104 protein-coding genes and 3 tRNA genes (1 of these 107 only partly in view) are annotated in these 112625 nt (G+C 70.8%); 73 read left to right on the top strand and 34 right to left on the bottom strand.

Annotated features, from left to right (window positions below; genetic code table 11):
* Positions 1-42 precede the first annotated feature (42 nt).
* From ACIRPT_RS12115 to ACIRPT_RS12105, 3 genes are all read left to right on the top strand, one after another.
* Positions 43-549, top strand: a complete 507-nt coding sequence (locus tag ACIRPT_RS12115) for a cupin domain-containing protein (protein ID WP_403825710.1) — start codon at positions 43-45, stop codon at positions 547-549.
* Positions 550-917: 368 nt separating this feature from the next.
* Positions 918-1649 (top strand): SDR family NAD(P)-dependent oxidoreductase, encoded by a 732-nt coding sequence (locus tag ACIRPT_RS12110; protein WP_403825916.1) that lies wholly within the window; start codon positions 918-920, stop codon positions 1647-1649.
* Between the two features lie 241 nt (positions 1650-1890).
* Positions 1891-3075 carry a cation diffusion facilitator family transporter gene (locus ACIRPT_RS12105; protein ID WP_403825707.1) on the top strand — a complete coding sequence of 395 codons (1185 nt, stop codon included), beginning with the start codon at positions 1891-1893 and terminating at the stop codon, positions 3073-3075.
* Between the two features lie 103 nt (positions 3076-3178).
* Here ACIRPT_RS12105 and ACIRPT_RS12100 read toward each other — a convergent pair whose 3' ends face one another.
* The gene (locus tag ACIRPT_RS12100; RefSeq protein ID WP_403506051.1) at positions 3179-3739 is read right to left on the bottom strand and encodes a hypothetical protein; all 561 of its coding nucleotides are present in this window, start codon (positions 3737-3739) and stop codon (positions 3179-3181) included.
* Between the two features lie 325 nt (positions 3740-4064).
* Between ACIRPT_RS12100 and hemL the strand changes: the two genes are divergently transcribed.
* The 7 genes from hemL to ccsB all read left to right on the top strand — a co-directional run bounded on the left by hemL (position 4065) and on the right by ccsB (position 11909).
* On the top strand, positions 4065-5372 hold the full coding sequence (gene hemL / locus ACIRPT_RS12095; RefSeq protein WP_403825704.1) for a glutamate-1-semialdehyde 2,1-aminomutase: 1308 nt from the start codon (positions 4065-4067) through the stop codon (positions 5370-5372).
* A 47-nt stretch (positions 5373-5419) separates the two neighbouring features.
* A complete protein-coding gene (locus ACIRPT_RS12090; protein ID WP_403506048.1) occupies positions 5420-6100 on the top strand; it encodes a histidine phosphatase family protein in 681 nt (226 codons plus the stop codon).
* A 145-nt stretch (positions 6101-6245) separates the two neighbouring features.
* A complete protein-coding gene (locus tag ACIRPT_RS12085; RefSeq protein WP_403825701.1) occupies positions 6246-7469 on the top strand; it encodes a hypothetical protein in 1224 nt (407 codons plus the stop codon).
* A gap of 120 nt (positions 7470-7589) precedes the next feature.
* Positions 7590-8198 carry a TlpA family protein disulfide reductase gene (locus tag ACIRPT_RS12080; RefSeq protein ID WP_403825698.1) on the top strand — a complete coding sequence of 203 codons (609 nt, stop codon included), beginning with the start codon at positions 7590-7592 and terminating at the stop codon, positions 8196-8198.
* A gap of 4 nt (positions 8199-8202) precedes the next feature.
* Entirely contained in the window at positions 8203-8964 is a 762-nt protein-coding gene (locus tag ACIRPT_RS12075) for a cytochrome c biogenesis CcdA family protein (RefSeq protein ID WP_403825695.1), read from the top strand.
* Between the two features lie 3 nt (positions 8965-8967).
* Positions 8968-10824 (top strand): cytochrome c biogenesis protein ResB, encoded by a 1857-nt coding sequence (locus ACIRPT_RS12070; RefSeq protein WP_403825692.1) that lies wholly within the window; start codon positions 8968-8970, stop codon positions 10822-10824.
* Positions 10821-11909, top strand: a complete 1089-nt coding sequence (ccsB, locus tag ACIRPT_RS12065) for a c-type cytochrome biogenesis protein CcsB (RefSeq protein ID WP_403825689.1) — start codon at positions 10821-10823, stop codon at positions 11907-11909. The genes ACIRPT_RS12070 and ccsB overlap by 4 nt, the downstream gene beginning before the upstream one ends.
* Before the next feature lie 98 nt (positions 11910-12007).
* Here ccsB and ACIRPT_RS12060 read toward each other — a convergent pair whose 3' ends face one another.
* From ACIRPT_RS12060 to ACIRPT_RS12045, 4 genes are all read right to left on the bottom strand, one after another.
* Positions 12008-13435 carry an alkaline phosphatase family protein gene (locus ACIRPT_RS12060; protein WP_403505926.1) on the bottom strand — a complete coding sequence of 476 codons (1428 nt, stop codon included), beginning with the start codon at positions 13433-13435 and terminating at the stop codon, positions 12008-12010.
* Positions 13436-13647: 212 nt separating this feature from the next.
* Entirely contained in the window at positions 13648-14262 is a 615-nt protein-coding gene (locus tag ACIRPT_RS12055; RefSeq protein WP_403825686.1) for a DUF4291 domain-containing protein, read from the bottom strand.
* Positions 14263-14326: 64 nt separating this feature from the next.
* Positions 14327-14890, bottom strand: a complete 564-nt coding sequence (locus ACIRPT_RS12050; protein ID WP_403505923.1) for a nucleoside deaminase — start codon at positions 14888-14890, stop codon at positions 14327-14329.
* A 68-nt stretch (positions 14891-14958) separates the two neighbouring features.
* Positions 14959-15423: a PLD nuclease N-terminal domain-containing protein gene (locus tag ACIRPT_RS12045; protein WP_403825681.1), complete on the bottom strand. Its 465-nt coding sequence runs from the start codon at positions 15421-15423 to the stop codon at positions 14959-14961.
* Positions 15424-15510: 87 nt separating this feature from the next.
* On the opposite strand from ACIRPT_RS12045, the gene ACIRPT_RS12040 reads away from it, so the two are divergent.
* Both ACIRPT_RS12040 and mqnP read left to right on the top strand, forming a co-directional pair.
* Positions 15511-16968: a menaquinone biosynthesis decarboxylase gene (locus tag ACIRPT_RS12040; RefSeq protein ID WP_403505918.1), complete on the top strand. Its 1458-nt coding sequence runs from the start codon at positions 15511-15513 to the stop codon at positions 16966-16968.
* Positions 16965-17870 (top strand): menaquinone biosynthesis prenyltransferase MqnP, encoded by a 906-nt coding sequence (gene mqnP / locus ACIRPT_RS12035; RefSeq protein ID WP_403825677.1) that lies wholly within the window; start codon positions 16965-16967, stop codon positions 17868-17870. The genes ACIRPT_RS12040 and mqnP overlap by 4 nt, the downstream gene beginning before the upstream one ends.
* Before the next feature lie 61 nt (positions 17871-17931).
* On the opposite strand, the gene ACIRPT_RS12030 is transcribed toward mqnP, so the two are convergent.
* Together ACIRPT_RS12030 and ACIRPT_RS12025 are read right to left on the bottom strand one after the other, a co-directional pair.
* Entirely contained in the window at positions 17932-18510 is a 579-nt protein-coding gene (locus tag ACIRPT_RS12030; RefSeq protein ID WP_403825674.1) for a DUF4870 domain-containing protein, read from the bottom strand.
* A 92-nt stretch (positions 18511-18602) separates the two neighbouring features.
* Positions 18603-19196, bottom strand: coding sequence for a rhomboid family intramembrane serine protease (locus ACIRPT_RS12025; RefSeq protein ID WP_403505909.1), 594 nt, complete (start codon positions 19194-19196; stop codon positions 18603-18605).
* Positions 19197-19378: 182 nt separating this feature from the next.
* On the opposite strand from ACIRPT_RS12025, the gene ACIRPT_RS12020 reads away from it, so the two are divergent.
* The gene (locus tag ACIRPT_RS12020; protein ID WP_403825671.1) at positions 19379-20101 is read left to right on the top strand and encodes a UbiX family flavin prenyltransferase; all 723 of its coding nucleotides are present in this window, start codon (positions 19379-19381) and stop codon (positions 20099-20101) included.
* A 6-nt stretch (positions 20102-20107) separates the two neighbouring features.
* Here the strand turns inward: ACIRPT_RS12020 and ACIRPT_RS12015 are convergent, their stop codons facing one another.
* Entirely contained in the window at positions 20108-20239 is a 132-nt protein-coding gene (locus tag ACIRPT_RS12015) for a hypothetical protein (protein WP_403825668.1), read from the bottom strand.
* 131 nt (positions 20240-20370) lie between these two features.
* Here ACIRPT_RS12015 and ACIRPT_RS12010 point away from each other — a divergent pair, with 131 nt between their 5' ends.
* From ACIRPT_RS12010 to ACIRPT_RS11980, 7 genes are all read left to right on the top strand, one after another.
* Complete coding sequence (locus tag ACIRPT_RS12010) at positions 20371-20829, top strand: Lrp/AsnC family transcriptional regulator (protein ID WP_403505901.1); 459 nt, start codon at positions 20371-20373, stop codon at positions 20827-20829.
* 168 nt (positions 20830-20997) lie between these two features.
* The gene (gene mqnE, locus ACIRPT_RS12005; protein WP_403506046.1) at positions 20998-22161 is read left to right on the top strand and encodes an aminofutalosine synthase MqnE; all 1164 of its coding nucleotides are present in this window, start codon (positions 20998-21000) and stop codon (positions 22159-22161) included.
* A 45-nt stretch (positions 22162-22206) separates the two neighbouring features.
* Positions 22207-22731, top strand: a complete 525-nt coding sequence (locus tag ACIRPT_RS12000) for a GNAT family N-acetyltransferase (RefSeq protein ID WP_403825664.1) — start codon at positions 22207-22209, stop codon at positions 22729-22731.
* Positions 22732-22889: 158 nt separating this feature from the next.
* On the top strand, positions 22890-23177 hold the full coding sequence (locus ACIRPT_RS11995) for a DUF4229 domain-containing protein (protein ID WP_403825661.1): 288 nt from the start codon (positions 22890-22892) through the stop codon (positions 23175-23177).
* Positions 23178-23559: 382 nt separating this feature from the next.
* Positions 23560-24909, top strand: coding sequence for a dicarboxylate/amino acid:cation symporter (locus ACIRPT_RS11990; protein ID WP_403825659.1), 1350 nt, complete (start codon positions 23560-23562; stop codon positions 24907-24909).
* Between the two features lie 504 nt (positions 24910-25413).
* Entirely contained in the window at positions 25414-26412 is a 999-nt protein-coding gene (locus ACIRPT_RS11985; RefSeq protein WP_403825656.1) for a helix-turn-helix domain-containing protein, read from the top strand.
* Positions 26413-27483: 1071 nt separating this feature from the next.
* Positions 27484-27840, top strand: a complete 357-nt coding sequence (locus ACIRPT_RS11980) for a hypothetical protein (RefSeq protein ID WP_403825653.1) — start codon at positions 27484-27486, stop codon at positions 27838-27840.
* A 103-nt stretch (positions 27841-27943) separates the two neighbouring features.
* On the opposite strand, the gene ACIRPT_RS11975 is transcribed toward ACIRPT_RS11980, so the two are convergent.
* The gene (locus ACIRPT_RS11975) at positions 27944-28195 is read right to left on the bottom strand and encodes a hypothetical protein (protein ID WP_403505889.1); all 252 of its coding nucleotides are present in this window, start codon (positions 28193-28195) and stop codon (positions 27944-27946) included.
* 375 nt (positions 28196-28570) lie between these two features.
* Positions 28571-29443 carry an alpha/beta fold hydrolase gene (locus ACIRPT_RS11970; protein WP_403825650.1) on the bottom strand — a complete coding sequence of 291 codons (873 nt, stop codon included), beginning with the start codon at positions 29441-29443 and terminating at the stop codon, positions 28571-28573.
* Between the two features lie 172 nt (positions 29444-29615).
* Here ACIRPT_RS11970 and ACIRPT_RS11965 point away from each other — a divergent pair, with 172 nt between their 5' ends.
* A complete protein-coding gene (locus ACIRPT_RS11965) occupies positions 29616-30284 on the top strand; it encodes a TetR/AcrR family transcriptional regulator (RefSeq protein WP_403505883.1) in 669 nt (222 codons plus the stop codon).
* Positions 30285-30450: 166 nt separating this feature from the next.
* Here the strand turns inward: ACIRPT_RS11965 and ACIRPT_RS11960 are convergent, their stop codons facing one another.
* Positions 30451-31305 (bottom strand): MaoC family dehydratase, encoded by an 855-nt coding sequence (locus ACIRPT_RS11960; RefSeq protein WP_403825912.1) that lies wholly within the window; start codon positions 31303-31305, stop codon positions 30451-30453.
* A 496-nt stretch (positions 31306-31801) separates the two neighbouring features.
* Here ACIRPT_RS11960 and ACIRPT_RS11955 point away from each other — a divergent pair, with 496 nt between their 5' ends.
* Complete coding sequence (locus ACIRPT_RS11955) at positions 31802-33736, top strand: AMP-dependent synthetase/ligase (protein ID WP_403825647.1); 1935 nt, start codon at positions 31802-31804, stop codon at positions 33734-33736.
* A 158-nt stretch (positions 33737-33894) separates the two neighbouring features.
* Here the strand turns inward: ACIRPT_RS11955 and ACIRPT_RS11950 are convergent, their stop codons facing one another.
* Together ACIRPT_RS11950 and ACIRPT_RS11945 are read right to left on the bottom strand one after the other, a co-directional pair.
* Positions 33895-34182 (bottom strand): hypothetical protein, encoded by a 288-nt coding sequence (locus tag ACIRPT_RS11950; RefSeq protein WP_403825644.1) that lies wholly within the window; start codon positions 34180-34182, stop codon positions 33895-33897.
* 181 nt (positions 34183-34363) lie between these two features.
* Positions 34364-34585, bottom strand: a complete 222-nt coding sequence (locus ACIRPT_RS11945; RefSeq protein ID WP_403505873.1) for a hypothetical protein — start codon at positions 34583-34585, stop codon at positions 34364-34366.
* 109 nt (positions 34586-34694) lie between these two features.
* Here ACIRPT_RS11945 and ACIRPT_RS11940 point away from each other — a divergent pair, with 109 nt between their 5' ends.
* Together ACIRPT_RS11940 and ACIRPT_RS11935 are read left to right on the top strand one after the other, a co-directional pair.
* Entirely contained in the window at positions 34695-35549 is an 855-nt protein-coding gene (locus ACIRPT_RS11940; RefSeq protein ID WP_403505871.1) for a helix-turn-helix transcriptional regulator, read from the top strand.
* Positions 35530-35751: a DUF397 domain-containing protein gene (locus ACIRPT_RS11935; RefSeq protein WP_403505869.1), complete on the top strand. Its 222-nt coding sequence runs from the start codon at positions 35530-35532 to the stop codon at positions 35749-35751. Before ACIRPT_RS11940 ends, ACIRPT_RS11935 begins: the two co-directional genes overlap by 20 nt.
* Positions 35752-36134: 383 nt before the next feature.
* Here the strand turns inward: ACIRPT_RS11935 and ACIRPT_RS11930 are convergent, their stop codons facing one another.
* Positions 36135-36338: a cold-shock protein gene (locus ACIRPT_RS11930; protein ID WP_003984261.1), complete on the bottom strand. Its 204-nt coding sequence runs from the start codon at positions 36336-36338 to the stop codon at positions 36135-36137.
* 251 nt (positions 36339-36589) lie between these two features.
* Between ACIRPT_RS11930 and ACIRPT_RS11925 the strand changes: the two genes are divergently transcribed.
* On the top strand, positions 36590-37480 hold the full coding sequence (locus tag ACIRPT_RS11925; protein WP_403825639.1) for a menaquinone biosynthetic enzyme MqnA/MqnD family protein: 891 nt from the start codon (positions 36590-36592) through the stop codon (positions 37478-37480).
* Here the strand turns inward: ACIRPT_RS11925 and ACIRPT_RS11920 are convergent.
* On the bottom strand, positions 37477-38583 hold the full coding sequence (locus ACIRPT_RS11920) for an alpha/beta hydrolase (RefSeq protein ID WP_403825636.1): 1107 nt from the start codon (positions 38581-38583) through the stop codon (positions 37477-37479). The two genes, ACIRPT_RS11925 and ACIRPT_RS11920, sit on opposite strands and share 4 nt — an antisense overlap.
* Positions 38584-38749: 166 nt before the next feature.
* Here ACIRPT_RS11920 and ACIRPT_RS11915 point away from each other — a divergent pair, with 166 nt between their 5' ends.
* The 7 genes from ACIRPT_RS11915 to ACIRPT_RS11885 all read left to right on the top strand — a co-directional run bounded on the left by ACIRPT_RS11915 (position 38750) and on the right by ACIRPT_RS11885 (position 48705).
* Positions 38750-40528 carry a serine/threonine-protein kinase gene (locus tag ACIRPT_RS11915; protein ID WP_403825633.1) on the top strand — a complete coding sequence of 593 codons (1779 nt, stop codon included), beginning with the start codon at positions 38750-38752 and terminating at the stop codon, positions 40526-40528.
* Positions 40529-40643: 115 nt separating this feature from the next.
* Entirely contained in the window at positions 40644-41843 is a 1200-nt protein-coding gene (gene mqnC / locus ACIRPT_RS11910) for a cyclic dehypoxanthinyl futalosine synthase (protein ID WP_403505858.1), read from the top strand.
* A 7-nt stretch (positions 41844-41850) separates the two neighbouring features.
* A complete protein-coding gene (locus ACIRPT_RS11905; RefSeq protein ID WP_403825629.1) occupies positions 41851-42399 on the top strand; it encodes an imidazolonepropionase-like domain-containing protein in 549 nt (182 codons plus the stop codon).
* 234 nt (positions 42400-42633) lie between these two features.
* Positions 42634-43332: a demethylmenaquinone methyltransferase gene (locus ACIRPT_RS11900; protein WP_403505853.1), complete on the top strand. Its 699-nt coding sequence runs from the start codon at positions 42634-42636 to the stop codon at positions 43330-43332.
* A 258-nt stretch (positions 43333-43590) separates the two neighbouring features.
* On the top strand, positions 43591-46068 hold the full coding sequence (locus tag ACIRPT_RS11895; protein ID WP_403825626.1) for a hypothetical protein: 2478 nt from the start codon (positions 43591-43593) through the stop codon (positions 46066-46068).
* Between the two features lie 286 nt (positions 46069-46354).
* Positions 46355-47638, top strand: coding sequence for a geranylgeranyl reductase family protein (locus ACIRPT_RS11890; protein ID WP_403506040.1), 1284 nt, complete (start codon positions 46355-46357; stop codon positions 47636-47638).
* Between the two features lie 233 nt (positions 47639-47871).
* A complete protein-coding gene (locus tag ACIRPT_RS11885; protein WP_403825623.1) occupies positions 47872-48705 on the top strand; it encodes an alpha/beta fold hydrolase in 834 nt (277 codons plus the stop codon).
* Here the strand turns inward: ACIRPT_RS11885 and ACIRPT_RS11880 are convergent.
* On the bottom strand, positions 48695-49540 hold the full coding sequence (locus ACIRPT_RS11880; protein WP_403825620.1) for an ATP nucleotide 3'-pyrophosphokinase: 846 nt from the start codon (positions 49538-49540) through the stop codon (positions 48695-48697). The two genes, ACIRPT_RS11885 and ACIRPT_RS11880, sit on opposite strands and share 11 nt — an antisense overlap.
* Before the next feature lie 191 nt (positions 49541-49731).
* Positions 49732-50526: a C40 family peptidase gene (locus tag ACIRPT_RS11875; RefSeq protein WP_403825617.1), complete on the bottom strand. Its 795-nt coding sequence runs from the start codon at positions 50524-50526 to the stop codon at positions 49732-49734.
* Positions 50527-51297: 771 nt separating this feature from the next.
* Here ACIRPT_RS11875 and ACIRPT_RS11870 point away from each other — a divergent pair.
* Genes ACIRPT_RS11870 through nuoN form a run of 14 tightly spaced genes read left to right on the top strand, consistent with a single transcriptional unit; the run spans position 51298 to position 67475 of the window.
* Complete coding sequence (locus ACIRPT_RS11870; RefSeq protein ID WP_066931103.1) at positions 51298-51657, top strand: NADH-quinone oxidoreductase subunit A; 360 nt, start codon at positions 51298-51300, stop codon at positions 51655-51657.
* Positions 51658-51666: 9 nt separating this feature from the next.
* Complete coding sequence (locus tag ACIRPT_RS11865; RefSeq protein ID WP_046927389.1) at positions 51667-52221, top strand: NADH-quinone oxidoreductase subunit B family protein; 555 nt, start codon at positions 51667-51669, stop codon at positions 52219-52221.
* Positions 52218-52955: an NADH-quinone oxidoreductase subunit C gene (locus ACIRPT_RS11860; RefSeq protein WP_403825613.1), complete on the top strand. Its 738-nt coding sequence runs from the start codon at positions 52218-52220 to the stop codon at positions 52953-52955. The genes ACIRPT_RS11865 and ACIRPT_RS11860 overlap by 4 nt, the downstream gene beginning before the upstream one ends.
* Positions 52955-54277 (top strand): NADH-quinone oxidoreductase subunit D, encoded by a 1323-nt coding sequence (locus ACIRPT_RS11855; RefSeq protein ID WP_403505837.1) that lies wholly within the window; start codon positions 52955-52957, stop codon positions 54275-54277. Before ACIRPT_RS11860 ends, ACIRPT_RS11855 begins: the two co-directional genes overlap by 1 nt.
* Positions 54278-54294: 17 nt before the next feature.
* The gene (gene nuoE / locus ACIRPT_RS11850; RefSeq protein ID WP_403825909.1) at positions 54295-55197 is read left to right on the top strand and encodes an NADH-quinone oxidoreductase subunit NuoE; all 903 of its coding nucleotides are present in this window, start codon (positions 54295-54297) and stop codon (positions 55195-55197) included.
* On the top strand, positions 55197-56570 hold the full coding sequence (gene nuoF / locus ACIRPT_RS11845) for an NADH-quinone oxidoreductase subunit NuoF (protein ID WP_403505835.1): 1374 nt from the start codon (positions 55197-55199) through the stop codon (positions 56568-56570). Before nuoE ends, nuoF begins: the two co-directional genes overlap by 1 nt.
* Positions 56567-59074 (top strand): NADH-quinone oxidoreductase subunit G, encoded by a 2508-nt coding sequence (locus ACIRPT_RS11840; RefSeq protein ID WP_403825608.1) that lies wholly within the window; start codon positions 56567-56569, stop codon positions 59072-59074. The genes nuoF and ACIRPT_RS11840 overlap by 4 nt, the downstream gene beginning before the upstream one ends.
* Complete coding sequence (gene nuoH / locus ACIRPT_RS11835) at positions 59074-60456, top strand: NADH-quinone oxidoreductase subunit NuoH (RefSeq protein ID WP_403825605.1); 1383 nt, start codon at positions 59074-59076, stop codon at positions 60454-60456. Before ACIRPT_RS11840 ends, nuoH begins: the two co-directional genes overlap by 1 nt.
* A complete protein-coding gene (gene nuoI, locus ACIRPT_RS11830) occupies positions 60449-61087 on the top strand; it encodes an NADH-quinone oxidoreductase subunit NuoI (protein ID WP_403825602.1) in 639 nt (212 codons plus the stop codon). The genes nuoH and nuoI overlap by 8 nt, the downstream gene beginning before the upstream one ends.
* Complete coding sequence (locus ACIRPT_RS11825) at positions 61084-61962, top strand: NADH-quinone oxidoreductase subunit J (RefSeq protein WP_403825599.1); 879 nt, start codon at positions 61084-61086, stop codon at positions 61960-61962. The genes nuoI and ACIRPT_RS11825 overlap by 4 nt, the downstream gene beginning before the upstream one ends.
* Complete coding sequence (gene nuoK, locus ACIRPT_RS11820) at positions 61959-62258, top strand: NADH-quinone oxidoreductase subunit NuoK (RefSeq protein WP_042155750.1); 300 nt, start codon at positions 61959-61961, stop codon at positions 62256-62258. Before ACIRPT_RS11825 ends, nuoK (ACIRPT_RS11820) begins: the two co-directional genes overlap by 4 nt.
* Before the next feature lie 13 nt (positions 62259-62271).
* Positions 62272-64155: an NADH-quinone oxidoreductase subunit L gene (nuoL, locus tag ACIRPT_RS11815; protein WP_403825595.1), complete on the top strand. Its 1884-nt coding sequence runs from the start codon at positions 62272-62274 to the stop codon at positions 64153-64155.
* A 3-nt stretch (positions 64156-64158) separates the two neighbouring features.
* A complete protein-coding gene (locus ACIRPT_RS11810; RefSeq protein ID WP_403825592.1) occupies positions 64159-65826 on the top strand; it encodes an NADH-quinone oxidoreductase subunit M in 1668 nt (555 codons plus the stop codon).
* Entirely contained in the window at positions 65823-67475 is a 1653-nt protein-coding gene (gene nuoN, locus ACIRPT_RS11805; protein WP_403825589.1) for an NADH-quinone oxidoreductase subunit NuoN, read from the top strand. The genes ACIRPT_RS11810 and nuoN overlap by 4 nt, the downstream gene beginning before the upstream one ends.
* A gap of 103 nt (positions 67476-67578) precedes the next feature.
* Here the strand turns inward: nuoN and ACIRPT_RS11800 are convergent, their stop codons facing one another.
* From ACIRPT_RS11800 to fahA, 3 genes are all read right to left on the bottom strand, one after another.
* A complete protein-coding gene (locus ACIRPT_RS11800; RefSeq protein WP_403825586.1) occupies positions 67579-68061 on the bottom strand; it encodes a hypothetical protein in 483 nt (160 codons plus the stop codon).
* 338 nt (positions 68062-68399) lie between these two features.
* Entirely contained in the window at positions 68400-69062 is a 663-nt protein-coding gene (locus tag ACIRPT_RS11795; protein ID WP_403825583.1) for a GPP34 family phosphoprotein, read from the bottom strand.
* Entirely contained in the window at positions 69059-70342 is a 1284-nt protein-coding gene (gene fahA, locus ACIRPT_RS11790) for a fumarylacetoacetase (RefSeq protein WP_403825580.1), read from the bottom strand. Before fahA ends, ACIRPT_RS11795 begins: the two co-directional genes overlap by 4 nt.
* Positions 70343-70814: 472 nt before the next feature.
* Here fahA and ACIRPT_RS11785 point away from each other — a divergent pair, with 472 nt between their 5' ends.
* From ACIRPT_RS11785 to ACIRPT_RS11760, 6 genes are all read left to right on the top strand, one after another.
* Positions 70815-72089, top strand: a complete 1275-nt coding sequence (locus tag ACIRPT_RS11785; RefSeq protein WP_403825577.1) for an ATP-grasp domain-containing protein — start codon at positions 70815-70817, stop codon at positions 72087-72089.
* Positions 72086-73297: an NAD(P)-binding domain-containing protein gene (locus tag ACIRPT_RS11780; protein WP_403825574.1), complete on the top strand. Its 1212-nt coding sequence runs from the start codon at positions 72086-72088 to the stop codon at positions 73295-73297. Before ACIRPT_RS11785 ends, ACIRPT_RS11780 begins: the two co-directional genes overlap by 4 nt.
* Before the next feature lie 1177 nt (positions 73298-74474).
* Entirely contained in the window at positions 74475-75488 is a 1014-nt protein-coding gene (locus tag ACIRPT_RS11775) for a polyprenyl synthetase family protein (RefSeq protein ID WP_403825571.1), read from the top strand.
* Positions 75489-75873: 385 nt separating this feature from the next.
* Positions 75874-77136, top strand: a complete 1263-nt coding sequence (locus ACIRPT_RS11770) for an outer membrane lipoprotein carrier protein LolA (protein ID WP_403825568.1) — start codon at positions 75874-75876, stop codon at positions 77134-77136.
* 113 nt (positions 77137-77249) lie between these two features.
* Positions 77250-78272: an ATP-binding cassette domain-containing protein gene (locus tag ACIRPT_RS11765; protein ID WP_403825565.1), complete on the top strand. Its 1023-nt coding sequence runs from the start codon at positions 77250-77252 to the stop codon at positions 78270-78272.
* Positions 78259-79134, top strand: a complete 876-nt coding sequence (locus ACIRPT_RS11760) for an ABC transporter permease (RefSeq protein WP_403505787.1) — start codon at positions 78259-78261, stop codon at positions 79132-79134. Before ACIRPT_RS11765 ends, ACIRPT_RS11760 begins: the two co-directional genes overlap by 14 nt.
* Here ACIRPT_RS11760 and rarD read toward each other — a convergent pair.
* The 7 genes from rarD to ACIRPT_RS11725 all read right to left on the bottom strand — a co-directional run bounded on the left by rarD (position 79124) and on the right by ACIRPT_RS11725 (position 88252).
* A complete protein-coding gene (rarD, locus tag ACIRPT_RS11755; RefSeq protein WP_403825561.1) occupies positions 79124-80119 on the bottom strand; it encodes an EamA family transporter RarD in 996 nt (331 codons plus the stop codon). The two genes, ACIRPT_RS11760 and rarD, sit on opposite strands and share 11 nt — an antisense overlap.
* Before the next feature lie 80 nt (positions 80120-80199).
* Positions 80200-81069 carry an SDR family oxidoreductase gene (locus ACIRPT_RS11750; protein WP_403825558.1) on the bottom strand — a complete coding sequence of 290 codons (870 nt, stop codon included), beginning with the start codon at positions 81067-81069 and terminating at the stop codon, positions 80200-80202.
* Positions 81070-81315: 246 nt separating this feature from the next.
* Positions 81316-82413: a 2-oxoacid:ferredoxin oxidoreductase subunit beta gene (locus ACIRPT_RS11745; RefSeq protein ID WP_403505778.1), complete on the bottom strand. Its 1098-nt coding sequence runs from the start codon at positions 82411-82413 to the stop codon at positions 81316-81318.
* On the bottom strand, positions 82406-84346 hold the full coding sequence (locus ACIRPT_RS11740) for a 2-oxoacid:acceptor oxidoreductase subunit alpha (RefSeq protein ID WP_403825555.1): 1941 nt from the start codon (positions 84344-84346) through the stop codon (positions 82406-82408). The genes ACIRPT_RS11745 and ACIRPT_RS11740 overlap by 8 nt, the downstream gene beginning before the upstream one ends.
* Positions 84347-84641: 295 nt before the next feature.
* Entirely contained in the window at positions 84642-85301 is a 660-nt protein-coding gene (locus ACIRPT_RS11735) for a LuxR C-terminal-related transcriptional regulator (RefSeq protein WP_403506035.1), read from the bottom strand.
* Positions 85302-85490: 189 nt separating this feature from the next.
* Positions 85491-86807: a sensor histidine kinase gene (locus ACIRPT_RS11730; RefSeq protein WP_403825552.1), complete on the bottom strand. Its 1317-nt coding sequence runs from the start codon at positions 86805-86807 to the stop codon at positions 85491-85493.
* A gap of 254 nt (positions 86808-87061) precedes the next feature.
* The gene (locus ACIRPT_RS11725; protein WP_403825549.1) at positions 87062-88252 is read right to left on the bottom strand and encodes a sensor histidine kinase; all 1191 of its coding nucleotides are present in this window, start codon (positions 88250-88252) and stop codon (positions 87062-87064) included.
* A gap of 173 nt (positions 88253-88425) precedes the next feature.
* Here ACIRPT_RS11725 and ACIRPT_RS11720 point away from each other — a divergent pair, with 173 nt between their 5' ends.
* From ACIRPT_RS11720 to htpX, 13 genes are all read left to right on the top strand, one after another.
* Complete coding sequence (locus ACIRPT_RS11720) at positions 88426-89550, top strand: secretion protein snm4 (RefSeq protein ID WP_403825546.1); 1125 nt, start codon at positions 88426-88428, stop codon at positions 89548-89550.
* A 586-nt stretch (positions 89551-90136) separates the two neighbouring features.
* Positions 90137-91675 carry a hypothetical protein gene (locus ACIRPT_RS11715; protein WP_403825543.1) on the top strand — a complete coding sequence of 513 codons (1539 nt, stop codon included), beginning with the start codon at positions 90137-90139 and terminating at the stop codon, positions 91673-91675.
* 213 nt (positions 91676-91888) lie between these two features.
* Positions 91889-92290 (top strand): NADH-quinone oxidoreductase subunit A, encoded by a 402-nt coding sequence (locus tag ACIRPT_RS11710; protein WP_403505763.1) that lies wholly within the window; start codon positions 91889-91891, stop codon positions 92288-92290.
* Complete coding sequence (locus ACIRPT_RS11705; RefSeq protein WP_403825540.1) at positions 92281-92925, top strand: NADH-quinone oxidoreductase subunit B; 645 nt, start codon at positions 92281-92283, stop codon at positions 92923-92925. The genes ACIRPT_RS11710 and ACIRPT_RS11705 overlap by 10 nt, the downstream gene beginning before the upstream one ends.
* Positions 92922-94169 carry an NADH-quinone oxidoreductase subunit C gene (locus ACIRPT_RS11700; protein ID WP_403825537.1) on the top strand — a complete coding sequence of 416 codons (1248 nt, stop codon included), beginning with the start codon at positions 92922-92924 and terminating at the stop codon, positions 94167-94169. The genes ACIRPT_RS11705 and ACIRPT_RS11700 overlap by 4 nt, the downstream gene beginning before the upstream one ends.
* On the top strand, positions 94166-95131 hold the full coding sequence (locus ACIRPT_RS11695; RefSeq protein WP_403825534.1) for an NADH-quinone oxidoreductase subunit H: 966 nt from the start codon (positions 94166-94168) through the stop codon (positions 95129-95131). The genes ACIRPT_RS11700 and ACIRPT_RS11695 overlap by 4 nt, the downstream gene beginning before the upstream one ends.
* Entirely contained in the window at positions 95131-95721 is a 591-nt protein-coding gene (locus tag ACIRPT_RS11690; RefSeq protein ID WP_403825531.1) for a NuoI/complex I 23 kDa subunit family protein, read from the top strand. The genes ACIRPT_RS11695 and ACIRPT_RS11690 overlap by 1 nt, the downstream gene beginning before the upstream one ends.
* Positions 95718-96332, top strand: coding sequence for an NADH-quinone oxidoreductase subunit J (locus tag ACIRPT_RS11685; protein ID WP_403505749.1), 615 nt, complete (start codon positions 95718-95720; stop codon positions 96330-96332). The genes ACIRPT_RS11690 and ACIRPT_RS11685 overlap by 4 nt, the downstream gene beginning before the upstream one ends.
* Positions 96332-96709: an NADH-quinone oxidoreductase subunit NuoK gene (nuoK, locus tag ACIRPT_RS11680; protein ID WP_403505746.1), complete on the top strand. Its 378-nt coding sequence runs from the start codon at positions 96332-96334 to the stop codon at positions 96707-96709. Before ACIRPT_RS11685 ends, nuoK (ACIRPT_RS11680) begins: the two co-directional genes overlap by 1 nt.
* Positions 96706-98703, top strand: a complete 1998-nt coding sequence (locus ACIRPT_RS11675; protein ID WP_403825529.1) for an NADH-quinone oxidoreductase subunit L — start codon at positions 96706-96708, stop codon at positions 98701-98703. The genes nuoK (ACIRPT_RS11680) and ACIRPT_RS11675 overlap by 4 nt, the downstream gene beginning before the upstream one ends.
* A gap of 113 nt (positions 98704-98816) precedes the next feature.
* Positions 98817-100412, top strand: coding sequence for a NuoM family protein (locus ACIRPT_RS11670; RefSeq protein WP_403825905.1), 1596 nt, complete (start codon positions 98817-98819; stop codon positions 100410-100412).
* Complete coding sequence (locus ACIRPT_RS11665) at positions 100412-101941, top strand: NADH-quinone oxidoreductase subunit N (protein WP_403825527.1); 1530 nt, start codon at positions 100412-100414, stop codon at positions 101939-101941. The genes ACIRPT_RS11670 and ACIRPT_RS11665 overlap by 1 nt, the downstream gene beginning before the upstream one ends.
* 227 nt (positions 101942-102168) lie before the next feature.
* Positions 102169-103032: a zinc metalloprotease HtpX gene (htpX, locus tag ACIRPT_RS11660; RefSeq protein ID WP_403825524.1), complete on the top strand. Its 864-nt coding sequence runs from the start codon at positions 102169-102171 to the stop codon at positions 103030-103032.
* A gap of 39 nt (positions 103033-103071) precedes the next feature.
* On the opposite strand, the gene ACIRPT_RS11655 is transcribed toward htpX, so the two are convergent.
* Positions 103072-103488 carry an RICIN domain-containing protein gene (locus ACIRPT_RS11655; protein WP_403825521.1) on the bottom strand — a complete coding sequence of 139 codons (417 nt, stop codon included), beginning with the start codon at positions 103486-103488 and terminating at the stop codon, positions 103072-103074.
* A gap of 265 nt (positions 103489-103753) precedes the next feature.
* On the opposite strand from ACIRPT_RS11655, the gene ACIRPT_RS11650 reads away from it, so the two are divergent.
* Entirely contained in the window at positions 103754-104146 is a 393-nt protein-coding gene (locus tag ACIRPT_RS11650; RefSeq protein WP_403505731.1) for a YccF domain-containing protein, read from the top strand.
* A gap of 15 nt (positions 104147-104161) precedes the next feature.
* On the opposite strand, the gene ACIRPT_RS11645 is transcribed toward ACIRPT_RS11650, so the two are convergent.
* Both ACIRPT_RS11645 and ACIRPT_RS11640 read right to left on the bottom strand, forming a co-directional pair.
* Positions 104162-104920 carry a hypothetical protein gene (locus ACIRPT_RS11645; RefSeq protein ID WP_403825518.1) on the bottom strand — a complete coding sequence of 253 codons (759 nt, stop codon included), beginning with the start codon at positions 104918-104920 and terminating at the stop codon, positions 104162-104164.
* A gap of 122 nt (positions 104921-105042) precedes the next feature.
* Positions 105043-105531 carry a YajQ family cyclic di-GMP-binding protein gene (locus ACIRPT_RS11640; RefSeq protein WP_403825515.1) on the bottom strand — a complete coding sequence of 163 codons (489 nt, stop codon included), beginning with the start codon at positions 105529-105531 and terminating at the stop codon, positions 105043-105045.
* Positions 105532-105721: 190 nt separating this feature from the next.
* Here ACIRPT_RS11640 and ACIRPT_RS11635 point away from each other — a divergent pair.
* A tRNA-Tyr gene (locus tag ACIRPT_RS11635) sits at positions 105722-105803 on the top strand.
* Positions 105804-106116: 313 nt separating this feature from the next.
* On the opposite strand, the gene ACIRPT_RS11630 is transcribed toward ACIRPT_RS11635, so the two are convergent.
* Together ACIRPT_RS11630 and ACIRPT_RS11625 are read right to left on the bottom strand one after the other, a co-directional pair.
* Positions 106117-106779 carry an NAD(P)H-binding protein gene (locus tag ACIRPT_RS11630; protein ID WP_403825512.1) on the bottom strand — a complete coding sequence of 221 codons (663 nt, stop codon included), beginning with the start codon at positions 106777-106779 and terminating at the stop codon, positions 106117-106119.
* Between the two features lie 64 nt (positions 106780-106843).
* The gene (locus tag ACIRPT_RS11625; RefSeq protein ID WP_403505719.1) at positions 106844-108115 is read right to left on the bottom strand and encodes an amidohydrolase family protein; all 1272 of its coding nucleotides are present in this window, start codon (positions 108113-108115) and stop codon (positions 106844-106846) included.
* Between the two features lie 183 nt (positions 108116-108298).
* Here ACIRPT_RS11625 and ACIRPT_RS11620 point away from each other — a divergent pair.
* The 6 genes from ACIRPT_RS11620 to ACIRPT_RS11595 all read left to right on the top strand — a co-directional run bounded on the left by ACIRPT_RS11620 (position 108299) and on the right by ACIRPT_RS11595 (position 110843).
* Positions 108299-108371, top strand: a tRNA-Thr gene (locus ACIRPT_RS11620).
* A gap of 45 nt (positions 108372-108416) precedes the next feature.
* Positions 108417-108489, top strand: a tRNA-Met gene (locus ACIRPT_RS11615).
* Positions 108490-108578: 89 nt separating this feature from the next.
* The gene (gene rpmG / locus ACIRPT_RS11610) at positions 108579-108743 is read left to right on the top strand and encodes a 50S ribosomal protein L33 (protein ID WP_006604855.1); all 165 of its coding nucleotides are present in this window, start codon (positions 108579-108581) and stop codon (positions 108741-108743) included.
* 88 nt (positions 108744-108831) lie between these two features.
* A complete protein-coding gene (locus ACIRPT_RS11605) occupies positions 108832-109284 on the top strand; it encodes a MaoC family dehydratase N-terminal domain-containing protein (RefSeq protein ID WP_403505716.1) in 453 nt (150 codons plus the stop codon).
* Position 109285: 1 nt separating this feature from the next.
* Positions 109286-109720: a MaoC family dehydratase gene (locus ACIRPT_RS11600; protein WP_403825507.1), complete on the top strand. Its 435-nt coding sequence runs from the start codon at positions 109286-109288 to the stop codon at positions 109718-109720.
* Between the two features lie 67 nt (positions 109721-109787).
* A complete protein-coding gene (locus tag ACIRPT_RS11595; protein WP_403825504.1) occupies positions 109788-110843 on the top strand; it encodes a UDP-N-acetylmuramate dehydrogenase in 1056 nt (351 codons plus the stop codon).
* Between the two features lie 28 nt (positions 110844-110871).
* Here the strand turns inward: ACIRPT_RS11595 and ACIRPT_RS11590 are convergent, their stop codons facing one another.
* Positions 110872-111891 carry an adenosine deaminase gene (locus ACIRPT_RS11590; RefSeq protein ID WP_403825501.1) on the bottom strand — a complete coding sequence of 340 codons (1020 nt, stop codon included), beginning with the start codon at positions 111889-111891 and terminating at the stop codon, positions 110872-110874.
* 119 nt (positions 111892-112010) lie between these two features.
* On the bottom strand, positions 112011-112625 hold the end of the coding sequence (locus ACIRPT_RS11585) for a pyridoxal phosphate-dependent aminotransferase (protein WP_403825498.1). 621 nt of this gene lie beyond the right edge of the window; only the last 615 of its 1236 coding nucleotides appear in the window; its start codon lies off the right edge, out of view — the gene reads right to left on this strand; its stop codon occupies positions 112011-112013.

Below are 112625 nucleotides of genomic sequence, written 5' to 3'. Positions count from 1 at the left end.
CTGCCTAGGGTGTGGACCACACCGGGAGTACGGGAGGCCGTCATGCATCAGCCGCCGCCAGTGCAGCAGCCGACGCCCGAGGAACTGATCGACTTCTATGGGCTGGTCCCGCTGCCCCGCGAGGGCGGGCGGTTCCGGCGTACCTGGGCCGGGCCCGAGCGGGCGGACGGGCGGCCGGAAGGGTCGGCGATCGTCATGCTGCTGACCGCCGAACCCGATGACTTCTGCGCGCTGCACCGGTTGCCGACCGATGAGATCTGGCACTTCTACCGGGGCGATCCGCTGAGCCTGTTGCTGCTGTCCGCGGACGGCACCGCCCGTACGGTCGTCCTCGGCCCGGACATCCTGGGCGGCCAGCACGTCCAGTTCACTGTCCCGGCCGGTACGTGGATGGCCGCGGCGGTCGCCGAGGGCGGGTCCTGGGCGCTCTTCGGCTGCACCATGGCGCCGGGGTTCACCTTCGAGGACTACGAGCAGGGGGACGCCGCCGAACTGGCGGCGCGGTTCCCCCGGGAGGCGGCGCGGATCGTGGCGCTGAGCCGGTCATGACAGGGTCGACGTCCCCCTCTGGGGCCCACAACGCGGGCGGTGGGGCGGCCACTCCCGCAGGGCCCACCGGGGCCGGAAGTACGCCCGAACGTGCTAACGACACGCCCGGCCACCAGGGCAGCGGCCACCGGCCAGGTGGCGGCCCCCGCCATACCGACCGACTCGACCACCCCGACCGACTCGACCACCCCGACTACGCGGACCACGAAGCCGGGCCGAGCCACTCCGACCACCCCGACCACGCCACTCGGCCGAGCCACCCCGACCACCACCCCGCCCCCGCCGACCACCCCGACCACGCCACCCGGACGGCCCGCCGCGACCACCCCGCCCGGACGGGCCTCCCCGACCTCAGCGGCCAAGTCGCCCTGGTCACCGGCGCGGGCGGCACCATCGGCCGCGGGGTCGCGCTGCGGTTCGCCGCGGCGGGCGCCGCCGTGGTGGCGCATTACCGTACGGCTGCCGGTGCCGCGCGGGAGCTGGTCCGGCAGATCGAGGCGGACGGCGGGGACGCCGTGGCGCTGGCGGCCGATCTGACCGTCGAAGAGGAGTGCCACCGGCTCGTGTCGGAGGCGGCCGCCTGGCGCGGCCGGCTGACCGCGCTGGTGAACAACGCGGGGGTGCAGCCGACCCAGGAGCTGGCGGGCATGTCGCTCGCCGACTGGCGGGCGGTGGCGGATCCGAACGTCCACAGCGTCTTCGCGTGCACGCAGGCCGCGGCGGGCGTGATGCGGGCGGCCGGCGGGGGATCGGTGACCCATATCGCCTCCATCGAGGCGGACCGTCCCGCGCCGCTGCATGCCCACTACAGCGCGGCCAAGGCGGCGGTGGTGATGCATGCGCGGTCGGCGGCGCTGGAGTACGGCGCGTACGGCATCCGCGTCAACAGCGTCTCACCAGGGCTGATCGCGCGTCCCGGCCTGGAGGACGACTGGCCGGAGGGGGTGCGGCGCTGGCAAGCGGCGGCGCCCGCCGGACGGTTGGGGCGGCCCGAGGACGTGGGCGATGCCTGTGTCTTTCTCGCCTCCCCGATGGCCTCCTGGATCACCGGTCACAATCTCGTCGTGGACGGCGGGGTCTCGGCACGTCCTACGTGGTGAGGCGCTGACGGGCCGCCGCGCCCTCCGCGGGCCCGCATCCACCACGGCCCACGCCGCCCCAACCGCCCCACGCCACACATCGTTCCTGCCGCCCCAACCGTCCTGACCGCTCCTCACGACGCCGCCGCAACGCGAAGCCGTCGCACCACCGGCAGGCAGGCATCTGCGAGGGCATCGCACCTGGTCATGAGCCCTATATCGGTAGTAGCCGCAGGGGAGTTGCGGTGCCACGATGAGGTGTATGGAGGGACGTCCGCACCACCACCATCACCACCATCCGCATCACCTTCATGACCATCATCGACCCGACGGCCGTCCTCGCAAGCCTGGCAGGACACGCCGGTCAGCCGGACCAGCGAGGTCGGTCACCCCGGCGCTCCCGGTCATCTCGGCGCTACGTCACCGGGCCGCGCACCTGCTTAAGCCGCACAGCCACCAGGCGGCGGACAAGCTCGACCCCGCGATGGAGGCCTCCGGTGAGGGGATGCGCACGCTGTGGATCTCGCTGGCCGTCCTGGGGCTGACCGCCGCGGTGCAGGCCATGGTCGTCGTCTGGTCAGGGTCGGTGGCGCTGCTGGGTGACACCGTCCACAACGCCGCCGACGCGCTGACCGCCGTGCCCCTGGGCATCGCCTTCGTGCTGGGCCGGCGGGCGGCCGACCGGCGCTACACCTACGGCTACGGGCGGGGTGAGGATCTGGCCGGTATCGCCATCGTGCTGACGGTCGCCGCGTCGGCGGTGGTGGCCGCTTGGGAGGCCGTCGACCGGTTGCTGAACCCCAGGGACGTCTCCCACCTGGGGGCGGTGGCGCTTGCCGCGGTGGTCGGGTGCGTCGGCAATGAGTGGGTGGCCCGCTACCGGATCCGTACCGGCCGGAAGATCGGTTCGGCGGCGCTGGTCGCCGACGGACTGCACGCCCGGGCCGACGGCTTCACCTCGCTCGCCGTGCTGCTGGGCGCGGGCGGCGCGGCGCTCGGCTGGCGTGCGGCCGACCCCGTGGTCGGCCTGCTGATCACCGGCGCGATCGTGCTGGTGCTGCGGGACACGGCGCGGGAGGTCTGCCGACGGCTGATGGACGCCGTCGATCCGGAGCTCGTCGAGCGGGCCGAATCCGCGCTGCGCGGTGTGCCGGGGGTGCGGGACATCGGGCCGGTGCGGATGCGGTGGATCGGCCATACGCTCCGGGCCGAGGCGGACATCGTGGTCGACCCGCGGCTGTCGGTGGTGGCGGCGCACGAGCTGGCGGTGGCGGCCGAGCACGCCCTGATCCATGCGGTGCCGCGGCTGACCGGGGCCACCGTCCATACGGACCCCGCCCCCGCCCTCCTCGACGGCGCCGCCGATCCGCATGCCGCGCTGGCGCATCACCACCAGCGCACCGACGCTCACCGCCACGATCACCCTCAGCGGCACGCCGCCGTCTGACCTCTGGCGTGCCGCGCACCGGCACGCCGCCAGGGGCGGCGGGACCCGGGCGGCGGGACCAGGCCGCCGGATCGGCCCGCGCCGAACCCTCGCGGCGGTGTGGTCAGGGCCACACCAGGCAGTACGCCTGATGCCCCGCCTCGTGCAGCCGGTGGCTGAAGTCCTGCCACTCGTGCAGCAGCTGGTAGACGGTGTAGGCGTCGCGCGGGCCGCCGCGGTCGGGGACGGTGGACCAGATGAAGGCGGCCGCGCCGACCGATTCCTCGCCGACGCCGCGCAGCGGGTCGACGACGGTCATGGGGAGCTTGACGACGGCGTAGTCCGGGTGGAGGACCACCAGCTCGAGCGGGGGAACCTTATGGAGGGGTATGCCCTCTATACCGGTGAGGACCATGGCCGCCATCGTCTCCGGCTTGATCTTGGTGAACATGCCGCCCATGCCGAGTTCGTCGCCGCCGAGTTCCTCGGGGCGCATCGAGATCGGGACCCGGGCCGCGGTCGCGCCGTTGGGCGCACCGAAGTATTTGTATGTCACCCCCATGCGGCCGCCCCTGTGTTCCCCGCCCGTGATGCCCTCGACGTCCTCGCGCCGGTGACGGCCGCGCTGGGCGCGCTCGGGACCCCGGTCATTGGTCCCCTCACCCAGTTCGCCACCGCGATGCATATCTCCACCCGACCACTCGCAGCCCAAGCCGCGCAACCCGATCATCGTCACAGAGACCTCCCCCGTAACCGGCATGTGAAACGCCCGGCCACGCGCCCCTGTATGCCTCTGAGACCATTGCTTGCGTGACTTACTCGTCCGTCGCCCCAGTTTTGCAGACGCACGGGGGCTAACGCCCGGTCGAGAGCGAGAGGAATCAAAAAAGGGACCGAGATGGAACCGCGCGGCGCCTCAAGGTGTCCGCGAGGGGATTCCCGCACCGTTGTCAGCCGGGCCGTGTCCGTGTGCCGCAGCCCTCCCTCCGTTTATGCAGGTCAGGATCACAGTGTCTTTTCCGTATGAAGCCCCTGTTTCGCAGTCGCTGTTCGACCGGGCGTCCGTGGTGACCCCGGGCGGCGTCAATTCCCCGGTGCGGGCGTTCCGCGCCGTGGGCGGTACGCCCCGGTTCATGGTGTCCGGTACGGGTCCGTACCTCACCGACGCCGATGGGCGGGAGTATGTCGATCTGGTGTGTTCCTGGGGGCCGATGATCCTCGGCCACTCGCACCCGGAGGTGATCGCCGCCGTCCAGGAGGCGGTCGCACGCGGTACGTCGTTCGGCACGCCCGGCGCGGGCGAGGTCGAGCTGGCCGAGGAGATCGTGGCCCGTATCGAGCCGGTCGAGCAGGTGCGGCTGGTCTCGTCCGGCACCGAGGCGACGATGTCGGCGATCCGGCTGGCGCGCGGGTTCACCGGCCGGTCGAAGGTGGTCAAGTTCGCGGGCTGCTACCACGGGCATGTCGATGCGCTGCTCGCCGCGGCCGGTTCGGGAGTGGCGACCTTCGCGCTGCCCGACACGCCCGGGGTGACCGGCGCGCAGGCCGGCGACACGATCGTGCTGCCGTACAACGACATCGAGGCGGTCCGGGCCGCGTTCGCCGCGCACGAGGGCGAGATCGCGTGCGTCATCACGGAGGCGTCGCCGGGGAACATGGGCGTGGTGCCGCCGCTGCCCGGCTTCAACGAGGGGCTCAAGGACCTCTGCTCCGCCAACGGCGCGCTCTACATCTCCGATGAGGTCATGACCGGCTTCCGGGTCAGCAAGGCCGGCTGGTACGGGATCGACGGCGTCCGTCCGGACCTGATGACCTTCGGGAAGGTCATGGGCGGCGGCTTCCCGGCGGCGGCGTTCGGCGGGCGCGCCGACGTCATGGCGCACCTCGCGCCGGCCGGGCCGGTCTATCAGGCGGGCACCCTGTCCGGGAACCCGATCGCCACCGCCGCGGGCGTCGCGCAGCTGCGGCTGCTGGACGATGCGGCGTACGAGAAGGTCGACGCGGTCTCCGCCGAGCTGCGGACGCTGGTCGACGAGGCGCTCACCAAGGCGGGCGTGGCGCACCGGCTCCAGGTGGCGGGCAACATGTTCTCGGTCTTCTTCACCGACCGGGACGTGACGGACTACGAGACGGCGAAGACGCAGGAGTCGTTCCGGTTCACCGCCTTCTTCCAGTCGATGCTGGCGCAGGGCGTCTACCTCCCGCCGTCCGCCTTCGAGTCGTGGTTCGTCTCGACCACGCACGATGCGGCGGCCCTCGAGCGGATCGCCGCCGCGCTGCCGTCCGCGGCGCGGGCCGCCGCCGAGGCGACCGCGTGAGCGCGACGGACCGGAAGGCGGCGGACCGGAAGATGGGTGACGGGGACATGAGCGGCGACGACATCACCGTGGTGCATGTGATGCGGCACGGCGAGGTGCACAACCCGGAGGGCGTTCTCTATGGGCGCCGCCCCGGCTACCACCTCTCCGACCTGGGCCGGAAGATGGCCGACCGGGTCGCGGAGCATCTGGCGGGGCGGGACATCACCCATGTCGTCGCCTCTCCGCTGGAGCGTGCGCAGGAGACCGCGCTGCCGATCGCGAGCGCCCACGGTCTGGATCTGGCCACCGACGAGCGGCTGATCGAGGCGGGCAATGTCTTCGAGGGGAAGACCTTCGGGGTCGGCGACGGCGCGCTGAAGAAGCCGGGGAACTGGAAGTACCTGACGAATCCGTTCCGGCCGTCGTGGGGCGAGCCGTACATCGAGCAGGTCGTACGGATGATGGCGGCGCTCGGTGCGGCGCGGGACGCGGCGCGCGGGCACGAGGCGGTGGCGGTCAGCCATCAGCTGCCGATCTGGATCGTGCGCAGCTTCGCCGAGCGGCGGCGGCTGTGGCACGACCCGCGGCGGCGGCAGTGCACGCTCGCCTCGCTGACGTCGTTCACCTTCCACGGCGACAAGATCATCTCGGTCGGTTACAGCGAGCCGGCGCGCGATCTGGTTCCCTCCCATCTTCTGGCGGGCGCCAAACCCGTCAAGGGAAAGTCCAAGGCTTTCGGGGCCTGATCCTGCCTCAATTGGCGGAATGTCAAAAGCCGGGAAAACAAGAGATGTAAGCGCATAAATCAGAATCCCATCCTTCGACATGCCCTCTACTCGGTTGTCCGTTTATATGGACTTTGAGTACGGCGAGTACGGATGGGGTCACGGTATGCGAGCAATCAGTCGGCGGGACCTGCTGGGCATGGGAGTTGGGGCGGCGGCTGCCTTCGGCATAGCAAGCTGCTCCTCGTCCGGTTCGGGCGAGGAGGCGGACAAGCAACGGGTGCGGAACTCGGTGCAGGCCCGCTCAAAGCTCATCGGTGACGGCTCGACGGCCAATTCCGGCGCGCAGCCCCATCAGCCGGGGCGCCCCGAAAGGCTGGAGCCCGGTCAGACCCCGCCGCAGTTCGTGGTGTTCTCCTGGGACGGCGCGGGGGAGGTCGGCAACGGCCTCTTCCCGCGCTTCCTCAAGCTCGCCAAGGACCACGGCGCGGCCATGACGTTCTTCCTTTCCGGGCTCTATCTCCTCCCGGAATCCCAGCGCCACCGTTACGAACCGCCGAACAACCGCCGCGGCGCCTCCGACATCGGCTATCTCGCCGATGACCACATCAAGCAGACGCTGAAGTACGTACGCGAGGCCTGGCTGGACGGCCATGAGGTCGGCACCCACTTCAACGGCCACTTCTGCTCCGGCTCCGGCACCGTGAAGCACTGGACGCCCCGGCAATGGCAGTCCGAGATCGACCAGGCGATGGATTTCGTCACCAAGTGGCGTACGCATACGGGTTTCACGGACATAGAACCGCTGCCGTTCGACTACCGCGAGGAATTGGTCGGCGGCCGCACCCCCTGCCTGCTCGGTCAGGAAAACCTCCTGCCGGCCATCAAGGACCTCGGCTGGCGCTATGACGCCAGCTCGCCCGGCGGCCTCCAGATGTGGCCCAGGAAGAAGTCCGGCATCTGGGACTTCCCGCTCCAGCAGATTCCCCTCCCGGGTCACCCCTTCGAGGTCCTCTCGATGGACTACAACATGCTCGCCAATCAGTCGCGGAACTCCACCAAGGCCCCGCCGGCGAACTACCCCGGATGGCGGCAGCAGGCCACCGACGCCTATATCGCCGGGTTCAACCGGGCCTACGAGACCAACCGCGCGCCGTTCTTCATCGGCAACCACTTCGAGCACTGGAACGGCGGCATCTACATGGACGCCGTCGAGGAAGCGCTCAAGCGCATCGCCGACGACAGGAACCGGGATGTGCATCTCGTGTCCTTCCGGCAGTTCACCGACTGGATCGACGCCCAGGACCCGGACGTGCTGGCCAAGCTCCAGCGGATGGGCGTCGGCGAGCGGCCGGCCGGTGGCTGGAACGCGTACCTCTCGGCGGCCTGAGTCCCCTCGGCCGACCGGGTCCGTACCTCCCGACATGCCCCGTGGCGCCGGGCGGCGCCGGGCGGCGCCGTGCGAGGGGGGTGCGGAAGATCCGGAATCGGCCCATGCGAAACTTTTCACATGAGTGCCTGCCGTCCACGCCGCACCAGTCGCCGCCGTATCGCCCTGTTCGCCGCGGGGGCCGCGGCGGCATCGCTCGCGCTGAGTGCCTGCGCCGAGGGCACGTCCGGCGGCTCCGCCCAGACCCGGTTCGTGCAGGGCAAGAACGGCATCGCCACGGTGCCGAAGGCCGACCGGCAACCGGCGCCCGATCTGTCCGGGAAGACCACCGCCGGCAAGGCGCTGGACGTCGCCGGCTACAAGGGCAAGGTCGTCGTCCTCAACGTCTGGGGATCCTGGTGCGGCCCGTGCATCGCGGAGGCGCCGAACTTCGCGAAGGTCGCGGACGAGACCAAGGCCAAGGGCGTGCAGTTCGTCGGGATCAACACCCGTGACGCGGAAGTGGTGCAGGCCGTCAACTTCGAGGAACAGCACAAGATGCCGTACCCGAGCCTGTACGACCCCAAGGGCAAACTGCTGCTGCGCTTCCCCCCGGGCAGCCTGAACCCGCAGTCGGTCCCCTCGACCATCGTCATCGACCGGCACGGCAAGATCGCCGCCCGCTCGCTCGGTCCGCTCACCAAGGGCGATCTGCGCAAGTTGATCGACCCGCTGATTGCCGAGAAGTGACCCCGTGATCGAGCTCGCCGCCAAGGCCGCGGAGGACCCGGTCGTCTCCGGAACCCTGCTCGCCGCCGCCCCCATCGCACTGTTCGCCGGCCTCGTCTCCTTCTTCTCCCCCTGCGTGCTGCCGCTGGTCCCCGGCTATATGTCGTATGTGACCGGCGTCACCGGCACCGACCTCGGCGAAGCCAAACGCGGCCGGATGCTGGCCGGCGCCTCGCTGTTCGTCCTCGGCTTCACCGCCGTCTTCGTCTCCGGCGGCGCGCTCTTCGGATACTTCGGCAAAACCCTTCAGGAATACCGGGGCACCATCTCGCAGGTCCTCGGGGTGCTGATGATCCTGCTCGGCCTCGCGTTCGCGGGCGTCCTCAAGCGCTTCGGCCAGCGCGAGCTGCGCTTCCACAAGAAGCCCACCATGGGGCTGGTCGGCGCGCCGGTGCTCGGGGTGCTCTTCGGCGTCGGCTGGACGCCGTGCATGGGCCCCACCCTCGCCACCGTCAGCGCCCTGGCGTTCAGCGATGCGAGTGCCGGGCGGGGCGCCCTGCTCACCGTCGCCTACTGTCTGGGCCTGGGCCTGCCGTTCATCGCCCTGGCACTGGCCTTCCGCCGGGTGCTCGGTGCGTTCGGCTGGGTCAAGCGGCACTACCTGTGGGTGATGCGGGCCGGCGGCGGCATGATGATCGTGCTCGGCGTCCTCCTCGTCACCGGCGCCTGGGACGGCCTGATGTCCCAGCTCCAGGGCTGGACGAACAGCTTCAATGTTGGGATCTGATTGATGGCCACGAAGACCGGCAGCCCCCGCGAGCCGGACACCGGCGCACCGGCCGCCCCCGACGCGGGCGGCGATCTCGGCGCCGCCGGATCCCAGCTCTCCACGGCGCCCAAGGAAGACATCAGCTTCCCCTCGCTCGGCCCCCTCGGCTGGGCGCGCTGGTTCTGGCGGCAGCTGACCTCCATGCGGGTGGCGCTGCTGCTGCTCTTCCTGCTCTCCATCGGCGCCATTCCCGGCTCGCTGATTCCGCAGATCAGCATCGACCCGGTCAAGGTCGAGCAGTTCAAGACCGAGCACGACACCCTCGGCGCGATCTACGACAAGCTGGGGATGTTCCACGTCTACAGCTCGGTGTGGTTCTCGGCGATCTATCTGCTGCTGTTCATCTCGCTGATCGGCTGCATCATCCCGCGCACCTGGCAGTTCGTCGGCCAGCTCAGCGGCCGCCCGCCGGCCGCCCCCCGCCGGCTGACCCGGCTGCCCGCGTACACGACCTGGCGCACGGATGCCGAGCCCGAGGCGGTCCTCGGGGCGGCGCAGCGGATGCTGAAGAAGCGCCGGTTCCGCGCGCACCGGACCGGCACCGCGGTCGCCGCCGAGAAGGGCTATCTGCGGGAGGTCGGCAACCTCGTCTTCCACATCGCGCTGATCGTGATGCTGGTGGCATTCGCCGTGGGCAGCCTGTGGAAGTCCGAGGGCGGCAAGCTGATCACCGAGGGCGACGGCTTCGCCAACAGCCTCGTCCAGTACGACGACTTCAAGTCCGGCCCGTTCTTCGACACCGACACCATGGAGCCCTTCGGCTTCACGCTGAAGAAGTTCGAGGCGACCTATGAGCGGACCGGGCCGCAGAAGGGCACCCCGCGGATCTTCCGCGCGGACATCAGCTACTTCAGCGGCGCGGACGGCAAGGAGCACCGGACCGCGATCGAGGTGAACACCCCGCTCGACATCGCGGGCAGCAAGGTCTATCTGCTCTCGCACGGCTACTCGCCGGTGGTCTCCGTCAAGGACGGCCGCGGCAAGGTCGTCTACCACGGCGCGGTGCCCTTCCTCCCGCAGGACCCAAAGAACTTCACCTCGACCGGTGTGGTCAAGGTGCCGGGCGCGCAGACCAAGGACGGCAAGCGCAATCAGCTCGGCTTCAACGGGCTGTTCGTACCGACGTTCGGCGGCAAGAACTCCGGGTCGATGTTCTCGCAGTTCCCGGCGCTGGACTTCCCCGTACTGGCGGTCAACGCCTGGCACGGCGATCTGGGCGTCGACTCCGGTCTGTCGCAGAACGTCTACCAGCTCGACACCAAGCGGATGAAGCAGTACAAGGACGCCAAGGGCAACATCTTCAAGAAGATGCTGATGCCCAAGGACCGTCTGGCCAAGCAGTCGAAGCAGCACGCCGGCATCAAGGGCGGCCTGACGAAGAAGGACGTCGAGGCCGACAGCACGATGCAGCTGCCGGGCGGCCAGGGCTCCATCACCTTCGAGGGCGTCAAGAGCTGGGCCAGCTTCAAGATCACCCACCAGTCCGGCAACGGCCTCGCGCTGACCGGCGCGGTGTGCGCGCTGCTGGGCCTGGCCGGATCGCTGTTCATCCAGCGGCGCCGGGTGTGGATCCGGGCCGAGCGGGGGGCCGACGGGGTCACCGTCGTCGAGATGGCGGGCCTGGGCCGCAGCGAGTCGCCCCGGCTTCCGGAGGAGCTCGGCGATCTCGCCGTGGCGCTGGGGCCCGACGCGCCGCTCGCCCCCGACGCCGGGCCGGAGTCCGGTACGGAACCCACGGCCGAGGCGCCCGACCAAGACCCGACGGAGCCCACCGACTCTGCCGATCCTGCTGATCCCTCCGAAGGAGCGCGCGCGTGAACCTCGCTGCCGCAGCCAACGAGACACTGGCTCACAACAGCAATCTGCTGGTGTATTCGGCGATGGCCGTCTACACCCTCGCCTTCCTCGCCCACATGGCCGAGTGGGTGTTCGGCAGCCGCAGCAAGGTCGGCCGCACCGCCGCGGCCCTCACCGCCGAGGCCAAGGCGCCCGCGAGCGTCTCCGTCGCGGCGGCGCAGAAGGGCGGCGGCACCGCCGTACTGGAGCGCCCGAAGATCATCACCAAGGCCGCGGCCGGCAGCCGTGACGTCCCCGACGGGCCCGGCGCCCACGGCGGCACCGAAAAGGGCGACCTCTACGGCCGGATCGCGATCTCGCTGACCGTCCTGGCCTGGGCGCTGCACGTGGGCGGCGTCATCACCCGCGCCCTGTCCGTACAGCGCGCCCCCTGGGGCAACATGTACGAGTTCTCCACCACGTTCGCGGCCGTCGCGGTCTTCTTCTACCTGCTCCTTCTCGTGCTGAAGAAGAACGTCCGCTGGATCGGCCTGCCCCTGGTCACCACCGTCCTGCTCGACCTCGGGCTGGCCGTCTCGGTGCTCTACACCGCCAGCGACCAGCTGGTGCCCGCGCTGCACTCGTACTGGCTGTGGATCCACGTCAGCTGCGCGATCATCTCCGGCGCGGCGCTCTACCTGGGCGCGGTCGCCACGCTGCTCTTCCTCTTCCGCGACCGCTACGAGGCCAAGCTCGCCGACCCGGCGCTCAAGCAGCCCGGCGCGTTCGCCGCCTCCGTCCTGGAGCGGCTGCCCTCGGCGGCCTCGCTGGACAAGTTCGCCTACCGCGTCAACGCCACCGTCTTCCCGCTGTGGACGTTCACCATCATCGCGGGCGCCATCTGGGCCGAGGCCGCCTGGGGCCGCTACTGGGGCTGGGACCCCAAGGAGGTCTGGTCCTTCATCACCTGGGTCGCCTACGCCTGCTATCTGCACGCCCGCGCCACGGCCGGCTGGAAGGGCCGCAAGGCCGCCGTGCTGGGCCTGATCGCGTTCACCTGCTACCTGTTCAACTACTACGGCGTGAACATCTTCGTCACCGGCCTGCACTCCTACGCCGGAGTCTGAGCGCCCGACCGGTCACACCGGTCACACCCTGGTGCCGTACGGAACCGGGCTCGCCCTGAGCCCGGACCCGTACGGCACCGTCGTCGGGGCGGGCCCGTTCAGCGCCGCCTGCGCCGCCCGCGCTCCTGGTGGGGCAGCTGCTGGCCCGCCCCCGGCAGCGTCGGCTTCGGCAGATGCGCCACCTCCCACTGCGCGTCGGCCAGCTGGTCGGCGGTGTCGTCCGGCAGCCGCGGCGGGCGCCGCGCCGCATTCCGGAAGCCGAACGCGGAGGTCAGATCGCCGAACGCGGAGCGCCGCCAGTCGCTGATGTTGGGCTCCTGGACGCCGGTGAAGCGCTCCAGGAACTGCAGCACCGAGGTGTGGTCGAAGGCATCGCCCGCGGCCCAGCCGCCGACCGTCCAGGGAGAGACGATCAGGCACGGGACGCGGAAGCCGCCGCCGATCGGCAGGCCCTGGACGAACTCGTCCTTCGTTCCGGCGGGCGGCACCGGCGGCGGCACATGGTCGAACAGACCGTCGTTCTCGTCGTAATTCAGGATGAAGACGGTCTTGCGCCACACCGCCGGGTTCGACGCGATGGCCTCGATCTTCTTCGCCACGTAGTCGGCGCCGGCGGCCGGCAGATAGTCCGGGTGCTCCGACTGGTCGCTGGTGGGGATCAGCCACGAGACGGCCGGCAGCCGGTCATTGCGGGCGTCGTCCTCGAAGGTCCCGGCCGGCTGCGGCCGCATCCCGCGCTCGTACAGCGGCTCGCCCGGCTTGGCGTCCCGGAACGTCTGGAACTGCTCCAGCAGATTGCAGCCGTAGTCGTCCTCCTCCTGGTACACCTTCCAGCTGATGCCGGCCGCCTCCAGCCGCTCCGCGTACGTCGTCCAGCGGTACGGCTTGGGCGCGGTGTTGTTGAGGACCGGGCCGCCCCGGGTACCGCCGGGGTCGATGGTGCCGGTCATCCAGTAGAGGCGGTTGGGCCAGGTGGGGCCGAGGACCGAGCAGAAGTAGTTGTCGCAGAGGGTGAACGCCTCGGCGAGGGCGAACTGGAAGGGGATGTCCTCGCGGGTGTGGTAGCCCATCACATAGGGACCGTTGATCCCGTCGGCCTTACGGTGCGCGGGCAGCCAGCGGTCCATCTTTCCGGCGTTCCACGCCTCGTGCTGGACCGACCAGGCGTGACTGGTGGACGGGATGGCCTGCGCGCTGGAGGTGTGGGTGTTGAGGCGGAACGGCAGCAGATAGCCGTCCGGGTTCTCCGCGTCCGGCTGGTGGAAGACGGACCGGCCGCCGGGCAGGGTGAGGGCGTCCGGGTCGGCGAAGCCGCGGACGCCGCGCAGGGTGCCGAAGTAGTGGTCGAACGACCGGTTCTCCTGCATGAGCATGACGACATGCTCGATGTCCTGGAGCGAGCCGTGACGTGGGGGTCCGGCGGCGACGGCCTTTTGGACGCTGGGCGGCAGCAGCGACAGCGCGGCTCCGCCACCGATCGCGCCGGCGGCGGAGCCGAGGAGTCTGCGTCGGGTCATGTCGGGCATATGTGCCACTCTCCCTGAGTCGCGTGCGGCCTCGGGGGGCCGACCCGACTGTGGCGGCGGCCCGGATTCCCGGGCAGGGGGAGGTGGCTGAAGGGTTGTCAATTGGCTGTTAACAGGCGCGAGTTGGCGGGTTGCCGCTACGTCTCATACGCCACGCGAAGCAGGGCGCAGCGGACCCCCCGTGGCGCAAACTACGCGTTTATGACGTCGTGTCAGGACACGCGGCTCAGGCCCGGAGTTCCCCCAGGTGCCGGGTAGGGACGCTCCTGCGGCAGCAGCGCGGCGGCCGCCGCACCCTCGCCGGCGCGCACCAGCGCACGGATCTCCTGGGCCAGCGGTGTGACGTCCGTGATCGACACCGTCCACTCGTCCGCGTACCGCCGCGAGGCTTCCCCCGCGAGCCCCAGCTGCAGCGACCGGTACGGCAGCGCCGCCAGCTGCAGATCGCGCTCCGGGTCCCACTGCACCCGGGCCGGCGAGGCCTTCAACTGCCGCGTCCAGGCCGCCCGGTCCGCGTGCTCGGCGGCGTCGTAGTGCGACAGGCAGGCGTTGCCCAGCGCCCAGTCGAAGCCGGCCCGGTCGATCTCGATGGCGAGCACGGTCTCCTGGCTCTCCTTGGCGCCCCAGCCGCAGCGGTACATCATCCACAGGAACGACGGCTTGATCCACGTCATCCGCTCGCGCTTCCAGGCCGCGGGGAACCGGCCGTCCCGGGCGGCCGGGACACCCAGCGCCGGGGCGTACGCCTGATAGACGGTGACGGTCCGTTCGGTGTGCAGCGCCCGGATCCGGCGGAGGGGTTCGGGGGCAGGGGGTGCGGTGTTCATCGTGGCTCATCCTGGCGGACGGCAGCCCCGGGGGCCACCGGATTCCGCCCCGGGCACCGGCCGGCTACTCGTCCCCGATGTCCTCGTGCCACAGGGCCGGATGCGCCCCGATGAAGTCCCGCATCATCGCCGCGCACGCGGGGTCGTCCAGCAGCACGATCCGCACGCCGTGCCGCGCCAGCCAGTCGTGCCCGCCGTGGAAGGTACGGGCCTCGCCGATCACCACCCGCGAGATCCCGAACTGGCGCACCAGGCCGCTGCAGTACCAGCAGGGGGAGAGGGTGGTGACCATCGTCGTACCGCGGTAGCTGCGCTGCCGCCCGGCCGCGCGGAAGGCCGCGGTCTCGGCGTGCATCGACGGGTCGTCGTCCTGGACCCGGCGGTTGCGCCCCCGGCCCAGCAGCGCCCCGTCCGGCCCGTACAGCGCCGCCCCGATCGGAATCCCGCCTTCGGCCAGCCCCGCCCGCGCCTCGGCGACCGCCGTCGCCAGCATCGCGCGGGCCTGCTCCTGGACGTGGTCAGGATGCCCGTGCGGGTCGATATGGCCGTCGACGCTGCCGTGCAGCCGGAATGCGTCGCGGTCGGCCGCCCAGTCCTGAGCGCGCCCCTGATCCGGTGCCTGGTCCATGACCGCAACTCTCCTCGCTCGGCCGCGGCCCGGCAACGTGCGAACGGGCGAAGTACGGGCGGAAGTGTTCAGCCCTTGGCGGCCGGCGGGGTCTCCTCGGGGCCGTTCCCGGCCTCGCCTTCCTTACGGGCCTCCGCCTGGCTCGCCCCGTGGCCTTCCTTGCGCCGCAGCTCCTCCTCGCGGCGGCGCAGATCGGCCTCCCAGTCCTTGAGCAGGGACTCGTCCTTCTTGTTCTCTTCCTTGAGAGCCCTGAGGAACTCGGGATTGTCGTCCGGCGCGATCCACTTCTTTCTGCTGTGGTTGCGGTGCCACTCCGCGGGCGTGCTGCCGCCGCCGCCCGCCACCGGATGCCGCTGCTTGCCCGCCGCCAGCCAGGCGATCGGGCCGATCAGCACCTCTCCGAAGAGCAGGATGATGATCACCCACACCACCTTGGGCAGGCCGCGCACCTGCGATTCGGGGGTGTTGACGCAGTCGATGAACGCGTAGATCCACAGTGCCAGGACCAGAAGAAACGGCAGATACCTGAGCATTGCGGAACGTCCCCCTGCATACGACGGCGGGCCCACGGCGGGGCCCGGTGACCCGTACAGGGTAGTGCGTACCGGATACTGGAGCGCATGGCTTACGACGATCTTCGCTCCCTGCTGCGGGCCCTGGAGCGCGAGGGCGACCTCAAGCGCATCAAGGCCGAGGTCGACCCGTATCTGGAAGTCGGCGAGATCGTGGACCGGGTGCAGAAGTCCGGCGGACCGGCGCTGCTCTTCGAGAACGTGCGCGGATCGTCGATGCCGCTGGCCATGAATGTGTACGGCACGGACCGCCGTCTCCTCAAGGCGCTCGGCCTGAAGGCGTACGGCGACATCAGCGACAAGATCGCCGGACTGCTCAAGCCGGAGCTGCCGCAGGGCTTCGTCGGGGTGCGGGAGGCGTTCGGCAAGCTCGCCGGGATGACGCACGTCCCGCCGAAGAAGGTGAAGGGCGAGAGCGCCCCGGTCCAGGAGGTCGTGCTCCAGGGCGACGACGTCGACCTCGACCGGCTCCCGGCGCTGTTCACCTGGCCCGAGGACGGCGGCTCCTTCTTCAACCTGGGCCTGACGCACACCAAGCACCCCGAGACGGGCGTACGCAATCTGGGCCTGTACCGCCTCCAGCGTCACGACCAGCGCACCATCGGCATGCACTGGCAGATCCACAAGGACAGCCGCAACCACTACCAGGTCGCCGCCAAGCGCGGCGAGCGGCTGCCGGTCGCGATCGCCTTCGGCTGCCCGCCGGCCGTCACCTACGCCTCGACCGCGCCGCTGCCCGGCGATATCGACGAATACCTCTTCGCGGGCTTCGTCCAGGGCAAGCGGATCGAGATGGTCGACTGCAAGACCGTCCCGCTCCAGGTCCCGGCGAACGCCGAGGTCGTACTGGAGGGCTGGCTGGAGCCCGGGGAGATGCTGCCCGAGGGCCCGTTCGGCGACCACACCGGCTTCTACACGCCGCAGGAGCCGTTCCCCGCGCTGAAGATCGACTGCGTGACGATGCGCAAGCGCCCGTTGCTCCAGTCGATCGTGGTGGGCCGCCCGCCGACGGAGGACGGTCCGCTGGGCCGCGCGACGGAGCGATTCTTCCTCCCCCTCCTCAAGATCATCGTCCCGGACATCGTGGATTACCACCTCCCCGAGTCCGGCGGCTTCCACAACTGCGCGATCGTCTCGATCGACAAGAAGTACCCCAAGCACGCGCAGAAGGTCATGCACGCCATCTGGGGCGCGCACATGATGTCGCTGACCAAGCTGATCGTGGTGGTGGACGCCGACTGCGATGTCCACAACCTCCACGAGGTCTCTTGGCGGGCGCTCGGCAATACGGACTACGCCCGCGACCTGACCGTCGTCGAGGGCCCCGTCGACCATCTCGACCACGCCTCCTACCAGCAGTTCTGGGGCGGCAAGGCGGGCATCGACGCGACGAAGAAGTGGCCCGAGGAGGGCTATACGCGTGATGGGGGGTGGCCGAACATGGTCGAGTCCGACCCGCCGACGGCCGCCCTGGTCGACCGCCGCTGGAAGGAGTACGGACTGTGACCGCCTCGGCCGCCGCGGTCCCGCAGCAGCCGGGCCGCACCAAAGCCTTCCTCCGCCTGGTGATGATCGAGCACTCGGTCTTCGCGCTGCCCTTCGCCTATATCGCCTCGCTGACCGCGATGTTCCAGTGGGACAAGAACATCCACTGGGCCAAGCTGCTGCTGGTCACCGTCGCCATGGTCGGGCTGCGCACCTTCGCGATGGCCTGCAACCGCATCATCGACCGCGAGATCGACGCCCGGAACCCGCGCACCGCGAGCCGCGAGCTGGTCACCGGCGCGGTCACGGTGAAGTCCGCCTGGACCGGCGCGCTGATCGCCGTGGTGATCTTCCTGGGCGCGGCCGCGCTGCTCAACCCGCTGTGCCTGGCCCTCGCCCCCATCGCCGTGATCCCGATGGTCGTCTATCCCTACGGCAAGCGCTTCACCAACTTCCCGCACGCGATCCTCGGCCTCGCGCAGGCGATGGGGCCGGTCGGCGCCTGGATCGCGATCAGCGGGACCTGGTCGTGGGACGCGGTCATCCTCGGCCTCGCGGTCGGCGTCTGGATCGGCGGCTTCGACCTGATCTTCGGCTGCCAGGACGTCCAGGCCGACCGGGCGCACGGCGTGAAGTCCGTGCCGGCCCGCTTCGGTATCCCGGCGGCGCTGCACGGCGCCCGCGCCAGCCACGCCGTCACCACGGCGCTGCTGGTCTGGTACGCGCTGGCCACCGGTGCCGGGATCTTCTTCTGGGCCGGTCTGGTGATCGTGGCCGCGGCCTTCCTCTACGAGCACACCATCGTGCGCCCGCACGACCTGTCCCGGCTCAACCGTGCCTTCTTCACGGTCAACGGCTTCATCGGCATGGCGCTGTTCGTCTGCGCGCTGCTGGATCTGCTGGTCCGAGGCTTGACGGTCTGACGGCCCGACGGCCGCAGGAAAGGCGCTGCGGCCGTCGGGGTCCCGACGGCCGCGGGGGAAATCAGACCTTGGCCATCGGCCAGGCGATCAGCCGGGGATAGGTCCACAGCTCGCCGCTGTTCGCCTTCACCGTGCCGATGATGGCGCAGACCATGCCGGCCAGCGCGTACGCGACCATGATGCCCATCACGGTCAGCACCGGGACAGCCAGGCCAGGACCTTCGCGCTGGGCGTCGTTCGCGGCCGCCGCGAAGATGAAGGCGCTGCCGAAGTACAGCACCACGCCGAGGACCGCCACTATCGCCTGGGTGAAGCCGAAGTTCATCGCCTGGGTGGCGTGGTGGCGGACGTAGGGGTTCTGCTGGTGACGGACGTTGTTGCGGATCGACAGCGGGGCGACCCAGCCGAGGAAGCCGCCCAGGCCGCAGCAGAGGCCCGAGCCCACGGTGACGGTCAGCAGCGCACCGAGGTGGGCCCACATCGCGGGGCCCGTCGGGGGCGCGGGCTGCTGGGGGCCGTAGCCGGCGACGGGCTGCTGATAGCCGGGGCCCGGCGGGTAGCCGTAGGACGGCTGCTGACCGTACGGCTGCTGTGGCCCTGTGGCGTGCGGCCCGTAACCGGACTGGTAGTAGTCGGACATCGTCTGCTCACCCCGTGGTTGCTGCGGTTGCCGCCCGCCGCTGCCATGGCGTCAACTGGCCCTGGCAGCGCGCGGGTCCCGTTCATCCGAGACTACGGGACGGGTCGGACAGGCGTTCCGGCGGTCAGCGAACGGGGGCGTTCGCGCAGGACGAAGGCCGCCACGACGCCGCCGATCAGCCCGAACAGATGCCCCTGCCAGCTGATCTGGCTGTCGGTCGGCAGCGCGCCCCAGATGATGGAGCCGTACACCGCGCCGACCAGCACCCCGATGCCGATGTCGAGCGCCTTGCGCTCGATGAAGCCGCGCAGCAGGAGATAGCCGAAGAGGCCGAAGATGACGCCGGAGGCGCCCGCGGTGTTGCTGCCGGACGCGGCGGTCAGCCAGACGCCGATGCCGCTGGTGAGGATCACCAGCAGGACGACGGCAAGGAAGCGGCGGATGCCCGTGCGTAGCGCGGCGACGAAGCCGAGGAGCAGCAGCGGCAGGGTGTTGGCCGCGAGATGGGCGAAGCCGAAGTGGAGGAAGGCGGCGGGCACCACATCGATCAGCTCGGCGGGATCGCGCGGCTGTATGCCGAAGGCGTCCAGGGCGTTCCCGGTGACGAAATCGACGCCTTCGAGCACCCAGAGCAGGGCGACCCAGCCCAGCATCAGGCAGATCGCCGGCTTCGCGCGGGCTGTCATCACTCCGGCCGTCCTTTCCCGTCTCCGGGTTTCGTGCCCGGGTCCCGTCCCGGGTCTCGTCCCGGGGCGCTTCCCCCGGGGCGTATCCCCCGGCGGGCGCCCCTCGGCGGGGCCGCGCGAGGGGCGCACAGGTAAGAACGGCCGTGACGGGGTCGGTGGTTCCGCCGGATAGGCTCGATGGTGTGGAGCCGCCGCACAACAACACCAGTAAGCAGGATCCCGGCCGCCGCCGTCCGTGGGTCGTGGGGATCTCCGGCGCGTCCGGAACGCCGTATGCGGCGTCCGTGCTGCGCGGGCTGCTCGCGGCGGGCGAGGCGGTGGATCTCATCGTCAGCCGGGCGTCGCGGCTGACGCTGCTGGACGAGACCGGCATCGCCTTCCGGGACGCGCATTGGCGCACTGACCTGCGGGAATGGCTGGCGCTCGGGGCGGACGGGAAGCCGGAGACATTTCCGGTGACGGAGGAGTCGCTGGCGGATGTGCGGTACTGGCCGGCCGGTGATCTGGCGGCCGGCCCGTCCTCCGGTTCGTATCCCGTCAAGGGGATGCTGATCGTCCCGGCGAGCACGGCGTGTGTGGCCGGGGTGGCGCTCGGACTCTCGAAGGATCTGCTCCAGCGGGTGGCGAGCGTGACGCTCAAGGAGCGGCGCCGGCTGGTGGTCACGGTGCGGGAGACTCCGCTGAACGGACCTACGCTGAAGCATCTGGTCGCGCTGGACGAGGCGGGCGCCGTGGTGCTGCCCGCCTCGCCGGCGTTTTACGCGGGGGCGACGCACATCCAGGATCTGGTGGACTTCGTCGCGGGCCGGGTGCTCGATGCGGCAGAGGTGCCGCACGGTCTGTACCGGCGCTGGGAGGGGGAGCTGCGGGGAGGCTCCAAGGAGGAGGCCCCGGACCCGTCCTAGCTGTGTCTAGCGCTTCTTGGCGGCGGCGCGGCCGAAGAGGCGCCGGGACCGCGGGGCGGCTTGCTTGTAGGCACGTGAACGATTGGCCTGGTCCTGCAGCTCGCGCATGCGGGCGTAGGCCATCTCGATCGAGTACACGGTGACAACTCCTGTGAAGATCGTCGCTGATCGTCGGAAGATTCGAAAGAATCACAGGGCATGAGGCCCTGTATGCCTTAGATTCTACATGCAGAACTCGAAAATGCGTAAAGATTGGAAGGCTTGAGGGCATGGACGCGGTGGATAGGCAGCTCATCCAGGCACTTCGCGAGAACGGCAGGGCCTCGTACGCCGAGCTCGGCCGGCTCGTGGGCCTCTCCGGGCCCAGCGTCACGGACCGGATCAACCGTCTCGAGGCGGCCGGGGTGATCACCGGCTACCGCGCCACGGTCGACGCCGCCTCCCTCGGGCTCGGCGTCACCGCGCTCGTCGGCATCTCCCTGTCGGACGCCGCCGACCACGAGGACGTGGCGCGCCGGCTCAAGGACCTCGCCGAGATCGAGGACTGCTGGTTCATCGCCGGCGACGACTCGTACATGCTCAAGGTGCGGGTGGGCGACGTGGACGGCCTGGAGCGCACCATCCGCCGGCTGTCCGGCACCCGGGGCGTCTCCCGCACGCGGACCACGATCGTGCTCTCCACCAAGTGGGAGAACCGCGTCGGCGAGCTGCCCGAAGAGGTTGAGTAAGCGCCCGGAACCGGTCCGCGAGCGCGGGCGGACGGGCGCGCCAAGGGGCCTCCGTCCGCCCGGAAAACGGGGGAGTAGGCTCGTCGAAGCCGTTTTTTCGGCACCGAGAGGCACCGAAGCGGCACGGATACGGCAGAGATACTGGGAGGCGACGGGATGGCTGCATCTATGGATGCGGGCCTCAAGCGCGAGCTGGAGGCGAAGGTCCACGCCGGAGAGCGGCTGACCCGCGAGGACGGTATCGCCCTCTACGAGTCCGACGACCTGGCATGGCTGGGCGGCCTCGCCCACGAGGTGCGGACGCGCAAGAACGGCGACGTCGTGCACTTCAACGTCAACCGCCACCTCAACATGACCAACGTGTGCACCGCGTCGTGCGCGTACTGCTCCTTCCAGCGCAAGCCGGGCGAGAAGGACGCGTACACGATGCGCATCGAGGAGGCCGTCCGCCTCGCCAAGGCGATGGAGGGCGAGAACCTCACCGAGCTGCACATCGTCAACGGTCTGCACCCCACCCTCCCCTGGCGCTACTACCCGCGCTCCCTCAAGGCCCTCAAGGAAGCCCTCCCGCAGGTCTCCCTCAAGGCCTTCACCGCCACCGAGATCCACCACTTCGAGACCATCTCCGGCCTCACCGCCTCCGAGATCCTCGACGAGCTGATCGAGGCCGGCCTGGAGTCGCTGACCGGCGGCGGCGCCGAGATCTTCGACTGGGAGGTCCGGCAGCACATCGTCGACCACCGCACCCACTGGGAAGACTGGTCGCGCATCCACCGCCTCGCCCACGAAAAGGGCCTCAAGACCCCCTCGACGATGCTCTACGGGCACATCGAGGAGCCCCGCCACCGGGTCGACCACGTTCTGCGGCTGCGTGAGCTCCAGGACGAGACCGGCGGCTTCCAGGTCTTCATCCCGCTGCGCTACCAGCACGACTTCGTCGACATGCAGGACGGCAAGGTCCGCAACAAGCTCCAGGCCCGTACGACCATGGCCAGCGGCGCCGAGGCCCTCAAGACCTTCGCGGTCTCCCGCCTCCTCTTCGACAACGTCCAGCACATCAAGTGCTTCTGGGTGATGCACGGCCTGCAGACCACCCAGCTCGCGCTGCAGCACGGCGCGGACGACATGGACGGCTCGGTCGTCGAGTACAAGATCACGCACGACGCGGACAACTACGGCACGCCGAACAAGCTCACCCGTGACGATCTGCTCGACCTGATCCGCGACGCCGGCTTCCGCCCCATCGAGCGCAACACCCGCTACGAGGCCATCCGCGAGTACCCGGGCCCGGACCCGGACCGCCGCGAGGCCCCGCAGCCGATGCGCCTCTGACCAGGTCGCGGACGACTGTCAGTGGCGGGCGTTAGGGTCCGGGTCATGGACGTGCGCTTCGACCTGGACCCCTCCGTCACCCCGGAACTCCGTGACGGGATCTGCGCATTGTGGGCGGATGTCTCCAATGCCGGCGGGGCCGTGGGCTTCGTGCCCCCGGTGACCGCCGAGGACATCCGCCCCGATCTGCTCCGGCATCTGACGGCCATGGCCGAGGGCCGCGAGCGCCTGGTCGTCGGCCGCGACCCGGAGGGCCGCGTTCTGGCCACGGCCTTCCTCACCCTCAACAGCCACCGACTGATGCGGCACTGGCTGTGGGTCTACACCGTGATGGTCCACCCCGCCCTCCAGGGCCGGGGCACCGGCCGCGCCCTGATGTCCGCGGTCGCCGACGCCGCCCGCACCCTCGACGGCATAGGCGGCATCCGCCTCACCTGCCGGGGCGGCACGGGCATCTCCCGTTTCTACGTCTCGTGCGGCTACAAGGAAGTGGGCCGGGTCCCGGGCGCGATCAAGGTCGCGGAGGGGGACCTGCGGGACGACGTCACGATGTGGCTCGAGCTGGCATAGGGGCCGTGGGCGGAGCGAGCGGAGGGTACGGGGGGAGCGGACCGCGGAGCGGGGACGGGCGGTGCGGGGCGGCGACGGGGGCGCGGAAGATCGCCTCGGCCGTTGTGCTTCACTGGCAGGAGACCCTTTAGGTTGCCGTTGAGAAGAAGGTCCCGTCCGTGAGTAGCCCCCAGTTCGCCACGCTCCGCTACACCGCCCTTCGCATCGGCCTTTTCATCGCCTCGTTCGCCGTGGTGTGGGTGCTGGCCTACTTCCGGATCATTCCGCTCGGCGTCGGCAGCTCCAACTTCATCTGGCTGCTCCTGCTGGCCATCGTGATCTCCGCGCCGCTCAGCTTCGTGCTGCTGCGTAAGCAGCGGGATGCCATGTCCGAGCAGATCGTGGCCAAGGTGGACCGCCAGCGCGAGCGCCTCTCGGCCAACCGCAGCCAGGAGGACGGCGTGTAAGACGCCTCACACCAGGCTCTGCGCGGCAGGCGCCCGGCAGTTGGGAAGAATCCAACTACCGGGCGCCTGCCGCGTTTTGCTCCCTTTTCACCCCTTGCGGCGCACCTCACCGCCGCCTCCCCGACCCAAAGATTTTCTTTGGGTTCCTCAAAGTTCAAGTGTTAACGTGTTTTTCATGAAGACAGCAGCCGCGCCCCCGTTCCCCATGAGCGTTCCGCTCGTGGCGCGCCTGCACGTCGATCTTTGCCGCTGTATGTCCGCGGCCTGTTGCCGCCGCTGACCACCACGTCATCCAGCGGCCGGAGATCCTGACAGCACGGACCTCCTGGCGCCTTCTGCACGCCGTCCCCGAAGACTTTTCGCCCTCACCGGAGTGTGTCCGTTGTCCTCGTCCCCGTCTGCCCCGGCAGCACCCAAGTCCTCCCGAATACCCAAGATCCCCTTCTGGGTCCAGATCCTGGCCGGCCTCGCCCTCGGCGTGCTGCTCGGCTGGGTCGCCAAGAGCGGTGACGTCGGCTGGCTGACGTCCACGCTCCAGCACATCGGCGATCTCTTCGTCCAGCTGCTGAAGCTGGCCGTCGCCCCGCTGGTCTTCTTCGCCATCCTGGTGTCGATCACCAACCTGCGTCAGGTCAACAACGCCGCCCGGCTCGCCACCCGCACCCTGCTGTGGTTCATGGCCACCTCGCTGATCGCCGTGGCGATCGGCCTGGCCATCGGCCTGCTCACCAACCCCGGCGCGGGCACCGGCCTGACCCCCAAGGACGGCAAGCTCCCGGACCACGCCGGCTCCTGGATCGACTTCCTGACCGGCATCGTCCCCACCGACATCATCACGCCGTTCACCGAGCTGAACGTCCTGCAGATCGTCTTCATGGCGGCCGTCGCCGGCATCGCGGCCCTCCAGCTCGGCGAGAAGGCCGAGCCGGTCCTGAACATCAGCCGCTCGGTCCTCGAACTGCTCCAGAAGGCCCTGTGGTGGGTCATCCGCCTCGCCCCGATCGGCACCGTCGGCCTCATCGGCAACGCCATCGCCACCTACGGCTGGAACCTGATCGGCAAGTACGCGACCTTCACCGTCGACATCTACGTCGGCTGCGCGATCGTCCTCTTCGGCGTCTACCCGCTGCTGCTCTCGACCGTCGCCAAGGTCAACCCGCTGCAGTTCTTCCGCGGCGCCTGGCCCGCCATCCAGCTGGCCTTCGTCTCCCGCTCCTCGGTCGGCACCATGCCGGTCACCCAGAAGGTCACCGAGCGCCTCGGCGTGCCGCGCGAGTACACCTCCTTCGCGGTGCCGTTCGGCTCGACGACCAAGATGGACGGCTGCGCCTCCATCTACCCGGCGATCGCCGCGATCTTCATCGCCCAGATCTTCGACGTCCACCTGAGCATCGGCGACTACATCCTCATCGCCTTCGTCTCCGTCATCGGCTCTGCCGCCACCGCCGGCCTGACCGGCGCGACGGTCATGCTGACGCTGACCCTCTCCACCCTGGGCCTGCCCCTGGAAGGCGTCGGCCTGCTGATGGCCATCGACCCGATCCTGGACATGATGCGTACGGCGACGAACGTGGCCGGACAAGCGGTGATCCCGGTGATCGTGGCCGCCCGCGAGCGCATCCTCGACCGGGACGCCTACAACGCCGCCAAGAGCATCAGCCTCGACGCGGACGCAGGTGCGGACGCTGCCGTTGACGCGGACGAAAAGATCCCCGCGACGGCCGCCGCCTAGCCCGAGCTTGCTCCGCAAATGTGCCCCGACCTTCCCCGCAAGGTCGGGGCACATCTGTGTGCGCTGCCCCATGAGAAGGCCGTGGTAAGTGGGCTGACGAACTCATCGACGGAGCGACGTCAGCCGGCGGCGGAACGGCCGGAGCCAGGCCGGCCAGGGCACCACCGCAGCCCCGGGGTCCACCGGCAAGCACCGTTCGCGAAGATGTCGAGCGCCGCGCGATCCGCGAGCACCTGAGGGGTGGTCTGACCCGGGCCGGCCTCCAGCCGAGTGGGATTTTGAGCCGGGCTCCGCGCACCGCAGGTGTTGTACTCGCCGTGGGCATCCCGACTGCTTATGAGCTGCGTGAAGTCGAACCGCACGCTCGCGGTGCCCCGGAGGGCAAGGCAGGCACCTGTTCACCGCCCGAGCCGGCCTCACTGGGCAAGGGACCTGCCTGGATTCGTTTATCACACGCTTATCGTTGACCCGTTCGATCGCAGAGACTCGTGACCGGGGGGACGCGTGCTGGGTGAAGAGGTTTTCCGGACCGAGGCTGTGCCGGCGGCGGAGCGGTTGGCCTACTGGGCGGAGCGTATGGCACAAACGCATGCTCCTTTGAGCTTGAGCAGCGATCACGCCCGTGATTTTCGGGCTTCCCAGCGTGTGTTGGACCTGGGTGCCGTGTCCATGTGGCCGGCAACGATCCAGCAGGTGGTGTACCGGCGCACGCCGAAACTGATCCGGCAGTCCGACCCCGACGTATACCACCTCTCACTCGTGGTGGACGGGACGGGGATAGGCAGATGGGATGACCAGGAGGTCGTGTACCGCCCCTCCGATCTGGCTATCAATGATTCTGCCCGGCCATGGGAGATATGCAGCGGCGCGGCCCCGGTCACTTCCGTGGGACTGGAGGTGCCCAAGGCCTTGCTGCCGCTGCCGCGCAACATGGCCGGCCACACGGTCCCACGGTGGGCGCCGGCCCGGGAAGGGATCGGCGCGCTGCTGGCGCAGTTCCTCACCCAACTGTGTGCGGACACGACTCCTTACCAGCCCTCCGACGGACCCCGGCTGGGAACGGTCCTGACCGACCTGGTTGCCGCCCTCTTCGCCCAGACCCTCGAAACCGGCGACGCCCTCGTGCCAGAGGCACGCCGACGGACGCTCATCCTGCGCATCAAGCACTTCATCCAGGAGCACCTGCACGACCCCGGCCTCACCCCGGCCGACGTCGCCGCGGCCCACCACATCTCGATCAGCTATCTGCACGGCCTCTTCCAGGACGAAGAGGCCACCGTTGCCGCCTGGATCCGCCTCCGACGCCTGGAGGCCGCCCGGCGCAACCTCACCGACCCGGCACTGCGTACCACCCCCATCCATGCCATTGCCACCCGCTGGGGCTTTCCCCGGGCCGGGTGCTTCACCCGCGCCTTCCGCGCCGCCTATGGAGTGCCACCGAGCGACTACCGGCATCAGGAACTGGCTTCCACTCAGGCGCCGGCTTCACCTCAAGAGGACTGAGCGCTCACCACGGTGGACGCAGTGCTAACGACATTCACGTGCCGTACCGGGAACCTTGAGATGGCCAGCAACCAAGTCTGCTGCTGGTGAATTCGATGACGTCGGGCCGGCCCGGCGGCCGTTGGGGCGGCCGACGGGGACAATTAAAGAAACTGGGGGTTTCTTTGCACGGTCATCCGGCTCGCTGGGCGGGGCCCTGTTTGCGGGCCCCGGCCGCGTGCTGGTGAGCACGCGCGATCGTGGAGCTGATCCGTCTCGGGGAGAACGCGGTGTTCGGCTTGCACCGGCTCCGGTGATCGTGCGGGTGGCCCGTGGTGAACAGCGGATGCCCAAGGCTCGTACCGAGATGCCCGTCTCTCGGTGGTCGGCAGGTGAGGGGTGCCCGGGCGGCTATGAACGTGGCCGGACAAGCGGTGATCCCCGTGATCGTGGCCGCGCGAGATCGCGTCCTCGACCGGGATGCGTACAACGCGCCAAGAGCACCAGCCTGGACGCGGACGCTGCTGTGGACACGGACGAGGAGCTCCCCGCGGCGGCTGCCGCCCAGCCCGATCCCATCCTGCGGATGCGTCCCGGCCGTTCTCCAAGGCCGGGACGGACGACCGCTGTGCCGACCATCTTGTCGGCGAAGGTCTGCTTCTTCTCGTCCCACAGCGGCCACAAGTGCGAAGTGACGTGAACGGGTCCCCGTTGCGCCCGGTGAGTGATGTGATGAACAGTCAGATCCGCGTGGTCATGACGAGGAGCGCGGGGCGAAAAGACCGCGTATCCGAGCCGCGACATCCCGCGCTGCAGCCCATGGCGGGCGGACGGTGCGGCCGCACGTCATGAGTCGAGTCGTCGGCGTCGGCCGGGCGCGGTAATCGTGGGCGCGCGTACGGGGTCCCCTGCCCGGGGTGCGTGCGGCAACGCCAAAGGCAGGTCCGAGAGAGGGAATTCGGGCCGACTCCCCTTCGTGACGGTCAGGAATTCGGCGCGTCGGCGATTGATTGCCGGGCTTTCATATTACCCTCCCGTAGCTGTACGTAGTTGATCTGTTACAGATCGAATCCAATCACTCGAGGGAGAAAAATGTTCAAGCTTCGCAAGGCTGCCGTCGTGGTCGCCGTCCTCGGCAGCGTCGGCCTCCTCGGCGCCGGTACCGCCTACGCCGGCGGCGGATCGAGCAACGAGTACAGCCAGCAGGAGAAGTCGAGCGGCGACAACTACGGCAAGTCGGGCGGCTACGGTCACCACAAGTCGAGCGGTGACAAGATCGAGATCCGCCAGGGCACCTCGTGCCGGTCCGAGGACGTGAACGTCGACGTGCTCGGCGAGGTCGGGATCGCGAACGGCCTGGGCGGCAACCTGGGCGGCGGCGAGGGTCAGCCGGGCTCGCAGTCCACCGTGATCGGCTCGAGCATGGGCTGCAACAACAGCGTCGGCTAGTAACGTCGGCCGGTAACGGAGATGGGTCCCGGCGTCCGATTTGCAGGCCGGCGCCGGGGCCCGTCGCGCGGCGAGGCATCGACTCACCGCATGGGGCGGCTTCTTACTTGCCGAGGCCGATGATGTTGTTGCAGCCCATGCTCGAGCCCAGCGTGGTGAGCTGCGCGCCGCCGACGACCCCGACCTCACCGAGGGCGTCGACGTTCAGATCGTGCGCCCGGCATGAGCTGCCCGCCTTCACGTTCCACGTCGTTTCGCCCTCCTTCCCGCCGTGAGCGTGTGCGGTGCCGGCGCCGAGCAGGCCGACGGTGCCGAGAGCGGCGACCGCGACGGCGGCCTTACGAAGCTTGCGCATTTCATCTCCGGTAGATCGTCGGATGCGATCGGTAATTGATCGGCTCCGTGCAGTTACCAAAGGTTAATACGAAATATCTCATAATCGCCGGGCGGCGCGCCGAACCCCCTTGCCGCCGCGAACTGGCGCCGCCGGGGTGCGCGCCCCGCGCCCTGCGCGAGCCGGGGCGTCGACCGGCCGCAACGCCGATCGGGGGAGCGGCTTGCCGGGCCGGCGCTGCCCATGCGGCCGCCCTCCCCTCCAAATGGGTTCCAGCAGAACTACGGTGACGCCCAGTTAGCTGCCCTTCGTGCCGTCGGATTCGGATTCGGATTCGGGGCCGGGGTCGGATTCGGAGCCGGGGTCGGATTCAGGTCCGGGTTCGGGCTCGGGGCGTCACCGCTCCGTATGCGTCAGGATCGCGGCGGCCAGCGGGGCGTGGACGGCCGGCGGGAGGGCGTGGCCCATGCCCGGGATCTCGACGAGGCGGGCGTTGCCGACGGTCTGGGCGAGGTGCTGGGGGTGCGGGGGCGGGAAGACGGGCTCGGCGGGGGCGGCGATGACGAGGGTGGGGACCTGGTTCTTGGCGAGCTCGTCGGTGCGGAGCAGGCCGTTGTGGTCGGCGCGGCCGTGCGCGGTGCCGACGCGGTAGTGACCGGTGTGCTCGATGACGCGGCGCTCGAGGGCGCGGAAGTGGTCGGCGTCGAAGGGGAGTTGGTCACCGGCGAGTACCCGCCAGTGTGCGACGCGGCGTTCCACTTCCGCCGCCGGCCCGTGGTCCTCGACGGGGCGGGCCCACAGCTCCAGGACCTCGGGCGCGATCCCGGGGAGCTCGCCGGCCGGGACCGTGGTGCCGTCGGGGCGGGTGTAGGGGGTGGTGCTGAGGGCGCTGGTGCCCATGAGGGTGGCGCTGATCCACCGGTCGGGGTGGTCGGCAACGGCCAACTGGGCCAGCATGCCGCCGAGGGAGAGCCCGACAAGGTGCGCCCGCTCGATGCCGAGCCCGTCCAGGACGGCGATCACGTCCTCGGCGAGGTCGGCGATGCGATACGGCTGCCGCTCGAACGGCCAGCTGGAACGACCGGTGTCGCGGTGGTCGTAGCGGATAACCCGGTGGTGTGCGGCAAGCGCGTCAACCAGGGGGTCGGGCCAGCCGACGCCGGTCGCCTGGGCGCCCATGACCAGGAGCAAGGGGGGCGCGTCGGCGGGCCCGCGCTGTTCGGTCCACAGACGGATTCCGGGGGTGGAGGCTTCGATGAACTGCTGCACGGCCGGTCCTGTTCGTAGAGGGGGCGGAGAAGGGTTGACGGAGGCGCGACGAGCTGAGCGCGACGAGACGTATCGTCTCGTCTTGCGGTGATCGTGTCAAGGAACGGGGGCCGGAGGGCGAAGATCGTAAACTTACTTTGCAGTAAAGGGGCGGGATGGAAGGGCATTCAGCGTGGGCGCTGTGAAGGGCAAGCGGGTTCCGCGGGCGATCCGGGAGCGGCAGATGCTGGATGCGGCGGTACGCACGTTCGCCCGGCGCGGCTACCGGGCGGCTTCGATGGACGAGATCGCCGAGGCCGCCGGGGTCTCCAAGCCGCTGGTCTATCTCTATCTGCATTCCAAGGACGAGCTGTTCAGTGCGGTCATCCGGCGGGAGTCGGCGGCGCTGGTGGAGGCCGTGACGGCGGCCGTCGAGCCGGAGGCGCCGGCCGACCGGCAGCTGTGGAGCGGGCTGAAGGGGTTCTTCGCGCACACCGCCGCGCATCCCGAGGGGTGGGCGGTGCTGCATCAGCAGGCCCGTACGCACGGCGAGCCGTTCGCGCCCGAAGTGGCCGCGATGCGGGCCGAGATCGTGGAGTTCGTTACGGGGCTGATCGGCGCGGCCGCCAAGGAGGCGGGCTGCGCCGGGGAACTGGCCGAGCGCGAGGTGGCCGGCCTCGCGCATGCGCTGGTCGGCGCGGCCGAGTCGCTCGCGGAATGGGCCAACGTCCGCAAGGACGAGGGCGCGTCGGGAGAGTGGGAGCGCCCGGCGGCAAAGGACACGGCGGCCACGTTGATGAACTTCGCCTGGGCCGGGCTGGGCCGCCTGATGGGTGGCGAACGCTGGACGCCGGACGGCTGACGCGGGCGGTCCATCGCCGGCGACCGGTGCCCCGATGGCCACCGTCGACGCCCGGCCGCGGACGCATCCCTGACCCAACAGCCGTGGGTGGACAGGCGAGTTGCGGCCCACCCGACGGACGGATGACGGGTTCGCAACGGGCGCGTCCACAGCACACAGGCGCCAGTTAGACGGTCACCGTCCCGGAGAGATGTACCCGCCCGGCCGCCGTCCCGCTCCGCAGCTGAAAGGCGCAGCCCGCGCCGTCCCCCGGGTCCTGCTGCGCGTACGAGACGGTGGCGGGCAGCAGCACCGGGGCGCGGAACATGGCCGCGAGGCGTACGGAAGGCGCCCCGGCCGGTACGGCCTCCGCGGCGCACCGGGCCGCCGTCCACATGCCATGGGCGATGGCGCGGCGAAAGCCGAGCGGGCGGGCGGTGAGCGGATGGAGGTGGATGGGGTTGTAGTCCCCTGAGACGGCCGCATGGCGGCGGCCGAGGTCCGCGGGGAGCGACCATTCGGCCCGTACGGGGAGGATGTGGCGGTCGGTTTCGGGCCGGGCCTCGGCCTCGGGTTGGGCGGACGGGTCCCGAGGCCCGTCCGTCACCCGGTGCCGCGCCAGATAGCCGCTGCGGTCCGCCCACACCAGCCGCCCCGCGCGCCGTACCTCCGTCGTCATCACGACTTCGGTGCCGCGTCGATGGGCGCGCAACTGCGCGGCGTACACGGTCAGTTCGAGCCGGTCGCCGATGTCCAGCGCCGCGTACTGCTCGATCTCGAGGGTCGTATGCACCAGCCCGAGCAGCGGCAACGGGAAGGCGCGGGCGCTCATCAGGCGGGCGGCGAGCGGGAAGCCGAGGATGTGCGGATAGGTCAGAGGCAGCGGCCCGGCGGCGGGAAACCCACAGATCTGGGCGTACGCGGCGACCTTGGCCGGGTCGATCCGGGCGACGGGCAGGACCAGGCGGGTGGGCGGCAGTGCGGCGTCCGGATGCGGGCGCTTGCCGATGCCGGTCAGTACGCCTTTGCCCAGGGCGGGCATCAGCCGCGGAGCCCGGCGTGGCTCGGTGGGGTCCGAGGGACGCAGGTGGCGGGCGAGGAAGCGGCCGGGGCCGGAATTGGTGAGGCGAAGGTAGCGATCGGGCATTGGCCTGCTCCTGGTCCTCGCGTAAATTTACTTCGAAGTAAGGTTACTGGCGGGTCAGAGAGTTGGTCGAGGATGAACGCTGCCGGCGGGCCGAGAGCGGGACCGGTGACGGGCGGACGACGGGCCGGCGCCGGAGTCCATGCCCGGCAGCGCAACTTCCGTCCCCATGCGGAGCGTTACGCCCCGCGACGGCAGCCGCATCCCTTTCGTCCTCCGTCCGCTCCCCCCTCGGCTTGGCTGCTCATGGCCCCCAGCCCGTAACCCCTAACCCCAGCCTGTAGCCCTCAGCCCGTAGCCCTCAGCCACAGCTTCGTGCGCCCCCCACGCGCCCCCTCAGCAAGAACGCGCCGCCAACTCGCCCCGATTTCGCGGAAGAATTGAGGAGCCGCCCGTGTTCAGCCAGGAAAGCGCCGTCCCCCGAACCGCCGCCCCGCAAACCGTCCCCGCCCCCGCCCTCACAGAGCCGCAGAAGACCCTCCTCAACGGCACCGTCCGCGAGGCCTTCGTCCCTGCCCTCGCCCCGCCCGTCCGCACCGGCTCCCTCGGCGACATCCCCTTCATCAACGCCGCCGAGGCCCCCGCCGATGTCGTCCTGGCCCGCAAGCAGCCGAGCGGCGCCTGGCGCGACATCACCGCCGCGGAATTCGCCGCCGAGGTCCGGGCGGTGGCCAAAGGCCTCATTGCGCACGGCCTCCGCCCCGGCGACCGGCTCGCGATCATGGCCCGTACGACCTACGAGTGGACCCTGATCGACTTCGCCGCCTGGGCCGCCGGCCTGGTCACCGTCCCCATCTACCCGACCTCCTCCGCCCACCAGGCGCGATGGATCCTGCATGACTCCGCCGCCCGCGCCTGCGTCGTCGAGAACGTCGACGAAACCCGCCTGATCAGCGGCATCCGCAACGAACTCCCCACCCTCGACCACCTCTGGCAGTTCAACACGGGTGCCGTCTCCCAGCTCATATCCGCCGGGCGCGACCTCCCGGACGAGGCCGTGGACGAGCGCCGCGCCACCGTCGGCCCCGCCTCCCTCGCCACCCTCATCTACACCTCCGGCACCACCGGCCGCCCCAAGGGCTGCGCGCTCACCCACGCCAACTTCTTCGCCGAGGTCGACAACTCCGTCGAACTCCTCCACCCGGTCTTCAGGTCCGTCAGCGCCGAGCCCGCCGCCACTCTCCTCTTTCTCCCCCTCTCCCACGTCTTCGGCCGGATGGTCGCCATCGGCTGCCTGCGCGCCCGCGTCCGCCTCGGCCACGCCCCCAGCATCCAGACCGATGACCTGCTGGCGGACCTTGCGGCCTTCCAGCCGACCTTCCTCCTGGCCATCCCCTACGTCCTGGAAAAGGTCTTCAACACAGGCCGCGCCACCGCCGAAAAGATGGGCCGCGCCGCCTCCTTCGACCGCGCGGCCCGTATAGCCCGCTCCTACGGCGAGGCCGTCGAGGCCCAGGAACACGGAACCGGACCGGGACCCGGCCTCGCTCTCAAAGCCGCCCGCAAGCTCTACGACCCCCTCGTCTACCGCCGTATCCGGTCCGCCCTGGGCGGCAAGGTCCGCTACGCCATCTGCGGCGGCTCGCCGCTGGGCCACCGCCTCGCCGCCTTCTACTCCGGCGCCGGCATCGAGATCTTCGAGGGATACGGCCTGACGGAGACCACCGCCGCCGCGACCGTCACCCCGCCCCTCCGCCCCCGTATCGGCACGGTCGGGTGGCCGCTCCCCGGCGGCGCGGTCCGGATCGCCGACGACGGCGAGATCCTCCTCCGCGGCGGCCATGTCTTCACCGGCTACTGGGACGCGGCCACCGGTACGGCCACCCCGGTCACCGACCAGGACGGCTGGCTGCCCACCGGTGACCTGGGCGCCCTCGACGCGGACGGCTATCTGACGATCACCGGCCGCAAGAAGGAGATCATCGTGACCACGGGCGGCAAGAACATCGCCCCCGCCCCTCTGGAGGACCGCCTCCGCTCGCACCCGCTCGTCGGCCAGTGCATGGTCCTCGGCGACAATCGCCCGTACGTCACCGCCCTGATCACCCTCGACCCCGACGGCCTCTCCCACTGGCGCCAGATGACCAAGAAACGGGACGTCCCGCTCCCCGAACTCGTCCGCGACGAGCGCCTCCTGGCCGACCTCCAGCACGCCGTCGACGACGCCAACAGCCTCGTCTCCCGCGCCGAGTCCATCCGCCGCTTCGCCGTCCTTTCGGCCGAGTTCACGGCGGAAACCGGCCACCTCACCCCGTCCCTGAAACTCCGCCGGGCCGCCGTGGCCCGCGATTTCACCAAGGAGATCGAGGCCCTGTACGAGCGGCCCTGACCGTGCCCGCCCGGTCGCTCAACGCCGCCCACCGCCGCCGGACGCCCACTTGTTCAGCCGCCGCACGCTCTCCTCCAACGCCGCACGCCGCCCGGCATCTTCCTTCCGCTCCCTCGGCTCCCCCTCTTCTTCCCTCTTCTCGCTGCCCCTCTCCTCGCTCATCGCACCGCCACCCCATGGGTGGCCAACCAGAGATCCCGCCGCCCCCGCCGTGCGCGCCGCTCCCGCCATTCCTCGTCGGTCAGCAGATACGGCCGGACCAGGCAGCTGTCCTCGCCGCGCAGCGGGGTCTCGGCGGGGCGGCGGAACCTGCGCACCGGCGGTACGGAGGGGAGGGCGCGGGGTGGGCGTTCGTCCGGAGCGCCGGCCGCCGCCCGGCGCCGTCCGCATGCCGGAAGTAACCAACCCAGTACCAAGAGCGAGATCGTTCGGATATGGTCAGACATGCTTCTCAACCTCCAGGGGGTTGATGGCCAAGCCCCCGGACCGGTCACACGGTCGCGGGGGTGTTTCGGGACGTTGTCGGCATGCCTTACGTAAAGAAGGCGCCCCCCGCTATGGAGCCGGGGCGCTCGGCGCGTCAAACTGGAACCCCCGTGTCACCTCTGTGGGGGAGGTGGCACGGGGTCATTTATTTGCCGCGGCCTTACGGAGCGCGCCGGTCAGCTTGCGTGCCGTAGCGGTGTTGCAGTTCCCGAGCGCCACGAGCGAGACGCGGTAGCTGCCCGCGTAGGCCGGCAGCTCGACCCCGAGGGACGGCAGGGTGATGCCGTTGGCAGCGAGGGCGCTGCGGAGGGCTTCGGTGCAGTCGTCCACGTCGTCGACGTGGGTCAAGTCGTGATTGAGCATGGGCTTTCGCTCCCTGTGCGCATGGTGACGATCCGCTCACAGAGTGCCGCGGTGCGGCGTAGCGTGGAAGGAATTTCCCTTACGGCACGAGACCGTGGAACGGTGAGAAATGCCTGCACGCAAGGACGTTGACGGATCAGCGAGTGTCCCTGCCTTCTACGGCTCCGAGTTGCGCTGGAAGCGCGAGGACGCGGGCCTCACCCTCCAGGCGACCGTCGAGGGCATCTATTACGCGCCGAGCTACCTCAGCGAGATCGAACGCGGCCAGCGGCGCATGCCGTTGGACATGGCCGTCCATGTGGACCGTGTGCTGAAGACCGACGGGTTCTTCGAGCGGCGCTGCCAGGACGTACGCAAGGCGCGGATGGCCGGTCATGCCAACTATTTCGAGAAGGTCCTGGAAGCGGAGAAGCACGCGAAGACCATCGAGGAGTGGTGCCCCAGCGTCATTCCGGGTTTGCTGCAGACCGCGGCATACGCGGGGACCGTGGTGTTGGCAACGCACCCGCTGGCGTCCGACGAGGAGGTAGAGGAGAAGGTCAACGCGCGGATGGCACGGGCGCGTCTCTTCGAGGACGATCACAAGACCCCGATGTACTGGGCGATCCTGCACGAGTCGCTCCTGCGCGACCCGATCCTCCCGCCGGGGGAAATGGCCGAACAGCTGGAGCGCATCGCGTCGCTGGCACGGCGACGCCGGATCGTTCCACAGATCCTTCCGCGCAACCGGGGGCCGCATCCCTTCATGCTCGGAATGGCCAAGGTCATGACCTTTCCCGACGCGCCGCCGTTGGTGTACACGGAGTCGCTGCACAGCGGCGTCACCATCGACGATCCGGCGCTCGTGGAGGAGTACCGCAAGTCGTACGATCTGCTCAGGGCCGCCGCACTGCCACCCGAGGTGTCCCTGGCCATGATCGAGGCAGTGGCGGAGGACTACCGAAATGGCAAGCAGACAGATTGACTTGAGCGCCGCCACTTGGTGCAAGAGCAGTTACAGCAACGGCTCCGGCGGTGACTGCATCGAGGTCGCCGACGACATCCCCGGCCTCGTCCCCGTCCGCGACACCAAGACCGCCCCCAACGGCGGCCCCACCGTCCTCATTTCGGCCGCCGCCTGGACCCGCTTCGTCGCGGCTGTCAAGGACGACGCGTTTCACGCCTGAAGATGGCCGTCGGCGGCGAACGCTTCCAGCAGGTCTCCCGCTACGTGTCGGAGGATGACCCTTTCGGCTGGGCAGTCGGCTTTCCAGGTGAGGGCCGCGGTCATTTCCTTTCCGTGGGTTCCCTGCTCCTCGCCCCGTGGCGTTCCCTTCTTGGCCGCTTCTTGTTCTCTTACGGTTCCTCGTGTGTTTGGGCCGTTCCTTGCCCGCTTCTTGCCTGGTGTTCTGGCCGGCGGGGGAATTCGTGCGGGCTGCCGATCGTGGGGCGAGGGCGGCGTCGAGGCGTACGGGAAAAGGCAGGAGCCCCTCTCCCCACCGAAGTGGAGGAGCGGGGCTCCTTGGGTTTTGCTAAGTCGACCTAATGATTAAAGGTCGGACCGGGCAACTCAGACCGGCGTAACGTTCTCCGCCTGCGGGCCCTTCGGACCCTGCGTGACGTCGAAGTTCACCTGCTGGTTCTCCTCAAGGGAGCGGAAACCAGAGGCGTTGATCGCCGAGTAGTGGACGAAGACATCCGGGCCGCCGCCGTCCTGGGCGATGAAGCCGAAGCCCTTTTCAGCGTTGAACCACTTGACGGTTCCGGTAGCCATAAGCCCTCCTTGGGCCAAAGGGTTGCCCTGCTCCAGAACCTGCAAACAAGTCTGAAAACTACAAAAGCCTGCGGGTCACATGCTCCGCAGGCTCTGTACTGCAAGGGAAACCAAACTGCAACTTGCGCTGAGCCTAGCACGGTGCGCTCGTGAGGCGGAAGAGCCAAAGATCACGTTTAGTCGAGAGGCGCGGAGGCCATACGCAGCCCCCGCCGCGTTGCCCCAAGGGAGGCGGGTCTAGCCTCCGGCATGTGGACAATTCAACCTTTGGAGACGCACCCGCAGGCGCACCGGCCGACTACCGTCGGAGCCGGCCGCGGGTGGGCCACATCCAGTTCCTGAACTGCCTGCCCCTCTACTGGGGCCTCGCCCGTACGGGCACCCTGCTCGACCTGGACCTCACCAAGGACACCCCGGAGAAGCTCAGCGAGCAGCTGGTCCGCGGCGAGCTCGACATCGCGCCGGTGACGCTGGTGGAGTTCCTGCGGGCCGCGGATGATCTTGTCGCGTTCCCCGATCTGGCCGTCGGGTGCGACGGGCCGGTCATGTCCTGCGTGATCGTCTCGCAGAAGCCGCTGGAGAAGCTGGACGGCGCCCGGGTCGCCCTCGGGTCGACCTCGCGGACCTCCGTACGGCTGGCCCAGCTGCTGCTGGCCGAGAAGATCGGCGTGCGGCCCGAGTACTACAGCTGCCCGCCCGACCTCGGCCTGATGATGCAGGAGGCGGATGCCGCGGTGCTGATCGGCGATGCCGCGCTGCGCGCCAATCTGCACGACGCGCCCCGGCTCGGCCTGGAGGTGCACGACCTCGGGCAGATGTGGAAGGACTGGACGGGGCTGCCGTTCGTCTTCGCCGTATGGGCGACCCGGCGCGACTACCTGGAGCGCGAGCCCCTCGTCGTACAGAAGGTGCACGAGGCGTTTCTGGCCTCGCGCGATCTGTCGCTGGAGGAGGTCGGCAAGGTCGCCGAGCAGGCCGCCCGCTGGGAGACCTTCGACGAGCCGGTGCTGGAGCGCTACTTCACGACGCTGGACTTCCGTTTCGGGACCGACCAGCTGCGCGGCGTGACGGAATTCGCTCGGCGGGTCGGGCCGACGACCGGGTTCCCGGCCGATGTGAAGGTCGAGCTGCTGGGCGGCTAGCCGCCGGCGGCCGGTGCCGGGCCGCGCAGCACCTTGCTGATGCCCTCCAGGGTGGCTTCCCGCATTCCTCGGATGTAGCTCTTGGCGTCGTGGCCGCCACCCTGGATGACGTGGAGACGGGCCGTGACCGGGCCCGTTCCGTCTCCGTACTTCCGCACGAAGCGTTCGAGAGCGGCGCGGCCGCCTTCCTCGGTGCCGATCTGGAACTCGATGTGGACGGGGGGAGCGTCCGGGCGGGCGGCGAGCCGCTCGGCCAGGAGCCCGGGGTCGTTGGCCCGCATCTCCTTCTCGTGGCCGCGCCAGAGGGGGGAGTCCGGGCGGGTGTCCGGGCCGGAGGCGATGACCGCCGCGAAGCGGTCCGGGTGCTGGAGGACCTGCTTGAGGCCGGCGAAACCGCCGGAGGAGGAGCCCATGAAGGCCCAGCCGTTGCGGTCGGCGTACGTCCGGAAATTGGCTTTGACCAGGTCGGGGACGTCGTCCGACATCCAGGTGCCCATTTTCGGCTGCCCGGGTATGTCGCTGCCGTCGTAGTAGTGGTCCGCGTCCGGGTTCAGGACGGGCATGACGACGAGGAAGGGTTTGCTCCGGCCCGCCGTCACCATGTCGCTGACGGTGCTCTGGAGTTTCAGGTCGGTGCCCATCCAGTAATTCACGGGGTAGCCGGGGCCGCCGGGGAGGGCGATCAGCACCGGAAAGGCGCTGTTGCGGTAGCGGTCCTCGTAGTACTCCTTGGGCGCCCAGACCCAGACCTTGCCGGTGAAGCCGGATTTCTTGCCGTGCAGCGTCGTGACGCCGATCTTGGTGCCGTCGTCGAGGGTGTTGGCCGTACGGAATTCCGACCGGGGGCCGGTGGGCATGCGGACCGTGGGGTCGGCGGGAGCGGACGCGGGGGCGGGCCGGTCGGGGGCGTCGAAGGACAGGGGCTCGCCCTCGTCGGAGAACGCATCGAGATGGACCAGGACGGGGAGGACTGCGGCGAGGCAGACGGCCATGATGGCGGCGCCGATGAGGAGCGGCCGCCTTCTGCGCGGGCGGCGCGCGCGGTGCGAGGAAGCAGAGGGGTGCGGGGCTTGCGGGGCGTGCGAGGGGTGCGGGGGATGCACGGACGTACTCCGGACGGTCGCGCTGCCGCATGGGGCAGATGGGGCAAGTGGGGGAGTTGTGGGGACTTACGCCCTGTTTGATGCGGAAAGCGGGGTGGAGGTTTCCGGTGACCGCGCATGACATGGGTCATAAGCTGAGGTGCGCATACGCAGGGGGAGGCAAGCCATGGAGCCGCTGGCGGCGGACGATCCACGGGTCCTGGGCGGATACCGGTTGCTGGGCCGTCTCGGCGCCGGCGGGATGGGGCGGGTCTACGTCGGGCGGAGCGAGGGCGGCCGCACGGTCGCGGTGAAGGTCGTCCATGCGCAGTTCGCGGTCGACGACCAGTTCCGGGCCCGTTTCCGGCGGGAGATCGAGTCGGCGCGGCGGGTGGGCGGCGCCTGGACCCCGCCCGTCCTGGATGCCGACCCGGACGCGTCCCTTCCCTGGATCGCCACCGGATATGTCGCGGGCCCCTCGCTCGCGCAGGCCGTCGCCGATGTCGGGCCGCTGGCCGAGCACTCCGTACGGGCCCTGGGCGCGGGGCTGGCCGAGGCGCTCACCGCCGTCCATGCGCTCGGACTGGTGCACCGGGACGTCAAGCCGTCCAATGTGCTGCTGACCCTCGACGGACCGCTGCTGATCGACTTCGGGATCGCGCGCGCCACGGAGGCGACGGCCTCGCTGACCTCCACCGGGGTCTCGGTCGGATCGCCCGGATACATGGCGCCCGAGCAGATCGCGGGGAAGGGCGCGACGGGGGCCGCGGACGTCTTCTCGCTGGGAGCGGTACTGGCCTACGCGGCGACCGGGGTCAGCCCCTTCTCGGGGGACTCGTCGGCCGCGCTGCTCTACAAGGTGGTGCACGAGGAGCCGGAGCTGGGTTCTCAGCTCACCGGCGAACTGCGGGAGTTGGTGGCGTCCTGCCTGTCCAAGGACCCCGCCGGCCGGCCCGCCCCGGAGGAGCTCGCGGCGCGGCTCGCGGGGGAGGGCAGCGGCGGGGCCGCCGCGCTGGTGCGCGCCGGATGGCTGCCCGGCGCGGTCGTGGAGCAGGTCAGCCGCCGGGCGGTGGAGCTGCTGAATCTGGAGGCGGAAGCGGGAGCGGGGGTGGGGGCGCCGGGTGCGGCCTCGCCGAGCGGGGTGTTCGGGCCGCCGGACCCTTCGTACGGGGCGGGGGCGGATCCCTCGTACGGGCCGCCCTCCGGCCTGGTGCCGTTCGAGGCGGAGGCGACCGGCCCCGGTGCCGGTGGCGCGCCCACGCAGGCTCCCGGTGTTCCGGGCCGGCCGCCCGGCCCGCCCGCGGCCCCCTGGCCGGTCGCCGGGGTGGCCGCCGCCGAGGCACCGACCGCGGATCCGTCGCCCACCGCCCGCAAGGAGCGGCGGATCGCGCTGTCCGGGGAGGTCGGCGGCAAGCAGCAGCCGCGCCGGGTGAGCTGCGCGCTGGTGCTGTCGGTCGCCGGTGCGCTGGCCGCCGCGACGACCGCGACATTCGTGTTCCATCTGCTGCCGGGCGATCCGGGGAACCGGGACACGGCCGGGGCCGGACCACCGTCCAGGAAGACGCCGACGGGCGGGCCCGCCACGCCGGGGGACGGATCCGGTGAGCCGGCCGTCGCCAAGGGCTTCCTCGGCACCTGGACCGGCAGTGTGACGACGGCGCGCGGCATGCCCAACGGCAAGATGACCAGCGTCATCAAGCCAGGTGGCAAGGGGGATTACGTCATTCACACCGTGTACGACGTGGTGCTGGTGCAGTGCGAGGCCAAGGCGAAGCTGGAGTCGGCCACCAAGGACGAACTGGTGCTCGTGGAGCGTCCGGACGGCAAGCAGGGGCCGGGCTGTACGGGCAACAAGTCCCGTGTCACCTACACGCTCGGCGAGGACGGCCGCACGCTCGGCTTCGCCTCGGACGACGACGCGGGCGGGACGCCGAAGGCGACGCTGACCCGGGAGTCCGGGCCGTGACGCGGCGGCCGGGCACGGTGGGCGGCCGCCTCCGCCGCCCGGCCGACAGTGAGGCTGTCGGACCCCTGACGTACGCTGGGTCAGTCGTGATGCCAGCCCGCGAAAGGAACGCCCGGTGACCGAGAACGCCGACCTCCAGTCCGTACTCGACCGCGCCGCGCAGGGCGGCCGCATCACGCCGGAGGAAGCCCTCGACCTGTACCGCTCCGCGCCGCTGCATGCGCTGGGCCAGGCCGCCGATGCCGTGCGCCGCCGCCGCTACGCCGGCACCGAGCACATCGCGACGTACATCATCGAGCGCAACATCAACTACACCAATGTGTGCGTCACGGCCTGCAAGTTCTGCGCCTTCTACGCCGCGCCGAAGGACACCGCCAAGGGCTGGACCCGCGACCTCGACGACATCCTGCGCCGCTGCGCGGAGACCGTCGAACTGGGCGGCACCCAGATCATGTTCCAGGGCGGCCACCACCCCGACTACGGCGTCGAGTACTACGAAGAGCACTTCGCGGCCATCAAGAAGGCGTACCCGCAGCTGGTGATCCACTCCCTCGGCGCGTCCGAGGTCGAGCACATGGCCCGGATCTCCAAGGTGTCCGTCGAGGAGGCGATCTCGCGCATTCACGCCGCGGGGCTGGACTCCTTCGCGGGCGCGGGCGCCGAGCTGCTGCCCGCCCGCCCCCGTAAGGCCATCGCTCCGCTGAAGGAGTCCGGCGAGCGCTGGCTGGAGATCATGGAGGCGGCGCACAAGCTGGGCGTGGAGTCGACGTCCACGATGCTGATGGGCACCGGCGAGACCAACGCCGAGCGCATCGAGCACCTGCGGATGATCCGGGACGTCCAGGACCGCACGGGCGGCTTCCGCGCCTTCATCCCGTACACCTACCAGCCGGAGAACAACCACCTGAAGGGCCAGACGCAGGCCACGCTCTTCGAGTACCTGCGGATGATCGCCATCGCCCGGCTCTTCCTCGACAACGTCGCCCACATCCAGGGCTCCTGGCTGACCACCGGCAAGGAGGTCGGCCAGCTGTCGCTGCACTACGGCGCCGACGACCTGGGCTCGATCATGCTGGAGGAGAACGTCGTCTCCTCGGCCGGCGCCAAGCACCGCTCCAACCGCATGGAGATCATCGACCTGATCCGCAAGGCGGGGCGGGTTCCGGCGCAGCGGGCGACGACGTACGAGCACCTGGTCGTGCACGACGACCCGGCGAACGACCCGGTGGACGAGCGGGTCGTCTCGCATCTGTCGTCGACGGCGATCGAGGGCGGGACGGCACACCCCGAGCTGAAGCTCGTCGAGGCCAACTGAGCGTCCGATGCTGACACTTCACCGCGTGCGCGGTGTCCGGCTCGCCCATGACGGAGAGCTGAACGCCGGGCACGCGGTCGTCGTCGACGGCGCGCGGATCGCCGCCATCGGCCCGTACGAGGAGCTGCTCGCGGCTCACGGCGGGGCGCGCGTACGGGAGTGGGACGGCGTCCTGACCCCAGGGCGCTACGAGCCGGACGGGGCCGCGCTGTTGGAGGCCGCCTACCATCCCGATCCCCGCGAGGCCGACGAGCTCGGTGGCGCGCCCCTCACGGGGGAGGCGCTCGCCGCGCTCGGCATGACCGAGGCGCGGTGGGGAGCCAGCGCCCGGCGGGGGCTGCAACGCCTGCTGGCGGCCGGGACGACGGCGCTGACCGGGCCGTTCATCCGGCCCGCGGTCCGCACGGCCGTGCAGCGCTCCGGGCTCGTGGAGCTGCCGGGCCCGGCGCCGCGGGCGCTGGCCACTGGGGGACCGGCCCATTTCGCCGTGTTCGGCGAGGACGGGACGTGCCTGGCCACCGTGCTGGCCGGCCGGCTCGTCCACCGGCGGCGCTGACGCCGGCCGACGTCCGCCAGCCGGGGAGCGCGCGCCTTGATGATCTTCGTCAAGGATCCGTCAACGCGGCCCCGGTACACGTCAGGGCGGCGTCAACGGAAACGGAATGGCGAATTCTGCCCGGCAGGATCGCTGACGCGGGGACGGCCGGCGCCCGGCCGTCCCCGACCAGCGTTCCGGCGGGGGGCGGTGCCCGGTGCGGGGCCCGGCCCCGGCACGGTGGACAATGGCCGGGTGACCCGAGCATCCCTGGACAAGCAGCCGCACGAAGTCGCCGCGATGTTCGACGACGTGGCGGCGCGGTACGACCTCACCAACGACGTGCTCTCCCTCGGGCAGGCGCGGCTGTGGCGCAAGGAGGTGGACCGCGCGGTGGCCGCCCGGCCCGCCGAGCGGGTGCTCGACCTCGCGGCCGGCACCGGCACCTCGTCGCTGCCGTTCGCCCGGACCGGGGCGTACGTCGTGCCGTGCGACTTCTCCGTCGGCATGCTGCGGGAGGGGAAGAAGCGGCACCCGTGGCTGCCCTTCACGGCCGGTGACGGCACCCGGCTCCCGTTCGCGGACGGGGTCTTCGACGCCGTGACCATCTCCTTCGGGCTGCGGAACATCCAGGACACGGACGCCGCGCTGGCCGAGCTGTACCGGGTCACCAAGCCGGGCGGCCGGGTCGTGATCTGCGAGTTCAGCGAGCCGACCTGGGCGCCGTTCCGGACCGTCTACACCGAGTACCTGATGCGCGCGCTGCCGCCGGTCGCCCGCGCGGTCAGCAGTAACCCGGACGCGTACGTCTACCTCGCCGAGTCCATCCGCACCTGGCCCAACCAGCCCGAACTCGCCGCCAAGATGCAGGGCGTGGGCTGGACCAAGGTCGCCTGGCGCAATCTGACCGGCGGCGTGGTCGCGCTCCACCGGGGGACCAAGCCGGCCGGCTGAGCGGGGCCTCCGCGGCCGGGGCCGGGGCCCGGCCGACGGACTCGCTTGGGTAACGTCGCTTCACAGGGTGTGAATTGGCGGGAACCATGCGTAGGGCAGTCATGTCCCTACGTTCGCGAGTGGTAGCTGTTCGCGCTGCCCGTCGAGTTCCCGGAGTTCGAGTTGTCCGAGCGTTCCGCCCCTTGCCCGGAATGTGGTTCTTCCTCGCCGCCCGAGGCGCGCTTCTGTATGGGATGTGGCCGGGAGCGGGGGGCCGTCGTGCCGCCCGCACCCGGCGGGCCGCCGCCCCCGCCGCCCCCGGGGCGGCCTCCGGTCCCGGCGGCGCCGCCCGGCCATCCGCCGTCCGCCGCACCCGCCGCCCCGTCGCCCTTCGGCGCCTTCCTCGGACGCACGATGCGGGGCGACTGGCTCGCGGCGCTGAAGGTCGCGGCCTGGCCGACGCTGATGCTGCTGGTCCTCGCGTGCGTGCTGGGCATCTTCTCGTCGCAGGACACGGACGACGCCGGACTCGGCTGGGGCACCCGGATGCGGTGCTTCCTCGCCCTGCTGCTGCAGAGCGTGGGCGGCGGGGTCACCCTCTCCGGCAGCGCCACCGGGCCCCTGGGCAGGTTCGGTGAGGGCCTCGACGGCGAGATGTCGGTGTCGCTGGTGCCGCTGGTGGTCACCGCGCTGTGGGTGACGCTGCTGGCCGTCGCCGCCCGTAAGGCCCGCCGCGCGGCCGCCGTGGCGGGGGCCGGGACGCCGGGGGCCGCCTCCGTACCGGGCGCGATAGCCGGTACGGCCGCCTCGGGGGCGGCCGTACTGGAGACGGTGCTGCGGATCGCCGTACTGTGCGGCGCCGGCACCCTGGCGCTCGGCCTGCTGGCCCAGCCGTCCTACGACGGCCTGGAGTTGTCCTCGTCCGCCTGGCGCGCGCTGCTGTGCTCGTTCGTGCTGGCGGCCGTGGTGGGCGGCGCGGTGCTGGCGCGCGACGAGGCGCACGCCTGGCTCGCGCTGCGGCCCGGCTGGCGGATCGGCCTCAACGCCCTGCGGACCGCGCTGATCGCGCTGGTCACCGTCGTCCTGGTGGCCGGTCTGGTCGCCTTTGTGGCCATCCTCGCCACGGCGGACGACGTCGAGGGCGGCGATGTGGTCGCCCTGCTGGTGCTGCTGCCCAACCTCGGCGCGATCGCGCTGGCGATGGCCTGGGGCGCGCCGGTGAACGCCGAGTGGAACGTGCCCAACCTTCCGTTCCTGGAGTCCGGCCGGCAGTCGATCGGCTACTCCGAGCTCGGCCGGTTCGGCGGCGACTGGGCGCTGTTCGGCGTCATCGTCGGCGGTCTGGCCTGTGCGCTGCTGGTCGGCTTCCTGACCCTCCGGCGCAGCGCCGACCGGCGCGAACACCTGCTGGCCGCGGGCCTCTTCGTGGTCGCGCTGGTGCTGGTGGTGTGGGCGGCGGGAGCCACCGTGTCGGCGTCCTTCCACGAAGCGAGCACCGGCGGCGTCGGCGGTGTCGGTGGCGATTACGGAGGCCAGTACGGCAGCGACTACGGCGGCGATTCCGGGGGTGGCTACGGCGACGATTCCGGGGGTGGCTATGGCGGCGGTGACGGCGGCTCGCGCTACGCGGCGCACGGCGAACTGGCCGCGGGCGGCGCCGAGACGCTGCTGTTCGCGCTGCTGTGGACGTTCGGCGCGGCACTGATCGCCCCGTACCTCCGGATGGTGGTCGGCCGCGGCAATGCGGGCAGACTCGCAGGCCCGGCAGCCCCGGCAGCTCCAGCCGCCCCGTACGGCGCTCCCGCGGCGCCCCCCGGAATGCCGGCCGCGCCGCCCGCCACGCCCGCGGCGCCCATGCCCGGGGCCCCGCCCGCACCGGCGGCGTCGCCCGCCCACGAGGCCGTGGCCGCGCCCCCGGCCGCCCCCGGCACGCCCCCGGCCACCCCCACGCCCCCGGCCGCCTTCGAGGCCGCACCCGCCGCACCCGAGGCCCCTCTCGCCGCCCCCGAGGCCCCCCTCGCCACCCCCGACGAACCCCGCCCCGCCCGCCGCCGCGCCGTGAAGTGGGTGTCGCTGGCACTCATCGCGTTCCTGATCGGCGGCGGTGCCACGGCCGGCGCGCTCTACTACAAGAACCACAAGGCGGGCACCGCCGACCACAAGGCGCCCGAGAAGCCCGCCACCGAGAAGAACGGCGGACCCACCGCCACCCCCGCCTCCTCCGCCACCCCGTCCCCCACCGACTCGCCCACCTCCTCTTCCTCCCCTTCCTCCTCTTCCTCGCCGTCCTCCCCCACCGCGGGCCTCCCCGCCGGCTTCGAGCGGAAGTACGACTCGTACGGCTTCTCCCTCGGCGTGATGCGGGGCTGGCAGCGCTCGCAGAAGGGAACCCAGGTCGACTACAAGGCGCCGACCGGCAACTCGTACCTGCGCATCGGCGTCATCGCCCACGCCCCGCAGTCCTCGTACGAGAACTTCCTCAGCATGGAGAAGGGCGCCAAGAAGCGCACCAACTACCAGCGGACGGAGCTGAAGCGGAACACCTTCCAGAAGAGCGAGGGCGCCCGCTGGGAGTTCACCTACGTCAACGACGAAGGGAACACCATCCACGCCGTCGACCAGGCGTATGTCGCCGCCGACGGCACCGAATACAGCATCTATTACGAAGCCCTGGACTCGCTCTACGACCCGTCGAACGACAAGGTGTTCAGCACGGCGCTCAGCACCTGGAACGTGCCCGAAACGGACGTCGACTAACGGGACCCGGCGGGCCGTGCCGCGCGTTCGTGCCGTCGGGCCTCAGCGTCCGACGGCACGAACGCGTGCGGCGCCGGGCGCACGGCACCAACCCTTCAGTTTCCGATCACCAAGGCCCCCATAGACTGCACCTGCCCCAGCCGGTCGGCACCCGGACACCGGGACATCGACCGCATCCACCGACCGCATCCACCGACGTCGCCCCTCGGCCTCAGCCCCCGACGTCACCCCTTCTACCGACTTCGGGAGACCCCCCGTGACCGAGTCCGCGTCCGTGACCGAGTCCGTGACCGCACCCCGCTCCGAGCACAGCGCGGACGTGATCGTCGTCGGTGCCGGGCCCGCCGGCTCGGCCACCGCCTACCACCTGGCCAAGTCCGGCCTGGACGTCCTCCTCCTGGAGAAGACCGCGTTCCCGCGCGAGAAGGTCTGCGGCGACGGTCTGACCCCGCGCGCGACCAAGCAGCTGGTCGCCATGGGCATCGACATCTCCGAGGAAGCGGGCTGGCTGCGCAACAAGGGCCTGCGGATCATCGGCGGCGGCTCCCGCCTCCAGCTCGACTGGCCGGATCTCGCCTCGTACCCCGACTACGGGCTGGTCCGTAAGCGCGACGACTTCGACGAGCAGCTGGCCCGCCAGGCCCAGAAGGCCGGCGCCCGCCTCTACGAGCGCTGCAACGTCGGCGCGCCCATCATCAACGACCTCACCGGCCACATCACCGGCGTGCACGCCAAGCTCGGCGAGGAGAAGACCCCGGTCACCTTCCACGCCCCGCTCGTCGTCGCCGCCGACGGCAACTCCACCCGGCTCTCGCTGGCCATGGGCCTGCACCGCCGCGAGGACCGCCCGATGGGCGTCGCCGTGCGCACGTACTTCACCTCCCCCCGCCACGACGACGACTATCTCGAGTCCTGGCTGGAGCTGTGGGACCGGCGCGGCGCCCAGGACCGTCTGCTCCCCGGCTACGGCTGGATCTTCGGCATGGGCGACGGTACGAGCAACGTCGGCCTCGGCATCCTCAACTCCAGCTCCGCCTTCCGGGAACTGGACTGGCGCGAGGTCCTCAAGGCCTGGTGCGCGTCGATGCCCGCCGACTGGGGCTACACCCCCGAGAACATGACCGGCCCGATCCGCGGCGCGGCCCTCCCCATGGCCTTCAACCGCCAGCCGCACTACACCAAGGGCCTCCTCCTGGTCGGCGACGCCGGCGGCCTGGTCAACCCCTTCAACGGGGAAGGCATCGCGTACGCCATGGAGTCCGGCAGCATCGCCGCAGAGGTCATCGTCCAGGCGCAGGCCCGCGCCACGTACGCCCAGCGCGAGCTGGCCCTCCACCGCTACCCCAAGGTCCTCAAGGAGACCTACGGCGGCTACTACTCCCTCGGCCGCGCCTTCGTGAAGCTCATCGGCAACCCCAAGGTCATGAAGATCGCCACCCAGCGCGGCCTGACCCACCCCCTCCTGATGCGCTTCACCCTGAAGATGCTCGCCAACCTCACGGACCCGACGGGCGGGGACGCGATGGACCGGATCATCAACGGGCTGAGCAAGGTCGCGCCGAAGTCGTGACGGCGGCGGCCCGCCGAGCCTCGTGCGGGGCTCGGCGGGCGCTTCTCGAAGGGCGCTTCTCGAACGGCTGGGCCGCGCCGCGGCAACGCGCGTCCCTCCGTGGCTCATCGGGCCATGACCTCGGACGTAATTGAGCCGCCCACCACCCCCGGGCAGTCTGGAACACGTCGCGAACACCTCGCGGCAAAGGCACCGCAACAGGGCCGCAGCAGACCGCAACGGGAGGAATCGCCATGTTCTTCGAGACCCACGACGGCACCCGCCTCGCCTACGAGGACTATGGCCACGGCGAGCCGATCGTCTTCGTCTCGAGCGCGATGCTCAACACCGAGATGTGGGAGTACCAGCTTCCGTTCTTCGCCGAGGGCGGCTTCCGCTGTGTCGCCTTCGACCGGCGCGGGCACGGCCGCTCGGACCGGCCCTCCACCGGGTACGACATGGACTCGACGGCCGACGACCTGGCCGCGCTGCTGGAGCACCTCGATCTGCGGGGCGTGACCCTGGTCGGGCACTCGCTGGGCGGCGCCGAGGTCGCGCGTTATCTGGCGCGGCACGGCTCGGGACGGGTGGCGCGGGCGGTGTTCATCGCGGCGATGCTGCCGTTGCTGACGCGTACGGAGGACAATCCGCACGGCCTGCCGGAGGCCGCCGTCGCCGCGTCGGTGGCGCAGCTGCGGGCGGACCGGCCCAAGTGGCTGGCGCGCCAGAAGCAGGCGTTCTTCGCCACCCACCTGGGCAACGACGTCTCGCCCGCCCTCGTCGAGCACACCATGGCGCAGTGCCTGTCGGCGTCGCCGTGGGCGACGCTCAAGGCGCAGCAGGCGGCGCTGAGCACCGACCACCGTGCCGGTCTGCGCGAGATCGACATCCCGACCCTGATCGTCCACGGCGCCGCCGACTTCTCGGCGCCGGTGGACGTCACCGGGCGGCGCACCGCCGAGCTGATCCCGGGCACGACGTACCTGGAGTACCCGACCGCCGGGCACGGGATCTACGCCAGCCATCACGCCCGGCTCAACGCCGACCTGCTGGCGTTCATCGAGAAGGACCGGGCCGCTACCCGGTGATTCCGGGGACCACCGGCGCCAGAAGCGCGGTCACGGGGGCGGGCAGGCGGCGGACCGGCGCGGTCAGCCGCTCGGCGCCGGCCGGCACCGGCACCGCCGCGAAGATCGCGTTCTGCTGCTCCTGGAGCTCGCGCGCCCTCTCTCGCGAGGTGCCGGGCAGCCGCTGCTCCTCGTACAGCTTGTGGGTGTCCAGCTGGGCCGCCTTGCTCTGCGGGGTGTGGAACTGCACCTCGAAGCGCTGGCCGGAGCGGGGCTCGCGCCAGGCGGAGTTGATCGCCTTGTAGCCGGCGGCCCGGGGCCAGGTGTTGGTCCAGCGGGTGGAGTCGTTGCCCCAGGAGGACAGCAGCCCGGCGGCGGTGGTGACGCCGCGGGAGTACCGGCCGGACGGCCACTGGAGGGTGAAGCGGACCGCGTCATTGATCTCGGCGAGCGAGGCGTTGACGGTCCGGCCCGGGGTCTCCCGCATCCGCGTGGCGACCTTCCGCTTGAGCGAGTCCGGGGACTTCAGCCGCTGGTCGAAGCCGGTCAGATCGGCGTGGCTGAGCCGGGCCGCGGCGCGCACCTGGGGGCTGATGGAGCGCTCGGCGCGCCGGGCGCGGGCGACGAAGGCGTCGACGGTCTTGTTGTCGGCGGCGTTGAGCGAGAGGCCGTCCTGGTGCCAGCCGCCGTCGGGCGTGCCGGCCCGGGTCTGTGTGGCGGACGGCGCGGAGGCGGTGGCGGTGTGGACGGCGCCCAGGGCGAGCGCGGAGGCGAGGGCGGCGGCGGTGGCGGCCCGGGTGACGGTGCCCTGGGCGGTGCGGCGGGTGGCGCGCGGGGCGGAGCGATCGGTGTGCATCGGAGCGCGGTGTCCTCTCTGCGAATGCCGCACGGCGCCCAAGTGGCATTTGTGCGGTATATGACGAGAGATGAACGGCGCGCGGAGGTGATCGGTAGCGGTGCGAATCGGCCGCTCTCCGCAGGCCCGCACGGCAAAGGGCCGCCCCGGGGGAGGGGCGGCCCGTCAGCGGAACCGTGGCTGCGGCGGTCTCAGAGGACGCGCACCGCACCGGTGGGCATGTCGTAGCTGAGCGGACGCTCGACGATGCCGGTGCTCGGGTTCTGGGCGCCGATGAACTTGCCGTCACCGACGTAGACGGCGACGTGGTAGGCGCTGCCCGCGCTGCCCCAGTAGAGGATGTCGCCGACCTGGAGGTTGTCCAGGCCCACCTGGGTGCCGGTGGTGGACTGGTCCTGCGAGACGCGCGGCAGATCGATGCCGAGCTGCTTGAACGCGGCCTGCGTCAGGCCGGAGCAGTCGTACGACGAGGAGCCGGTGGCGCCGAGGACGTACGCCTTGCCGAGCTGGGCCTTGAGGAAGGAGACCAGGGTCGCGGCGCTGCCGGTGGAGGGGGAGACGGACAGCGAGGTGCGGTCGTCGGAGCGCGAGGCGCGGGCCTGGGCGGCTTCCTTGGCCTTACGGGCCTCGGCGGCCTTCTTCTTGGCCTCGGCCTCGGCCTTGGCCTTCTTCACGGCGGCGGCCTTGTGCTTCTCCGCGGCCTCGGCGGCCCGAGTGAGGGCGCTGTCCTGGAGGGCCTGGCGCTCGTAGTCGAAGGCGACCTGCTGAGCGGTGTCCGCGCTCTTGGCGGCGGTGGTCGCCAGCGCCGTCGTGATGGTGGGCATCTCCTGCGTTTCGGAGACGGGCTTTTCCGCGGCGTTGGCCGGCACGGTCGCGCCGGTCACCGCGAGGGTGAGGAAGCCACCGGTCACGCCCGCACGCAGTGCCCGCGAGGACGCGGAACGGCGGGGCTTCCGGTGGCTGGGTATGAGTGCGTTCGGGGACATGGCACCACGGCTATCAGGAGCCGCAGGTTGCTGCCAACAAAGGTGGGGTGCGCCACACTTGACGCGTACGCGACGAATAAAACGGACTTTTTTCCGCGCGCGGCGCCGGCGGCGCGATGTCCGGATTTCGCGATCATGTTCCTACGCATGGCATTTGCTGCCCGATGCGGGGGTCGGAGGGGCTTATCACCTCCCTATCCGCCACGCCAAGGCTTCCCGGCCGTCAAGGACTTATCGCTTGAAAAGGCGTGGGATAGGTCACTCTTGAGTGTCCGTTATGTTCCCGTGATCTGACGGTGGCGGTCGCTCGGCGACGGCGCTCGACCGCTCCCCTCGTCACCCCCTCGGCCGACCCCTCGTGAACGCGGGCACGTGCTGACGATCACGGTCGCATCACGGGTGGATCACTCAACGGCGTCCGCCTCATATAGCAGTTGGCGCTGCCCAGTGCCAATTTGCCTGCAAGGGGCACCACTTGATAGGGCGGCGACGCTCTGACCAGCGGTAACCCCGCCGAATGTCACCTCTCGTGATCACTCGGGCGCTTCGCGTATGAAGATCAACGCTCATCCGGCTTCATGATCCTTCGTCAGGTGGTGAAGATCACAAAGTCGTTGTCGCACCCCGTGTCGCAGATCACAGACCGGCGGGCATAAGATGCAGGCGTTCGGGCTTGTGAACTGCCTCACATATGCACGATCTCTCCGGGGCAGCACAGCCGGCCCGAGCGGACCGCCATCCAGTCATCGTCGACTGAAGGGAGCGAGGACGGTGAACGCATACGCGCCCATCCTCGTACTGGGAGCCCTCGGGGCAGGCTTTGCGATCTTCTCTGTCGTGATGGCCTCGCTCGTCGGACCCAGGCGCTACAACCGGGCGAAGCTTGAGGCGTACGAATGCGGAATCGAGCCGACCCCGCAGCCGTCCGGCGGCGGTCGCTTTCCGATCAAGTACTACCTGACGGCGATGCTCTTCATCGTTTTCGACATCGAGATCGTCTTCCTCTACCCCTGGGCCGTCACCTTCGACGCCCTCGGGCTTTTCGGGCTCGTCGAGATGCTCCTCTTCGCGCTCACCGTCTTCGTCGCCTACGCCTATGTCTGGCGTCGTGGCGGCCTGGAATGGGACTAGGGGTCACCCATGGGACTTGAAGAGAAGCTGCCGAGCGGCTTTTTGCTGACCACTGTCGAACAGGCCGCGGGCTGGGTACGCAAATCATCGGTCTTCCCCGCGACCTTCGGGCTGGCCTGCTGCGCCATCGAGATGATGACGACCGGCGCCGGGCGCTACGACCTGGCCCGTTTCGGTATGGAGGTCTTCCGCGGTTCCCCGCGGCAGGCGGATCTGATGATCGTGGCCGGCCGGGTGAGCCAGAAGATGGCGCCCGTTCTGCGGCAGGTCTACGACCAGATGCCGAACCCGAAATGGGTGATCTCCATGGGCGTGTGCGCCTCATCGGGCGGCATGTTCAATAACTACGCGATCGTGCAGGGCGTTGATCACATCGTTCCCGTAGACATCTATTTGCCGGGCTGCCCACCGCGTCCCGAAATGCTGATGGACGCCATTCTCAAGCTGCACCGCAAGATCCAGGACACCAAGCTCGGGGTCAACCAGGAGCAGGCGGCCCGCGAGGCGGAGGAAGCGGCGCTCAAGGCACTCCCGCTGATCGAGATGAAGGGACTGCTGCGGTGAGTGAGCCGAAGAACCCCGAGAGCGACCAGGGGAACCACAACGGCAACGGCGTCCCCGTCCAGCGCGACGACACCGGCGAGGTCATCGGCACCCGCCGCGGCATGTTCGGCGCCAACAACGGCGGCGACACCACCGGTTACGGCGGCCTGGTCAGGTCCGTACGGCTGCCCGGGGCGGCCCAGCGGCCCTACGGGGGATGGTTCGACGAGGTCGCCGACGAGCTGGAGGGCGCGCTCGACGAGCAGGGCCTGGTCCCCGAGAACGTCATCTCCAAGACCGTCGTCGACCGCGACGAGCTGACCTTCCACATCGAGCGGGAGTACCTGCCGGCCGTGGCCAGGACGCTGCGCGACGACCCGGCGCTGCGCTTCGAGCTCTGTACGGGCGTGAGCGGGGTGCACTTCCCCGGCGACAAGGGGCGCGAGCTGCACGCCGTCTACCACCTGCGCTCGATCACCCACAACCGGCTCATCCGGCTGGAGGTCTCCGCCCCCGACGCCGACCCGCACGTGCCCTCGATCGTCGGCATCTATCCGACCAACGACTGGCACGAGCGCGAGACCTATGACTTCTTCGGGCTCGTCTTCGACGGCCACCCGGCGCTGACGCGGATCATGATGCCCGACGACTGGCAGGGCTTCCCGCAGCGCAAGGACTACCCGCTCGGCGGCATCCCCGTCGAGTACAAGGGCGCGCAGATCCCGGCTCCCGACCAGCGGAGGTCGTACAGCTGATGACCACTCCCCCCGTAACCCCGCGCGACACGACGGAAGGCACGGTCTACACCGTCACCGGCGGCGACTGGGACGAGATCGCGGCGCGCGCCGTCAAGTCCGACGACGAGCGGATCATCGTCAACATGGGGCCGCAGCACCCCTCCACGCACGGCGTGCTCCGGCTGATCCTGGAGATCGACGGCGAGACCGTCACCGAGGCCCGCTGCGGCATCGGCTATCTGCACACCGGCATCGAGAAGAACCTCGAATACCGGACCTGGACGCAGGGCACCACCTTCGTCACGCGGATGGACTACCTCACCCCCTTCTTCAACGAGACCGCCTACTGCCTGGCCGTCGAGAAGCTGCTGGGGATCACCGACCAGGTCCCCGACCGGGCCTCGGTCATCCGCGTGATGCTGATGGAGCTCAACCGCATGTCCTCCCACCTGGTGGCCATCGCCACCGGCGGCATGGAGCTGGGCGCCACGACGATCATGATCTACGGCTTCCGCGACCGGGAACTGATCCTCGACATCTACGAGCTGATCACCGGCCTGCGGATGAACCACGCCTACATCCGGCCCGGCGGCCTCGCCCAGGACCTGCCCCCCGGCGCCGTCGACCAGGTGCGCGCCTTCGTGAAGAAGATGCGCAAGAACATTCCCGAGTACGACAAGCTCGCCACCGGCAACCCGGTCTTCAAGGGCCGGATGGAAGGCATCGGCTACCTCGACCTGGCCGGCTGCCTGGCCACCGGCGCCACCGGGCCCATCGTGCGCTCCGCCGGACTGCCCCACGACCTGCGCAAAACGCAGCCGTACTGCGGATACGAGAACTACGACTTCGAGGTGCCGACCGCGGACACCTGCGACTCCTACGGCAGGTTCCTGATCCGCCTGGAGGAGATGCGCCAGTCGCTGCGCATCGTCGAACAGTGCCTGGACCGGCTGGAGCCGGGACCGGTCATGGTCGAGGACAAGAAGATCGCCTGGCCGGCGCAGCTGGCCCTGGGGCCGGACGGCCTCGGCAACTCCCTGGACCACATCAAGAAGATCATGGGCACCTCGATGGAGGCCCTGATCCACCACTTCAAGCTGGTGACGGAGGGCTTCCGAGTCCCGCCCGGACAGGCCTACGCCGCCGTGGAGTCCCCCAAGGGCGAGCTGGGCGTCCACGCGGTCAGCGACGGAGGCACCCGCCCCTACCGCGTGCACTTCCGCGATCCGTCCTTCACCAATCTGCAGGCCATGGCGGCGATGTGCGAAGGCGGCCAGGTCGCCGACGTCATCGTCGCCGTCGCGTCCATCGACCCCGTGATGGGAGGCGTCGACCGGTGAACGACGTCCAGCTGGGCATGCCCCAACTCCCCGCCCCCGATTACCCCGCCGACGTACGGGCCCGGCTGGAGGCCGACGCCAAGGAGGTGATCGCCCGCTACCCCGGCTCCCGCTCCGCGCTGCTGCCCCTGCTGCACCTCGTACAGGCCGAGGAAGGGCACGTCACCCGCACCGGCATCCGCTTCTGCGCCGAGATGCTCGACCTCACCACCGCCGAGGTCACCGCGGTCTCGACCTTCTACTCCATGTACCGCCGCAAGCCGAGCGGCGACTACCAGGTCGGGGTCTGCACCAACACCCTGTGCGCGGTGATGGGCGGCGACGCCATCTTCGACGAGCTGAAGCGGCACCTCGGCGTCGAGAACGGCGGGACCACCGAGGACGGCGCCGTCACCCTCGAACACATCGAGTGCAACGCCGCCTGCGACTTCGCGCCCGTCGTGATGGTCAACTGGGAGTTCTTCGACAACCAGACGCCCGAGACCGCCAAGCGGCTGGTGGACGACCTGAGGGCCGGACGGGACGTCGAACCCACCCGCGGCGCCCCCCTGTGCACCTACAAGGAGACGGCCCGCATCCTCGCCGGCTTCCCCGACGAGCGGCCGGGCGCCGTCGAGGCCACCGGCGGCGCGGGCCCCGCCTCCCTGGTCGGGCTGCGCCTGGCGAAGGGCGAGCAGGCCCCGGGCCGCGGCACGGACCACGTCATCGCCCCCCGCACCCCCGCTGCCGGTCCCACGGACGAACCCCCTGGCGGCCACCCCGACGAACCGCCCCCCTCCGGCCACCCGAGCTCGCACGACGCGCCGCAGGAAACCGCCGCCTCCGACCCCGCCCACCCGTCTCCCACCACCGCCCCGGGCGGAGGGGCTGCGCCCCGCAGTGACGATGCGTCCGGACCGACCGCAGAGGAGGGGGAGTGATGACCGTGGCAGCCGAGTACGGGGGCACCCGGCCAGAGGCCGGCAGCGACCCCGAGAAGATCCTCGCGCCGGTCCTGTCCGCCTTCTGGGACGAGCCCGAATCCTGGACGCTGGAGACCTACCGCCGGCACGAGGGCTACGAGGGCATGCGCAAGGCCCTGGCCATGCCGCCCGACGACGTCATCGCCTACGTCAAGGACTCCGGCCTCCGCGGCCGCGGCGGCGCCGGCTTCCCGACCGGCATGAAGTGGCAGTTCATCCCGCAGGGCGACGGCAAACCGCACTATCTGGTCGTCAACGCCGACGAATCGGAGCCCGGGACCTGCAAGGACATCCCGCTCCTCTTCGCGAACCCGCACTCCCTCATCGAGGGGATCGTGATCGCCTGCCATGCGATCCGGTCGAACCACGCCTTCATCTACCTGCGCGGCGAGGTCGTGCCCGTACTGCGCCGGCTGCACGAGGCCGTGCGCGAGGCGTATGCGGCGGGCTTCCTCGGAAAGAACATTCTCGGCTCGGGACTCGACCTGGATGTGATCGTGCACGCGGGCGCCGGCGCGTACATCTGCGGTGAGGAAACCGCGCTGCTCGACTCCTTGGAGGGCCGTCGCGGACAGCCCCGGCTGCGTCCTCCCTTCCCGGCGGTGGCGGGCCTCTACGCCTGCCCCACTGTGGTGAACAACGTCGAATCCATCGCGTCGGTTCCCGCGATCCTGAACAAGGGGAAAGACTGGTTCAGGTCGATGGGCAGCGAGAAGTCCCCGGGCTTCACGCTCTACTCGCTCAGCGGCCATGTCACCAACCCGGGCCAGTACGAAGCCCCGCTGGGCATCACCCTGCGCCAGCTGCTCGACATGAGCGGCGGCATCCGCCCCGGCCACCGGCTGAAGTTCTGGACACCGGGCGGCTCCTCGACGCCGATGTTCACCGAGGAGCACCTCGACGTCCCCCTCGACTACGAGGGCGTCGGCGCGGCCGGCTCGATGCTCGGCACCAAGGCGCTCCAGTGCTTCGACGAGACCACCTGCGTCGTACGGGCCGTCACCCGCTGGACCGAGTTCTACGCCCACGAGTCCTGCGGCAAGTGCACACCCTGCCGCGAAGGCACGTACTGGCTGGTGCAGTTGCTGCGCGACATCGAGGCCGGCAAGGGCGTGATGAGCGACCTGGACAAGATCAACGACATCGCCGACAACATCAACGGCAAGTCCTTCTGCGCCCTCGGCGACGGCGCCGCCTCGCCGATCTTCTCCTCGCTCAAGTACTTCCGCGAGGAATACGAGCAACACATCACCGGCAGGGGCTGCCCCTTCGACCCCGCCAAGTCGACCCTGTGGGCCGACAACGACGCTCACCTGGGGGTGAATGCATGACCGTCACCACAAATGCTCCCTCGGGGGGCGGCGAGGCGGCGATCCCGCCGGAGGACCTCGTCACCCTGACGATCGACGGCATCGAGATCTCCGTCCCCAAGGGGACGCTGGTCATCCGCGCCGCCGAACTCCTCGGCATCGAGATCCCGCGCTTCTGCGACCACCCGCTGCTGGACCCGGCGGGCGCCTGCCGGCAGTGCATCGTCGAGGTCGAGGGCCAGCGCAAGCCGATGGCCTCGTGCACCATCACCTGCACCGACGGCATGGTCGTCAAATCGCAGCTGACCTCCCCGGTGGCCGAGAAGGCCCAGCGCGGGGTGATGGAGCTGCTGCTGATCAACCACCCGCTGGACTGTCCGGTCTGCGACAAGGGCGGCGAGTGCCCGCTGCAGAACCAGGCGATGCAGGTCGGCGACCCGGAGTCGCGCTTCGAGGGCAAGAAGCGCACCTTCGCCAAGCCGGTGCCGATCTCCACACAGGTGCTGCTGGACCGCGAGCGCTGCGTCCTGTGCGCGCGCTGCACCCGCTTCAGCAACCAGATCGCCGGCGACCCGATGATCGAGCTGGTCGAACGCGGCGCCCTCCAGCAGGTCGGCACCGGAGAGGGCGACCCCTTCGAGTCGTACTTCTCCGGCAACACCATCCAGATCTGCCCGGTCGGCGCGCTCACCTCCGCCGCCTACCGCTTCCGCTCCCGCCCCTTCGACCTGGTCTCCTCGCCGTCGGTGTGCGAGCACTGCGCGGGCGGCTGCGCGACCCGTACGGACCACCGGCGCGGCAAGGTCATGCGGCGGCTGGCGGCCAACGACCCCGAGGTCAACGAGGAGTGGATCTGCGACAAGGGGAGGTTCGCCTTCCGTTACGCGCAGCAGAGGGACCGGCTGGAACACCCCCTGGTGCGCAACGCGGAGAGCGGCGAACTGGAGCCGGCGAGCTGGCCCGAGGCGCTCCGGGCGGCGGCCCGCGGGCTGGCCGCGGCCAAGGGGCGCACCGGCGTCCTGACCGGCGGCCGGCTGACCGTCGAGGACGCCTACGCCTACGCCAAGTTCGCCCGGGTCGCCCTGGACACCAACGACATCGACTTCCGGGCGCGGGCACACAGCGCCGAGGAGGCCGACTTCCTGGCGGCCAGGGTCGCCGGCCGCGGACGTGACCTGGACGGCACAGGCCTCAGCCACACCGCCCTGGAGAAGGCCCCGGCCGTCCTCCTGGTCGGCATCGAGGCGGAGGAGGAGGCCCCCGGCGTCTTCCTGCGGCTGCGCAAGGCGCACCGCCAGAGCGGCCAGCGCACATACGGCCTGGCCACGCACGCCTCCCGCGGCCTGATCAAGGCGGGCGGCACGCTGCTCCCGGCTGCGCCCGGCACCGAGACCGAATGGCTGGACGCGCTTGCGGGCGGCGTCGGACTGGAGGGCGAGGGGCACGCCGCGGCCGAGGCGCTGCGCGCGGACGGCGCGGTGATCGTCGTCGGCGAGCGGCTGGCCACGGTGCCCGGCGCCCTGACCGCCGCGGTCCGCGCCGCCTCCGCCACCGGCGCCCAACTGGTGTGGATCCCGCGGCGGGCCGGCGAACGCGGCGCCATCGAAGCGGGCGCCCTGCCGGGGCTGCTGCCCGGCGGCCGCCCGGCCACCGACCCCCGTGCCCGCGACGAGGTCGCCGCCGCCTGGGGCGTGGCCGAACTCCCGCACCGCCACGGCCGCGACACCGGCCAGATCATCGAGGCCGCCGCGACCGGCGAACTGGGTGCGCTCCTGGTGGCCGGCGTCGAGGTCGCCGACCTGCCCGACCCGGCCCGCGCGCTGACCGCGCTGGACGAGGTCGGCTTCCTGGTCAGCCTGGAACTGCGGCCTTCGCAGGTCACCGACCGGGCCGATGTGGTCCTCCCGGTGGCGGCCGTCGTCGAGAAAGCCGGAACGTTCCTCAACTGGGAGGGCCGGGCCAGGCCGTTCGAGGCCGCGCTCAAGCCCGACCAGATGACCCGCCGGCATCTGCTCCCCGACTCCCGGGTGCTGCACATGCTCGCCGACGCCCTCGACGTGCACCTGGCGCTGCCGGACCTGCACGCCGTACGCCGCGAACTGGACCGGCTCGGCGGCTGGGACGGACCGTACGCCGGGGAGCCCCTGGGGACCGGGCGCCCGATGCCCCGCCCCGACACCGGCGAGGCCGTACTGGCCGGACACCGGCTCCTCCTGGACCAGGGGCTGCTCCAGGAGGGCGACGAGGCGCTGGCCGGCACCCGGCACGCCGCGGTCGCCCGGCTCTCGGCGGCCACCGCCGAGGAAACCGGCGTCAAGAACGGCGACCTGCTGGCGGTCACCGGACCGGCCGGATCGGTCCGGCTGCCGCTCCAGGTGACGCCGATGCCCGACCGGGTCGTCTGGCTGCCGCTGAATTCCGTGGGCGGTGGTGTCGCCGCCGACACCGGGGCGCACCCCGGTGACCTGGTGAAGGTCTCCGCCGTACCCGGTACGCCGGAGGCGGCCAAGGAGGTGGAGGCGTGATGCAGCAACTCGCTGCGGCGGGCACCGCGCTGGCGCAGGAAGACCTGTCGATGTTCGGCCACGACCCCTGGTGGCTGGTCGTCATCAAGGCGGTCTTCTGCTTCGCGTTCCTCATGCTGACCGTGCTGTTCTCCATCGTCTGGGAACGCAAGGTCGTCGCGTGGATGCAGCTGCGCATCGGCCCCAACCGGCACGGCCCCTGGGGCATGCTCCAGTCCCTCGCCGACGGCATCAAGCTGATGCTGAAGGAAGACCTGGTCGTCAAGCGTGCCGACAAGGCGGTCTACGTCCTCGCGCCGATCGTCGCGGCCATCCCGGCCTTCATGGCGATCGCGGTGATCCCCTTCGGGCCCGCCGACAACGAGGTCTCGATCTTCGGTGTCCGCACCCCGATGCAGCTCACCGACCTCCCGATCGGCATCCTCTACATCCTGGCCACGGCCTCGGTCGGCATCTACGGCATCGTCCTGGCGGGCTGGTCCTCCGGCTCGACCTACCCGCTGCTCGGCGGCCTCCGGTCCTGCGCCCAGATGATCTCGTACGAGATCGCGATGGGTGCCGCCTTCGCGTCGGTCTTCCTCTACTCCGGGTCGATGTCGACCTCCACGATCGTGGAGTCGCAGCAGAGCAAGTGGTACATCCTGCTGCTGCCGGTGTCGTTCCTGATCTACATCGCGACGATGGTCGGTGAGACCAACCGCGCGCCGTTCGACATGCCGGAGTCCGAGGGTGACCTCGTCGGCGGCTTCAACACCGAGTACTCGTCCATCAAGTTCGCGATGTTCATGCTCGCCGAGTACGTGAACATGGTGACGGTCTCGGCGGTCGCGACCACGCTGTTCCTGGGCGGCTGGCGGGCCCCGTACCCCATCTCCAGCTTCTGGGAAGGCGCGAACCACGGCTGGTGGCCGATGCTCTGGTTCACGATCAAGGTGCAGCTGCTGCTGTTCTTCTTCATCTGGCTGCGCGGCACGCTCCCGCGGGTGCGCTACGACCAGCTGATGAAGTTCGGCTGGAAGGTCCTCATTCCGGTCTCGCTGGTCTGGCTGATGCTCGTCGCCACCGTCCGGGCGCTGAAGAACGAGGGCTACAACTTCCAGCAGATCGTGCTCTACGTCGCCGGGGGCGCCATCACCCTGCTGCTGATCTCGCTCGTCGTGGACTTCATCAGGCGCGGAGAACCGGAGGAAGAGCGGGACGGCGACGGGGAGTTCGACCCGATGGCCGGCGGGTTCCCCGTACCGCCGCTGCCCGGGCAGAGCCTGCCGCCGGTGCCGCGCCGGACCCCTCGGTGGGGAGACCGGGAGTTGATTGTCAGTGGTCGAGTGGACACTGTCAGTGAGGGAAATGAGACCGACGGAAAGGGGGGCGACGGTGCCTGAGTTCCAGAACCCCGTGGCCGGCTTCGGCGTGACCTTCAAGGCCATGTTCAAGAAGCGGCTGACCGAGCAGTACCCGGAGGAGAAGAAGCCGACGGCCCCGCGCTTCCACGGTCGCCATCAGCTCAACCGCCATCCGGACGGCCTGGAGAAGTGCATCGGCTGCGAGCTGTGCGCCTGGGCCTGCCCGGCGGACGCGATCTATGTCGAGGGCGCGGACAACACCGACGAGGAGCGCTACTCCCCGGGCGAGCGGTACGGCCGCGTCTACCAGATCAACTACCTGCGCTGCATCCTGTGCGGGCTGTGCGTGGAGGCCTGTCCGACCCGCGCGCTGACCATGACCAACGAGTACGAACTCGCCGACCGGTCCCGCGAATCGCTCATCTACACCAAGGAGGAGCTGCTCGCGGGCCTGGAAGAGACCATGGTCGATTCGCCCCATGCGATCTACCCGGGCATGACGGAGAAGGACTACTACAGCGGTCTGGTGACCGAGGCCGCGCCCGGCGCGGTCCGTCAGGTCGCCGTCTCCAAGGGGGAACGGCCTCCGTCGGAGTCCTCGGCCGAGGCCGCGGACGCCTCCCCGGGGAAGACCGACGACGCCTCTCAGGGGAAGGAGGCGAACGCATGACCGGCCTCGCCGCCGCGGCCTCCACGACGTCCTCGGGGGAGGCCGTGCAGTTCTGGATCCTGGGCACGGTCGCCGTCATCGGCGCCTTGTGCACGATCATGATGAAGCGGGCCGTTCACAGCGCCCTTTCGCTCGCCGGGACCATGATCGTCCTGGCGATCTTCTATCTGGCCAACGGTGCGTACTTCCTCGGCGTCGTCCAGATCGTCGTCTATACGGGCGCGATCATGATGCTCTTCCTCTTCGTCGTCATGCTGGTCGGTGTCACCGCGGCGGACTCCCTCAAGGAGACCCTCAAGGGGCAGCGCTGGCTCGCCGCGGGCCTCGGCATCGGGTTCGGCATCCTGCTCATCGCCGGCATCGGCAACGCCTCGCTCAAGGAGTTCAACGGCCTGGGCGAGGCCAACGCCGGCGGCAATGTGCAGGGCCTGGCCGCACTCATCTTCACCAAGTACGTCTTCGCCTTCGAAATCACCGGCGCGCTGCTGATCACGGCGGTCGTCGGCGCGATGGTGCTCACCCACCGGGAGCGTACGGAGCGCGCCAGGACCCAGCGCGAGCAGTCCATCGCGCGCGTCAGGGAAGGCAAGCAGGTGCCGCCGCTGCCCGCCCCCGGTGTCTACGCCCGGCACAACGCCGTGGACATCCCCGGCCTGCTGCCCGACGGCACCCCGTCCGAACTGACCGTCAACCCGACGCTGCGCGACCGCGGCCAGATCCGCGACGTCTCCCGCGAGTCGCTCGCCGAACTCAAGGCGCTGGAGCAGCGCTCGGAGGAATGGCTGGAGCGCGGCTCCGAACCGCCCGCGGCGCCACCGTCATCGCCGTCCGGTGGCGCGGCGCCGAAGGAGCACAAGGAGGGGGCCAAGAAATGAGCCCGGTCTACTACCTCTATCTGGCCGCCCTGTTGTTCACCATCGGCGCGGCCGGGGTGCTGATCAGGCGGAACGCCATCGTGGTGTTCATGTGCATCGAGCTGATGCTCAACGCCTGCAATCTCGCCTTCGTGACCTTCTCGCGGATGCACGGGAATCTCGACGGCCAGATCATCGCCTTCTTCACGATGGTCGTCGCCGCAGCCGAGGTCGTGGTCGGCCTGGCGATCATCGTGTCGATCTTCCGCACCCGTCATACGGCCTCGGTCGACGACGCCAGCCTGATGAAGCTGTAAGGGGTCGCACAAAGTGGAGAACTTGATCGCGCTGCTTGTCGCGGCACCGCTGGTCGGTGCGGCCCTGCTGCTGTGCGGCGGAAAACGTCTGGACCGTACCGGCCACTTGATCGGCTCGCTGTTCGCGGTGGCCTCCTTCGGCATCGCCGTGGCGCTCTTCGCCGACATGCTCGGCAAGGGAGCCGAACACCGCGCGCTGCATCAGCATCTGTTCAGCTGGATCCCGGTCGGCGGCTTCCAGGCCGACATCGCCTTCCAGCTCGACCAGCTGTCGATGACCTTCGTCCTGCTGATCACCGGTGTCGGATCGCTGATCCACATCTACTCGATCGGCTATATGGAGCACGACGAGCGGCGCCGCCGCTTCTTCGGCTACCTCAACCTCTTCCTCGCGGCGATGCTGCTGCTCGTCCTCGCCGACAACTACCTCCTGCTCTACGTCGGCTGGGAGGGCGTCGGCCTCGCCTCGTACCTCCTGATCGGCTTCTGGCAGCACAAGCCCAGCGCGGCCACCGCCGCCAAGAAGGCGTTCCTGGTCAACCGCGTCGGCGATATGGGCCTGTCCATCGCGATCATGCTGATGTTCACGACCTTCGGGACGTTCGCCTTCGGCCCCGTGCTCGCCGCGACCGGTGAGACGAGCGAAGGCAAGCTGACGGCCATCGGGCTGATGCTGCTCCTGGCCGCCTGCGGCAAGTCGGCGCAGGTGCCGCTGCAGTCCTGGCTGGGCGACGCGATGGAGGGCCCGACCCCGGTCTCGGCGCTGATCCACGCCGCCACCATGGTCACCGCCGGCGTGTATCTGATCACCCGCTCCGGGGCCATCTTCAATGCCGCGCCGGATGCCCAGGCGGCCGTCGTCGCGGTCGGCGCGGTCACGCTCCTCTTCGGTGCGATCGTCGGTTGTGCCAAGGACGACATCAAGAAGGCCCTGGCCGGCTCGACGATGTCGCAGATCGGCTACATGATCATGGCCGCCGGTCTCGGCCCGATCGGCTACGCCTTCGCGATCATGCATCTGGTCACCCACGGCTTCTTCAAGGCGGGCCTCTTCCTCGGCGCCGGTTCCGTCATGCACGGCATGAACGACGAGGTGGACATGCGCCGTTATGGCGGTCTGCGGAAGTACATGCCGGTCACCTTCATCACCTTCGGCCTCGGCTATCTGGCGATCATCGGCTTCCCCGGACTCTCCGGATTCTTCTCCAAGGACAAGATCATCGAGGCGGCGTTCGCCAAGGGCGGCACCGAGGGCTGGATCCTGGGCGGCGCGGCCCTGCTCGGCGCCGCGATCACCGCGTTCTATATGACCCGGGTGATGCTGATGACGTTCTTCGGCGAGAAGCGCTGGGATCCGGAGAAGACCCATCCGCACGAGTCCCCGAAGACCATGACGCTCCCGATGATCGTGCTGGCCTTCGGCTCGGTCTTCGCGGGCGGTCTGTTCAGCATCAACGAGTCGTTCGTGAAGTGGCTGGAGCCGGTCACCTCGTTCGCACACGGCCACTCACCGCTCAGCGCCACCACCGTCACGGCCGCGACCATGGTCGTCCTGGTCATCGGCGTCGGCATCGCCTGGGCGATGTACGGCCGCAGGCCCGTACCGGTCACCGCCCCGCGCGGCTCGGTGCTCACCCGGGCCGCCCGCCGTGATCTGCTCCAGGACGACTTCAACCACGTCGTCCTGGTACGCGGCGGCGAACACCTCACCCGCACGCTCGTCTATCTCGACCACTCCCTGGTGGACGGTGCGGTCAATGGCACGGCGGCCTCGATGGGCGGACTCTCCGGCCGGCTGCGCCAGTTGCAGAGCGGCTTCGTCCGCTCGTACGCGGTCCAGATGCTGGGCGGGGCCGCCGTTCTCGTCGCCGCGACCCTGCTGATGAGGGGTGTCTGAGCCATGGCGGACTTTTCCTTCCCGCTGCTGACGGCAACCGCCGCGGTACCGGCGATCGGCGCGATCGCCACCGCCGCGGTGCCCGCCGCCAAGCGCACCGCGGCCAAATGGCTGGCGCTGGCGTTCTCGCTGGTCACCTTCGCGCTGGCGCTGGTGATCGCATTCCGCTTCGTGCCGGGCGCCAAGGGCCCGTACCAACTCACCGAATCGCACGCCTGGATCCGGGACTTCGGGGTCCGCTATGAACTGGGCGTGGACGGCATCGCGGTCGCCCTGATCGCGCTGACCGCCCTGCTGATCCCGTTCGTGATCCTGGCGGGCTGGCACGACGCCGACCCCCTGGAGGACGCCGGGCACAACCGCCGCTGGCGGCCCACCCAGGGCTTCTTCGCCCTGATCCTGGCCGTCGAGGCCATGGTGGTCATCTCGTTCGAGGCCACCGACGTCTTCCTCTTCTACATCTTCTTCGAAGCCATGCTCATCCCGATGTACTTCCTCATCGGCGGCTTCGGGGACCGCGCCCATGCGCACGGCGAGGAGCAGGCGTCCACCCAGCGGTCCTACGCCGCGGTGAAGTTCCTGCTCTACAACCTCGTTGGCGGCCTGATCATGCTGGCCGCGGTGATCGGGCTGTACGCCGTCACCGCCGACCAGCTCGGCACCGGCACCTTCTCGCTCCAGCAGATCGTCGAGGCGCGGGCATCCGGCAAGCTGGACATCGGCACCGGCACGGAACGCCTCCTCTTCCTAGGCTTCTTCTTCGCCTTCGCGGTGAAGGCCCCGCTGTGGCCGCTGCACACCTGGCTGCCCAACGCCATGGGCGAGGCGACCTCCCCGGTGGCGGTGCTGATCACCGCCGTCGTCGACAAGGTCGGCACGTTCGCGATGCTCCGCTTCTGCCTCCAGCTCTTCCCGGAGGCCAGCAGCTGGGCGACCCCGGCCATCGTGGTGCTGGCGGTGATCAGCATCATCTACGGCGCGCTGCTCGCCGTCGGGCAACGCGACATCAAGCGCCTGATCGCCTACGCCTCGATCTCCCACTTCGGCTTCATCATCCTGGGCATCTTCGCCATGACGACCCAGGGCCAGGGCGGCGCGACGCTCTACATGGTCAACCACGGCATCTCCACCGCCGCCCTGATGCTGGTCGCCGGCTTCCTGATCAGCCGCCGCGGCTCGCGTCTGATCGGGGACTACGGCGGCGTCCAGAAGGTCGCCCCGGTCCTCGCCGGTACCTTCCTGGTGGGTGGTCTGGCGACCCTGTCGCTGCCCGGACTGGCCCCGTTCATCAGCGAATTCCTGGTGCTGGTCGGCACGTTCAGCCGCTATCCGGTCATCGGCATCATCGCCACCCTCGGCATCGTCCTCGCCGCGCTCTACGTCCTCGTCCTCTACCAGCGGACGATGACCGGCCCGGTGAAGGACGAGGTGCGCGGCATGCCCGACCTGCGGGCCCGGGAGCTGGTCGTGGTCGCGCCGCTCATCGCGCTGCTGCTCTTCCTGGGGGTGTACCCCAAGCCGCTCACCGACATCGTCAACCCGGCGGTGGACCACACCCTGTCCGTCGTGGACAAGAAGGACCCCAAGCCCACTGTGCAGGTGGACGCCGTGCCCGGTGGAGCCCGGCACGGCCATGCCGCGCGTGATCAAGACGTGGAGGCCGCGAAGTGAGTTCCGTGGCAAGTGTCCACAGCCTGTGGACGGTGGCGGCCGAGGTGCCGGGCCGGATCCCGGCACCGCATATCGAGTACGCCCAGCTCTCGCCGACGCTGATCGTCCTCGGTGCCGCGGTGATCGGCGTCCTGATCGAGGGCCTGCTGCCCCGCAGCAGCCGCTACTACGCCCAGCTGGCGCTGTCCGTGGTGGCGCTGGCCGCCGCGTTCGCCGCGGTGATCGGCCTGGCCGCCGGCGGCTTCGGCTCGTCCAAGGCCCGGATCGCCGCGATGGGCGCCATCGCGGTGGACGGCCCCGCCCTGTTCCTCCAGGGCACGATCCTGCTGGTGTCGCTGGTCGCCGTCTTCACGTTCGCCGAGCGCCGGCTCGACCCGGCGGCACACGGCAAGAAGGTGGACTCCTTCGCCGCCCAGGCCGCCGCCGTCCCCGGCGGGGCCGCCGAACAGGCCGCGGTCAAGGCCGGGTTCACCACCACCGAGGTCTTCCCGATCGTCCTCTTCGCGATCGGCGGCATGCTGGTCTTCCCGGCGGCCAACGACCTGCTGACGCTCTTCGTCGCCCTGGAGGTCTTCTCCCTCCCCCTCTACATCCTGTGTGCCCTGGCCCGCCGCCAGCGCCTCCTCTCCCAGGAAGCCGCGGTCAAGTACTTCCTCCTCGGCGCCTTCTCCTCCGCTTTCCTCCTGTTCGGCATCGCCCTCCTGTACGGCTACGCCGGCACGGTCAGCTACGCCGGCATCGCCGAGGTCATCTCGGACGGCGCCAAGCAGATCGATCCGGCGCTGGCCGGCACGATGGGCAATGACGCCCTGCTGTTGATCGGCGCGGCGCTCGTCCTCATGGGGCTGCTGTTCAAGGTCGGTGCGGTCCCCTTCCACATGTGGACCCCGGACGTCTACCAAGGCGCCCCGACCCCGGTCACCGGCTTCATGGCGGCCGCCACCAAGGTCGCGGCCTTCGGCGCGCTGCTGCGCCTGCTGTACGTCGTCCTCCCGGGCATGCGCTGGGACTGGCGGCCGGTGATGTGGGGCGTAGCGATCATCACGATGCTGGGCGGCGCGATCGTCGCCATCACCCAGACCGACATCAAGCGGCTGCTGGCCTACTCCTCCATCGCGCATGCCGGCTTCATCCTCGCCGGTGTCATCGCCACCAGCGAGGACGGCATCTCCTCGGTGCTCTTCTACCTCGGCGCCTACTCCTTTGTGACGCTCGGCGCGTTCGCCGTCGTCACCCTGGTACGGGACGCCGGCGGCGAAGCCACCCATCTGTCCAAGTGGGCGGGGCTCGGCCGTCGTTCGCCTCTGGTGGCCGCGGTCTTCGCCGTCTTCCTGCTGGCCTTCGCGGGCATCCCGCTGACCTCCGGCTTCGCCGGAAAGTTCGCGGTCTTCAAGGCGGCGGCCCAGAGTGGCGCGGGCTGGCTGGTGGTCGTCGGTGTCATCTCGTCCGCCATCGCCGCCTTCTTCTACATCCGCGTCATCGTGCTGATGTTCTTCAGCGAGCCGAAGGCGGACGGTCCGACCGTCGCGGTCCCCAGCCCGCTGACCACCACGGCCATCGCGATCGGGGTCGCGGTCACGCTGGTACTGGGGCTGGCGCCGCAGTACTTCCTCGACCTGGCGGGCCAGGCCGGGGTGTTCATCCGCTGAGCAGAGGCCGCGTCGCCGCATCGTGGTGACGCCGTACCTGCCACACGGCCGCCGCCCGGGACCTCATATGGGCCCGGGGCGGCGGCCGTTGTGCGGGCAGGTGTCAGCTGCTGGGCATGCTCGGCAACTTCGGCATGTCCGGGATCTTCACGCTGCCGTCCGAGGACTTGGTGTACTTCTCGGTGGGGCCGTTCTTCCAGTCGACCGTCAGGGTCTTGCCGTCCGAGCCGGGCTTGAGGGTGCCCATGGTGCGGGTGTTGTCGCCCTTGGTGCAGGTCAGGGCGGCCACCGTCATCCCGGCCATCCCCTGGACCTTGCCCATACAGGCCGTCTTCTGCCCGTCGGCGAGCGCGACGGTGCCGTGCGCGATGACGAGCACCAGCGGACTGTCGGCCGACCCGGCCTTCCAGGCCCCCTCGAACGCCTTGCCGTCCGTGGCCTTGTCGCCCCCGCCCGGGGTCGACGGCACGCTATCCGGCGCCTTGCTCGGCGCGCTGTCGCTGCCCTTGTCGCCGCTGCTTCCGCAACCACTGAGCAGCATTGCGGCAATCGCGGCCGCCCCGGCGATCTGCGCTGCCTTGCGCACGTACGTCTCCTCCGTTGTGGGACAGGGAGGGGTGAGGGTAGCAGCCGGGGGTGGGGTGGGAGCTTCTCCGTGGCCGGTACCTGGGGGCCCTCCCCCCCCCGCCCCCCCCACCCACCCCGCCCCTCGGCCGTAAGTCTGCGTGCACACAGGCATGCCGCCGCACGGACGCCGGACTCCACACGGACGCCTGACGTCGGACCCCGCCCGGACCCCGACGCCGGACCCCACCCGGACGCCGGGCTCGGACGCACGCCGGACCCCGGACGCGCTCTCCGGCCGCAGCGCCGGTGCCCCGTCGGTCGCTCAGGCGCTGCTCTGCTGCGTCTGCGCTCCGCCCCCTAACTCGACGCTGAGTTCTTCTCCATCTGTACGGCGTGATGAGCCGCGTTGGCGGTCCACTCCTGTTTTATGAGGCGTTTGAGGTCGCGGCGTTGCGAGCGGAAGGCGCCGCCGGGCAGGAGTTTGGTGTCCAGGTCGGTGGCCGAGGCGTAGGCGGCCAGGAGGCGGCCGCGCCGGTCCGGAAGGCGGGCGTCGATCGCCGACCGGAAGCGGGCGCGGGCCGGGCCGCTCAGGTCGACCGTGCCGACGGGGAATCGGGCGTACGGGAAGAGGCCCAAGGCGCGGCGGGTCTCTCGGCGTACGGCGCCGCGCCCCTCCAGACGGTGCAGGCACAGCTCCTGCACCGGCCGGGCGGCCGTGCGTACCCAGCGGTGGGCCTTGACGCTCGCGCTGCGGCTCTTCCCCGGGTCGGGCAGCGCGGCGAGCGCGCCGTCCAGCACCGGTTCGCCCGTCAGCAGCGGATTGGTCACCGAGATCCGGTCGCCGCGCTCGACGGTGATCCGCCCGGCCGCCTCCAGATCGGCCAGTACCGCGCCCGCCAGGCCGTATCGCAGGTACTTGGGGTTGCTCATCGGCCGGCCGCGAACCGGATCCAGGGCGAGCAGCAGCAGCTCCTCGGGAAGGGTGAGGGCCCCCGCGCCGGGCCCTTGCATGTCTGTCATGGGGCGTCCCGGGACGTGGTGCCCGGTGCCGCGGAGCCGGCGCCCGCTCCTGCCACGGCCGGGACCGTGACCAGCTCAGGTGCGGGCAGAACGTGTCCGGTGACCTCGCCCAGGCCGATCCGGGCGCCATCGGGGCCGGGGGCCCAGGCGGAGAGGGTGACCTCGTCGCCGTCCTGGAGGTAGGGGCCCTTGCCCTGGGTGATTTCGAGCAGGCAGCCGAGCTGGTCGGGCTCGGGCCCCGAGACCGTGCCGGAGGCGAACAGATCGCCGGTGCGCAGCGAGGCGCCGTTGACCGTCATATGGGCGAGCTGCTGGGCGGCCGTCCAGTACATCGCGGAGAACGGCGGGGTGGAGAGGCGCTCGCCATTGAGGGTCACCTCGATGCGGATGTCGATGCCGCCCGGCTCCACGTCCGCGTCGTCGAGGTAGGGGAGCAGCGGGAAGTCGCGGGCGGGCGGCGGAGTGCGCGCCTCGTCGAAGGCGTCGACCGGGGTGATCCAGGCGGAGACGGAGGTGGCGAAGGACTTGCCCAGGAAGGGGCCGAGGGGCTGATACTCCCAGGCCTGGATGTCGCGTGCGGACCAGTCGTTGACGAGGCAGATGCCGAAGACGTGGTCGCGGAAGGCGTCCTGGCCGACCGGTTCGCCGTGCTCGGAGGGAGCGCCGACGACGAAGCCGACCTCGGCCTCGATGTCCAGGCGGGCCGACGGGCCGAAGGTCGGGACGGTGTCCGTCGGCGCCTTGCGCTGGCCGTTGGGGCGCACCACCGGGGTGCCGGTGACGACAACGGTGCCGGATCGGCCGTGGTAACCGATGGGCAGATGCTTCCAGTTGGGGGGAAGCGCCGCGCCGTTGGGGCGGAAGATCCGGCCGACGTTGGTGGCGTGGTGCTCGCTGGAGTAGAAGTCGACGTAGTCGGCGACCTCGAAGGGGAGGTGCAGGGTCACCTCGTCCAGCGGACGGAGGAGCGGTGTCACAGCGGGGCGGTGCTCGGGGGCCGTTACGGCGGTGCGGACGGCCGCGCGTACCTCTTGCCAGACGGCGCGCCCGGCGGCCAGCAGGGGGTTGAGGTTCGGCGCGGCGAGCAGCTCGGCGTGGGCGGGACGTACGACGCCGGGCAGCGCGCTGGGCAGTGCGCTCAGGTCGAGGACATGGCTGCCGTAGCGGACGCCGAGCCTGCGCCGGTCGGGCGCGTCGGCGGTGCTGAAGACGCCGTAGGGGAGGGTGTGCGGGCCGAAGGGATCGCCTTCCGCAAGGTCGAACGGGCTCTGCTCGGGCATGTACAGCTCCTCGCTTCGTCGTCGCCGGTGGGCGGCCGGACCGGCCTGGCGTCGGATGGCCGGGCCGCTCGGTTGGCGGGCCGTCCGGTCTGTGGCCGGTCGGTCCGAAGATCAGGGTACGGCGGGGTGCATCGCGGCGGGGGAGCCTGTGGACAACCTCCGGTCGGCTGTCACGTCGATCCGCTGTCCGATCCTCGATCTCCGGCTCCCCCCGCTCCCCCCGCTCCGCCCCGCCCCCCTCGCGCAACCGACGCAGCGGCCAGGCCCCCGCGCCGGCCATGCCCATTCCCCATGCCCCGCGCACCCGGCGCGCGTGCGCCGCTGCCCTGCGCCGTGGACGCCCCAACTCGCCCCGTCCCACCGCCCCCAATGTCCGGAAAACTCTTGCTGCACTACGCAATTCGGGCCTAGCGTCCTTTGCTGGTACGAGCCGGGGGCACCCGGACGGGGCCGTTTCCGTTGAGGGGGACAGGTGGCTCGCAGCGGCGGACGGCTCGCGGTCGACCGGGGTGTTCCGGGGCTGACCGTCAAGATCGGTGGCTATCCCCTGCACCATGGCGGCGTCGGAGCGATCCGGAGCCTGGGGCGGCTCGGGGTGCCGATGTATGCCGCGACCGAGGACCGCTGGACGCCCGCCGCGGCGTCCCGGTACCTGACGGGCCGATGTGTGTGGCCCACGACGGGGCGGGAGGACCCCGACCGGCTGGTGGCCGGGCTGTTGCGGATCGGGCACCGGATCGGGCGGCCCGCGGTGCTGATCCCGACCGATGAGGAAGCGGCCGTGCTGATCGCCGAGCGGGCCGGCGTCCTGGCCGAATCGTTCCTCTTCCCCCGTGTTGCGGCGGATCTGCCCCGCCGGCTGGCCAGCAAACAGGGACTGCACGAGCTCTGCACCGAGCACGGGGTGCCCTCTCCGGCCGCCGTCTTTCCCCGCTCGTACGCGGACATCGAGGCGTACGCGCGGCGGGCGCGCTTCCCGGTGGTGGCCAAGAACCGCGAGGCGTTCGTGCGGCGCAGGCGGCCCGCGGTCTCCGGGACGACCCGAATAGCGGGACCTGCCCAGTTGCTGGACCTGGCGCGCGGCTGGGGCGCGCGACCGGGGGTGATCCTGCAGGAATATCTGCCGCGGGAGGCGGCCGAGGACTGGATCGTGCACGCCTATGCCGAAGCGGACGGCGCCCCGCCGGCGCTGTTCACCGGGGTCAAGGTGCGCTCCTGGCCACCGCACGCGGGCAGGACGGCGTGTGCGTATGTCGTCGACAACCCGGAACTGGCCGATCTCGCAGGGACGTTCATCAGGCGCATCGGCTTCACCGGGATCGCCGACCTGGACTGGCGCTTCGACCGCCGCGACGGCCGGTACAACCTGCTGGACTTCAATCCCCGGATAGGCGCGCAGTTCCGCCTCTTCGAGAACACCGCCGGGGTGGATGTGGTCCGTGCCCAGCATCTGCATCTGACCGGGCGGCCCGTCCCCGGGGGCGCGCAGCGGGCCGGGCGCCGCTTCGTCGTCGAGAACATCGATCTGCCCGCGCGGCTGGCGTACCGGGGCAGCCGCGCCGGGAGGCGGGCGACCGGCACCGAGCTGGCGTGGTTCGCGGGCGACGACCCGCTGCCGTTCTTCACGATGCTCGCGCGATGTGCCGGGCCGGGCGCCCGCCACCTGGTGCGGCTCCGGCGGGACGCCCGCCGGGCCGCCGGGACGGCCGACGCGGCGCACCATCCACTCGAGAGGCGACCGATGTGACTGGTTCCAGGACTCCGGTGGCGGTCATCGGGGCGGGCCCGTACGGCCTGTCGACGGCCGCGCACCTCAAGGCGTGTGGCCTGCCGGTGCGGGTCTTCGGGGAGCCCATGGTGAGTTGGCGGACGCAGATGCCCATGGGCATGCTGCTCAAGTCGACCCCGAGGGCGTCCGGCATCGATGTCCCGCGGGCCGGGCACGCGCTCGCCGACTTCTGCGCGGCCACCGGGGAGACGCGCTACGCCTCCGACTGGGACGTCGTGCCCGTGGAGGTGTTCGTGCGGTACGGGGAGTGGGTGCAGCGGCGGCTGGTGCCGGAGGTGGAGCCGGTCCGGGTGGTGTCGGTGGACCGGGCGGGCGACGGCTTCGAGCTGAAGCTGGACAGCGGCGACCAGGTGGGGGCGCGGGCGGTGGTGGTCGCCACCGGACTCAGCGGGATCGCCTATCTGCCGCCGGAGTTGGCCGTCGCCGCCCCGGAGGGGCCGTCCGCCGCGGGGCCCCTCTCGCACAGCTCCCAGCACCATGACCTTGCGGCGCTGGCCGGCCGGGACGTGGTGGTGGTCGGCGCCGGGCAGTCGGCCCTGGAGAGCGCGGTGCTCCTGATGGAGGGCGGCGCCGCGTCCGTACGGGTGGTGGCGCGGGGGCGCGCGGCGGTGAACTTCGGCGCGCCGCCGGACCGTCAGCCCCGGTTGCGGCCGCGGACGCCGTTCGGAAATGCCTGGTCGCTGTACGCGTTCGCGTACCACGCGGGCGCCTTCCGCCATCTGCCCGCTCCCGCGCGGCGGTTCCTGGTGCGCCGGGTGCTGGGGCCACTGGGCGCGTGGTGGCTGCGGGACCGCTTCCTGGGGCGGGTGCCGGTCATCCAGGGGCGGCGGATCGTACGGGCCCGGGTCCGCGACGGCCGCCCGGTGCTGGCGCTGCGCGGCGCGGACGGCCACGGCGGCGAGGTCACCGCCGACCATGTGCTGGCCGCCACGGGCTACCGGATGCGGCTGGCGGCACTGGACTTCCTGGGCGAGGGGCTGCGCACCGAGATCGCGGTGCGCGCGGGCGGCCCCCTCCTGGACAGCGGGTTCGGCTCGTCCGTGCCCGGGCTGTACTTCACGGGGCTGCCCGCTGCCGCCTCGTTCGGCCCGGTGATGCGGTTCGTGTGCGGCACGGAAATCGCCTCGCCGCGGCTCGCGCGGGCGGTGGCGCGGGCGTACGGGTAGGAGCGTGACCCGCGGGGCAACCGTCTCACCCGCTCCGGTGTTTCAGTGGAGGAACAGCAGCGTCAGCCGTATTGGGGGCATGTATGGGAACCGCCGCACCCGACTCAGCGATCACCTACCGAAACCGTCCCGTCCCCGTGGTCGGCCCGCCGTCCTCCTTTCCAGCGAGACGGCCAAGCGGCATCGCCCTTCCAGCAGCCCGGCAATTCCTGATAGACGGTGGCCGCTGATCGTGACCCGGACGGCGGTGATGACCGGAGCGAGCGGCATCTCCGCCGGCCCGAGTGCGGAGTCGTATCGCGACCGGTGAGCCCGCGCCGCCCCGCACGTACTGGACCGGACCGAACGGAACGGACCGAGTGCCCTGCCGGTGTACCGAGGCACCCGGTGGACCGAGATACCGGTGGACCGAGGTACTGATGAAGGCGGCCGAAAAGTCCGGGCGCCGGCCCACCTTCCGGCCGAACAGGGGGACCAGGTGGTGACCAGCGGGCCGCGGAAGGCCCCGATGCCGTAGCCCGAGGAGGCATTCGGCTCCGGCGGGCCCGTAGCGGCGATGAGCGGCGCGCGGCCGGACCAGGTCAGGCCCGTGGTGGGTATGGCCATGGATGCAGCGCCCGCCGGTAGGGAGAATGCGGCCCCGCAGGACCGCGCGGTGGCGGCCGAGCCGCCGGTCGGTGAGACGGTCGCCGGCGACGGAGGCGAGGTGGACCGGAGTCCGTAGGCGGCGGCGGTCACCGCGGCGGAAGAGTTCCGGGCCCCCGCGCAGCCGTGGGGCGACCTGGTCGGATGAAGACCCGGTCCGGAGGCCGTGGACCGGCACGGCCCGCATGCTGTGACAGGAGCCCCCTCCCACAACTCCAGGGAGATGCGGGCGAGCGGACCACGAGGATGGCCGAAGAGCCTATGGTCCTAGCGAGTATTCGGTTCTGCGGTCACGGCTGTTGCACCGGGCGCTTTCGGGAATTCGCCTGCCCCTGCTGTCCCCTCTTTCCCGGCGCAAAACGCGAACAAATGGCGATCTGGGACATACCGGCCGGTGGGTCGGTGTGCTGCCCGGGTGGTTCGGGGGGCGGGCGCTCACAGTGATCGAACTACGACCGGATACGCTGGCCAGTGGTGGAGACAGCGACAGATCGACATTCCGTTTGATCGTCAGCAGACAGGAGTACCCCTCGTGACCGTCGTCGGGCCTTTTGGGCTGAGCGTGCGGGACCAGGCTCTTGAGGCCGATGTCCAGGCCGGGTTGGCCGCTGTCGAGGAGGGCCTGCTGGAGGCCACCAAAAGCGACGTGCCGTTCATCACCGAGGCCGCGCAGCATCTGGTGCGCGCCGGAGGCAAGCGGTTCCGTCCGCTGCTGGTGATGCTGGCCGCGCAGTTCGGCGACCCCTACAGCCCCGGCGTGGTGCCCTCGGCCGTCGTCGTGGAGCTGACGCATCTGGCGACGCTCTACCACGACGATGTGATGGACGAGGCCGATGTGCGCCGCGGCGTGGCCAGTGCGAACGCCCGCTGGGGCAACTCCGTCGCCGTTCTGACCGGCGATTTCCTCTTCGCGCGCGCCTCGCACATCCTGGCCGACCTCGGCCCGGAGGCGGTCCGTATCCAGGCCGAGGCGTTCGAGCGCCTGGTGACCGGCCAGATCCTGGAAACCGCCGGACCGCGCGACGGCCGCGACCCCGTCGACCACTATCTGGACGTCCTCGCGGGCAAGACCGGCTCGCTGGTCGCCGTCGCGGGCCGCTTCGGCGCGATGATGTCCGGCGCCGACGAGTCGGTGGTCAACATCCTCACCCAGTACGGCGAGCGGCTGGGCACCGCCTTCCAGCTGGCGGACGACGTCCTGGACATCGCCAGCGACTCCCACGAGTCCGGCAAGACGCCGGGCACGGACCTGCGCGAGGGCATCCCGACGCTGCCGGTGCTGCATCTGCGGGCGCATGCCGAGGGCGAATCCGGCACGGCCGAGGACCGCGCGCTGTGCGAGCTGCTCGCCGGCGACCTCACCGACGACGCCCGGCACGCCGAGGCGCTGGCCGGGCTGCGCGCCCACCCGGCGCTGGAGCAGGCCCGCCGTGACACCGTGCGCTACGCCGAGCAGGCTCGCGCGTCGCTGGCGCCGCTGCCGTCGTGCACGGCCAAGGCGGCGTTGGAGGCGCTCTGCGACGCGGTGGTGCACCGGGCCGGCTGAGGTCCGGGCCCGGCCGGAGACGGGTGGGCGGGGGCAGGCGCGGTTCGGGGCCTTCCGGGTCCGTCCGCGGCCGGAACTTCCGCCATCACGCCCCGTGATGCGGTCGCCGGCCGCTTGGCCGCACCCCGCGTGTACCTGAACATCCCTGACTGCCTCAGGTCGTCCCCTAGGGATTGATCAGCCTTGCGTCGTACATGAATCGCCGTGTGGTGACCCGGTGTCATCCCTCAGCAGTACGACGAGTTGCCCCCGCGGGCTGACGCCATGTCCCCCGAGATTTGGTGGGATGGGAAGCACCACGACACGGCGGACGGGCCACAATGAGCCCCGAGGGGTGGACGAGTGCATCGCGCGGAAACCGCCGTACACGACGGAGGTAGGGCACATGCCACGGAACGAACCGACTGAGGTCACCGACGGATGGGACGGGGGGCGCTCACCGAGGCGCCGCAAGGCGGTGCGGTACGCCGTACCGGTCGCGGTGGCGGGGGTGGCGGCGGCCACGATCGGGCTGGTCCCGGCGTTCGCCGGCTCCGGTTCTCCTGACCTGCCCAAGATCTCGGCGCAGGACCTGATAGCGAAAATCGCCAAGTCCGATGTCCAGCAGCTGTCCGGGACGGTCCGGGTCACCACCGACCTCGGCCTGCCGTCCCTGCCGGGCGGCGGCAGCGTCGGAGGCTTCGGCGGCGAGCGCCAGAGCGACGGTGCGACGGACAAGGACGGCGCGGCCGCGTCCCCGCAGAACAAGCTGATGGAGCTGGCGTCCGGTGCGCACACGCTGCGCGTCGCCGCCGACGGGCCCGACAAGCAGCGGGTGTCCATCGTCGACAAGGCCGCCGAGTACAGCATCATCCACAACGGCGACCAGGTGTGGGCGTACGACAGCGGCAGCAACACCGCCGTACACAGCAAGGCCGAGGCGCACGGCCGGACCGGCCGCCACCACCAGCCCAAGGACCTCCCCAAGGGCCTGAAGAACGCCACTCCTCAGGACCTCGCCAAGGAAGCCCTGAAGGCGGCGGGCGACACCACCTCGGTCACGGTCGACGGCACGGCCAGGGTCGCCGGGCGGGACGCCTACCAGCTCCTCATCAAGCCGAAGCAGTCCGCTTCCACGGTCGGCTCGATCCGGATAGCGGTGGACGCCGCCAACGGCGTCCCGCTGAAGTTCACGCTGACGCCGAAGAGTGGTGGCGCGGCCGCGGTCGACGTGGGTTACACCAACGTCGACTTCGCCAAGCCCGCCGCGAGCTCGTTCGCCTTCACGCCTCCCAAGGGCGCGAAGGTCGTCGAGGCCGACAAGGAGCGCGCGAAGGCGGAGCGGCAGCACGCCAAGGACTTCAAGGGCCGTAAGGGCCTGGAGGACTTCAAGGACAGGGGCGGGCTGAACGTCATCGGCAAGGGCTGGACGTCGATCGCCACGATCAAGGGCTCCGGCTCCGGCCTGCCCGCCGGCAAGGACAAGGGCGCCGCCGGCGACGCGGGCAAGTTCCTGGACAGCATCGGCGACAAGGTGACCGGGTCCTTCGGCTCCGGGCGGGTCTTCAGCACCCGCCTGGTCAATGCCCTGATAACGGACAACGGCACGGTGTACGTCGGTGCCGTCGACAAGCAGGCCCTGATCGACGCGGCCAACGCCGCCAAGTAACGGGCCACGGGAGCACAAGAGGTACGCCGCGCCTCCCGCCGGGGGCGCGGCGCGGCCCGTACACCGCACGACACGCCGTACGCCATGCCGTACGTCATGAGTTGGGGGAGCCGATGCCACCGCCACCCGCCGCGGAATCCGAGCGCGCGGTCCCGCCCGACGGGGACCGGGTGATCGAGACCCGTGGGCTGACCAAGGCGTACCGCGGCGGCCAGCTCGCCGTCGACGGCCTCGATCTGGCCGTACCGCGCGGCAGCGTCTTCGGCTTCCTCGGCCCCAACGGCTCCGGCAAGACCACCACCATCCGCATGCTGATGGGCCTGATCGAACCGACCGCCGGCAGTGCACGGGTCCTGGGCGCGCCCATGCCCGGCGCGAGCCGCCGCGTCCTGCCCAGGGTCGGCGCCCTCATCGAGGGACCGGCCCTCTACGGCTTCCTCAGCGGCCGGGACAATCTGCTGCGCTTCGACGCGGCCGACCCGACCGCCGATCCCCGCACCCGCGCCGCGCGGGTCGGGCGCGCACTGGAGCGGGTGGGGCTGGCCGCCGCGGCCGGCAAGAAGGCGCGCGCCTACTCCCTCGGCATGAAGCAGCGCCTCGGGCTGGCCTCGGCCCTGCTGCAGCCCCGTGAGCTGCTGGTTCTCGATGAGCCGACCAATGGCCTCGACCCCCAGGGCATGCGGGAGATCCGTTCCCTGGTCCGCGAGCTGGCGGCGGACGGCACCACGGTCTTCCTCTCCTCGCACCTCCTCGACGAGATCGAGCAGGTCTGTACGCATGCCGCGGTCATGGCCCGCGGCCGGCTGATCACCCAGGGCACGGTCGCCGACCTTTCCGCCACGGTCCTCGACTCGCGAGGCCGCGGGCGGCTGACGGTGACGACACCGGATACGGCGGATGCGGCGCGCGTCCTCAAGGAGCGGGGCGTGATGGATCTCCAGGTCACCGACGACCGGGTGACCGGTGAACTGCCCACGGCAGCCGGGCCCGACAGCAAGGAGCCCTGGGAACTGGCGGATCTGAACGCCGCGCTCGTCCACGCCGGCATACGCGTCCGCGGCTTCGGCATCGAGCGCGCTTCGCTGGAGGACGTCTTCGTGCATCTGACCGGGGAGGGTTTCGATGTCGCAGGCTGAGGCGGGGCTGCGTGGACCCCGGCCGCTGTGGTCGCTGGGCCTGCTGCGCAGCGAGATCGGTACGACGTTCCGGCGCTGGCGCACCCTCGCGCTGCTGGCGGTGCTCGCGGGCGTACCGGTCCTGGTCGGTATCGCCGTGAAAATCGAGACCGGCGACCGACCGTCGGGCGGCGGGGGCGGCGGCGAGGGCGGCCCGGCGTTCATCTCCCAGGTCACCAACAACGGCCTCTTCCTGGTCTTCACCTCGCTCGCCGTGACGCTGCCGTTCTTCCTCCCGATGGCCATCGGTGTGATCGCGGGGGACTCCCTGGCGGGCGAGGCCAACGCCGGGACGCTGCGCTACCTCCTCGTCGCCCCCGCGGGCCGCACCCGGCTGCTGCTGGTCAAGTACGCCACGACCATGACGTTCTGCCTGGTGGCGACCCTGGTGGTGGCGTTCTCGGCGCTGGCGACCGGTGCGCTGCTCTTCCCGCTGGGCGATGTCACCCTGCTCTCCGGCACGGCTGTCCCGTTCGGAGAGGGGCTGTTGCGCGCGCTGGCCATCGCGGGCGTAGTGGCGCTCTCGCTCATGGGGGTGGCGGCCGTCGGCCTGTTCATATCGACGCTCACCACCAGTGGTATCGCCGCGATGGCGACCACGGTCGGTCTGCTGATCACCGTGCAGATCCTGGACACCATCCCGCAGTTGCACGCCATCCAGCCGTATCTCTTCCCGCACTACTGGCTGTCCTTCGCGGACGTGCTGCGCGACCCCGTCTACTGGGACCAGCTGCAGAAGAACCTGGGCCTGCAGGCGCTGTACGCGGTGGTGTTCGGCTCGGCGGCATGGGCGCGGTTCACCACGCGGGACATCACGGCGTGACGCGGGAGGCGGGGTCGGCGGTGACCGGCTCCGCCTCGGCCAGCGCCGCCTGCGCGGCCGCGTCGCCCGCTCGTGCACCGGCCTCGGCCAGCGCGGTCCGCGCCCGCCGTACCGTGCGCAGCGCATCCCACGTCAGGAGGCACAGGGCCAGCCAGACCAGCGCGAACCCGGCCCAGCGCTCGGGCGGCATCTCCTCGTGGAAGACCGTCAGACCCAGCGCGAACTGAAATGTCGGCGCCAGATACTGCATCATCCCGATCGTCACCAGTGGCAGCCGCATCGCCGACGCGCCGAAGCAGATCAGCGGCACCGCGGTCGCGACCCCGCAGCCTGCGAGCAGCAGCGCCTGGCCCAGGCCGCCGGTGGTGAAGCCGGCTTCGCCGCGCGTGCCGAGGAAGATCAGAAAGCCCAGCGCGGGCAGCAGCTGCATCGCCGTCTCGGCGCTGAAGCCCTCGATGCCGTCGAGCTTGATGCCCTTCTTGACCAGGCCGTATGTCGCGAACGAGAAGGCCAGTCCGAGCGCGATCCAGGGCATCTTGCCGTAGGCCACGGTCATCACGACGACCGCCAGGGCGCCGACGCCCACCGCCGTCCACTGCAACGGCCGCAGCCGCTCGCGCAGCACCAGAACGCCGAAAGCGATGCTGACCAGCGGGTTGATGAAGTAGCCGAGGGAGGCTTCGAGGACGTGCCCGCTGTTGACGGCCCAGATGTAGAGGAACCAGTTCACCGAGATGACCAGGGCGCAGACGAGGATCAGCCCGAGCCGCTTGGGCTGCCGCAGGAGCGGGGGTATCCAGGCCCAGCGGCGCAGCACGGCCAGGATGATGACCGCGACGGGCAGCGACCACACCATGCGGTGGGCCAGGATCTCGGACGGTGCGGCGGCGTCCAGCAGATGCCAGTACAGGGGCAGCAGACCCCACATCGTGTACGCGGCGAGGCCGAAGGCGAGTCCTACGCGTTGATCGTTTCGAGGCTGCAAGGACCCTCCCGGTGATGATGCGCCGACTCAGTGAAGGTAGCGCCGCGCGAGGCCCCTGTCATGCCCGTATCGCCATACAGTCATGACAGGTGAAGCTCCCTGAGGGCGTCGGCGATCGCGTCGGCGAGGGGGGTGGTCGGGCGGCCGAGGAGAAGTGCCAGGTCACCGGGGGTGGAGGCCAGCTCGCCGCGGGCGATGGCGGCGTCCGCGTCGGCGACCAGCTGCGCGCCCAGCGACGGCACCCCCGCCTCGACCATCAGCGCCACGTACTGCTCCTGCGGCAGATCGCGGTAGGGGATCTGCCTGCCGGTCTGCCGGGACACCTCGGCCGCGTACTCGGCCATCGTCCACGCGGTGTCGCCGCTCAGTTCGTATACGGAGTTCTCGTGGCCGCTGCCGGTCAGGACCTCGGCGGCCGCCTCGGCGTAGTCCCGGCGCGCGGCGCTGGCCACCCGGCCGCCGTCCGCGCTGCCGACCACCGCGCCGGTCTTCAGGGTGGTGGCCAGCGCGCCGGTGTAGTTCTCGTGGTACCAGCCGTTGCGCAGCAGGCAGTACGGCACGCCTGAGGCCAGCAGCGCCTGCTCGGTGTCGACGTGTTCCTCGGCGATGGAGAAGGTGGCGGCGGGTCCGCCCAGCACGCTGGTGTAGGCGAGCAGCGCGACGCCCGCCTCCCGTGCGGCGTCGATGACCGCGCGGTGCTGGGTGCCGCGCCGCCCGGCAGCGTTCCCCGAGATGAACAGCACCCGGTCGCCGGGCGCGAAGACGTCCTCGAGGGTCTCGGGCCGGTCGTAGTCCGCGATCCGCACCTCGACACCGCGGACCGCGAAATCCGCCGCCTTGGCCCGGTCGCGGGCCACCGCGACGATCTCACCCGGCGCGGTACGCGCCAGCAGCGCGTCGATGACGAGCCGGCCGAGCGCGCCGGTGGCACCGGTGATCACGAAGCTCATGAGCTACCCCCTGTGGGCGTCGCTGAAGGTTGGCATGACCGTACAGCCGTCATATACGTATGTCTATGACAGTTGTATGGATGGTGGCCGATGGGTGTGCGGCCGGTGTCGCGGGAGATCGTCCGGTCAGCATGGCAGCGGCATGTGGCGCGCGTGCGGGACTCGCCGCCGTCACGGCGGAGGGCAAACGAATGCCCCCGGGGCGCCGTTACGGCACTCCCGGGGGCACGCGCGGAGCCGGGGCGGTCAGCCGACGACCGTCCAGGTGTCGTTGCCGGCCAGCAGGGCGGCGAGGTCGCCCTTGCCCTTCTGCTCGATGGCGGAGTCGAGCTGGTCGGCCATCATCGTGTCGTAGACCGGGCGCTCGACATTGCGCAGCACTCCGATGGGGGTGCGATGCAGGGTGTCCGGGTCGGCGAGCCGGGAGAGCGCGAAGGCCGTGGTGGGCGACGGGTTGTGCGCGTCGTGTACCAGCACGCCGTCGGCGCCCTGCTCGGTGACGTCGATGACCTTGAGGTCGCCGGTGGCCGGGTCGCGGACCACGCCCTTGGAGCCGAAGCCGTCGGGCGCCAGCGCCCCGAACCGGATCGGCTGGCCGTGCTCCAGGCGGATGACCGCCTCCTGGGCCTTCTCCTTGTCCTTGAGGACCTCGAAGGCGCCGTCGTTGAAGATGTTGCAGTTCTGGTAGATCTCCACCAGCGCCGTGCCCGGGTGGGCGGCGGCCTCGCGCAGCACCGAGGTGAGGTGCTTGCGGTCGGAGTCGACCGTGCGGGCCACGAAGGACGCCTCGGCGCCGAGCGCCAGCGAGACCGGGTTGAACGGCGCGTCCAGCGAACCCATCGGCGTCGACTTGGTGATCTTGCCGACCTCGGAGGTGGGGCTGTACTGGCCCTTGGTCAGGCCGTAGATCCGGTTGTTGAACAGCAGGATCTTGAGGTTGACGTTGCGCCGCAGGGCGTGGATGAGGTGGTTGCCGCCGATGGACAGCGCATCGCCGTCGCCGGTGACGACCCAGACCGACAGGTCGCGCCGCGCGGAGGCCAGGCCCGTGGCGATGGCCGGGGCGCGGCCGTGGATGGAGTGCACCCCGTAGGTGTTCATGTAGTACGGGAAGCGGGAGGAGCAGCCGATACCGGAGACGAAGACGATGTTTTCCTTCGCCAGGCCGAGCTCGGGCATGAAGCCCTGCACGGCGGCGAGGACGGCGTAGTCACCGCATCCGGGGCACCAGCGCACTTCCTGGTCGGACTTGAAGTCCTTCATGGACTGCTTGGCCTCGGCCTTGGGGACCAGGGACAGCGCCTCGATCCCTACGGGCTTCTCCTCGGAGATCGTCTCAGTCATTGATGGCCTCCTTAAAGACCTCCGCGAGCTGCTCGGCCTTGAACGGCATTCCGCTGACCTGGGTGTGCGAGCGCGCGTCGACGAGGTACTTGGCACGCAGCAGGGTGCTGAGCTGTCCGAGGTTCATCTCCGGCACGACCACGTTGTCGTAACGCCTGAGGATCTCGCCGAGATTCCTCGGGAAGGGGTTGAGATGGCGCAGATGCACCTGGGCGATGTGCTCCCCTGCGCCCCGCACGCGCCGTACCGCCGCGGTGATGGGGCCGTACGTCGAACCCCAGCCCACGACGAGGGTGTTGGCCTCGCCGGACGGGTCGTCGACCTCGACGTCGGGGACCTCGATGCCGTCGATCTTCGCCTGGCGGGTGCGCACCATCAACTCGTGGTTGGCGGGGTCGTAGGAGATGTTGCCCGTGCCGTTCTGCTTCTCGATGCCGCCGATGCGGTGCTCCAGGCCCGGCGTGCCCGGAATGGCCCAGGGGCGCGCCAGGGTCCGCTCATCGCGCTGGTAGGGCCAGAACACCTCGGTGCCGTCCGCCAGCTGGTGGTTGGGGCCGGAGGCAAACTGGACGCGCAGGTCGGGGAGTTCGTCGATGTCGGGGATCCGCCAGGGCTCGGAGCCGTTGGCCAGATAGCCGTCGGAGAGCAGGAAGACGGGAGTGCGGTAGGTCAGCGCGATACGGGCCGCGTCCAGCGCCGCGTCGAAGCAGTCGGCGGGCGTCTTGGGTGCCACGATCGGCACCGGGGCCTCGCCGTTGCGCCCGTACATCGCCTGCAGCAGGTCGGCCTGCTCGGTCTTGGTGGGCAGGCCCGTCGAGGGGCCGCCGCGCTGGATGTCCACGATCAGCAGGGGAAGTTCCACGCTGACCGCGAGGCCGATGGTCTCCGACTTCAGCGCCACACCGGGACCCGAGGTGGTGGTCACCGCGAGCGCACCGCCGAACGCCGCGCCCAGCGCCGCGCCGATACCGGCGATCTCGTCCTCCGCCTGGAACGTCCGCACGCCGAAGTTCTTGTGCTTGGACAGCTCGTGCAGGATGTCGGAGGCCGGGGTGATCGGGTACGAGCCCAGGTAGAGCGGCAGGTCCGCCTGCCGGCTCGCGGCGATCAGCCCGTAGGAGAGCGCGAGGTTGCCGGAGATGCTGCGGTAGGTGCCGGTCGGGAAGGCCTTGGTGGCCGGGGCGACCTCGTACGACGTCGCGAAGTCCTCGGTGGTCTCGCCGAAGTTCCAGCCCGCGCGGAAGGCCGTGACGTTTGCCTCCGCGATATCCGGCTTCTTGGCGAACTTCGACCGCAGGAACTTCTCGGTGCCCTCCGTCGGCCGGTGGTACATCCACGACAGCAGACCCAGCGCGAACATGTTCTTGCTGCGCTCGGCCTCCTTGCGGGAGAGCCCGAATTCCTTGAGCGCCTCGATCGTCAGCGTCGTCAGCGGCACCGGATGGACGTTGTACGCCTCCAGCGAGCCGTCCTCGAGCGGGCTGGTCGCATAGCCGACCTTGGCCATCGGGCGCTTGGTGAACTCGTCGGTGTTGACGATGATCTCCGCGCCCCGCGGCACATCCGCGAGGTTCGCCTTCAGGGCGGCCGGGTTCATCGCCACCAGGACGTTCGGGGCGTCACCGGGGGTGAGGATGTCGTGGTCGGCGAAGTGCAGCTGGAAGCTGGAGACGCCCGGCAGGGTGCCGGCAGGGGCCCGGATCTCGGCGGGGAAATTCGGCAGCGTCGACAGGTCGTTGCCGAACGACGCCGTCTCGGAGGTGAACCGGTCGCCGGTGAGCTGCATGCCGTCACCGGAGTCGCCGGCGAACCGGATGATCACCCGGTCCAGTCGCTGGACTTCCTTGCCTCCGCCGCCGTCACCGGGCGCGCGCTGTTCCCCGACGAGAGCACCGTCGGTCTTCTCGGCTGGGCTACTGACCTGGCTGGTCACTGCTTCGGACCTCCCTCGAGGGGTGCGGCGTCCCCGCCTGGGGCAGGGCTCGGGACCTGTCGTACCGACTGGTTGTCCCATATCCATCGTACGTGGGTAAGGGTCGCCTTCCCTGAGTCGATCACATTGTGGACGCCGAGATGAGACGCCGTACTGGCATGGTTTGTCATGAAAACACCGCCCCCGTCACCCCTTCTTCGTGACGCTCCGGACTTCGTCCAATAGTTCTAGGTCCAAGGTCCTGGGCCTTGTCGGCCACCTGTCCGGCCTGCGCATCTGACAGGCTGTCAGGTGTTCAGGAGTTGAGATAGGTGAGCACCGCCAGCACCCGGCGGTGATCCGCGTCACTCTGGGAGAGTCCCAGCTTCAGAAAGATGTTGCTGACGTGCTTCTCGACCGCGCCGTCGCTGACCACCAGCTGCCGGGCGACCGCGGAATTCGTCCGGCCCTCGGCCATCAGCCCCAGCACCTCCCGCTCCCTGGGCGTCAGATTGGCCAGGACGTCCTGCTTGCGGCTGCGGCCCAGCAACTGCGCCACCACCTCCGGGTCCAGTGCGGTGCCGCCCTCGGCGACCCGGACCACGGCGTCGACGAACTCCCGGACCTCGGCCACCCGGTCCTTGAGCAGGTAGCCGATGCCCCGGCTGGAGTCGGCCAGCAGCTCCGTGGCGTACTGCTCCTCCACGTACTGCGAGAGCACCAGCACGCCCAGCTCCGGGTGGTCCCGGCGCAGCCGGATCGCGGCGCGCACCCCTTCGTCGGTGTGCGTCGGCGGCATCCGTACGTCCGCCACCACCACATCCGGCAGCGCTCCCTCGGCCGCCAGCTCCGCAATCACCTTGATCAGCGCCTCGGCATCCCCCACACCCGCCACGACATCGTGCCCGCGGTCGGTGAGCAACCGCGTCAGCCCCTCCCGCAGCAGCACCGAATCCTCGGCGATGACCACCCGCACTCTGTCCTCCACGGTTCAGCTTCCCCCGTATCTCGTACAACCCCGCCTGTGGTCCCAGCATTCCAGCATCCAGGGTGCGGTGCCGCGGGAGCCGCGGATTCGGCGCGGTGGAGAGGCCTGTGGGGCGGAGAGGGGGCGCGGGCCGGGGCCGGACCCCCGTCCCGGCCCCGGCCGTCGGCTACCCGGCCGCTACTGGCTGCGCCACGGCAGCTCGGCCGATATGGAGGTCGGACCACCGTTCGGGGATTCCACGACCAGCAGGCCGTCCACGGAGCCGAGCCGCTCGGCCAGGCCCGCCAGACCGCCGCCCGTGGCGGTGCTCGCGCCGCCCCGGCCGTTGTCCGTCACCTGGAGCATGATCCGGTCCGCCGAGTGCCAGACATCGACCGTGGCGTGGGTGGCGCGGGCGTGCTTCGAGACGTTCTGCAGCAACTCGGACACGGTGAAGTACGCGATGCCCTCGATCGCCGCGGCGGGCCGGCTGTCCAGGTCGACTGCCACCGCGACCGGCACCGTGCACCGCGCGGCCAGCGCCGACAGCGCCGGGCCGAGCCCCCGGTCGGTCAGGATCGCCGGATGGATGCCGCGGGCCAGATCCCTCAGCTCCTGCAGCGCGATCTTCACCTCGCCGTGCGCCTCGTCCACCATCCGTACGGCGGCGTCCGGGTCCTCCGCCAGCTTCTCCTTGGCCAGGCCCAGGTCCATGGCGAGTGAGACGAGCCGGGCCTGTGCGCCGTCGTGCAGATCCCGCTCGATGCGCCGCAGATCGGCCGCCGCGGTGTCGACCACCACCCCGCGGTCCGACTCCAGCTCCGAGACCCGGCCGGCGAGGGAGGACGGGCCCAGCAGCCCGCGGACCATCACCCGGTCCACCTGCGTCAGCCCGTGGATCAGCCACGGCCCGGCCAGCACCAGCAGCAGACCGACGGCGCTGATGCTCCCGATTTCGACAGGCGTGTCGAGGTAGAAGCGGTTGCCGTCGACGTCGCCCCACATCTGGATGCCCGGCACCCCGAGGTACGTGGGGAACGTCCACCGCCACAGCGGATAGGCCAGCAGGCTCCAGCCGACGGCCCAGAAGGTCGTCGAGAAGACGAAGGAGAACAGCGCCCACGGGAAGTGGAAGAACGAGTAGAGGAGGTGCCGCCAGGACACCCCGCTCTTCAGTACGGCCCCGATCCACCCCATCAGGCCCGGCTTGGCGGCGCGGACCGGCTCCGGCTCGGCCACCTCGAGCCCCAGCAGCGCGCGGGCCCGCCCGCGCTCGAGAACGCCCAGCGCGCGGCAGCCGGCCAGCCCGCCGGCCAGCACCGGGATGCCCAGGAACGTGATCAGCAGGCCGGCGCCGAGCGAGATCACCGCTATCGCGTAGCTGAACATCACCGATGCGATCGGGAGGCTGAGGAAGAGATACAGGAATTCGCGCCAGGTGCGCCCGGAGAACGGGGCGCGCAGTCCCACAGGCACGTGGGAGCCGCGGGGCTGCGGTGCGTATGCGGTATCCATCGACTCGTCGTCCGTCCGTTCTGCCGTATGCGGTGGTGTTCCGGCGCCTGCCGGCTCGTGCCGCTTCGCTCTGCCTGGTGCTGTTTCATGCTGCTTAGTGCTGGTTCGAGACACTTCATGCGGATTCTTTTTCCGCTACGACAAGCGTCCGCGCTCGGCGCTGCCCGCACCATGAGGTTCAGCGCACTCTTCTCCTGGGGTTTTCCCCACCCCCGCACCTGAGGGTGAGCACACCCACCACCCCGTCCGCCCCGTCAGCTCCCGCCCGTACGCGCCCGCCACGGCAGCTCCGCCGTCACCCGCGTCGGCCCGCCGACCGGCGAATCCAGCACGAACAGCCCGTCCACCGACCCCAGCCGCTCGGCGAGCCCCGCCATCCCGCTGCCGCCGTCCAGCCGCGCCCCGCCCCGGCCGTCGTCCTCCACCTGGATCAGCAGCCGGTCCTTGACCCGCCACACCTCCACCGACGCCCGCCGCGCGGCACTGTGCTTCGAGATGTTCTGCAGCAGCTCGGAGACGGTGAAGTACGCGATGCCCTCGATGGCGGGCGCGGGCCGCTCGGCCAGGTCCACGGACGTCGTGGCGGGCACCGTGCAGCGCCCGGCCAGAGAGGTCAGCGCCGGCCCCAGCCCGCGGTCCGTCAGGATCGCCGGGTGGATGCCCCGGGCCAGATCCCGCAGCTCCTGCAACGCCAGCTTCACCTCGCCGTGCGCCTCGTCCACCATCGCCGCCGCCGCATCCGGGTCCTCCAGCAGCTTCTCCTTCGCCAGCCCGAGCCCCATGGCGAGCGCCACCAGCCGGGCCTGCGCCCCGTCGTGCAGATCCCGCTCGATGCGCCGCAGATCGGCCGCGGCGGTATCGGTGACCGTCATCCGGTCCGTCTCCAGCTCGGCGATCCGCCGCTCCAACTCGTCGGAGGGTGAGAGCAGTCCGCGCACCATCGCCCGGTCCACGTTCGACAGCCAGCGCGCCAGCCACGGCAGGGCCGGCCACGCCACGAAGAGCGAGACGAGCGTGAGGGCGAACGTGAGGACGGCCCAGGGCAGCCGGATGAACGCGAACAGCGCATGCCGCCAGGCGACCGGGTCCTTCACGCACGCCCACAACCAGGGGAAGAACCCCGTCTCCCGCGCCCGCAGCGGACTCGGCTCCTCCACTTCCACCCCGAGCAACGCCCGCGCCCGCGCCCGTTCCGCCTTCCCGTACTTCCGGCACGCCACCAGGCCGGACGCCAGCAGCGGCAGCCCGATCACCGTCACGGACAGCCCGATGCCGAGCGCCAGCCAGACCACGAGCACTACGAACGCGAGGACGTCCAGCGGGAAATTGGACAGCAGATATGCGATCTCCCGCCAGGTCCAGGCGCTGAGCGGCGCCTTGGGCGGTGGGGGTGAGGTGCCGTCTACGGCGCCATCGACAGCACTGGGCAGGGAACTCTCCGTCATACGCCCCAGCCTGCCCGGATGCGGGCCCCGGTGCCATGGGGTTCGTCGGGTGCCGGGGGTGGGGTTTCCCCCCCCCCCGGCACCCCTCATCTCCGGCATCGGTGCAGGTTGGTGGCTATCTCGTTATCGCCGGTGGTGGACACGGCGCGGCGACGGGACCGTATGGTGATGCGGTGCAGAGCGGGAGAGACGGGGCGATGGCGCGGGGTCGGGACAGCCAAGTGCTGGCGCCGGATCCCGTAGGCGGAGACCTCACCAACGGGGCGGCCGGTCCCCTCGACGTCCGCGGCTGGGGCTGGGGCGAACGAACCAGTACCTGGACGGCGGTGACGACCGGTGTGCTGCTTGCGGCGCTCGCCGGCGTCTGCGCGGTCATCTGGTACGGCAGCGGCGCCGCCCTCTGGCTCGCGGGTGCCGCCGTGCTCGTCGCGGCCGCCGGAGCGGCAACCGGCCTGGTGGCCGGGCGGCCGGGCCACCGCGCACCGGGCGTCGCCCTGTTGCTGCTCGGCGGCGCGCTCGGACTGGTCGCCTCCTGGTACGCGGTCACCGGCGGCACCGCTCGACTGGCCACCGTAGGGCTGACCGTCGCCGCCGTGTTCGCGCTCCTCGGACTCTGCACGCCACTGGGGCGCGGCGGCCTGACCGGTGCCGCCTCGATCGCGCTCGCGGTGGGCGCCTGGGAGCTCGGCCTCGCGCTGACCACCCCCGCCCGCACGGGAGTTGCCCTCGGCTTTGTCTCCGTCCTCGTCCTCGGATATCTGCCGCGGTACGCGCTGACGACCGCCGGACTGACCCGACTGGACGACCGGCGCTCCGGTGGCACGCCGGTCAGCAGGCACCAGGTGACGGCCGCGCTGGGCGCCACCCATAGGGGACTGGCCCTGGCCACGGTGGCGATGGCGGCCTCGGCCGGCGCGGCGGGGGTGCTGGCGGTGGACACGCCCGGCCTGTGGACCGTGCTCGCCGCGCTGCTGCTCTGCGTCGTACTGCTCTCGCGGGCGCGCGCCTACCCGCTGGCGGTCGAGGTCGTCGCGCTGCTGGCGGCCGGAACCGCCGTATGCGTACGGCTCGTTCTGCTCTGGGCGACGGCGGACGGTGCCGGGCCGGCCGGCGCACTGGTGCTGCTGGGCGTGCTGGCGGCGCTGCCGGTGGCGATGCTCGCGGTACGGGTGCCGGAGTCCCTGCGGGCGCGGCTGCGGCGATGGCTGGATCTGGTCGAGTCGGCCGGCGTGGTGGCGCTGATCCCGGTGGCCCTGGGGGCCTTTGGGGGCTACACCTTGCTGCTGGGCACGTCCTGACCCGCAAGGCTTCGGAGGGAAAATGTCAGCGGAAGCGAGCCCCGGAGTGAATACGCCCGGGGGAGCGGAGCCGGGTCGACCGGGCGTGTCGTTGAGGAAGCGGGAGGGAGGTCTCGATTCGGTGAGCACGACTTCGAGCGCGAACGCGGGCATTGGCACGCGTCCGAGCGCGATGGCGAGTACAGGGGACGGGGCCGGGCCGATGCCTGCGTTGGCCGCGGAAGCTGCGCCCGCTGCTCCGGAGGCGCCCGCTGCCCCGGCTGCGCACGGGGCGCCCGGCGGCCCGTCGGCTCCTGTCTCTGCTCCTGCTGCCTCTGGCCCCGCCCCTGCTCCCGCGGCGGCCGATGCCCCGGCCACGTCCGGTGCGCAGGCCCCCGTGCCGATGTCCGCCCCGCCGATGCCCCCCACGCCGACGGCCCCGCCGTCGCAAGCCCCCGGCATGCCGCCGCACGCTCCGACGGCTCCCGCCGCGTCGGCCGCTGCCCCGGCGGCCTCCGCGCCATCGGCCTCAACGGCATCGCCCTCCATGTCGTCGCCCTCCGCGCCGTCGCCCTCCGCGCCGTCGTCCTCCGTGCCGTCGGCCCCCATGCCGTCCGCTTCCGCCCCGTCCGCCCCGTCCGCCCCGTCCGCCCCGTCCGCCCCGTCCGCCCCGTCCGCCCCGTCCGCCCCGTCGGCCCCGTCGGCCCCGGCCCCCGGGCGCTACGGCCGCTCCGGCCTGCCGGCCCGCACCCCGGTCTCCGTCCCCCTCCTGCCGCCCGAGCTGGCCGGCGGGCAGTCCAAGCCGCGCCGCGGTGACCCGCTGGCCAGGCGGGCCGGGCGGGCGCTGCGGCGGGTGTTCGCGTCGTCCCCGGCCGCCGAGACGGCCGCCATTACCCAGGCCGCGTACGCCATCCAGCAGCCCGTGACCACCGGTCGGCAGATCGCCGTCTCCAGCATCCGCGGCGGTGCGGGCAAATCCACCGTCGCCGCCCTGCTGGCGCTCACCTACGCGCACTACCGCCCCGACCCGGTGCTCGCCGTGGAGGCCGATCCGGCGCTCGGCACGCTGCCGCACCGCCTCGGTGCCCGGGAGGTGCGCTGGTCGGGCAGCGATCTCGCGGAGATCGTCGACCCCTCGATGCTGATCACGGACCTGACCGGCTATCTCCTGCCGTTCGCGGGCGGCGGCTGGCTGCTGCCCGGCAGCCAGGGCGCCATCGGGACCCGGCTGGACCTCGACACCTACCGGGTCGTGATGACCTCCTTGCGCCGTCACTTCGCCACCACCGTGGTCGACTGCGAGACGCTGCCCGCCGAGGTGGCGCGCACCGCCCTGGTGACGACTCAGGCGCGGGTGCTGGTCACCCCCGCGACCCCGGAGGGCGTGGCGGCCACCCGTTCCGTACTGAACTGGGTCGGCGGGCTGCACCCCGGCCTGCTGCCGACCACGGTGGTCGTGCTCACGCACTCCTCGCCCGACGCCGGTCTCGACATACGCAAGGCGGCCGAGCATCTGGGCGGCGGGGGAGCGGCGGTGCTCGCATTGCCGTACGACCGCCACCTGGCGGCGGGCGGCGCCATCCGCACGGAACTGCTGGGCGAGCGGACGCGTGAGGCGGCGGCCCGGATCGCGGCCGAGGTGATGGACCGCGCCGTCTCGCGGGACAGGCGGCACGCCCCGTCCGCGCAGGCCCAGTCGCACCAGGCCGCCGCCCAGTCCCTACAGGCGGCCCAGTCTCTGCAGGCCGCGCAGTCCCCGCCGGGATATCCCCAGCAGACGCATCTCCACCAGACGCATCCCCGGCAGGCGTTTCCCCAGCAGGTGGTTCACGCCCCGGGGCAGCCGCCCTTCATCCCGCAGGCCGCCGCCGCCGGGCCCGCGCCCGCAGGGCCGTACGCGTCCCAGGGGCCCGCACCCGTGCCGCCGCAGTCGATGCCGCAGCCGACCCCGGCGCCCCGTCCCGCCCCGGACCCGGTGGCCCACCCCGCCTCCCAGCAGGCGCCGCCCTCCGTGCCCCAGGCGGCGGCGCAGGCCCACCCGCAGTCCACGCAGCCGTCAACCGCGACCCCAGCCCGGCCGCCGGCCGCCACCGACCCCGGCGCGCCCGACGGCCTCAGCCCGTTCGACGGCGGCCCCATACGCTGAGTCCAGAGCCGCATCGTCCGGTCCGTGAGACAGTCGCTGAGACAATCGGCGATGGCGTCTACGCTGCCGGCCACCCAGGTAGGGCGAAGTAGGGACAAGCCCACCGTCCGCGACGACGCGGCCGCTCAGCGCGGCCGGGGCAGGGCCTAGACTCCGGTCCGTACAGATCGTCGAAGTCGTTGAACAAGCGCAGTCAGGGAGCGAGGGGCGGACGTGCCGGACACGACCGTACGCACCACCATCGCCGCGGATTACTTCCAGGGCTACTCGGTCGTCGGACTCATCGCCGTGATCGGCGTGCTTTTCGTGGCCGTGGCCTTCGGGGCCGGGCGGCTGCTGCGGCCTGTCGTGCCGACGCCCGAGAAGCTGCTGACGTACGAGTGCGGCGTGGACCCGGTCGGCGAGGGCTGGGCGCACACCCAGGTCCGCTACTACGTCTACGCATTCCTCTACGTCATCTTCGCCGTCGACTCGATCTTCCTGTTCCCCTGGGCGACGATCTTCGCCGCCCCCGGTTTCGGCGGCGTGACGCTGGTGGAAATGTTCATCTTCCTCGGCTTCCTCGCCGTCGGCCTGCTCTACGCATGGAAGAAGGGCGTCCTGGAATGGACGTGAACCCCGTCTCCAACGGATCCGCAGCGGCGGCCGAGGGCGCCGTCCCCCAGTACCTGCCGGAGCCCCGGCGCCTGGGCACGCTGGCCCGGCTCGCGCCCGAACCGATGAAGGTGGTCCTCAACTGGGGCCGCCGCTACAGCCTGTGGGTCTTCAACTTCGGCCTGGCCTGCTGCGCCATCGAGTTCATCGCCGCGTCCATGGCCCGGCACGACTTCATCCGGCTCGGCGTGATCCCGTTCGCGCCCGGCCCGCGCCAGGCCGACCTGATGGTCGTCTCCGGCACCGTCACCGACAAGATGGCGCCCGCGGTCAAGCGGCTCTACGAGCAGATGCCCGAGCCGAAGTACGTCATCTCCTTCGGCGCCTGCTCCAACTGCGGCGGCCCCTACTGGGACTCGTACTCCGTCACCAAGGGCGTCGACCAGATCATCCCGGTCGACGTGTACGTGCCTGGCTGCCCGCCGCGGCCGGAGGCGCTGCTGCAGGGCATCCTCAAGCTCCAGGAGAAGATCGCGCGCGAGTCGCTGGGCGAGCGGTACGGACACGGTGGCGGCGCCCGGCCCTCGGCGGCCGCGCTGCGCAGCGGACTGGTGGCGCCACCGGCACCCAAGGCGGCGGGGGAGGGACCCCGATGAGCGAGCAGAGCGAGACGCCCGAACAGCGGCCCGTTGATCAGGTGGCCGAGCAGCCCGTGGAGCCCGCCGAGCCCGCTCCCGAGCCGGTCGTCGGCTGGCTGCCGCGGCCCGCGAGCGAGATCTTCGGCGCGGGTGCCACGGCGGAGGAGGCGTACGACCTGCTGACGGTCGACGTCCCCATGGACGCCTGGCTCACCGCCCTGACGGCCGCCCGCGACGACCTCGGCTGCACCTACTTCGACTGGCTGAGCGCCGTCGACGAGCCCGGCACCGGCTTCCGGATCTGCGCGCACCTTGCGGATGTGGCGCACCCCGGGACCGTCCGCCGGCTGATCGTCCGTACCACCGTGCCGCACGAGGCCGCCGCGCTGCCCACCGCCGTGGGCGTGTTCGCGGGCGCGGCCTGGCACGAGCGCGAGACCCACGAGATGTTCGGCGTGGACTTCACCGGCCACCCGCACCTCGTACCGCTGCTGCTCCCGGACACCTTCGAGGGCCATCCGCTGCGCAAGGACTTCGTGCTGGCGGCGCGGGTCGCCAAGGCGTGGCCCGGCGCCAAGGAGCCGGGGGAGTCCGAGCACGGCGGGCCCAAGCGGCGGCAGATGCTGCCGCCGGGCGTGCCCGATCCGAACGAGTGGGGTCCGCTGAAGGGCCAGCTGCCGCCTGCGCCCGCGCGGCCGGCACGGGGCGCGCGGGCCGCGGGTGCCGCCGCGGGCGAGCGCCCGGCGCGGCGCACGCGGACGGCGGGCGCGGGCTCGGCGAGCCAGGCGGCGGCGGGTACGGCGGGCGAGACCGCCGAGGCTCCGGCGGCCGGGGCGGGTACCGACCGTCCGGAGCGTCCGGCGCGCCCGGCGCGGCGTACCCGGTCGGTGAGCGAGGGCTCGGCCGGCCAGCAGGCGGCGGACGCGGCAGGCGAGACTGCCGACGCCCCGGCGACGGAGACGCCGGCGAACGAGGCACAGGCGACGGAGACCCCGGCGAACGAGGCCGCGCCGCGCTCGTCCGACGCTCCCTGGCACCACGCCCGCCCGGCCTTCGACGAGACGGCGAAGAAGCCTGAGACGGCGAAGAAGCCCGAAACGGCTGAAATGCCCGAAGCCAAGCCCGAGCCCGGATCCAAGCCCGAGCCCGAAGCCAAGCCCGGAGCAGACAACGCCGGCGACAACACCAGCGACACCAGCGACACCGCGAACAACAACTCCAACGACCACGACCGCACCCAGGCAGGAGGCGACACCCCATGAGCGACACCCTGGACATCGCCCTGCGCCTCATCGCCGTCTTCGTCGTCTTCCTCGTCTTTCCGCTGGTCATCGGGCAGACCGAGCACAAGGTCATGGCCCATATGCAGGGCCGCCTCGGCCCCATGTACGCGGGCGGCTTCCACGGCTGGGCGCAGCTGGTCGCGGACGGCGTCAAGTTCGCGCAGAAGGAAGACGTCGTTCCGGCGGGCGCCGACCGGAGGATCTTCCAGCTCGCGCCGGCCGTCGCGCTGCTTCCGTACCTCCTGGTCCTGATCGCCGTACCGATCGGCCCGCACAACGCCGTGGGGCAGGACCTCGACGCGGGCATCTTCTTCGTGCTCGCGGTCATGGGCGTCGGCGTGCTCGGCTCGCTGATGGCGGGCTGGGCGTCGGCGAACAAGTTCTCGCTGCTCGGCGGCCTGCGGACGGCCGCGCAGCTGCTGGCGTACGAGCTGCCGATGCTGCTCGCCGCCGCGTCCGTCGCGATGGCGGCCGGCACGCTCTCCCTGCCGGGCATCCTGGAGGCGTTCCACTGGTGGTGGGTGCCGTGGCAGATCGTCGGCGGCGTCGTCTTCTTCACCGCGGGACTCGCCGAACTCCAGCGCCCGCCGTTCGACATGCCGGTCGCCGACTCGGAGATCATCTTCGGCGCGTACACCGAGTACACCGGGCTGCGCTTCGCGCTCTTCCTGCTGGCCGAGTACGCGGGCATCGTCGTTCTCTGCGCGCTGACCTCCGTCCTCTTCCTCGGCGGCTGGCACGGCCCGTTCGGCCTCGACGGCCTGGGCTGGCTGTGGACGCTGCTGAAGACCGCGATCCTCGCCTTCGGCGTCATCTGGCTGCGCGTCACCTACCCGCGCCTCCGCGAGGACCAGCTGCAGAAGCTCGCCTGGACGGTCCTCATCCCGCTCGCCCTCGCCCAGATCGCCCTCACCGGCGTCATCAAGGTGGTGATCTCGTAATGGGCATGCCTGGCAAGGGCCTCGCCAAGGGCCTGGCCGTCACTCTGCGCACGATGACGAGGAAGTCCGTCACCGCGCAGTACCCGGACGTCCAGCCCGACCTCGCGCCGCGCACCCGCGGCGTCATCGGGCTGCTCGAGGAGAACTGCACGGTCTGCATGCTGTGCGCCCGCGAGTGCCCGGACTGGTGCATCTACATCGACTCCCACAAGGAGACGGTGCCGCCCGCCGCGCCCGGTGGCCGCGAGCGCAGCCGTAACGTGCTGGACCGCTTCGCCATCGACTTCGCGCTGTGCATGTACTGCGGCATCTGCATCGAGGTCTGTCCGTTCGACGCGCTCTTCTGGTCGCCGGAATTCGAGTACGCCGAGACGGACATCCGCGAGCTCACGCACGAGCGCGACAAGCTCCGCGAGTGGATGTGGACGGTGCCCGAGCCGCCCGCGCTCGACCCGGCGGCCGAGGAGCCCAAGGAGATCGCCGCCGCCCGCAAGGCCGCGGACAAGCTCGCCGCCCAGCAGGCGGCCGAAGCCCAGGAGGCCGCCGAAGCCCGGGGACAGGCCCAGGACACCAAGGAGGAGGGAACGTGACGCTCGCCGCCACCGCGCTCGGCCACGGCTTCCTTTCGCCCACCGGTGTCGAGATCGCCTTCCTCCTGGTCGGCATCGCGACCCTCGGCGCGGCCGTCGTCACGGTCACCACCAAGCAGCTGGTGCACGCCGCCCTCTGGCTGGTGGTCACCCTCGGCGGGGTCGCCGTCGAGTACCTCCTGCTCACCGCGGAGTTCATCGCCTGGGTGCAGGTGCTGATCTACGTCGGTTCCGTGGTCGTCCTCCTGCTCTTCGGACTGATGCTGACGAAGGCGCCCATCGGCCGTTCCCCGGACGCCGATTCCGGCAACCGCTGGGCCGCGCTCGTCGTGGCCGTCGGCGCGGCCGGCGCGCTGGTCTGGGTCGTCGTCGACGCCTTCCGGGCCACCTGGATCAACCTCGACGGCGCGGTCCAGGGCTCCACCGAGGCCTCCGGGCGCACCCTCTTCCAGTACTGGGTGCTGCCCTTCGAAGCGCTGTCCGTGCTGCTGCTCGCCGCGCTCGTCGGCGCGATCGTGCTGTCCCGCAGGACCGGCGACGACAAGGCCCCCGCGGCGGCCCTCCGGAACAGCGCCTCCCGTGCCCCCGCCCCGCGAGAGGACCAGCGCTGATGCATCTCGCCTACCCGGCCGTCCTCGCCGTCCTCCTCTTCTGCACCGGTCTGTACGGCGTGCTCGCCCGCCGCAACGCGATCCTGGTGCTGATGTCCGTCGAGCTGATGCTCAACGCCGTCAACCTCAACCTCGTCGCCTTCGACGTCTGGCTGCGCGACACCCTGCACGCCGGCCAGGCGCTGACCCTTTTCACCATCGCCATCGCCGCCGCCGAGATCGGCATCGGCCTGGCGATCGTGCTGCTCGTCTACCGCAACCGCGGCAGCTCCGACATCGACCGGCTCCGTGACCTCGCGGAGCGGCCGGACGGCGGAGACGCCACGGATCACGGCGCGCAGCCGCAGCCGGAAACCCAGGCGGAGGCCACCGCGTGACGCTCACGACCACCGCCGTCCTCGTCCCCCTCCTGCCCTTCCTCGGGGCCGTCGCGGGCTTCCTCCTGGGGCGGCGCACGCCCGGGTTCGTACGGCCGCTGGCCGTCCTGCCCACGCTCGCCGCGGCCGCGCTCGCGGTGTCCGTCGCCGTCGAGCAGGGCGGCGGCCCGGCCACCGACGTCGCCACCGAGCTCACCCCGACCGGCTCGATCCCCATCGACCTGGCCCTGCACATCGACGGCTTCGCCGCGCTGATCGCCGTCCTGGTCGGCGTCGTGGCGACCTGTGTGCAGATCTACTCCACCGGCTATCTGCGCGACGACCCGCGCTACCCCTCCTACGCCGCGCTGGTCTCCCTCTTCACCTCCGCGATGCTGCTCGTCGTCTACACCGGCGACCTGATGGTGCTGCTGGTCGGCTGGGAAGTCATGGGCATCTGCTCGTACTTCCTCGTCGGCCACTACTGGGAGACCGAGGCCGCCCGCGCCGCCTCCCTCAAGGCCTTCCTCGTCACCAAGCTCGGCGATGTCCCCTTCCTCTTCGGCATCTTCGCGCTGGCCGCCGACGCCGGGACCTTCCGGATCACCGGCATCCTCGGCCAGGTCGCCGACGGCGGCCTGGACCACCCGACGCTGATCGCGCTGCTGCTGCTGGGCGGCGTCGCGGGCAAGTCGGCGCAGTTCCCGCTGCACACCTGGCTCCCGGACGCGATGGCCGGCCCGACGCCCGTCTCGGCGCTGATCCACGCCGCGACGATGGTCGCCGCCGGTGTCTATGTCGTGGCCCGGCTCCTCCCCGTCTTCGCCGCCTCCGCGGCGGCCCTGGTCGTGCTCGCCGTCATGGCCGCGATCACCATGGTCGGCTCCGGCCTGGCCGCCCTCGCCCAGGACGACATCAAGCGCGTCCTGGCCTATTCGACGGTCGGCCAGCTCGGCTACATGCTGGGCGCGCTGGCCGTCGGCGACCGCGGCGCCGCCGTCTTCCACCTCCTGACGCACGGTGCGTTCAAGGCCCTGCTCTTCCTCGGCGCGGGCGTGATCATCCACGCCGCCGGTACGAACTCGCTGGCCGCCATGTCCCGGATGAGCGGGCTGTCCCGGCGCATCCCGGACGCCTACTGGACGGTGACCGTGGCGCTGCTCGCGCTCGCCGCGATCCCGCCGTTCGCCGGCTTCTTCTCCAAGGAAGCCGTCCTCGGCGCCGCGGAGCACGCCGCCACCGGTGGCGCGCACGGAATTCCCGGCGCGGCCGGCTGGACCGTACTGATCGCCGGAATGCTCACCGCCCTCCTCACCGCGGCCTACGCCGCCCGTCTGTGGCTGCTCGCGTTCAAGGGCAAGGGCACCGAGGTCCCGGACCACGGCCCCCAGCCGGTTGTCATGAACGCCATGCTCTGGGTGCTGTTCCTCCCCACCGTCGCGCTCGGCCTGGCAGGCCCCTATCTGCCCGACTGGTTCGACGGGCGCTCGCTCACCCCCACGCTCAACACCTCCGTCCTGGGCACCGGCCTCGCCCTCATCGGCGGCCTGGTCACCTACGCCGCCTGGCGGCACACCAGCGCCCTCGCCGCCCGCGCCCCCCTCGGCGCCGTCGCCGTGGCACCCGAAGCCGCCCCCGGCCTCGCCGAGGAGCTGGCCATCGAGAGCCACGCCCCCGCCTACGGCGATGCCGCCGGCGCCCCGGACCCGGCCGACCCCGGCCGTCTCCTCCTCGGCCCGCTCCACCGCCATGCGGCCGTCGGCTTCCATCTCGACGCCGTCTACTCCGCGCTGTTCGTCCGGCCCGTACGCGCCGCCGCCACGCTCGTCGCCTTCCTCGACCGCGAGGTCGTCGACACCTACGTGCGCGGCGCGGGCGCCGCCCCCCGCTGGCTGGGCGCCGCCGTCCGCCGCGCCCAGACCGGCAATGTGCAGACCTATCTCGGCGCCCTGCTGGCGGGCTCGCTCGTCCTGGCCCTCGCCGCCGTCCTCATCGCTACGGGCACGGGAGCCTGACCGTGCTGCCATCCCCCGGGGGCCGACCCCCGCACCCCCAGCCGACAGCCCTCGTGGCCTGCCTCGCCGGAGCCGAAACCCTGAGGAGGGCCTGACCCGTGAATCACACCGCTATGCAGCTTCTCCTCGCGGGCGTCGTCGTACTCCCCCTCATCGGCGCGCTCGCCGCGCTGCTCCCGGCCCCGCCCGGCCTCCGGGGCCGCAACCCCGACCAGGCCGTACTTCGCCACGGCGTGACCGTCACCGGAGTCGTCCTCGCCGCCACCATCGCGCTGGCCATCGGCTTCGACCACGACCAGCCGGCCCGTATGCAGGCGACCACCGACATCAGCTGGATCCCGGCGCTCGACATCCGCATCCATCTCGGCGTCGACGGCATCTCGCTCCCCCTTGTCGTCCTGACCGCGCTGCTGACCTTCCTCTGCGCGCTCTACAGCTACTTCAAAATGCCAACGGGCCCGTCACCCAAGGCATTTGTGGCCCTGCTGCTCACCCTTGAGGCCGGCACCCTCGCCACCTTCGCCGTCCTCGACCTGATGCTCTTCTTCCTCGCCTTCGAGATGGTCCTCATCCCGATGTACTTCCTCATCGCCCGCTGGGGCGGCGCCGGAAAGCAGGCGGCGGCCTGGAAGTTCATCCTCTACACGCTGCTCGGCTCGGTCGTCATGCTGCTCGGCCTCCTCCTCATCGGCGTGAAATCCGGCACGTTCGACATGGTCGCACTCGCCACTGACAACGGCCCGAAAGCCCAGCTCAGCCACACAGTTCAGCTTCTGGCGGTGCTCGCGATCGGCATCGGACTGGCCGTCAAGGCCCCGATGTGGCCGCTGCACAGCTGGCTGCCGGACGCGCACACCGCGGCCCCCACCGTCGGCTCCGTGCTGCTGGCCGGCGTCCTGCTCAAGATGGGCACGTACGGATTCGTCCGCATCGCGCTGCCGATCACGCCCGAGGGCATGCACACCTTCGCGCCGTACCTCGCCGCGCTAGCCGCCATCGGCATCATCTACGGATCCCTCGCCTGCCTCGCCCTCGTCCGCAAGGGCGCCAAGGGCGACCTCAAGCGCCTGATCGCCTACAGCTCCGTCGGCCACATGGGCTTCGTCCTCCTCGGCATCGCGAGCATGACCCCCACCGGCGTCAACGGCGCGCTGTTCGCCAACATCGCCCACGGCCTGATCACCGGCCTGCTGTTCTTCCTCGTCGGCGCCCTCAAGGACCGCTACGGCAGCTCCGACCTCGACACCCTCGCGGGCAGCACCGGTGCCGCCCTGTACGGCAAGGCCCCGCGCTTCGGCGGACTGCTCGCCTTCGCGGCCGTCGCCTCGCTCGGCATCCCGGGCCTCGCCGGTTTCTGGGGCGAGATGCTCGCGATGTTCGGCGCCTTCCGCCCGGCCGCGGGCCTCAGCCGCCCCGCCTTCCTGACGTTCATGATCCTGGCCGGCCTCGGCACCCTGCTGACCGCCGCCTACCTGCTGCTCGTCGTCCGCCGCGTCTGCATGGGCGGCCACCTGGCGGCCGAGGCGGCACCCGGCGAAGAGCCGCTGTCCATGGAGACGCCCACGCCCGTCATCCCCGACATCGCGCGCCACGAATACGCGGCCTGGACCCCCCTCGCCGTCCTCACCGTCCTCGCCGGACTGTGGCCCGCGGCCCTCCTCGGCCTCACGAACCCGGCCGTCCAGCAGCTCCTCGGAGGCGGTAAGTGATGAGCTCGGTCACCTCTCTGGTCCAGTCCGTCGACTGGCTCGCCATCGCGCCGCCCACCATCGCGGCGGCCGTCGCCCTGGTGGTGCTCGTCGCTGACCTGTTCCTGCCCACCACCAGGAAGCCGCTGCTCGGCTGGGTGGCGACCGGAGGCCTCGCGCTGGCCGCGCTCTCCCTGCTCCCTCTCCTGGGCGGCGACCGCCGCACCTTCTGCCTCACGGGCCACCCGGATGTGTGCAGTTACGTGGCCGACCCGTTCGCCCTCGTCATCCAGTTCCTGGTGCTGGCCGGGGCGCTGCTGACCGCCCTGCTCTCCATCGACACCATCAAGGACCACGACCTGCCCACCGGCGAGTACTGGTTCCTGCTGCTCTCCTCGGCGGCCGGCGCGGCCCTGCTGCCCGCCTCCCGGGACCTGGCCACCCTGGTCATCGCCCTCGAAGTGGCCTCGCTGCCCGCCTTCGCCCTGGTCGGACTGCGGCGCGGCGACCGGCTCTCCTCCGAGGCGGCCCTGAAGTTCTTCCTCTCCTCGGTGGCCGCCACCGCCGTGATGCTGATGGGCGTCAGCTTCCTGTACGCCGCCACCGGGAGCCTCCACCTCTCCCGGGTGGCGCACACCCTCACCGACCTCCCCGACCCCCGGCTGGCCACCCTCGCCACCGCCGGCGTCGCGCTCACCCTCGTCGGCTTCGCCTTCAAGACCGCGGCCGTCCCGTTCCACTTCTGGGTGCCCGACACCTACGTCGGCGCGCCGCTGCCCATCGCCGCCTACCTCTCCGTGATCGGCAAGGCCGTCGGCTTCTCCGGCCTGATCCTGGTCACGGTCCAGGGCTTCCCCTCGTACGCGAACGTCTGGGGCCCGGCGCTGGCCGTCCTGGCCGCGCTCACCATGACCGTCGGCAACGTCGCCGCGCTCCGCCAGGACCCGCGCCGCGCGCACAGCGCCGTACGGCTGCTCGCCTGGTCCTCGGTCGGCCAGGCCGGCTACCTCCTGGTCCCCATCGCGGCGGCCGGCTACGCCGACCACCCGGCGCGGGCCATCGGCTCCACCGTCGCCTACGCCCTGATGTACGGCGCGGTGAACCTCGGCGCCTTCGCCGTCGCCGCCCTGGTGGCCCGCACTTCCCCCGCCAACCGCATCAGCGACTACCGGGGCCTGTACGCCCGCCGTCCCCTGGTGGCGCTCGCCCTCGGCTTCTTCCTGCTCTGCCTTGCGGGTCTGCCCCCGGGCATCATCGGCCTCTTCGCCAAGGTGACGGTGTTCTCGGCGGCCGTCGACGCGGGCCTGGCCTGGCTCGCCGTCGTCATGGCCGTCAACGTCGTGATCGCGCTCTACTACTACCTCCAGTGGACGGCGGTCCTCTTCCGGGGCGCCGAGGCCACCGAGGCCGCTCCCGCGGACCACCCCGCGCCGCGCGCCAAGATCCCGGCCGCCCTGACCACCGCCATCGCCCTCGCCTCGGTCCTCGGCATCGTCCTCTCCGGCGCCCCGCAGCTCGTCCTGCGCTTCGCCTCGGGGGCGCTCCTCTAACCGGCCGCACAAGGGGGCGTCCGCCCGGCGCCCCCACCCGAAAGGCCCCAAGCCCGACAGGCCTCGCCGGCCGCTGCCTGCCCGGTGTCCGGCCGCCACCCGGCACCGCGCCACGCGGGCCGGGGAACCACCCCTCCCCATCTCGCGTTGACCAGTGAGTAAGGGTCCACTGGAGAGTGGAGTAAGCAGCACAGGGTTCCCCTGCCGCACCGCTTGGAGGGCGTACCGTGCACCGCCGGCACAACGGGCTCAGGACCGCCGTACTCCTCGGGGGACTGTCCGCACTCATCATCGTCATCGGCAGCCTCTTCGGCCGTACGGGCCTGATCATCGCCGTCCTCGTCGCCCTGGGCACCAACGCCTACGCGTACTGGAACAGCGACAAACTGGCACTCAGGGCCATGCGGGCCCGCCCCGTCAGCGAATTCGAGGCCCCCGGGCTCTACCGCATGGTCCGCGAGCTCTCCACTGCCGCCCGCCAGCCCATGCCGCGCCTGTACATCTCCCCGACCCAGGCCCCCAACGCCTTCGCTACCGGCCGCAACCCGCGCAACGCCGCGGTCTGCTGTACGGACGGCATCCTCCAGCTCCTCGACCAACGCGAACTGCGCGGCGTCATCGGCCATGAGCTCAGCCATGTCTACAACCGCGACATCCTCATCTCCTCAGTGGCGGGCGCGCTCGCCTCCGTCGTGATGTTCCTCGTCAACTTCGCCTGGCTGATCCCGATAGGCAGAAGCGACGACGACGAGGGCCCCGGCATCGTCGGCATGCTCCTGATCATGATCCTCGGGCCGGTCGCGGCCGCGCTCATCCAGCTGGCCGTCAGCCGCTCCCGCGAGTACCAGGCGGACGCCTCGGGCGCCCAGCTCACCGGCGACCCGCTCGCCCTGGCCTCCGCCCTGCGCAAGCTGGAGACCGGCACCCAGCAGCTGCCGCTCCCGCCCGAGCCGCGCCTGGAGACGGCCGGCCACATGATGATCGCCAACCCGTTCCGGGCGGGCGAAGGCATGTCCAAGCTCTTCTCCACCCACCCCCCGATGCGCGAACGCATCGCCCGCCTGGAAGAAATGGCGGGCCACCGGCCCTGACGGTCACCCCGTCCCCGGCCTGCCAGAGGCTCTCCTGCCTCAGCTGAACTTCCGGAAGCCCCACGCCTGGTAGGGCTCGCCGCACTCGGGGCCGAGGGCCAGCCGCTGCGGGTAAATCCTCAGCGGGCTCGGGCCGAGCCGCATGGGCTCCCCGTCGACCCCGATGAAGAAGGTGTCCGGCTCCGGTCCGGGCGACAGCTTCCAGGCGCGCGGCTCGGGCCGCAAAAGGGAGATCCCGCGCAGGCCGGGCTCGCCTTCGTAGCTGACGAACGCCGGCGCATCCGGAATCCCGATGCTGTGCCCGCCGTTGCCGTCGCCCATGACCCGCCACTCCTGCGCCGCCCCGCCGCCCGGGGGGAGCAGGACGACCGGCGAACCGGGGCGCGCCTCCCACGCGGTGAGCCGCTGCCCATGGGCGAACTCGATCCGGTAGACACCGTCGGAAATGCCGGCCACGTCGCGTCCCTTCGCCGATCGGTCGGACCGTCGCCCTCCCTCACCGGACCCCCTGCCCGCCGTACGAGGGCGGAACCGCCTTCCCACCGCGTGCGACGGCCACTGCCCGGACCGCCGCGGCCCGCTCTCGTCGTCCGGCGCGCGATGATGAATGATCGAACCAGTCCCCTCCGATCGCGGCGCCGGCATCGCAACGGTTCTCGCCGGAAGGCGCGTCTACCAGGTCGGACCGATTCTCCGAAGCGCCCGTGGAAGGCTGCCGATCATGAAGCTCATCCTCAACCTCATCTGGCTCGTCCTCAGCGGCTTCTGGCTGGCGATCGGCTACGTCGTCGCCGGCATCATCTGCTGCGTACTGATCATCACCATTCCGTTCGGGATCGCCAGCTTCCGCATCGCGGGCTACGCCCTGTGGCCGTTCGGCCGGACCACGGTGGAGCGCCGCGACGCCGGCGCCGGCTCGGTGGTCGGCAACGTCATCTGGATCGTCTTCGCGGGCTGGTGGCTGGCCCTGGGGCACATCGTCACCGGTATCGCGCTGTGCGTGACGATCATCGGGATCCCGTTCGGCATCGCCAACTTCAAGATGATCCCGATCTCCCTGCTGCCCCTGGGCCGCGAGATCGTCCCCACGGACCAGCCGTTCGCCACGCGGTGACCGCCCGCCTCGCCATCAGGCCCGTACGAGCCCCCGAGGCCCCACGAACCGCTTGAACCCCAGCGGTTCCACGCCCTCCAGGCCCGCGATGAAGCCCATCACCGCCCCGCCGCTCTGCAAGGCGGAATCGATCACGCGCTGATGGGCTTCCGCGGACGTCCACTCGCTGTAGTTGATGACCTGACGGCCGTCCTCGCTGATGTGGAAGTGCGAGCCGAACGCGCCCTCGCCGCTCTGCCGGCCGCCGAACATCTCCATCAGACCGTCGACGAGCCGCCGTGCCGCCTCGTGCCCCGTCGTCCGGAACGCGACCCGTATGACGCAGCCCACCGCCCCCGGTGCGTCCTCGGCCAGCAGGCTGCGGTACAGCCGGAAGCGGCCGGGTCCGGCGTCGCCGTCGTCCCCGACGCCGTCCAGGACCGCCGAGACCCGCTCGCGCGGCCCGCTCTCCCCGGCGCCCCGTACGAACTCCTGGTGCGCCGCGTGGCGGGTCCACTGGCCGTAACCGAGGATGCTCCGGCCGTCCGTCCCCGTGAACAGCACCCGCGAGAGCAAGCCCTCCGGCGGCGGCGTCTCCCCCCACTGGCGGGCCACGCCGTCCACGAGCGCCCGTTGGCCCTCGGGGCTGCCCGCGTCCCATTCGCCGATCAGTACGGCACCGGCATCCGGCCGCCGGATCACGGGAAAGGCGTCCGTCAGGAAGGGGCCGCGCGGGCCCGGACGGGTGACCTGCTGCAAAGTGCTCTGCCGTGAAATGCCCTGCTGTGAAGTCATGGCCACACCCTGCAACCTCAATCAATATTGAGGTCAAGCGTCGCCGTGGAGCCTCCGGAAACACCGGTGGGGCGGCACACCGAAACGCGCCGCCCCATCCCTGGCACCCGGAATCCGGGCTCCTACCGGTAATTCACGAACTGAAGCGCGAAGTCCAGGTCCTTCCCCTTCAGCAGCTGCTGCACCGACTGCAGGTCGTCCCGGCTCTTCGAGCTGACCCGCAGTTCGTCGCCCTGCACCTGCGCCTTGACGCCCTTGGGGCCCTCATCGCGGATGATCTTGGCGACCTTCTTGGCGTTGTCCTGCGAGATCCCCTCCTCGATCGAGGCGAAGATCTTGTACTCCTTGCCCGAGGCCTGCGGCTCGCCGGCGTCCAGCGCCTTCAGCGAGATCCCGCGCTTGACCAGCTTGGTCTGGAAGATGTCGAGTACGGCCTTCACGCGCTCCTCGGCGTTCGCCCGCATCTCGATCTTCTCGCCCGACCACTCGATCGAGGCGCCCACGCCCTTGAAGTCGTAGCGCTGCGAGATCTCCTTGGCGGCCTGGTTGAGGGCGTTGTCGACCTCCTGCCGCTCGACCTTCGAGACGATGTCGAAACTGGAGTCGGCCATGTTGAGTTGGCTCCTCATACGTAGATCCGTCAGGGGTGCGGACCGTCCCCGGGCCGCCTGCCAAGCCTAGCCACCCGGCCAAGATCCAGCGCTTCGGAATCGAGTGGCGGACCACCCCCAGCCATCGGGTATGGTTTACGTCGTTGCCACAGAGCACCGCCCCAAAGCGGGACTCCCGGCAGCAAACCCTGGCGGTGTGCCCGAGCGGCCAAAGGGAGCAGACTGTAAATCTGCCGGCTTCGCCTTCCCAGGTTCGAATCCTGGCGCCGCCACAGGTAGTGGAACGGCCCCTGATCTGCGGAAACGCAGATCAGGGGCCGTTTCCTTTGTGCCTCGGCCAGGCAGGGGCGTTCATGGATCTCCGGTGATTCGCGCTGATGGGGGCGCCCGGGTGGGCTGTTCCCCGGGCCCGTCGATTTCCCCGCCTATATCCACCTTCGCCGTACGGCGTACGGCACCCCCGGGCGGCCGCTCCGGGGGTGACCCGCCGCGGCTGAGCCCGTACACCGTCCGGCGCCGGCCGCGCGGCGGCGCTACCGCGCGCCCCTTGCCGACCGGACCCCGCCGGCCGGCAGTGACGGGGCCTCAGTGCGCCGCCACGTTCCGCACCGCCTCCGGCACCGGCACATCGCCCCCGATGAGCTCCAACGTCCGCCCCGCGGTGGCCGGTTGGCCGAGCAGCTCCGCCAGGACCGCCGCCACATCGTCGCGGGACACCTCGCCGCGGCCGGTCGCATCGGCCAGCGTCACCCGGCCCGTCCCGGGCTCGTTCGTCAGCCGGCCCGGCCGCAGGATCGTCCAGTAGAGGCCGGCCCGCGCCCGTACGTCCGCGTCCGCCGCCCCCTTGGCCCGCAGGTACGCCGCGAAGACCGGGTCGGTGCCCTCCGGCGGCTCGCGGTCCGCGCCCATCGAGGAGATGACGAGGAAGCGCCGTACGCCCGCCGCCTCGGCCGCGTCCGCGAAGAGCGCCGCGGCGCCGCGGTCCACGGTGTCCTTCCGCCCGGCGCCGCTGCCCGGACCGGCGCCCGCCGCGAAGACGGCCGCGTCCGCGTCCTGCAGATGCCGCGCCACATCCTCCACCGACGCCGACTCCAGGTCGCAGACCACCGGTTCGGCGCCCGCGGCCAGCAAGTCGCCGGCCTGTTCCGGCCGGCGGATGATGCCCGCGACCTCGTCCCCGCGCCCGGCGAGCAACCGCTCCAGCCGCAGCGCGATCTGACCATGTCCACCTGCGATGACAATGCGCATGATCCCGACCGTACGCCGAAGTGCCCCCGCACACCGCAGGACCCGGCGACGCCACCTCGGTGCTTCAGCGCTGCGACTGCCGCGGCAGCTCCAGCGCCACCTCCGCCGCCGAGTCGCAGTACTCGCGCACCGCGCTGGTACGGGCGACCACCCGGCCACGGTGCACCACAACCCGGCTGTACGCGAGCGAGAGCACCCCGGCGATCCGCTCGCCCCGTACGGCCAGCAGCTCCGCCGGGAAGCCCGCCTCGACCCGTACCTCCGGCAGGCCCAGCGTCGCCCGCGCCGCCGCGCTCACCGTCTCGTACGCGGCCTCGGGCGTGGCCTCCCCGAGGGACGCCAGCAGATACGCGGCCTCCAGGGGGTCGCCGCGCCCCACCGGGTTCGCCACGTCCCGCAGCGCCCCGCTGCCCGCCGCGACCCGTACCCCGGCCGCGCGCAGCAGCCGTACGGGGGCGGGCCGGGCCACCCGGGAGCCGTGGCGTTCCAGGCCGGTGCAGTCGCCCTGAGGCAGGCAGACGACGGCGACGTCCGCGGCGGCGAGCTGTTCGGCGACCCGGGCCGCCACGCTCCGCGGCATCCGCGCCATCCCGGCGCACGGCCCGAGCGCTACGCCCGGCCGCAGTCCGCCGGCCATCGCCGCGAAGCGGGACAGCCGCGCCGGATCGTCACCGTCCGTATGGAGGTCAACCGGGCAGCCGTGCTCGCCGGCCACGTCCAGGACCGTCTCGACGTACCCGGCCGGATCGGGGTCGAGGTCCGGGCAGCCGCCGATGACCGTCGCGCCCATCTTGACGGCGTCCCGCAGCATCGCCAGCCCGTCCGCGCCGGCCACCCCGGTCAGTACGCGCGGCACCGCGACCGCGGCCAGATCGGCCAGCCCGCGCAGCGCCCGGCGGGCCCGCAGTACGGCCTGCAGCGAGCGCAGCCCCTGCACATCGCCGATCCGGACATGGCTGCGGGAGGCGGTGGCGCCGTGCCCGAGCTGTAGCAGCGCGGCCTCCGTCGTACGCCGCTGGACGTCCTCGGGGGAGTCGGAGGCGGGGCCGTCGGTGTCGGCGGTCAGCGCGGTGTCGCAGTGCGCGTGCGGTTCGGCGGGGGCGGGGAGCAGCAGATAGCCGGCGAGGTCGACGCGGGAGCCCTGTGGGGCGAGGCTGCCGGCGGTCCCCACTGCCTCGATGCGTCCGCCGCCGAGCCGTACGTCCACCGTCCGGCCGTCGGCCAACCGGGCGCCGCACAGGACCAATGCGCCCGCGTCCGACCTGGCATGCCTGCCGCCGTTCGGCTTTCCCCGCTTACCCGGCTGTGGCTGCTGCGGTGAACTGCTGTCGGACATCGCGCTCCTCGAAGGCACGGGCGTGCAAGATCACGCAGCGGTGTTCCGAGAGTAGGGGGCCGCCGGGAGAGCATCGCGCAGGCGCGAAATAGTCGTACCGGTGTGGTGCGGGGGGGCGGTTGGTGCGCGGCCCGGATACGGATTTCACCTTTGGCTGCGGGCCGTGTAATGTCTTCATCGCTCGCCCCAATAGCTCAGTCGGCAGAGCGTCTCCATGGTAAGGAGAAGGTCTACGGTTCGATTCCGTATTGGGGCTCTGATGTGTGAGGTTCCCGCCTTCGGGCGGGGCCCCTCGCATCGCAGCGGTGTAGCTCAGTCGGTAGAGCAAGCGGCTCATAATCGCTGTGTCACCGGTTCAAGTCCGGTCACCGCTACTGACAGTAGCCGATTGTGGGGTCGGTCCTCCGATCGGCTACTCTTTTATGCGTTAATCCGACCACCCGTCCGTCCAAGGAGCACTCACGTGGCTGCCACCGACGTCCGCCCGAAGATCACGCTGGCCTGCGTGGAGTGCAAGGAGCGGAACTACATCACCAAGAAGAACCGGCGTAACGACCCGGACCGACTTGAGATGAAGAAGCACTGCCCTCGTTGCAACTCGCACACCGCGCACCGCGAGACGCGATAACCAAGGCTCGTCCGTGAGGCCGTCCCCATTTTTGGGGGCGGCCTCACGGCGTTGAATCACCGCATCAGTACAGGGAGGTTGCGAGCCCATGGCGCTCGATCCGTCTTTTGTCGGACGCACGTACCCGCCCACCGACCCGTACGAGGTCGGCCGGGAAAAGATTCGCGAATTCGCGGAGGCGATCGGGGACACCAACCCCGCATACATCGATACCGAAGCCGCCAAAGCGCTCGGGCATCTCGATGTGATCGCGCCGCCGACATTTGTGTTTGCGATCACATTCAAGGCCGCCGGGCAGGTGGTCGAGGACCCGCAACTGGGCCTGGATTACAGCCGGGTGGTGCACGGCGACCAGAAGTTCGCCTACACCCGGCCGGTACGCAGCGGTGACCGGCTGACCGTCACCTCCACCATCGAGGCCATCAAGTCCATGGCGGGCAACGACATCATCGACATCCGCGGCGAGGTGCACGACGAGGCGGGCGAGCACGTGGTGACCGCCTTCACCAAGCTGGTGGCCCGCGCCGCCCAGGAGGCCTGAGATGACCGCCAAGATTTCCTATGACGACGTCGAGGTCGGCACCGAACTCCCGGCGCGGTCCTTCCCCGTGAGCCGCGCCACCCTCGTCCAGTACGCGGGCGCCTCCGGTGACTTCAACCCGATCCACTGGAACGAGAAGTTCGCCAAGGAGGTCGGCCTGCCGGACGTCATCGCGCACGGCATGTTCACCATGGCCGAGGCGATCCGGGTGGTCACCGACTGGGCCGGCGACCCGGGAGCGGTCGCCGAGTACGGCGTGCGCTTCACCAAGCCCGTCATCGTCCCGAACGACGAGACCGGCGCACTCGTCGAGGTCAGCGCCAAGGTGGCCGCCAAGCTGGACGACGAGGCCCGCACGGTGCGGGTCGACCTCACCGCGATAAGCGCGGGCCAGAAGGTGCTGGGCATGTCCCGCGCCGTGGTCCGCCTGGCCTGACCTGCACGGAGCGCGAGCGGGGGCGGCCGGACAGGGATTGTCGGACCGTCCCCGTACCCTTGGCCGGGTGCAGGAACTCCATGACGCTCCCCTCGCCCCGCTGACCACCTTCCGCCTCGGTGGCCCGGCGACCCGTCTCGTCACGGCCACCACCGACGACGAGGTGATCGCGGCCGTCCGCGCGGCCGACGACGCCGGCATCCCGCTGCTGATCATCGGCGGCGGCTCCAACCTCGTCATCGGCGACAAGGGTTTCGACGGCACGGCCCTGCGCATCGCCACCAGCGGCTTCACGCTGGACGGCACGGCCCTGGAGCTGGCCGCCGGCGAGAACTGGTCCGACGCGGTCGCCCGCACCGTAGAGGCCGGGCTGGCCGGTATCGAGTGCCTGGCCGGCATCCCCGGCTCGGCGGGCGCCACCCCGATCCAGAACGTCGGCGCGTACGGCCAGGAGGTCTCCGCCACGATCACCGAGGTCGTCGCCTACGACCGCCGGGCGGGCGAGACCGTCACCCTCACCAACGAGGAATGCGGCTTCTCCTACCGCCACAGCCGCTTCAAGCAGCACCCCGACCGCTTCGTGGTGCTGCGGGTGCGCTTCGCCCTGGAGGACGCCGGAGGCCTCTCCGCGCCCCTGAAGTACCCCGAGACGGCCCGCGCCCTCGGCGTCGAGGCGGGCGACCGGGTCCCGGCGGCCGTCGCCCGCAAGACCGTGCTGGCGCTGCGCGCGGGCAAGGGCATGGTGCTGGACGCCGACGACCACGACACCTGGTCGGCCGGATCCTTCTTCACCAACCCGATCCTCACCGATGCCGAGCACGCGGCCTTCCTCGAGCGCGTCCGGGACCGGCTCGGCCCCGATGCCGTGCCCCCCGCCTTCCCGGCGGGGGATGGCCTGGTGAAGACCTCCGCGGCCTGGCTCATCGACCGGGCCGGCTTCACCAAGGGCTACGGCAGCGGCCCGGCCCGTATCTCCACCAAGCACACCCTCGCGCTGACCAACCGCGGCGCGGCCACCACCGAGGACCTCCTGGCGCTGGCCCGCGAGGTCCGCGACGGCGTGCACGCGGCCTTCGGCGTCACCCTCGTCAATGAGCCGGTCACGGTGGGCGTCAGCCTCTAGAAGGGCGCCTACGGGCCCACCAGGGCCGCTACGCCGCCAGCCAGGCGTCGATGCCCGCCAGGAGTCGCCGGCGCTCGTCCTCGGGCGCCTGCGAGCCGCGGACCGACTGCCGTGCCAGCTCGGCCAGCTCCGTGTCCGAGAAGCCGTGTGCGGTGCGGGCGATCTCGTACTGGGCGGCCAGCCGCGCGCCGAACAGCAGCGGGTCGTCCGCGCCCAGCGCCATCGGCACCCCGGCCTCGAAGAGCGTCCGCAGCGGTACGTCCTCCGTCTTCTCGTACACCCCCAGCGCCACATTCGACGCCGGGCAGACCTCGCAGGTCACCCCGCGCTCGGCCAGCCGCGCCAGCAGCGCGGGATCCTCCGCCGCCCGTACGCCGTGCCCGACCCGGCCCGCATGCAGATCGTCCAGGCAGTCCCGCACGCTCGCCGGCCCCGACAGCTCGCCGCCGTGCGGCGCCGCCAGCAGCCCGCCCTCCCGGGCGATGGCGAAGGCCCGGTCGAAGTCCCGGGCGAAACCGCGGCGTTCGTCGTTGGACAGTCCGAAACCGACGACGCCCTGATCCGCGTACCGCACCGCGAGGCGGGCCAGCGTCCGGGCGTCCAGGGGATGCTTCATACGGTTCGCGGCCACCAGCACGCGCATGCCCAGCCCGGTGTCCCGGGAGGCCCGCTGCACCGCGTCCAGGATGATCTCCAGCGCCGGGATCAGCCCGCCCAGCCGCGGCGCGTACGAGGTCGGGTCCACCTGGATCTCCAGCCACCCCGACCCGTCCCGGACGTCCTCCTCGGCGGCTTCGCGCACCAGCCGCTGGATGTCCTCCGGCGAGCGCAGACACGACCGGGCGATGTCGTACAGCCGCTGGAAACGGAACCAGCCGCGCTCGTCGGTGGCCCGCAGCCGGGGCGGCTCGCCGCCCTTGAGCGCGTCCGGCAGATGGACGCCGTATTTGTCGGCGAGCTCCAGCAGGGTCGTGGCCCGCATCGAACCCGTGAAGTGCAGGTGCAGGTGGGCCTTCGGCAATTGACGCAGATCACGAATGCGCTCCATCTGGAGATCTTGCCGTATGCGGGCGGTACGCCGGTAGGCCCCGGCCCCGAACGAAGGGACCGCCGCAAAAGAGTGCGGGTCCGGAACACGTTCCGGACCCGCACATCTGCCGTGGGTGACTACTTCGCCTCGGCCAGCAGCTTCTGCAGGCGCGAGACGCCCTCGACCAGGTCCTCATCGCCCAGCGCGTACGAAAGACGCAGGTAGCCGGGGGTGCCGAAGGCCTCACCCGGGACGACCGCGACCTCGGCCTCTTCCAGGATCAGCTCGGCCAGCTCGACGCTGGACTGCGGGCGCCGGCCGCGGATCTCCTTGCCCAGGAGCTCCTTCACCGACGGGTACGCGTAGAACGCGCCCTCCGGCTCCGGGCAGAGCACACCGTCGATCTCGTTGAGCATCTGCACGATCTTGCGACGGCGGCGGTCGAAGGCGACCTTCATCTCCTCGACGGCCGTCAGATCGCCCGAGACGGCGGCGATGGCGGCGGCCTGCGCGACGTTGGAGACGTTGGAGGTGGCGTGCGACTGGAGGTTCGTCGCCGCCTTGATGACGTCCTTGGGGCCGATCGCCCAGCCCACCCGCCAGCCGGTCATGGCGTACGTCTTGGCCACGCCGTTGACGATGATGCACTTCTCGCGCAGCTCGGGCACGACCACCGGCAGCGAGGAGAACTCCGCGTCGCCGTAGACCAGGTGCTCGTAGATCTCGTCGGTCAGCACCCACAGGCCGTGCTC

Origin of the sequence: Streptomyces sp. NPDC101227 (assembly GCF_044767545.1) — a bacterium.
In the GTDB taxonomy this organism is placed as follows: Bacteria; Actinomycetota; Actinomycetes; order Streptomycetales; family Streptomycetaceae; genus Streptomyces.
Note: the sequence above shows the minus strand (reverse complement) of the source record. Positions and strands in the feature narration are given on the sequence as shown.

Bases quoted from the DNA above. Each gene is read 5' to 3' on its own strand.
- ACIRPT_RS11810 (WP_403825592.1), top strand. From the start codon at position 64,159: ATGGCGGACTTTTCCTTCCCGCTGCTGACGGCAACCGCCGCGGTACCG.
- ACIRPT_RS12040 (WP_403505918.1), top strand. From the start codon at position 15,511: ATGGCTTACGACGATCTTCGCTCCCTGCTGCGGGCCCTGGAGCGCGAG.
- ACIRPT_RS12090 (WP_403506048.1), top strand. From the start codon at position 5,420: ATGAGCGGCGACGACATCACCGTGGTGCATGTGATGCGGCACGGCGAG.
- ACIRPT_RS12055 (WP_403825686.1), bottom strand. From the start codon at position 14,262: ATGAACACCGCACCCCCTGCCCCCGAACCCCTCCGCCGGATCCGGGCG.
- ACIRPT_RS11885 (WP_403825623.1), top strand. From the start codon at position 47,872: ATGTTCTTCGAGACCCACGACGGCACCCGCCTCGCCTACGAGGACTAT.
- ACIRPT_RS11760 (WP_403505787.1), top strand. From the start codon at position 78,259: ATGTCGCAGGCTGAGGCGGGGCTGCGTGGACCCCGGCCGCTGTGGTCG.
- ACIRPT_RS11640 (WP_403825515.1), bottom strand. From the start codon at position 105,531: ATGGCCGACTCCAGTTTCGACATCGTCTCGAAGGTCGAGCGGCAGGAG.
- ACIRPT_RS12025 (WP_403505909.1), bottom strand. From the start codon at position 19,196: ATGACAGCCCGCGCGAAGCCGGCGATCTGCCTGATGCTGGGCTGGGTC.
- ACIRPT_RS11840 (WP_403825608.1), top strand. From the start codon at position 56,567: ATGACCGTCACCACAAATGCTCCCTCGGGGGGCGGCGAGGCGGCGATC.
- ACIRPT_RS12010 (WP_403505901.1), top strand. From the start codon at position 20,371: ATGGACGCGGTGGATAGGCAGCTCATCCAGGCACTTCGCGAGAACGGC.
- ACIRPT_RS11695 (WP_403825534.1), top strand. From the start codon at position 94,166: ATGAGCGACACCCTGGACATCGCCCTGCGCCTCATCGCCGTCTTCGTC.
- ACIRPT_RS12100 (WP_403506051.1), bottom strand. From the start codon at position 3,739: ATGCATCGCGGTGGCGAACTGGGTGAGGGGACCAATGACCGGGGTCCC.
- ACIRPT_RS11935 (WP_403505869.1), top strand. From the start codon at position 35,530: ATGGCAAGCAGACAGATTGACTTGAGCGCCGCCACTTGGTGCAAGAGC.
- nuoE (WP_403825909.1), top strand. From the start codon at position 54,295: ATGCCCCAACTCCCCGCCCCCGATTACCCCGCCGACGTACGGGCCCGG.
- ACIRPT_RS12060 (WP_403505926.1), bottom strand. From the start codon at position 13,435: ATGCCCGACATGACCCGACGCAGACTCCTCGGCTCCGCCGCCGGCGCG.
- nuoK (WP_042155750.1), top strand. From the start codon at position 61,959: ATGAGCCCGGTCTACTACCTCTATCTGGCCGCCCTGTTGTTCACCATC.
- ACIRPT_RS12050 (WP_403505923.1), bottom strand. From the start codon at position 14,890: ATGGACCAGGCACCGGATCAGGGGCGCGCTCAGGACTGGGCGGCCGAC.
- ACIRPT_RS11600 (WP_403825507.1), top strand. From the start codon at position 109,286: ATGACCGCCAAGATTTCCTATGACGACGTCGAGGTCGGCACCGAACTC.
- ACIRPT_RS12070 (WP_403825692.1), top strand. From the start codon at position 8,968: ATGGCCACGAAGACCGGCAGCCCCCGCGAGCCGGACACCGGCGCACCG.
- ACIRPT_RS11865 (WP_046927389.1), top strand. From the start codon at position 51,667: ATGGGACTTGAAGAGAAGCTGCCGAGCGGCTTTTTGCTGACCACTGTC.
- ACIRPT_RS11605 (WP_403505716.1), top strand. From the start codon at position 108,832: ATGGCGCTCGATCCGTCTTTTGTCGGACGCACGTACCCGCCCACCGAC.
- ACIRPT_RS11715 (WP_403825543.1), top strand. From the start codon at position 90,137: ATGCCGTCCGCTTCCGCCCCGTCCGCCCCGTCCGCCCCGTCCGCCCCG.
- mqnE (WP_403506046.1), top strand. From the start codon at position 20,998: ATGGATGCGGGCCTCAAGCGCGAGCTGGAGGCGAAGGTCCACGCCGGA.
- ACIRPT_RS12030 (WP_403825674.1), bottom strand. From the start codon at position 18,510: ATGTCCGACTACTACCAGTCCGGTTACGGGCCGCACGCCACAGGGCCA.
- ACIRPT_RS11650 (WP_403505731.1), top strand. From the start codon at position 103,754: ATGAAGCTCATCCTCAACCTCATCTGGCTCGTCCTCAGCGGCTTCTGG.
- ACIRPT_RS12085 (WP_403825701.1), top strand. From the start codon at position 6,246: ATGCGAGCAATCAGTCGGCGGGACCTGCTGGGCATGGGAGTTGGGGCG.
- ACIRPT_RS11825 (WP_403825599.1), top strand. From the start codon at position 61,084: ATGACCGGCCTCGCCGCCGCGGCCTCCACGACGTCCTCGGGGGAGGCC.
- ACIRPT_RS11855 (WP_403505837.1), top strand. From the start codon at position 52,955: ATGACCACTCCCCCCGTAACCCCGCGCGACACGACGGAAGGCACGGTC.
- ACIRPT_RS11730 (WP_403825552.1), bottom strand. From the start codon at position 86,807: ATGGATACCGCATACGCACCGCAGCCCCGCGGCTCCCACGTGCCTGTG.
- ACIRPT_RS11765 (WP_403825565.1), top strand. From the start codon at position 77,250: ATGCCACCGCCACCCGCCGCGGAATCCGAGCGCGCGGTCCCGCCCGAC.
- ACIRPT_RS11625 (WP_403505719.1), bottom strand. From the start codon at position 108,115: ATGTCCGACAGCAGTTCACCGCAGCAGCCACAGCCGGGTAAGCGGGGA.
- ACIRPT_RS11700 (WP_403825537.1), top strand. From the start codon at position 92,922: ATGAGCGAGCAGAGCGAGACGCCCGAACAGCGGCCCGTTGATCAGGTG.
- ACIRPT_RS11950 (WP_403825644.1), bottom strand. From the start codon at position 34,182: ATGTCTGACCATATCCGAACGATCTCGCTCTTGGTACTGGGTTGGTTA.
- ACIRPT_RS11665 (WP_403825527.1), top strand. From the start codon at position 100,412: ATGAGCTCGGTCACCTCTCTGGTCCAGTCCGTCGACTGGCTCGCCATC.
- ACIRPT_RS12000 (WP_403825664.1), top strand. From the start codon at position 22,207: ATGGACGTGCGCTTCGACCTGGACCCCTCCGTCACCCCGGAACTCCGT.
- ACIRPT_RS11630 (WP_403825512.1), bottom strand. From the start codon at position 106,779: ATGCGCATTGTCATCGCAGGTGGACATGGTCAGATCGCGCTGCGGCTG.
- ACIRPT_RS11945 (WP_403505873.1), bottom strand. From the start codon at position 34,585: ATGCTCAATCACGACTTGACCCACGTCGACGACGTGGACGACTGCACC.
- ACIRPT_RS11960 (WP_403825912.1), bottom strand. From the start codon at position 31,305: ATGCCCGCCCTGGGCAAAGGCGTACTGACCGGCATCGGCAAGCGCCCG.
- ACIRPT_RS11940 (WP_403505871.1), top strand. From the start codon at position 34,695: ATGCCTGCACGCAAGGACGTTGACGGATCAGCGAGTGTCCCTGCCTTC.
- ACIRPT_RS11725 (WP_403825549.1), bottom strand. From the start codon at position 88,252: ATGACGGAGAGTTCCCTGCCCAGTGCTGTCGATGGCGCCGTAGACGGC.
- ACIRPT_RS11875 (WP_403825617.1), bottom strand. From the start codon at position 50,526: ATGTCCCCGAACGCACTCATACCCAGCCACCGGAAGCCCCGCCGTTCC.
- ACIRPT_RS11905 (WP_403825629.1), top strand. From the start codon at position 41,851: ATGCTGACACTTCACCGCGTGCGCGGTGTCCGGCTCGCCCATGACGGA.
- ACIRPT_RS12105 (WP_403825707.1), top strand. From the start codon at position 1,891: ATGGAGGGACGTCCGCACCACCACCATCACCACCATCCGCATCACCTT.
- ACIRPT_RS11915 (WP_403825633.1), top strand. From the start codon at position 38,750: ATGGAGCCGCTGGCGGCGGACGATCCACGGGTCCTGGGCGGATACCGG.
- ACIRPT_RS11670 (WP_403825905.1), top strand. From the start codon at position 98,817: ATGCAGCTTCTCCTCGCGGGCGTCGTCGTACTCCCCCTCATCGGCGCG.
- nuoF (WP_403505835.1), top strand. From the start codon at position 55,197: ATGACCGTGGCAGCCGAGTACGGGGGCACCCGGCCAGAGGCCGGCAGC.
- ACIRPT_RS12115 (WP_403825710.1), top strand. From the start codon at position 43: ATGCATCAGCCGCCGCCAGTGCAGCAGCCGACGCCCGAGGAACTGATC.
- ACIRPT_RS11880 (WP_403825620.1), bottom strand. From the start codon at position 49,540: ATGCACACCGATCGCTCCGCCCCGCGCGCCACCCGCCGCACCGCCCAG.
- ACIRPT_RS12045 (WP_403825681.1), bottom strand. From the start codon at position 15,423: ATGCTCAGGTATCTGCCGTTTCTTCTGGTCCTGGCACTGTGGATCTAC.
- ACIRPT_RS11750 (WP_403825558.1), bottom strand. From the start codon at position 81,069: ATGAGCTTCGTGATCACCGGTGCCACCGGCGCGCTCGGCCGGCTCGTC.
- ACIRPT_RS11770 (WP_403825568.1), top strand. From the start codon at position 75,874: ATGCCACGGAACGAACCGACTGAGGTCACCGACGGATGGGACGGGGGG.
- ACIRPT_RS11705 (WP_403825540.1), top strand. From the start codon at position 92,281: ATGGACGTGAACCCCGTCTCCAACGGATCCGCAGCGGCGGCCGAGGGC.
- ACIRPT_RS11645 (WP_403825518.1), bottom strand. From the start codon at position 104,920: ATGACTTCACAGCAGGGCATTTCACGGCAGAGCACTTTGCAGCAGGTC.
- ACIRPT_RS11980 (WP_403825653.1), top strand. From the start codon at position 27,484: ATGTTCAAGCTTCGCAAGGCTGCCGTCGTGGTCGCCGTCCTCGGCAGC.
- ACIRPT_RS11975 (WP_403505889.1), bottom strand. From the start codon at position 28,195: ATGCGCAAGCTTCGTAAGGCCGCCGTCGCGGTCGCCGCTCTCGGCACC.
- ACIRPT_RS11745 (WP_403505778.1), bottom strand. From the start codon at position 82,413: ATGACTGAGACGATCTCCGAGGAGAAGCCCGTAGGGATCGAGGCGCTG.
- fahA (WP_403825580.1), bottom strand. From the start codon at position 70,342: ATGCCCGAGCAGAGCCCGTTCGACCTTGCGGAAGGCGATCCCTTCGGC.
- nuoK (WP_403505746.1), top strand. From the start codon at position 96,332: ATGCATCTCGCCTACCCGGCCGTCCTCGCCGTCCTCCTCTTCTGCACC.
- ACIRPT_RS11690 (WP_403825531.1), top strand. From the start codon at position 95,131: ATGGGCATGCCTGGCAAGGGCCTCGCCAAGGGCCTGGCCGTCACTCTG.
- ACIRPT_RS11590 (WP_403825501.1), bottom strand. From the start codon at position 111,891: ATGGAGCGCATTCGTGATCTGCGTCAATTGCCGAAGGCCCACCTGCAC.
- ACIRPT_RS11795 (WP_403825583.1), bottom strand. From the start codon at position 69,062: ATGACAGACATGCAAGGGCCCGGCGCGGGGGCCCTCACCCTTCCCGAG.
- ACIRPT_RS12080 (WP_403825698.1), top strand. From the start codon at position 7,590: ATGAGTGCCTGCCGTCCACGCCGCACCAGTCGCCGCCGTATCGCCCTG.
- ACIRPT_RS11930 (WP_003984261.1), bottom strand. From the start codon at position 36,338: ATGGCTACCGGAACCGTCAAGTGGTTCAACGCTGAAAAGGGCTTCGGC.
- nuoH (WP_403825605.1), top strand. From the start codon at position 59,074: ATGCAGCAACTCGCTGCGGCGGGCACCGCGCTGGCGCAGGAAGACCTG.